Source organism: Sphingomonas sp. (genome assembly GCF_036387595.1).
In the GTDB taxonomy this organism is placed as follows: domain Bacteria; phylum Pseudomonadota; class Alphaproteobacteria; order Sphingomonadales; family Sphingomonadaceae; genus Sphingomonas.
The window spans coordinates 1-100,009 of record NZ_DASVTL010000113.1; the positions used below are offsets into that span (position 1 = coordinate 1).

Sequence of the window (100,009 nt, forward strand, 5' to 3'; positions counted from 1 at the left end):
ACGCCGCTGGGCGCCTTTGCCTATGACGCTTCGCTTCGCATCCACGCGGGCTATGCGCAGGCGGAGGCCGAGGCGGCGGACGGGCTGCGTGCGGTGATCGGCATCCGTTACGAGACCGCGGACGAGCGGGTGACGCCGGCCGGTACCGCGACGACCCGGCTGAAGAACGATTATCTGCTGCCCGCCGCGACGCTGACCTGGAACTTCGCGCAGGACATGCAACTGCGCGCCAGCGCCAGCAAGACGCTCTCGCGCCCGCAGTTCCGCGAGTTGGCCCCCCAACAGTTCCGCGACCCCGATTCGGATCGGCTGTTCTTCGGCAACCCGCTGCTGAGCGATACCAAGCTCTACAATCTCGAAGCGCGCTACGAATGGTTCTTCGCACGCGACCAGCGTTTCACACTGGCGGGATTCTACAAGCGGATCGACAATCCCGTTGAGCAGGTCGGCTTCTACACCGGGGCCGACGACCGCCTCCAGACTGGCTTCACCAATCTGCCGCGCGCGCGGCTGTACGGCGGTGAGGTCGAGATGCAGAAGTACGTGCCGCTCAACGGCCTCGGCGGGGATGCGTTTGCGACGCTGCGCGGCGTGCTGGTCGCCAATTACACCTATACAAAGTCGTCGATCACCGCCGATGATAGCTGCGTTCCCAACGTACTGACCCAGACGCTGGGCGGGTGCCAGGCCGGCTTCGGTCCGGCGGGGCGCCAGTTCCGCAACGGCGCGCCGCTGACCGGCCAGTCCGATCATCTGGTCAATCTTCAGGTCGGCGTGGAGGACACCGCTGCGCTGTCGCAGGCGACGTTGCTCTTCAACTACGCCAGCGAGCGCGTGACGAACCGCGGACCGTCCAACCTGTCGGGCATCGGCTTCCAGCCCGACATCGTCGAACGCCCCGGCGTCCGCCTCGACCTGGTCGTGCGTCAGGGCATCACGCTTGGCGAGGGGCAGTTCGAGGTGAAGTTCGAGGCGCGTAACTTGACGCACACAAAGTACCGCGAAAGCCAGACCTTCCCGAACGGCAACGAGGTATTCATTAATCGCTACGACCTGGGCCGGGTATTCTCGCTGGGAGTGAGTGCGACTTTCTAGGCGCAGCAAGCGCGAGCGCGAGCAAGCCCGGCCGGCGGGACTTCGTTCCCGTCCGACGCGGCTTTGCCGCGGCGCTCTTCGCCTGGCCAGCAAGGGTGGGAAACGGCGGCGAAATGCGTCGAGCTTCGACGCTGCCCCACCCGCGCGCGGTTGCAAGAGATTGACGCCGGGCCGTAACATGCCATGCGTTGCGCAGGCGAGACGGATGAACGGATGCGATTGAAACTCGACGCGCGCAGCCGCGCGATCCTGCGGCGGTTGCCTGCGGTGAACGTCTATTCGGCGGCAGAACTGCTGCTGCTGGCGGGGCTGGCGGTGCAGGCTGCGCGGCTGGTCTGGGCGATCCTGACCCCGGTGTCGCCGCTCGGCGAGTGGCGCCCGGCGGCGGTGGCGGAGGTCGCCTCGCCGGTCGCGACGTTGACCGGCTTCGATCCCTTCTTCCGGCTGGGGGCGACGGCAGGCCCCGCGGTCGTCACCTCGCTCCAGCTCACCCTCTACGGCATCCGCGTCGATGAGGCGTCCGGCCGTGGCTCCGCGATTCTCGCTGGCGCCGATGGCCTGCAACGCAGCATCGCGGTGGGCGAGGAAATACAGCCTGGCGTGACTTTGAAGGCGGTCGCGTTCGATCACGTCACGATCGACCGTGGCGGCACCGCCGAAGACCTGTTCCTCGACCAGTCAGGCGGCGCGACGCCTCCGCAGCCCGGTGGTGCCCTGCCGCCGCAACCCGGCGCGGGCGTCACCGTGGCCCAATTGCGCCAGGATATTGGCTTCATCCCCCGCATCGACCGGGGCCGGGTGAGCGGCCTGGTCGTGCGGTCGCAGGGTTCGGGGGCGGCGTTCCGTGCGGCGGGGCTGCGCGACGGCGATGTGGTCACCGCGCTCGGCGGTCGCCCGGTCAGCGGCGCCGACGATCTGGAGCGCATCACCCGCGATTATGCCGCCGGGGGCAACGTCCCGATCACCGTCGAGCGAGGGCAGGAGACCCTGCCGCTCGCCATCACCATCGCGGGGCCAGCGAAGTGAAGACCATCTTGGCGCCCGTCGCCGCGCTCCTACTCGCCGCCCAGATTCCTGCCGCGGCGCAGGCGCAAACTACGCTCAACGTCCGCGATGCCGACATCCGCGCCTTCATCGCCGATGCCGCAAAGGTGACGGGGCGCACCTTCATCATCGACAATCGCGTCCAGGGAAAGGTGACCGTGGTCACCGATCGTCCCTTGAGCCGCTCGGAATATTTCGAGGTCTTCCTCTCCACCCTGCGCGCCAACGGCCTGGTCGCGGTGCCGACATCGGGGGGCGCCTTTCGCGTCCAGCCGCTCGACAATGCCGCGTCGCAGCCCAGCCGCGTCGGTTCGGCAGGCGCGAACCGTAACGCCTATGTCACCGAGGTCGTGCGGCTGCGCTCGATCGATTCGACCAGCGCGGTCGAGACGGTGCGCCCGCTGGTCAGCGCGCAAGGGTCGGTCACCGCCAATCGCGCGGGCAACAGCATCGTCGTCGTCGATTTCGCCGACAACATCCGCCGCATCCGCGAAGTGCTGCGCCGGATCGACACCGACACCGCGTCCACCCGCGTCGTCACCCTGCGCAACGCGGGCGCCAAGGAGATCGCCGCCGCGCTTGGCGGGCTGCTCGGCACCGGCGCGGCGCCTGCGGGCGGGCAGGGTGCCGCGACCAGCGGCACCGGCACATCGGTGGTCGCGATCGAAAGCTCCAATTCGATCGTGCTGCGCGGCGATCCCTCCACGGTCGCCCGACTGGCGCAGGTTGCTGCCGATCTCGATCAAAAGGCGCGCAGCGGCACCGAGATCCGCGTCGTCGCGCTGGAGAATGCCGACGCCGAACAGCTCCTGCCGGTACTCCAGCAGCTCGTCGGCCAGACCCCCGATCCGGTGCAGGAAACCACGCTGACCCGCGGCAGCTTCCAGCAGAGCAACGGCAACTCCTCCTCACCGCAGTCGATCAGCGCCCCCGCACCCGTGCAGCAACCGCAGACCGGCGGCGGCGGTGGAGGTGGGGTGGGCGGCGCGAACGGTCAGCAGGCCGCGATCAGCACGCAAGGCGGCCGTACAGCTGCGGTCGTGACCCGCTTCGCCGGGGCCAACGCCATCGTCATTGCCGCACCGGCCGATATTCAGCGGCAATTGTCGGAGGTCATCCGCCAGTTGGACGTGCGCCGCGAACAGGTGCAGGTCGAGGCGATCGTGGCAGAGGTATCGGACGCCACTGCGGCCCGGCTGGGCGCGCAATTCCTGCTCGGCAGCCTTTCGGGCGGTGCGTTCGCCGCGTCGACCTACAGCAATACCGCGCCCAATCTGCTGACTATCGCGGGCGCGATCGGTGCGCGCGAACTGGCGACGACGACGACCACGATCAACGGCGGCACAACGACGACGCAGACCAACAACGCGGCCAGCGACACGCTGGCGCAATCCGCGATCTCATCGATCCTCGGCACCAGCGGCGGGTTCGGCGGGTTCGGCGGCACGATCGGCAACACCGTGTTCGGCGCGATCATCAATGCGGTGAAGAGCGACACCAGTTCCAACCTGCTCCAGGTGCCGCACCTGACGACGCTCGATAATCAACAGGCGCATATCCTGGTCGGTCAGGAAGTGCCGGTGACCACGGGGCAGGCGCTCAGCACCAATTTCGACAATGCCTTTCGCACCGTCCAGCGTCAGAACGTCGGCATCCAGCTGGACGTGAAGCCGCAGGTCAATTCGTCGGGCTCGCTGAAAGTGTATCTGCGGCTGGAGGTCAGTTCGGTCGCCGGTCCGGTATCGAGCGACAACAGCGAATTGATCTTCAACAAGCGCGGGGTGGAGAACACCTTCACCGTCGACGACGGCAGCATCATGGTGATTGCCGGGCTGCTCGACGACGCCGAACGCCGCACGATCGAGAAGATACCGCTGCTCGGTGACATTCCGGGGTTGGGCGCGCTGTTCCGATCCAAGGCGCGCTCGCGAACGAAGACCAATCTGATGGTCTTCATCCGTCCGACGATCCTGCGCACGCCAGCGGACAGCCGCCGCATCACCGAACAACGCTACGGCTATCTGCGCGCGCTTCAGGGCTATGCCGATCCCGGCGTCGAACCCTCGATCGACCAGCTGGTCCGCGACTATATGAATGCAGCGCCCCCGATCCCCCGCGCGCCGATGCGCGGCAATGTCGAGGATCCCGATATCGCGGTTCCGGTTTACCGCGGCATGCCCGAGAAGAAGCGGTGATTCTCGGGACCGGTGGAGCCTTTGGGCATGGTAAGCCCGTGGATCACCCTCACCCTTCCGCGGCTTCGCCGCCTCCTCCCTCTCCCGATGGGAGAGGGAAGGGGCCCGCCGCCACAGGCGGTGGGAAGGGTGAGGATGATGCGGACTTTCCCGCGCATGTCGCAATGGCGAAAACCATCCCCTATCACTTCGCCCGCAAATTCGGCGTCGTCCTCGACGGCGATCACATCGCGATGCGCGAGGGTGCCGACCCGCGCGCCCTGCTCGAACTCCGCCGCCACCTCGCCCGCCCTTTGGATGTCGCCTTCGTCGAAGCCCCGGTCTTCGATCGCCTGCTCGCCACCGCTTACGCCATGGATGGTCAGGCAAGCGCGATGGCGCTTGGCGGTATCGGCGAACTCGATCTGCTCGCCGGCGACATGCCGACCGCCGAAGACCTGCTCGACACCGCCGACGATGCACCCGCGATCCGGCTCATCAACGGCATCATCGCCGACGCCACGCGCAACGGCGTGTCCGACATCCACATCGAACCCTATGAGACCGGGCTCGTCGTCCGCATGCGCATCGACGGCGTGCTGCGCGAAACGATGCGCATGCCGCCCCATGTCGCGCCCGTGGTCGTCAGCCGGATCAAGGTCATGGCGCGGCTCGACATCGCGGAACGCCGCGTGCCGCAGGACGGGCGCATGGGGCTGACGCTGGGCGGCAAATTGCTCGACGTCCGCGTCTCGACGCTGCCGTCGCGCAGTGGCGAGCGCGTGGTGCTGCGCATCCTCGACAAGGAAAACGCCGGCATCGACCTGGCGGCGCTGGGGCTGACGCCGTCGCTCCACGCGCTGCTCACCGATGCGCTGGCCGAACCCAATGGCATCATTCTGGTCACCGGCCCGACCGGCTCGGGCAAGACGACGACGCTGTACGCGGCCTTGCGCGGGCTGAACGACGGCAGCCGCAACATCCTGACCGTTGAAGACCCGGTCGAATATGCGGTGGACGGCGTCGGCCAGACGCAAGTCAATCCCAAGGTCGGCCTGACCTTCGCCGCCGGGCTTCGCGCGATCCTGCGCCAAGACCCGGACGTCGTCATGGTCGGCGAAATCCGCGATCGCGAGACCGCCGAGATCGCGGTCCAGGCGTCGCTCACCGGCCATCTCGTCCTCTCGACCGTCCACACCAACGATGCGATCGGCGCGATCACCCGCATGCGCGACATGAAGGTCGAACCCTTCCTGCTCGCGTCCACCTTGCGCGCGGTGATCGCGCAGCGGCTGGTGCGGCGGCTGTGCCCCGCCTGCCGCAAACCGGTACGCGCTAAGGGCACCGTCGCCACCCTGCTGGGGATAGCGCCCGACACGATCGTCCATGAGGCGGCGGGCTGTGCGGCGTGCAACGGTTCCGGCTTCAAGGGCCGCGTCGGCGTGTTCGAAGCGGTGCGCGTCGACGATTTCGTCCGCCGTGCCATCAACGAGGGCACCGGCGAAGACACGATCGCCGCCCATGCCTTCGCCCGCGGGCCGAGCCTCGCGGTCGCGGCGCGCGAGATGGTGGAGCGGGGGGAGACGACCGCAGAGGAGGCGGTGCGGGTATCGCGCCGCGACGCCACGGACGTTGTGGCGGATGTGTGATGCTTTCTCGATCCTCCCCGGCACGGGGAGGGGGACCGCCGCCAAAGGCGGTGGTGGAGGGGGCTCGCCGCGAGCGCGTTCCTTGCGGCATGCCCCCTCCACCAGCCTGCGGCTGGTCCCCCTCCCCGCGAAGCGGGGAGGATCACGTGCCTGACTTCGACTATCTCGCCATCGACACGCGTGGCCAGGAGCGTCGCGGCCACGTCGTGGCCGATACGTCGGACGCTGCCCGCGCGGCGCTCGACTCGCGCCGTCTCTACGTCGTCCGCCTCGAACCCGGCGCACCGCCCGCGCCCAAGGCACGCCCGCTGTTCGGCCTCCAGCTCGGCAGCCCGAAGATGTCGGGCAAGAACCTGACGCTCTTCACCCGCCAGCTTGCGACCCTCAACCGAGTCTCGCCGCTGGAGGAATCGCTGCGCACGATCACCAAGCAGACCGAGCAGGAGGGCGTCCGTGCGATCGTCGCGCAGGTCCACACCGGGGTGGTGGAGGGCCGCCGGCTTGCCGATTCGATGGCACGCGCGCCCAAGAGCTTTCCGCCGCTTTATCGCGCGATGGTGGCGGCCGGGGAGAGTTCGGGCACCCTGCCGACGATCCTCGATCGCCTCGCCGCGCTGCTCGAACGCCAGGCAGAAATCCGCGGCAAGCTCATCACCGCGCTCGCCTATCCCGCCATTCTCGCGCTCGTCGCCCTTGGCGTGGTCACCGCGCTGATGATGTTCGTGGTTCCGCAGGTCGTCGAGCAGTTCGACACCGTCGGCCAGCAGTTGCCGCTCCTGACTCGCATTATCATCTGGATTTCGGATGTCCTCGTCGGCTGGTGGTGGATCATGCTCCTATGCGCGATGATAGTGACCTTTGCCGCCTGGCGTGCGCTGAAGCAGCCGTCGATCCGCCTGTCCTTCGACACCTGGTTGCTGCGCGTGCCGTTGCTCGGCCGCCTGCTGCGTGATCTCCACGCCGCCCGCATGGCGCGCACACTCGGCACCATGGTGGCCAGCCGTCTGCCGCTGCTGGAAGGCCTGACGCTGACCGCGGGCACGATCCACAACCGGCGCCTGCGCGTCGCGTCCGACAGCCTTGTCGATGCGATTCGCGGCGGCGGCAGCCTGTCGGCCGCGATGCGCCGCGCGGGCGTGTTCCCGCCGCTGCTGACGTATCTCGCGGCCAGCGGCGAGGCGGCCGGGCGGCTCGACGAAATGTTGGAGCGCGCCGCCGACTACCTGGAGCGCGAGTTCGACCGCTTCACCGCGACCGCGCTGTCGCTGCTCGAACCCGCGATCATCGTCCTGATGGGCGGCATCGTCGCGACGATCGTGCTATCCATCCTGCTTCCCATCCTCCAGCTCAACACGCTGGCAGGGCAATAGAGGTTTCCATGCGTATCCCACAGAAGAAGCGCCGCAGGAACGAGGAGGGTTTTACGCTCGTCGAGCTGATGGTGGTCATCGTCATCATCGGCCTGCTGGCGACGATCGTAGCGCTCAACGTCCTGCCCTCGGGCGACACCGCGCGCATCCAGAAGGCCAAGGCCGACATCGCCACGATCGAGAACGGCCTCGAACTCTACCGGCTCCAGATGAGCACCTATCCCACGACGTCGCAGGGCATCCAGGCGCTCGTCGCCGCACCCGCCGGCGCCGACGCATCGCGCTATCAGCGCGGCGGCTACGTCAAGCGTCTGCCGGACGACCCTTGGGGCCGCGCCTACCTCTATGCCTCGCCGGGCCAGCATGGCGAGGCCGACGTCTGGACCTATGGCGCGGACGGCAAGGAAGGCGGCGAGGGGATCGATGCCGACATCGGCAGCTGGCAGTAAGCCAGGTGTGGCGCCCGTGAGGCGTTCCGCCGAACACGGCTTCATGCCCGTGAGGCGTTCCGCCGAACACGGCTTCACGCCCGTGAGGTGTTCCGCCGAACACGGCTTCACGCCCGTGAGGCGTTCCGCCGAACACGGCTTCACGCCCGTGAGGCGTTCCGCCGAACACGGCTTCACGCCCGTGAGGCGTTCCGCCGAACACGGCTTCACGCTGGTCGAACTGATGGTCGTCCTGACCGTCATCGCGCTTACGTCGGCAATTGCGATGCTGGCGATCCCTTCGCGCGGTCGCGTCAGCGAGGAGGCGGCGCGCTTCGCCGTGCGGGCCCGTGCGGCGCATGATCTCGCCATCGTCGGGGGCCGGCCGACAGCGGTCTGGATCAGCGGCGGCGGTTATGGTTTCGACCAGCGCATCGACGGCGGGTGGGTGCCGATCGCGGACAAGCCCCTGCGGGTCGAGCGCTGGGATGAGCGCACCCGTGCCTCCAACGGCAACGGTGCGGGGCGATTGCGGATCATCTTCGACACCACCGGCATGGCCGATCGCGGCGCCGACCTCCGCCTCACACGCGACGACGACACCGCGACCGTGAGGATCACCGCCGATGGCAGCGTTAACGTGGATGGCTAGGTCTCGCGGCTTCACCCTTATCGAAGTGATGGTGGCGCTCGTGGTGTTCAGCCTCGTCGCGATGGCGCTGATGCGCCTGCAGGGCGCAACGATCCGCGGAGCGGCGACGCTCGACACGACGATCGCCGCGCAGATGGTGGCGCGTACCGTCGCCACCGACGCCGTGACCCAGGCGCAGCCGCCCGTCGTCGGCCGGTCGGACGGACGCGGCCCAAACGGCGGGCGCGATTGGAACTGGACGCGCCGCGTTTCCGGCACCGGCGATGCGCGTATCGTCCGGATCGACGTCGCCGTAACCGATCGCACGGGACAGATCGTGGCACAGGCGACTGCGGTACGCCCCGCGACGACGGCACCATGATCCGCTACTCGCAACCCGACTTCACGCCCGTTCGGCGCTCTGCCGAACACGGCTTCACGCTGGTCGAGGTGATGGTCGCCCTGCTGATCTTCGCGATGATCGCGTCTGCCGGGGTAGCGATCCTGGCGTTCAGCGTGCGTGCGCAGGCGGTGACCGGCGACAAGCTCGACGATGCGGCGGCCATGGGCCGCACCATATCCATCCTCTCGGCCGACCTCGCCCAGGCGATCAACCGTCCGTCGCGCGATGAAAGCGGTACGCTTCGCCCCGCCTTCCTGGGGGAGGGTACGACGGTGGCACTCGTGCGGCTGGGCTGGAGCAACGTCGATGCGGCGCCGCGGCCCTCCGCGCAGAAGGTGACGTACCGCGTCGCCTCGGGTGCGCTCGAGCGGATCGGCTATCCCATGCTGGACGGAGCACAGCCGTTCCCCCCGGCCACGCTGCTGACCCGCGTTCGCCGCGCCCAACTGCGCTACCGATTTCGCGGCGCGTGGAGCGACCGCTGGGACGGAGCCGGTGGCGCGCCGCTGCCCGACGCGGCGGAACTCTCGATCGTCCGGGAGGACGGCACGACATGGCGCCAGATGTTCCTCGTGGGCACCGGCTACGCGCCTCCGGCGGCGACCGGTGGCTGAGCGGGTGCATCATCGCGAGCAGGGGGCTGCGCTGCTCACCGTGCTGCTGCTCGTGGCGATCGTGGCGGTGATCGCCGCGACCGCGCTGGAGAAGCTGCGGTTGTCGACGCGCATCGCGGGCAACGCCGGCATTACCGAGCAATTGCGCAGCTATGCTCAGGCCGCCGAGGCGCTGGCGCTGGCGCGGGTAGGCGCATTGGCAGGCACGGGCGCCACGCGCACGACGCTGGCCGGCGGATGGAGCGACCGCCCGTTCACCCTGCCTCTGCCAGGGGGCGGCACCGCCAGCGTGCGGGTGGTCGACGGCGCCAATTGCTTCAACCTCAACGGCCTGGTCAATGCCCTGGCGCCGGGCGTGTACCAGAGCGCTCCGGCGCAACGCCTGATCTTCGCGCGGCTGATGCGGCTGACGGGCACGCCGCCCCAGGTTGCCGATCAGGTGGCGGGATCGGCAGCGGACTGGATCGACACCGATGGCGAACAGCAGGGCGGTGGTGCCGAGGATGCGACCTACCTGAGCCGCGATCCCTCCTATCGCACTGCGGGCACGCTGATGGGTGATCCCAGCGAACTGCGCGCGCTGAACGGCATGACGCCGGAGGTATATGCGGCGGTGCGCCCCTGGGTCTGCACGCTTCCGTCTGCCACGCCTGCGCCAATCAACGTCAACACCCTGCTTCCCGAACAGGCGCCGCTCATCGCCATGCTGCTGCCCGATACCTTGCCGGTCGAGACTGCGCGCCGCGCGCTGCTGTCCCGACCTGCGCAAGGCTATGCCAATACCGCCGCCTTCTGGACCCAATCGGCGCTGTCGTCGCTGACTTCCGGCGAGGCGGCGGGGCAAACGGCGGTCAAGACGGCATGGTTCGCGCTGACGATCGATGTCCGCCTCGGCACGTCCACGCTTGAGGAACATGCGCTGATCGACGCGACGAGGCTTCCCGCGCGGCTCGCAACCCGGCAATGGGGTGAGCGATCGTGACGACCTTGCTTTTCCTTCCCGCTGGCGATTCCGGCTACCGCTGGTGGCGGATCGCCGACGAGCGCGTGGTCGCGCAAGGCGACGGCGTGCCGCCGGGCGATGCGCCGGTGGTCGCGATCGCACCTGCCGATGCAGTGGCGCTCCATTGGGCGGAACTACCCTCGCGCTCGCCCGCCCAGGCGAGTGCGGCCGCACGTATCCTGGCCGCCGAGGCGAGCGCTACGCCGGTCGCCGACCTGCACGTCGCGATCGGCGATGAGGGCCAGGGCGAGCGCCCGATCGCGGTGGTCGATGGCGATATGATGCGGGCCTGGCTGGCCGACCTGGCCGCTGCCGGAGTCGATCCGGCAGCGGTGTTGCCTGCACCCATGCTCCTGCCGCGCCCCGATCACGGCTTCGTGCGTGGCGAAATCGCGGGCTTTCCCGCCGTGCGCGGCCGCGCGACCGGCTTTGCGGACGAGGCGCGGCTCACCGCACTCGTCACCGGCGGAGAAGTCCCCGCCACGCTCGACCGCGCCGCCGTCCAGGCGGCGGTGATCGCGGCGGTAGCATCCCCGGCGCTTGATCTGCGGCAAGGGGCGTTCGCGCGTCGGCGGCGGCGTGCGATCGACTGGCCGCTGGTCCGGCGGCTCGCGCTGCTGGGGCTTGCGATCCTGGGCGTGACGCTGGCGATCGACCTGGTCCGCATCGCCCGGTACAGCCTGGCCGCCGATGCGCTTACGGCACGCGCCGATGCGCTCGCGCGAACCGGCCTGCCGCGCGGCGAAACCGTGACCGATGCCGATCGCCAGCTCGACGAGCGACTGTCGCAGGTGCGCGGGCCGGGCCTGGGCTACAGCGCCACCGTCGCGACGATCTACGATGCCGTCCGCGCGACGCCGGGCACCGAACTGACCGCATTCGATTTCCAGGCCAACGGCGACCTGCGGCTGGGCATTTCATGCGAGCGCGAGGCGTTGGCAACCGACCTTCAGCGCGCGATCACGGCACGCGGTTTGGATGTGCGCGCCGGCGTGTTCCAGGCGACAGGCGGACGGGTGAGCGGCGAGTTCACGGTGACCGCGCCATGATGGGGCTGCGCGCGTGGTTCGCGGCGCGGTCGCTGCGTGAGCGCCGGCTGCTGCTGGTGGCGCTCGCACTCGCGCTGGTGACGCTGCTTTGGGCCGGCATCGTGCTGCCCGTGCGCGATGCGCTGTCGAGTACGCGTGAACGTCACGCGAGCGCGGTCGATCGGCTGGGGACGACGATGACCCGCGTCGACCGCCTCCAGACGGTTCGACGCAGGCCGCCATTGACCGGTGACCTGTTGGAAATCCTCCGCAGCGAAGCGGCGGACGCGGGCTTCGCGCTGGCGACGGTGGATCGGCAGGGCACCGACCGCGTCCGTGCGACCATCCAGTCGGCGCGACCAGGCGCGCTCGCGGGCTGGCTTGCGCGGCTCGAAGCTCGCGGCATCCTGATCGATTCGGCGACGCTCACCGACCACGGCGACCGTACGGTCGGTGCGGTACTGGTCCTCAAGGCACGCGTCGCATGAGGCGCATCCGCCTCGCCACGGCGCCAGCGGCGCTGTTCGGCGCATTTGTGCTGCTCGCTCTGATCGCGTTCCTGCCGCTCCGCCTCATATTGGGGATCGCGGGGGTCGGCGATGCCGGGCTTTCCGCGCGGGCGGCAGAGGGCAGCGTGTGGGCCGGGCGGTTGCGCGACGCTCGCTTCGGGGACGTGGCGCTGGGTGATCTCGATGCCCATCTTTCTCCCTGGCCGCTGCTGGTCGGGCGTGCGCGGATCGCGCTTGATTCGGTGACCGATACGCCCGTCCAGACGCTTCACGGCGCATTAGGGGTAAGCCGAACAGGCGTGCGGGCGGACGATCTCAGCGCGACGATCGCGCCGGGCAGGCTGTTCGCGCCGCTGCCGGTGACGGCGTTGATGCTCGATGCGGTCAGCGTGCGTTTCGAAGACGGCGCGTGCATGGCGGCGGAGGGCCGCGTCAGAGCGACGTTGGCGGGCGATTTCGCAGGCGTCGCGCTTCCGCAGGCACTCAGTGGCGCAATCCGCTGCGAGGGTAAGACACTTCTCGTTCCGCTGTCTAGCCAGGCAGGGGCCGAGCGGGTCGATCTGCGCATCGACGGCGATGGCCGCTACCGCGCCACCGTCGCGCTTCAGCCTGCCGATGCTGCCGGGCTCGCGCGGTTGGCCACCCTCGGCTTCGTCCAGGGGGCAGGGGGCTATGTGCTTTCGATCGAAGGCCGCTTCCGATAGCTTGACGCGAGGCGACCGGGGCCGCTAGGGGCGCGGGTCTCGCGGCGATCGTAGTTCAATTGGTTAGAGCGTCGGCTTGTGATGCCGGATGTTGCGGGTTCAAGTCCCGTCGGTCGCCCCATTTCTCCAGCTTCGCTGGACGCGGCACGCGCGCTGGCCCACGCCGCTCCTCGGGTGGCTGAGGAAGGGGCCGGCCGGGCACGCGGGCCGGTGCCGTTTTCCACCAAGGGCCGATCAACATGCGCTGGGGCTTCCCCGATTTCGACGACCATGAGGGCGTCCATCTCTTCACCGATCCCGCCTCCGGGTTGCAGGCGGTGATCGCCATCCACTCGACCCATCTCGGGCCGGCGGCGGGGGGCGTGCGCTTCTGGCATTATCCTACCAGCGACGGCGCGATCACCGACGCGCTGCGCTTGTCGCGGGGCATGAGTTTCAAGAATGCGATGGCGGGTCTTCCCATGGGCGGCGGCAAGGGCGTCGTTCTGGCAGGCGGTACGGGCGGCGCGATCAGTACGCCACAACTCGAAGCATTCGGCCGCTCGGTCGAGTCGCTGGGTGGCCGCTACGTCACCGCCGAGGATGTCGGCATGTCAGAGGCCAGCATGAAGGTGATCGCGGGCCAGACGCGCCATGTCTCTGGATTGCCCGTCGCGGCGGGCAGCGCGGGCGGCGATCCGGGGCCGTACACCGCACGCGGCGTCTATCTGGGGGTGAAGGCAGCCGCCAGGCGTGGGCTGGGCGCCGCGGACATGCGCGGCGTGCGGGTCGCGATCCAGGGCGTTGGATCGGTCGGCGGCGGCCTGGCCCGGTTATTGGCCGCCGATGGCGCGGCCCTGACGCTGGCCGACGTCGATACCGCGCGGGCCGAGCGGCTCGCCGCCGACTTGGGAGCGACGACCGTGTCCTCGGACGAGATCCTGCGTTCTGACGTCGACGTGGTCAGCCCCAATGCTTTGGGGGCGATCCTGACCGAAGCCTCGATTGCAGCGCTCAAGGCGCCCGTGGTCGCCGGCGGAGCCAACAACCAGCTTGCGACCCGCGAGGACGGCCGTCGCATCCATGAGCGCGGGATCGTCTATGCGCCCGATTACGTCATCAACGCTGGCGGCATCATCAACGTGGGTCTGGAATATCTCGGCCTCGGCGACGGGATGGAAGTCAACGCGCGGATCGATCGCATCCCCGCGCGGCTGGACGAGGTCTGGGACGAGAGCGCAAGTACGGGAGACCCGTCCTCCGACGTCGCCGATCGCATCGCGATGCGGCTGATCGGACGCTAGAGTCGTTCGCGACCCAGTTGATACGCGATAGCCCCTCCCCTTCAGGGGCGGGGGTGGGGTGGGGGCGCGCCGCGGGCGGTGTCGCTTGTGGAGAGCTCCCACCCCCAGCCCCTCTCCTGAAGGGGAGGGGAGAGCAAACCTGGTCGCGTTCGACTCTAGCGCCTCGAACTGCGTGGTTGGCGGGTGACAGGCGCCCGCGCCCGACCTAATGGTGCGTAACCGTGCCTGCTTTCCATGCCCTTGCGAACCCCGCGCGCTTTCTGAAGATCGCGCGGCCGTTGACGCCGATCCTGATGGGACTCGGCACACTGCTGGTCGCGATCGGCAGCTGGGCGGGGCTGACGCAGACGCCGCCGGATTATCTTCAGGGCGAGACGGTACGCATCCTCTACGTCCATGTCCCGGCCGCCTGGCTCGGCATGGGCGGGTGGAGCGGATTGGCGCTGGCGAGTATCGCGTATCTCGTCTGGCGGCACCCGCTGGCCGATGTCGCGGCGCGCGCGATCGCGCTTCCGGGTGCGACGTTTGCGGGTATCTGTCTCGTCAGCGGCGCGATCTGGGGGCGTCCGACCTGGGGAACGTGGTGGCAGTGGGACGGGCGGCTGACCTCGATGCTGCTGCTCTTCTTCGTCTATTGCGGCTATATGGCGCTGGCGCGAGCTGACGCCGATCGTGGGGGCGATGGCCGCGTGCCTGCGCTGTTCGGCATTGCCGGTTCGGTGCTGCTGCCGATCATCCGCTATTCGGTGGTTTGGTGGAATACGCTGCATCAGGGGCCGAGTATCGGGTTGACCAGATCGTCGATCGATTCCTCGATCCTCTGGCCGCTGCCGATCATGCTGCTGGGCTTTACCTGTATCTTTGCGGGCATCGTCCTGATGCGCATGCGCACCGCGCTCGCGCGTACCAAGGCGGAAGCGCGGATGCGCCGTATGGCCCGCGCGTGAGGATGCGAGCATGAACCCGTGGCCGTTCGTCGCCGCAGCCTATGTGCTCACGCTGGGCGGCACGGCCGTGCTGGTCGCCGCGTGCTGGCTGGCCATGCGGCGGGCGGAGAGATGAAGCCCAAGCATCAAAGACTGACCCTGGCGCTGCTCGCCTTCGCGGCGGTCGTCGGCGCAGGCCTGCTGGCGCTGTCCGCGCTGGGCGAGCAGGCGTCCTTCTTCTACGCGCCGTCGGACGTGCGTCGCGAGGGTGTGCCGGTAGGCCGTGCGGTTCGGCTCGGCGGGATGGTCGCAGGCGGATCGATGGCCCGAGCGCCGGACGGCGTGACCGTCCGCTTCGTGGTTACCGATGGTCGCGCGACGATCCCGGTGGTGTTTGCCGGCATTGTCCCCGACCTGTTCCGCGAGAATTCGGGCGTCGTCGCGGAAGGGGCGTTCCAGCGTGACGGCACGTTCGTGGCCAGCAACCTGCTCGCCAAGCACGACGAAAAGTACATGCCGCCGCAGATCGCGGGCAAGATGCACGAAACCAGGACGCTGGAGCCATGATCGCCGAAGCCGGCCTTGCCGCGCTGTGGCTCGCCGCGGCGCTGGCTGCATTGCAGATCGTAATGGGGGCGCTCGCGTTGCGCACCGATGACCCGGCGATTGCCGCCGCCGTCCGGCCGGTCGCCATCGTTCAGGGCGTACTCGTGGCCATCGCGATGGCCGCGCTGGTCGCAGTGTTCCTGGCGTCCGACATGACCGTCAAGCTGGTCGTGGAGAACAGCCACTCGGCCAAGCCGTGGATGTACAAGTTTGCCGGCGCCTGGGGCAATCACGAAGGCTCGATGCTGCTCTGGGTGACCATTCTCGGCGTCGCGGGTGCGGGCGTCGCGCTGCTGGAGCGGCGCATCGGGGAGCGAACGCTGATCGCGACGCTGGCCGCGCAGGCCGCGATCGCGCTAGGATTCTATGCCTTCCTGCTCTTTGCCTCCAACCCGTTCGCGCGTCTGCCGGTCGCCGCGCCCGATGGATTGGGCCTCAATCCGCTGCTGCAAGACCCCGGCTTGGCCTTCCATCCGCCGACACTCTACCTCGGCTATGTCGGGCTTTCGGTTGCGTTTTCCTTCGCAGTCGGTGCGCTGGTCACGCGCGACGTCGGACCGGCCTTTGCCCGCGCGATGCGCCCCTGGGTGCTGGGTGCGTGGATATTCCTGACGCTGGGGATCACCGCGGGTTCCTATTGGGCCTATTACGAACTGGGCTGGGGCGGCTGGTGGTTCTGGGATCCGGTCGAGAACGCCTCATTGATGCCGTGGCTGGCGGCCACCGCGCTGCTTCACTCGGTCAGCGTATTGGCCACGCGCGATGGTCTGCGCGCCTGGACGGTCATGCTGGCGGTCGTGGCGTTTTCGATGTCGATGATCGGCACCTTCATCGTGCGATCCGGGCTGCTGACCAGTGTCCATGCGTTCGCGGTCGATCCCACGCGTGGCACCTTCATCCTCGTCCTCCTTTGCCTCTACATCGGCGGCGCGCTTGCGCTGTTCGGCGCGCGGATCGGCACGGTTCGTCAGGGTACGACCTTCGAGGTGGTGAGCCGGGAGGGCGGTCTGGTCGCCAACAATCTGCTCCTGTCGGTGATCCTGGGGATCGTCATGATCGGCACCTTCTATCCAATGGTGGCCGAGGCGTTTGGGCGACAGCTGTCGGTCGGCCCGCCCTTCTTCAACCGCGCGGCGGGGCCGGTGGCGTTGGTGCTCGTCGCGGTTATGGCGGCCGGCCCCTTGATCCGTTGGCGGCGCGATGAGGGGCAGGCGGTCATCGCGCGCCTCACCTGGCCGATCGCGGCGGCCGCGTTCGCGGGTGCGACACTGGTCGTCTTCGCGCTGCCGATGAACCCGTTGCCTTTCGCCGGAATCGCTTTGGCGGTCGGCCTCGCGGCGGCGAGCGTCGCGCCTTTGTGGAAGCGCAATCTGGCGCGCACGCCGCTGTTCACCTGGGGCATGGTCGTCGCGCATCTCGGCATCGCGATCGCGTTGGCGGGAATGGCGTGCGACGCGGCGTTCACCGCGGAACGGCTGGTGGCACTGCGGGCGGGCGAGTTCGCCAAAGTGGGGCCGTACACCGTCCATTTCGATGGCATCTCGCCGGTCATCGGAGAGAATTGGTCCGCGCTCGAAGCTCGGCTGACGGCGACCCGTGGTGACGATTCGCTGATCCTTCGCCCGCAATCGCGCTTCTTCGCGACTCCGCCAACCGCCACCAACGAGAGCGCCATCGCCACGAGGCTCGATGGGCAGCTCTATACGGTTCTGGGTCAGCCCGACGGCACCGGGCGTTGGCAGATGCGGTTCTGGTGGAAACCATTCGTCACCCTCATCTGGCTCGGCGGGGCGCTGGTCGCCTTGGGCGGGATGCTGTCGCTCGTCGGACGGATGCGAAAGCGGCGGGCGTGAGGCGGTGGTTGATCTGGACGCCGCTGGCGGTGTTCGCGCTGCTCGCGATCGCGGTGGCAGCCGGCTTGCACAAGCCCGCCGATCGCACCGTGCGCTCGGCACTTGCGGGCAAACCGCTCCCCGCGTTCGCTCTGCCGCCGCTTGTCCCTGGCAAGCCTGGAGTTGCATCCAAGGATTTCGCACGCGGGGAGCCGCGGTTGCTCAACGTCTTTGCGAGCTGGTGCATCCCCTGCGTCGCCGAAGCCCCGCAGCTGCTGGCGCTCAAGCGCATGGGCATCCGCATCGACGCGGTGGCGATCCATGATACCGCGCCCGCGGTGGCCGAGTTCCTTGCCCGCAACGGCGATCCCTATGCCGCGATCGGCGATGACGCGCGCAGCACGGTGCAGCTGGCATTGGGCTCGTCGGGCGTGCCCGAGAGCTTCGTGATCGACGGCCAGGGCCGTATCGTGTCGCAGCATGTCGGCGACATCCGCGCCGACGATGTCGCCGGCCTCGCGGCCGCCGTCCGGGCCGCGCCACGATGAAGCGCCTGTTTCTCCCGCTGCTGTTCGTCTCCACCGCGCTCGCCGCGCAGGGCACGCCGTCCGAAGCGATGGCCGATACCCAGATCGCCGACCCGGCCCGCGAACGCGCCGCCAAGGGCTTGATGGAGACCTTGCGCTGCGTGGTGTGCCAAGGGCAGTCGATCGCCGACAGCGACGCGCCGATGGCGGCCGACATGCGCGCCCTCGTCCGCCGCCGGATCGCGGCGGGCGAGGCGCCGGAGCAGGTGCGTGGCTGGCTGGTCGCGCGTTACGGAGATTATGTGACCTACGATCCGCCGCTGACCGCCGCCACCGCACCGCTGTGGATCGCGCCGCTCGTGCTGGTTGCGATCGGCCTGCTGGTGGCGCGCGCCAGCTTCCGGCGGAAGCGGTGATGGGCTGGCTCTGGCTCCTACTGCTCGCCGCGGTGGCCATGGGGATGCTGGCTTTGCTCGGGGTGAACCGCCGGTTATGGTCGTTCGCCGGGGCCGCGCTGATGCTCGGTGGTGCGGGTTATGCGCTGCAAGGCAGCCCGGCCCTCGTGGGTCGAACGGCGGTGGCGGGTGCTGCGGCAGTGCCGGATGATCCGGCGATGATCGCGCTCCGCGACGACATGTACGATCGCTTCACGTTAGACGGCGCCTATCTGATCGCATCCGATGCAATGATCGCGCGCGGTGATGATCGCTCGGCGGTGCGGGTGCTGCTGGGCGGCATAGGCAAAATCCCGCGCAGCGCCGCGCTGTGGACTGCATTGGGCAGCGCGTATGCCCGGCACGACGGAGGCCAGGTTTCTCCAGCAGCGCGCTTCGCGTTCGAACAGGCGCGGCGGCTGGCCCCCACTTCGCCCGCGCCGCCATTCTTTCAGGGGCTGGCCCATGTTCGGGAGGGAGACCTGGCGGCAGCGCGGCCGCTCTGGGCGCGTGCGCTGGCGCTGTCGCCACCAAAAAGATCGTATCGACAGGGTATCGCGCTACGTCTCGCAATTCTCGACCGGTTGATCGAAATGCAGAAGGCCGGGCAGGACGCCGGACCACCGCCGCGCTGAGGGCTATTTACCGCGCCCGGTCTTCTCCTGGAGCGCGTCGATCGCCTTCGACGCTTCTGCCTTGGTCAGCGTATCGTCGAAATCTTCATGCGCTTCCTCCGACAGGGTCTTGAGATAACTCGCCTGCGCACCGGTCATCGCCTCGTCGCCGGTGGTCCAGTCGTCCGGGTTCTTTTCCGCGTTCGAGAAGGGTTCGGTCTTGGGATTGTCGGTCATGGCGTGTTCCTTTCGCCACGATCAACACCTCTGTTCCTTATTCGTTCCCGATCAGCTCCATGCCTCGAACGGCATGTCCAGGGCCTCCGCCACCGCTGCATGCCGGATCTTGCCCTGCGACACGTTCAGCCCGGCCGCCAGATGCGGATCGGCGCGCATCGCTGCGTCGGCACCCAGGTTGGCGAGCTTGAGCGCAAAGGTCAGAGTCGCGTTGTTGAGCGCAAACGCCGAAGTCCGTGCGACCGCGCCCGGCATGTTCGCCACGCAATAATGGATCACCCCGTCCACCTCGAACACCGGGTCTTCGTGGGTGGTCGCGTGGCTCGTTTCGAAACAGCCGCCCTGGTCGATCGCGATGTCGACCATCACCGAACCGCGCTTCATCGTCTTCAACATCTCGCGCGTCACCAGCTTCGGCGCAGCGGCACCGGGCACCAGCACCGCGCCGATCACCAGATGCGCGTTCTTCACCGCCGCCGCGATCGCCGCTTTGGACGCGTAGGCCGTCTTGATCTGGCTGGAGAAGAACATGTCCAGTTCGGCCAGCCGGTCGTTGTTGATGTCGTAGATCGTCACGTCGGCGCGCATCCCGACCGCCATCTGCGCGGCGTTGATCCCGGAAACGCCGCCGCCCAGGATCGCGACCTTGGCCGGAGCGACGCCCGGCACACCGCCCAGCAACACGCCGCGCCCGCCCTGTTCCTTCTCCAGATAATGCGCGCCGACCTGCACCGACATGCGCCCCGCAACCTCGCTCATCGGTTTGAGCAGCGGCAAGCCCCCGCGCGGCGCGGTGACCGTCTCATAGGCGATGCACGTCGCGCCCGACCGGACCAGGCCCTCCGCCTGCGGCTTGTCGGCTGCCAAATGGAGGTAGGTGAACAGCAGGTGCCGCGGCTCCAGCATCGCGACCTCCGAGGGCTGCGGCTCCTTGACCTTCACGATCATCTCGGCCTGCGCGAAGACCGATTTGGCATCCGGCAGGATCGTCGCGCCCGCGGCGATATAGGCCGCATCCTCGAAGTCGATGCCCAGCCCTGCGCCGGTCTCGACGACGACATGGTGCCCGGCTGCGACCAGTTCGGCGACCGATGGCGGGGTCAGCCCGACGCGATATTCGTGATTCTTGATCTCCCGGGGAACTCCGACCTTCATGGCATCCTCGCTGCAATGGCTATGTGCCGGCTATAGCGTCGCCCACGCGCCGTTGCACGGTCCTTCCCGTGCATGCTAAACGCCCCGGCTTCCGGGCGGAATTCTGCCGGCCGGCCGTTTTTGCGGGGCCGCTGACCTGATGACCGATGTCGCCAATGTTGCCGCGCCCCCCGACGACGGCCATGCAGGGGGCCACGGCGGGAGCGGCGGGATCAAGCTGGCGCTCGGCGCGATCGGCGTCGTCTTCGGCGATATCGGCACCAGCCCGCTCTACGCGCTGAAGGAAGTGTTCGTCGGCCACCATCCGCTGGCCGTCGACAAGCTGCACATCTACGGCGTGCTGAGCCTCGTCTTCTGGTCGCTGATCCTCATCGTCACCATTAAATACGTCTTCCTCATCATGCGTGCCGACAACAAGGGGGAGGGCGGCAGCCTGGCGTTGCTCGCGCTGATCCAGCGGCTCGATGGCGGCGGGCGTTGGACCGCGAGCCTGGTCATGCTCGGGCTGATGGCGACCGCGCTGTTCTTCGGCGATGCCATGATTACGCCCGCCATCTCGGTGCTGTCGGCAGTCGAGGGGCTGTCGGTCGTCAACGCCGGGTTCACGCCATACGTTCTGCCGATTTCCATCGCGATCCTCATCGGGCTGTTCGTCTTTCAGGCGAAGGGCACCGACACCGTCGGCAAGCTGTTCGGGCCGATCATTCTCGTCTACTTCCTCGTCCTCGCCGTGATGGGCGTCGCCAACATCGTCGATCGGCCCGAAGTGATCGAAGCCTTGAGCCCGCATTGGGGCTGGCGGTTCTTCGCCAACGATCCCGGCCTCGCCTTTCTGGCATTGGGATCGGTGGTGCTCGCGGTGACGGGCGCAGAGGCGCTCTATGCTGACATGGGTCACTTCGGCCGCCGGCCGATCGCGATGGGTTGGCTGTGGATCGTGTTTCCTGCGCTGATCCTGAATTACCTCGGCCAATGCGCGCTGCTGCTGGGCCACCCGGAAGCCGCCGCGAACCCGTTCTACCTGATGGTGTCGGAGGATTATCGCCTGCCGCTGGTACTGTTGGCGACCATGGCCACGATCATCGCCAGCCAGGCGGTCATCACGGGCGCGTTCTCCGTCGTCCAGCAAGCCGTTCAGCTCGGGCTGATGCCGCGCCTACGCATCCTGCACACCAGCGAGTCCACGGCAGGCCAGATCTACGTACCCCTCATCAACTGGACGCTGATGGTGCTGGTGATCCTGCTGGTGCTGGGCTTCCGGGAATCGAGCAATCTGGCCGCGGCTTACGGCATCGCGGTCACGGGTACGATGTTCATCACCGCGGTCATGCTCGGCGTGTTGGCGCGTCGTGTATGGAAGTGGCCGCGGCTCGTGACCTGGCCCGTGGTCGGCGTGTTTCTGACCATCGACGGTGCGTATCTCGCGTCCAACATGACGAAGATCCCGGACGGCGGCTGGTTTCCTCTTTTCGTCGGCGCGATCGTCTTCACGCTTTTGACCACGTGGTCGAAGGGGCGCCAGCTCATGATCGACCGCTTGCGCGAAGCCGCGATGCCGCTGCGCATCTTCATCGACTCCGCAGCCTCGTCGGCGTCGCGCGTACCCGGCACCGCGGTTTTCATGACCTCGACCGCGGAGGGCGTGCCCCATGCGCTGCTCCACAACCTCAAGCACAACAAGGTGCTGCACGAGCGTGTGATCCTGCTGACCGTCAAGATCGCCGGGCAACCCTATTGGCCGGAGAACGACCGCGCACACCGGGAGTCGCTGGGCGAGGGATTTCACCGCCTGATCCTGCGCTACGGTTTCATGGAGGAGGCCGACGTGCCCGCCGCGCTCAAGTCCGTCCATGAGTGCGGCACGGATTTCAAGATGATGGACACCAGCTTCTTCCTCTCGCGCCAGACGCTATTGGCGTCGGATCGGCCGGGGATGATGATCTGGCGCGAACGGCTGTTCGCCTGGATGCTCCGCAATGCGGAAAGCGCGATGGAATTCTTCCGCCTGCCGACGAACCGCGTCGTCGAACTGGGCAGCCAGGTCGAGATTTGACCGCCCCCGTTTCGGCGCCCATCCCCGCGCCCATCATCGTCACGGCGCTGTTCGGTCCTGCCGATCAGGCGTGGCTGGAGGCGATGCGGCAGCGGCATTTTCCGCCCGAGCGCAACCAGCTTGCCGCGCATTGCACTATGTTCCACCATCTGCCGCCTTCGGCCGAAGCCGAGTTGAAGCACCGGCTGACGCAGGAAACACGCGGCGTCCGCGCGCCGCAGGCCAAGGTGGCCGGGTTGATGTCGCTCGGCCGCGGCGTGGCCTATCGCATCGTCTCGCCCGAACTGGTCGACATCCGCGCGCGGCTGGCGGAGAAGTTCTGCGGGTTGCTGACACCGCAGGACGCGGGTGGCTGGCGCGCGCATGTCACCATCCAGAACAAGGTTCAGCCAGCGATCGCCAAGCTGCTGCTGCACGAACTTGAGCGCGACTTTCGCACGCGCGATGTGGAGGTCGTGGGGCTGGCGACATGGTGGTATCGCGGCGGCCCCTGGGAAGCGCTGTCGCGCCACATGTTCGCTTGACCGTTAACCGGCCCCTTCCTATAGGCGCCGCTCTTCGATGCGGTTGGGCGGGGTAGCTCAGCTGGTTAGAGCACGGGAATCATAATCCTGGGGTCGGGGGTTCAAGTCCCTCTCCCGCTACCGCGTCGAAGCAGTTCCACGGATCGTTCAGCACCAGCATCGCATCGGCCCGCGCCAATGCGACCAGCGTCAGCCCGTGCGCGCGGGCATGATCGACCGCCAGCGTGGTCGGCGCCGAGATGCCGACCAGCATCGGCGTGGACGCGACCAGCGCCTTGTCCGCCATCTCGAAACTGATCCGCGACGTCACCAATATGAAGCCGGGCACGCCGCAAGCGGCCGTCGCGCCGATCAGCTTGTCGAGCGCATTGTGCCGCCCGACGTCCTCATACGCCGCCACGATCGTGCCGTCAGGGGCGCAGGCCGCTGCTGCGTGTACCGCTCCGGTCGCGCCATTCAGCGGTTGATGGTCGCGCAAGGCCGCGATGGCGGAAAACAACGCCCTTGCGCCCGAACGCGGGCGTGGGGGAATGTGGGCGACCGGACGCCGCAATTGCTCCAGGCTCGCGATCCCGCACAGACCGCAGCCGGTGTCGCTGGTGCGATGGCGGACGCGATCATGGATGCGTCCGCGGCAGCGATCGGCCAGAGTGACGCGGACGATCCAACCGGCCTCCGCCTCGAACGGCTCGACCGACAAGACGTCCCTTGTGCTATCCGCCAGCCGCTCGGTCAGCATGAAGCCGATCGCGAACGCGTCCAGATCGGCGGGCGTCATCATCATCACGGCATAGCCAATGCCATCGACCTCGATCGCCACCGCGGCCTCGCATGCGACCACGCGCTCGCTTCGCCGCACGCCTCCGGGGGTCAGCACGAAGGTCGGCTCTATGCGGGTCGTCACAATGTCAAAAGATCCTCACGCGTGTTGACGTTGGCGATCCGCTCTCCCGCCACGATCGGCAGCGCGCCGACCGCGCGCGCCCAGCGCAAGACCGACCGATCCGGTGCACCGTCGACATGTGCCATCAAATGCGCGCCCAGCGCGGCAGGCCAATGGCCGAGCACTGGCGCCTCGACGCAATAGGCGGGCATCCGCCGCAGCAGCGCCGCGACAAGGCCGGGCGGCAGTTGCGGCATGTCGCATGCGATGGTCAGCACCGATATATATCCCTGGCTCGCACCATGATCGAGCGCCGCGGCAATGCCTCCCAGCGGGCCGAGGCCAGGGCGTGGAAGATCGGCGAGTCCGCCCGGCCCGATCACGATCACCGTGTCGACATGATCGCGAATTGCCGCCGCCGCATGCTCCGCAAGCGTCCGTCCACCCCAGTCAGCCGCGGCCTTGTCCGAACCGAAGCGCGACGATCGCCCGCCCGCCAGCACCGCACCCAACACCCGCATCATCCGGCCTTGCGGATGCGCACCGGCACCGATTTGCCCGCTGGAACATGGCTTTCCAGCGCGCGATGATCGATCGGGATGAGAAAGTTCAGTTCGGGATAATAGCCACCGATGCACCCCGCTGGAATGCCATGCTCCACGACCTGCAACCCCTCGACCACGCGCTCGACGCCATCTTCGGCGTCGCTTTCCACCGCTTGCCGCAGGATCAGCTGACGCACATCACGCCCCGGGGCTTGTTCTGGCGGCGCAGCGGGTCGAGCAGGTCGGGGCTGACGCCTTCCTGCGGCACGATCTTGGCCATGCCGGCCATCGACCCCCGGCCGCCGGCGGCGCCACGATAATCCTTGATCTCCCGCTCGTCGCTCATTCGCGCGTCCTCCACGGTGCGCTCAACGTACCCGGCCGCCATTCGATGCGGTTCATTTCCGTGATGCAAATCACTAGATGACAGACGAATCGAGGATTTTCCACACCATGACCATCCACAAGACCCGCATGCTCATCCTCGGCTCGGGACCGGCGGGGCTGTCGGCCGCCATCTATGGCGCGCGTGCGGGGATGGCGCCGATCGTGGTGCAGGGCATCCAGCCCGGTGGCCAGCTGACCACCACGACCGACGTCGAGAACTACCCCGGTTTCGCCGACGTCATCCAGGGTCCGTGGCTGATGGAGCAGATGCAGAAACAGGCCGAGCATGTCGGCACGACGATGATGTGGGACACGATCACCCAGGTCGATCTTTCGCACCGCCCCTTCCGCCTGACCGGCGACAGCGGCGACGTCTACGAAGGCGAAGTGCTGGTGATCGCGACGGGCGCGCAGGCCAAGTGGCTGGGTCTCGACAGCGAGGAGGCGATGAAGGGCAAGGGCGTCAGCGCCTGCGCGACGTGCGACGGATTCTTCTACCGCGGCAAGAAGGTGGCGGTGATCGGCGGCGGCAACACCGCGGTCGAGGAAGCGCTGTACCTGACCAACCATTCGCCCGACGTCACGCTGATCCACCGCCGCGACACGTTGCGCGCCGAACGCATCCTTCAGGAAAGGCTTCACGCGCATCCGGGCATCACGGTGCTCTGGAACAAGGAGGTCCGCCAGTTCGTCGATGGCGGCGGCAATGCCGGGCTGGTCGCTCTCACGCTGGAGGATACGCTGACGGGCGAGCAATCGCGCCTGGCGGTCGACGGCGGCTTCGTCGCGATCGGCCATCATCCCGCGACCGAATTGTTCCGCGGGCATCTGGCGCTGGACTCCGACGGCTATATCGCGGTCGAGACGGGATCGACGCGCACCAGCGTATCGGGCGTGTTCGCGTGCGGCGACGTGGCGGACAAGATCTATCGCCAGGCCGTGACCGCCGCCGGGACCGGCTGCATGGCCGCTCTGGACGCCGAACGCTTCCTTGCGGAGGCCGAGTTCGCCGAACTCGCGCAAGCCGCCGAGTAATCAGCGGGCTGCGTCGATCAGGGCGCGTTCCAGCGCGTCGACATGTCCGGCAAAGCTGTGCGAGGCCGTGTCGATGCGGATGACGCGAACGGCTTCGGGCATGCTGACCGCCGCGGCGAATACCTGCGCGGTGCGGTCTCCCGTGGCCAGGATGACGGTCGTCGGACGGCGCGCCAGCGCAGCGGCGATCTGCGCGGTAAGCGGCTGCTCGGTTGGTCTGGCGAACGCACCGGCCATGGTTTTAATCGTCGAGGACACGCCGGCCTTGGCTGCGCCTCGCCAAGCCGACGCGCGAAAGACCTGGCGCATGTAATGGTTTCGTAGGGCCGCGGGCGGCGGCGGGGCATCCTCATCCCCCAGCCACGGATTCGCAAGAACCAGCGCGTCGAACCCGTCAGACAGCAGCGCCAGCGCGGTGGCGGCATCGCAATTGCCGAAGCCTATCACGCGCGTGACGTGTGGCTGCTCGCGGCGAAATGCGGCTAGCGCGGCGGCGATGTCGGGGGCGGAGGCTGCATAGCCGCCGTTGCTCCCTTGCGAATCGCCGATACCGCGTCGGTCGAAGCGCAACACCGGCACATCGCCGGCGGCGAGCCGCTGCGCCAGCAACGCCATGCCGCGATGCGCGCCGCTGCGGACCTCGTTGCCGCCGGATACGATCAAGACGCCCGTCGTCCCGAGCGCCTCGTCGACGGTGCCGATCAGCCGGTCGCCTTCGCATGAAAACTGGATCAGGCGGCGCACGTCTTCATCCATGCGGCGATGTCATCCGCCAGCCTCGCCGCCAGCGCGGGATCGTTGCCCGGTTCGGCGCGGCGCCACAGCGCAACGCCTTCGACCAGGCGATCCGCGGGTCGTGGATCGCCCGCCAGCCGAACCAAGCGACGCGGAATTCCGGGTTGGTCGAAGGGGGCCGCGGCGCTCAGCGATGACAGGAAATCCGCGGACAACGCCGTGCCGGCTATGACGACGGGTTCGTCGTCACCGTATATCATGGCGTCCAACGATTGCTCACCGGCCGGGCGGCGTTCCTGCGTCAGCCAGACCCGATGGAGATCGCGCAGCAATTCGGCGCCGGTGACCGGGCTGAGATGCCAGCGCCCCTGATGAAGCGCGCAATAATCCAGCAGCGCGCCACTCCGAATGCCCAGCGCGAAGGTCAGCCGGCCCTCCGCGTTCAGTCGAACGGTCACGGCTTCCAGCGCCTCGGCAAGCCGTAACACGGTCAAATCCGCGATCGGGATCAGGCTCTCGCCCTGGCCCGGCAGATCGGGCAGCACGCTGGCGATACCGCGCTCGGCGAGCGCGCGCAGCAGCGTCACCACGAACGTACGCGTGCGGTTGGCTTCTTCGAGCAGCGGCAATGCCGCCACCATGACCGGGCCGTGGTCCGGCCCGAAGCGCAACATCGCCTCGCGCCCGCCGGCCCAGTCATAATGGTCGATCACCTTACCCCAGCACCTTGCCCGAGGCGAAGGTGACCAGCGCGCCGAACGTCTCCAGCATCTCGCCGTCGACTTCATCGTCCTCGATCAGGATGCCGAGGCGATCCTCGATCTCGGTCAGCATGCCGGCGACCGCCATCGAATCGAGTTCCGGCAGCGCGCCGAACAGCGGCGTTTCGCTGCGGAAGGCGGCGGCACGTTCGGGCGAGACGCCCAAGACATCGACCAGCACCGCGCGAACGGTTGCTTCGACTTCGGCTGTACCTTCGGGGATCACGCGCGCCCTTTCGCGGTTTGTCGTCGACCCTGCGTTAGAGCGCGGGGGTGCATTCGGCAACGGGTTGAGGCTAAGCGGTGACGATGACGCCCGACCCGCGCCCGATCGACCATATCCTGCGAGGCGAGCCGAACGCGCCCGCGCTCGTCCATCGCGAAGGCACGGTGACCTTCGCCCATGCCGAGGCCGCGGTCGCCGCGATGGCGGGATGGCTCGCCGAGCAGGGGCTCGGCGTTGGCGCGCGCGTCGCCACATGGTTGCCCAAGACCCGCGCGGCCTGCCTGATGCCGCTGGCCGCGCCGCGCGCAGGGCTGGTGCATGTGCCCGTGAACCCCGCACTGCGCCGTGCGCAGGTGGCGCATATCCTGGCCGACAGCGGTGCCACGCTGCTCGTCACGCAGGAAGCGCGTGCCGCCACGCTGGAGGTCCGCGATGTGCCCGACGGGTGCCGGATCGTCATGCAGGTAGGCGCGGGTACTGCGATCGGGCCGTCGGATGCCGACCCGAACGCGCTTGCGGCCATCCTTTACACGTCCGGTTCGACGGGCCGGGCGAAGGGGGTGATGCTCAGCCATGCCAACATGTGGCTCGGCGCTGTGTCGGTGGCGCACTACCTCAAGCTCACCTCGGTCGATCGCGTGCTCGCGGTGTTGCCGCTGGCGTTCGACTATGGCCAGAACCAATTGTTCGCGACATGGTTCGCCGGCGGGTGCGTGGCCCCCCTCGATTATCTTTCCCCGCGCGACGTGGTGAAGGCGGTGGAGCGCGTCGGCGCCACGACGCTTGCCGGGGTGCCGCCGCTCTGGATGCAATTGCTCGAAGCGGACTGGCCGATCGAGACGGCGGCGCGGCTCGCCCGGCTGACGAACTCGGGTGGCGCACTCACTCCGCGACTGGTGCGCGACCTGCGCGCACGCTTTCCGGCGGCCGATCTTTACGCGATGTATGGGCTGACCGAAGCGTTTCGATCGACCTACCTCGATCCCTCGCTCATCGACGCGCACCCGGATGCGATCGGGCGCGCGATCCCCTTCGCCGAAGTCATGGCGGTGCGCGCGGATGGCACGCGTGCCATGCCGGGAGAGCCTGGCGAACTCGTCCACGCCGGCCCACTGGTCGCGCAAGGCTATTGGCGCGACGCAGCGCGTACTGCCGAGCGCTTTCGGCCCGCACCGTCCTTCGCAGAGGCACAAGGCCCGGCGGTCTGGTCCGGGGATACGGTCATCGAAGGGACGGACGGACAGTTCCGTTTCATCGGCCGCGACGACGAGATGATAAAGACGTCGGGCAACCGCGTCAGCCCGGGCGAAATCGAGGAGGCGATCGGGGCAGGCACCGAGGTGGGGGAGGCGGTGGCGATCGGCGTGCCTGACGATCGGCTGGGTCAGGCGATCGTCGCGGTGGTGGCGGGCGATCCCGCGCGGGAGGCCGATCTGCGCGCGCGCCTGCGATCCGAGCTCCCGGCATTCATGCAGCCCGTCCGCTACATCTGGCGCGATGCTTTGCCGCGCAACGCAAACGGCAAGCTGGACCGGGCAAGGCTGCGCGCCGAGGTGACGGCATGAAACCGATCGGCCCGATCCCTCCCGAATTCGCGGCACAATCCGGCATGCTGACGATCGCCGGGCGCAGCGCTGCCGACTGGGCCGTGGAGGCGGGCACGCCGCTGTTCGTCTATGATACCGCCATCGTCGCGGCACGCGTCGCCAGCTTTCGGGCGGCTTTTCCGGCGGTCGATCTTCATTATGCGATCAAGGCCAATCCGCTGCCGGCGCTGCTCCAGTTCTTGGCGCCGCTGGTCGATGGGCTGGACGTCGCTTCGGCGGGCGAACTGGCCCGTGCGTGCGTGGTCAAGCGCGCCGATGCGATCAGCTTCGCCGGCCCCGGCAAGCGTGACGCCGAACTGGCGGATGCGATCATCGTGGGCGCAACGATCAACCTGGAATCGGAAGGCGAAGCAGGCCGGGCGCTCGCCATCGCCGCCCGGCTGGGCCGCACGCCGCGTCTGGCGGTGCGGGTGAACCCCGATGTCGAACTGCGCGGATCGGGTATGCGGATGGGCGGGCGCGCGTCTCCCTTCGGGGTCGATGCCGATCGCGCCGCCGCGCTGGTACGGTCGCTCATTGCCGCCGGTGCGGACTGGCGCGGTTTCCACGTTTACGCGGGCAGCCAGGCGTTGAACGCACAGGCGGTGGCCGAGATGCAGGCAGCCACGCTCGTGCTCGCCGCCCGGCTGGCCGAGGAAGCCGGTGCGTCGCCGCCGCTCGTCAACCTCGGCGGCGGGTTCGGCGTGCCGTATTTCGCCGGTGACACGCCGCTCGACATCGCGTCGGTGGGGGCGGCGCTGTCCGAACGGCTCGACGATCGCCCTGCGGTGCTCCGCGACACGCGCTTCGCGATCGAACTCGGCCGCTGGCTGGTGGCCGAAGCCGGCGTCTATCTGACCCGCGTCGTCGATCGCAAGGACAGCATGGGGGAGACCTTCGTGATCGTCGATGGCGGCCTCAATCACCAACTCGCCGCCTCGGGCAATTTCGGCACAGTCGTCCGCCGCAATTATCCCGCCGCGGTGGCGCATGCGATGGGAGCGCCCGCCGCCATGACGGCATCGGTGGTCGGGCCGCTGTGCACCCCGCTCGACCGGCTCGGCGATCGCATCGCGCTGCCGACCGTCAACCCTGGCGACCTCATCGCAATCTTTCTCGCCGGCGCTTACGGGGCGAGTGCCAGTCCCACCGCCTTCCTCGGCCATCCTCCTGCTGCCGAGCGCGTCGCGCCGTAACGGCCTCCTGGCGACCGGCCTGGATAGAGCAGCTGGCGCGGCCGATCCGCTCCCTAACCCTATCTTCACCACTTCCGCCGCATGACTGGTCCCGAGAAGCCGTCCCGCGCGGCTCAGGAGACCCGAAGAGCCATGCGTTCCGCCCGTCCCATCCTCAGCGTCGCGCTGGCTGCGACCGTGCTGTCGGCGTGCGCCGGCAACACCGGCGCGCGCCCCGAACTGCCGCCGGCCTCCTATGTCGCGAACCGCGAATTGCCGGGCGAGGAATATGTCATCGGGCCGCTCGACCAGCTCAATATCTTCGTCTGGCGCAACCAGGAACTGTCCGCCAAGGTTCAGGTGCGCCCCGACGGCCGCATCACCACGCCGCTGGTCAGCGACATGCCCGCGGTCGGCAAGACCCCCGCGATGCTCGCCGCCGACATGAAGAAGGCGTTGGCGCAATATATCAAGGAGCCGATCGTCTCGGTGATCGTCGAGAACTTCTCGGGCACCTACAGTCAGCAGGTCCGCATCGTCGGCGCCACCGAAAAGCCCGCCTCGATACCCTATCGCGCGAACATGACCCTGCTGGACGCGATGATCGCGGTCGGCGGGCTGAACCAATATGCCGCTGGCAACAAGGCGCGGCTGGTCCGCTACGATCGCGCGACCGGCAAGCAGAAGGAGTTCTCGCTCCAGATTTCCAACCTGCTCAAGAAGGGCGACAGCCGCGCCAACGTTCGGCTCGAACCCGGCGACGTCATCATCATCCCCGAATCGATGTTCTGAGGGATGGCGGCGTGAACGGCATCTACGACGAGTTGCGCCTGGCAGCCCACGCCATCTGGACCCGCCGCTGGCTGGCGCTGGCGGTGGCATGGGGCGTCTGCGTGCTCGGCTGGCTCGTCGTGTCGCAGATGCCCAGTCGCTACGAATCGCGCGCGCGCGTGTTCGTCCAGCTTCGCTCGATCCTTCCCGACACGCTCGGTGCATCGGGTCAGGCGCAGGCGCAGAAGGACGTCGATACCGTCCGTCAGACGCTCGTCTCGGCGGTCAATCTCCAGAAGGTCGTGCGCGGCACCGATCTTGCCAATACCGTGTCGAGCGACCGCGACGTGGCGGATCGCGTGTCCGGCCTGGCGCAGGCGATCAAGGTGGAGAGCCAGCAGGACAATCTCTTCCAGATCACCGTGACCTCGGGCAGCCCCAAGCTGGCGCGCGACATCACCCAGAAGCTGATCGACATCTTCGTCGAACAGAATCTGGCGGGGGACCGCACCCAGAGCACCCAGTCGCTGCGCTTTCTCGATGCCCAGCTCGCCCAGCGTCAGCAGCAGTTGCAGGATGCCGAAGCCAAGCGCGCCGACTTCCAGAACCGCTATCTCGGCAGCCTGCCCGGCACGGGTACGGTCAGCGACCGCATCTCCGCGGCGCGCACCCAGATGGCGCAGGTCGACGGCGATCTCGCCGCCGCGCAATCGAGCCTTGCCGCGATCTCGGGCCAGATGGCCGGGACCGCGCAGTCGGTGGCGGGCGCGGGCGGCATCCCCGGCGCAGGCCCGGCACGCGCCCGGCTGATGGCGATCCAGGGCCAGCTCGCCGATGCCCGTGCCCGCGGCTATACCGACGCGCACCCCGACGTCGTGGCGCTTAAAGGCCAGCTGTCCGCAGCCACCGCCGCGGCGCGCGGCGAGCCGTCGATCGGCGGCGGGGCAGGGGGTTCGCCCAACCCGCTCTATCTTTCGCTCCAGGCTATGCAGGCCGACAAGCAGGCGCAGGTCGCATCGTTGCGGATGCGCAAGAGCCAGCTCCAGGGCGATCTGGATCAGCTCGACAGCAAGTTGGCCGGCGACCCGGAGGTCGCCGCGCAACAAGGCCAGATCGACCGCGACTATGCGGTGCTCAAGACCGCGTACGATCAGTTGCTGGCGCAGCGCGAACAGATCGCGATCCGTGGACAGGCGCAGACCCAGACCGACGGCAGCCAGTTCAAGGTGATCGACCCGCCCACGCTGCCGCGCGCGCCCACTGCACCCAACCGCTTCCTGCTGCTCACCGGCGTGCTGATCGTCGGTTTCGCGGCGGGCGTTGGCGCAGCGTTCGCGGTGGGACAGCTGCGCGCCACATTCGCGACGTCCGGCCGGCTGGAGAAAGCAACCGGCATGGTCGTGATCGGCGCGATCGGTGAGGTCGTGACCCGCATCCAGTCCGAGGAGCGCGCGCGCCGCTTGAAGCTGTTCGCAGGCGGCGGTGCCGGGCTGATCGCCGCGTATGTCCTGCTGCTCGGGGTCGAAATGCTCCAGCGCGGCCTGACGGCCTGAGGATCATGGTGATGACCAAGCCCCTTTCGCTGCTGGAACGCGCCGCGCAGGTCTATGACTTCGGCGAGCATGCGCGTGCGCGTGCCGTGCAGCCCACTGCCGTGGATGCCTGGGCAGCGCCCGCGGTTGCCGATGCGCTTCCCGACACCATTCCGGCCGAGTTCCGTGCTCGCCCTGCGGTCGATGCCGCGGTGCCCGAGGAATATCGCGCGCCCGCAGAGGGCGAGCCTGCGCATATCGACCGGCTGATGCTGGCGGAACGGGGGATGATCGTTCCCGGCGCCCCCGTCGGCCCGCTTGCCGAGGAGTTCCGGCTGGTCAAGCGTCAGCTCCTCATCACGCGGGAGCGCATTGCCGGCAGCACGACCCCCGACAAGGCGCGCAGCATCCTCGTCTGTTCGGCGCGGCCGGGCGAAGGCAAGACCTTCTGCAGCATCAACCTGGCGCTGTCGCTCGCGGCCGAGCGGGATACCGAGGTGCTGCTGATCGACGCCGATTTCGCCAAGCCCGACATCATGGCGCAGTTCGGGCTGGATGATTCGCTCGGGCTGCTCGATGCGATTGCCGATCCTGCGCTCGATCCCGAGAGCCTGGTGGTCGAGACCGACGTGCCGCATCTGTCGATCCTGCCCGCCGGGTCGCCGATCGCGACCGACACCGAATTGCTGGCGAGTGCGCGCACCCGTGCGGTGATCGCGCGGTTGCTCGCCGCCAATCCGCGGCGGCTTTTGATCTTCGATTCGCCGCCTGCGCTCGCCGCCTCGCCCGCTTCGGTCCTGGCGATGCTGGTCGGCCAGGTCATGCTGGTCGTCCGTGCCGACACCACGCCGGAGGACGAACTGCGCGATGCGGTGTCGCTGCTCGACGGGTGCGATCATATCGCGCTCGTCCTGAACGCCGTGTCGTTCGTGCCCGGCGGCGCGCGCTTCGGCACCTATTACGGTCAGGAAGACAGGACGTGATCCGCAAGACCCCCGCGACCCTGCCGTCGGTGGCCATCGCCCTGGCCAGCGCCGCGGCGATGCCGGCCCACGCGCAGGAGGGGCGCCGCGTCGTCGTCGCGCCCTATATCGAACTCGGCCAGGTGCTCGATGCCGATCTGAACAGCGGCGACGTGCTGACCTATACGTCGCTTGCCGCCGGAATCGACGCGGCGGTGGCGACGGCGCGCGCGCAGGCGCAGATCAGTTACCGCTATGAACGACGCATCTCCTGGGACGACGACATCGGCGACGACGACATCCACAGCGGGCTCGCACGCGGCACGCTGCGGCTGGTGCCTGGTCTGAGCGTCGAGGCGGGAGCCCTGGCCACCCGCACCCGCGCCGACATCCGCGGCGCCGCGCCAGGATTGCTCACGGGCGATGCGGACAATGTCAGCCAGCTCTATTCGCTCTACGCCGGCCCCAGCTACGCGAGCCTGATCGGCCCGGTCAGCGTCGGCGCCGATTACCGCATCGGCTATACCAAGGCGGAGACGCCGAACCGCGGCACCGTCGTCGCTGGGGTGCCGCGCCTGGATTATTACGACGATTCGCTCAGTCACCTGGCGACGGCACGTGCCAGCATCGCGCCAAACACGATCCTGCCGGTCGGCCTCACCGCCAGCGCCGGTTATGAGCGCGAGGACGCGGGTCAGCTCGATGCGCGATATGAGGGCTGGTACGGCCGCGGTGACGTGCTGCTGCCGGTGTCGCCCACCGTCGCGCTAACCGCGGGGGCCGGATATGAGCGGATCACGACGTCGCAGCGCGATCCTCTGCTCACCGCCGCGCGCGTGCCCGTGGTGGACGGCAACGGCCGCTTCGTTTCCGATCCCGCATCGCCCCGCCGCGTGGCGTATCGCACCGACGGAGTCTATTACGATGCCGGCGTCGTCTGGCGCCCGAATCGCCGCACTTCGCTGGAGGCGCATGCGGGCAAGCGTTACGGCACCTGGAGCTACACCGGCGCGCTCGCCTATCAGGCGTCGAAGGACGTCGGGCTGCAAGTGCAGGTCTATGATTCGGTGCAGACCTTCGGGCGTCAGCTGCGCCAGGGCCTTGCGAGCCTGCCGACCGGTTTCGTGAACGCACGCGATTCCTACAGCCAGCAGTTCAACGGCTGCGTCTTCGGCACCAGCGGCGATGCGCCGGGCGGCTGCCTGAACGACGTGTTCCAGTCGATCTCGACCGCCAGCTATCGCAGCCGCGGCATCGACGGCGTGCTTACCGCCACGCGCGGACGCAGCACGTTCGGCGCGGGTGCGGGCTATTCCAACCGCAAGCTCTTCGCGCCGAACAGCGGGTCGGGCATCGTTACCTCGGGGCTCAACGACCAGAGCTGGTACGGTCAGCTGTTCTATGCGCGCACCCTGACGTCGGACTCTGGGGTCAATACCAATGCCTTCGTCAACTATTACGACAGCGACCTGGCCGGCGGGGAGGATATCCTGTCGATCGGTGCGACCGCCAGCTATTACCATGTCTTCGGTCGCTTGCAGACGACGGGGACCGTCGGGCTCTACCATTTCGATCAGGGTAGCGGGCTGGCGAGTGCATTGTCGGCGCAGGCGCTGATTTCCGCGCGCTACACCTTCTGAACGGGGCAGGGGTCATGGACGACGATCATTTCGGGCTGACGACGCGCCCGTTCCAGCTGACGCCCGATCCGCGTTTCTGGTTCAGCACCGCCACCCATCGCAAGGCGATGGCCTATCTGGGCTACGGGCTGGCGCAGGGGGAGGGCTTCATCGTCATCACCGGGGAAATCGGCGCGGGCAAGACGACGCTCGCGGGCCATCTGGTCGAGACGATCGATCCGCAACGGCTCAACGTCCTCCGCCTGGTATCGACCGCGATCCACGCCGACGACCTGCTTCGCACCGTTGCCACCGCGCTCGGCATCGACCCGGCGGGCCTGGCCAAGGCGCAATTGCTGACCGCGATCGAGCGGGGGCTGCACGCGGTCGCGCGGACCGGCCGCCGCACGCTGCTGGTGGTCGATGAGGTTCAGGCGTTGCCGGTGGACAGTCTGGAGGAGCTTCGCATGCTCTCCAACTTCCAGGCGGGCAGCCATGCAATCCTCCAGATACTGTTGCTGGGCCAGCCCGAATTTCGCGATCGCCTCCACGGCTCCGACGCCCTGGAGCAGATGCGCCAGCGGGTAATCGCCATCCACCACCTCGATCCGATGGGCGCGGACGAGGTTGAGGACTACATCGCGCATCGCCTCGGGGTCGCCGGGTGGCAGGGTCGGCCGGATTTCGCCGCGGACGCCTTCCCCGCGTTTCACCGCGGCTCGGGCGGCGTACCCCGGCGGCTGAACCAGCTTGCTGCGCGCACGATGCTGGCCGCCGCGATCGAGGGCCGCGACCTGATCGACGCTGCGCTGGTCGAAGGGGTGTTGGGCGATCTCCACGCCGATCTGCCGCTGCCCGATGTCGCTGTCGGATCGGTCGCGCCTATAGCTGCGCCCGAACCGCCACCCGAAAGCATCGAGCCTGGTGCTGATGAAGCAGAAGACGCCGTGTTCGAGCGCGCCCCAGCCGACCCGGTTCCCGCGCCAACCGCAGACGATCCCGTCCTCGCCGCGCGCGTGGCGGAACTGGAAGCGCGCGTGGAGCAGCAGGATGCAGCACTTCGTCGGGTGCTGACCCTGCTCGTCGATTGGGTCGATGCCGATCAGTCGCGGGCGGGCTTCGGGCCGATCCGCGGCCCCGCCGCCTGGAACGCCGCCGCCTGATGCAGCATCGCGCGCTCGGGCCGGGCCGCGTGCTCAACGGCATGTCGGTCGATGTCGAGGAATGGTTTCAGGTCGGCGCGTTCGAACGCGTGATCGACAAGGCCGACTGGAACGGGATCGCCTCGCGCGTTGCTGACAACACTGCGACGGTCCTCGATCTGTTCGCCGAGACGGAGACTCGCGCCACGTTCTTCACGCTCGGATGGGTCGCCGCGCGTCATCCCGCCTTGATCCGCCGCATCGTGGCCGAAGGGCATGAGATCGCCAGCCACGGCTGGGACCACCAGCGGGTCTTCACGATGGACGCCGCCGCCTTTCGCGCCGACCTCGCCCGCGCGCGGGTCGCGATCGAGGATGCCGCGGGAGTCGCGATCACCGGGTATCGTGCACCCAGTTTCTCGATCGACGCGCGCACGCCCTGGGCGCATGTGGTGCTGGCCGAGGAGGGCTATCGGTATTCGTCGAGCGCCGCGCCGATCCGCCATGACCATTATGGCTGGCGCGACGCACCACGGTACGCCTTTCGCCCGGTCGCCGATGCCGCGCTGGTCGAATTGCCGGTGACGGTGGCGCTGGTCGCCGGGCGACGGCTGGCGACCGGCGGGGGGTTCTTCCGCATGTTGCCCGCGGCGATCACCGACTTCGCGGTGCACCAGGTCAATGCGCAAGCACAGCCGGCGATCTTCTATTTTCATCCGTGGGAGGTCGATCCCGCGCAGCCGCGTGTCGCGCACGCGCCGTTGCGGTCGCGGGTGCGCCATTATTCGCGGCTCGGTGCGATGGCGGAAAAGCTGCGCGGGCTGCTCGGGCGCCACGCCTGGGGTCGTATCGACGCTTTGGTCGTGAACGCGTGACGATGCCGCTGCTTGCCGCCCCCGTCGGCGTTCGCGAAGCGGATCTGACCGACGCGCGAGAGGTCGCCGCGATCGACCGCTTCGTCGTGGCAATGCCAGGCGCCACCCCGTTCCATTTGCCTGCGTGGAGCCGTGCCGTCGCCCGCGGCTGTGGCCAGCGCGCGCGCTACCTGGTCGCCGAGCGCGCGGACGGGGCGCTGGCAGGAGTGTTGCCGCTGACCGAGATGCGCTCGGTGATCTTCGGCAGCGCGCTGGTTTCCTGCGGATTTGCGGTCGATGGCGGCGTGCTGGGCGACGCGAGCGAACCGCTGGCGTCGGGAGCCTGGGCTCTGGCGCAGCGGCTGGGCTGTCCCGAGGTCGAACTTCGCGGCGGCGCGGCGCCGCAAGGTTGGGCGGTCGACGACGCCAGCTATCTGGGATTCGCGCGCAACCTAGCTGCCGATGACGATGCCGAACTACTCGCCATTCCGCGCAAGCAGCGTGCCGAGGTCCGCCGCTCGCTCGGCTTCGACCTGGAGGTCGTCGTCGGCAACGCGCCCGCGCTGCTCGCCGAACACCACCGCGTCTATGCCGAATCGGTTCGCAACCTCGGCACGCCGGTGTTCCCGGCGGCACTCTTCCGCGCCGTGGCCGAGACGATGGACGCCGACGTGCTGACCATCCGTCATGCGGGCAAGGCGGTCGCCAGCGTGCTCAGCCTGTACTTCGCGGGCACCGTCTATCCGTATTGGGGCGGTGGAACCGCGGCGGCGCGCGGGCTTCGCGCCAACGACCGGATGTACTTCGAATTGATGCGTCATGCCCGTGCTCGCGGCTGCACGCGCTTCGATTTCGGCCGGTCGAAGACGGGCACGGGTGCGGCGTCGTTCAAGAAGAACTGGGGCTTCACCCCCGAACCGCGCCGCTATGCCAAGCGCAGCGACAGCCTGACACGTGCGGTCAACCCGCTGAACCCCAAATACATCGCGATGGTGGCCGCGTGGAAGCGCCTGCCGCTGCCCGTCGCCAACCTCGTCGGGCCGTGGCTCTCGCGCGGGTTGGGGTGATGCGCGACATCCTGTTCCTGGCGCACCGCATGCCCTTTCCCCCGAATCGCGGCGACAAGATCAGGAGCTATCACGCCCTGAGACACCTCGCCGCCCTCGCGCGCGTCCACCTGGTCGCCTTCGCCGACGACGCGGCGGACCATGACTCGCCAGCGGCCTTTCGCGATCTGCTCGCCAGCATCGCGATCGTGCCGCGCACCAAATCGCGTGCGCGCGCCCTGGTCGAGGCGCTGGCGAAGGGCCGTCCGCTCTCGCTGACCGCCTTCGCCGATCCCCGCATCGCCGCGGCAGTAGCCCGTGTGCGTGCGGCGCATCCGGATGCGGCGAGCTACGTGTTTTCGGGCCAGATGGCGCAATATGTCGATGCGCCCGACGTGATGGATTTCGTCGATGTCGATTCCGCCAAATTCGCCGCTTTGGCTCATTCGGCCCGCGGCCCGATCCGATGGCTGATGCGCCGCGAAGCGCGGCTTCTCTCCGCCTTCGAGCGCCACGTCGCCGCGCGTGCTGGGACCAGCACCTTCGTCAGCGCCGCAGAAACCGCGCTGTTCGCGCAGGCAGGCACGCTGACGATCGAGAACGGCATCGACACGGCCTATTTCGATCCGGCCGCCGATTACGGCCGCCCCGCGACGTCGGGATCGCCACTGATCGTCTTCACCGGGCAGATGGATTACCGCCCGAACATCGACGCGGTGGTGACATTCGCGACCCAGGCGCTGCCCGCGATCCGCCGCCGCTTCCCCACCGCGCATTTCGCGATCGTTGGCCGTGCTCCCAGCGCTGCGGTGAAGGCGCTGGCCCGCATGCCCGGCATCATCGTCACCGGCGCGGTGGACGACGTCCGGCCGTGGCTCGCCGCCGCCGACGTCTGCGTCGCACCGTTGCTGCTGGCGCGCGGCATCCAGAACAAGGTGCTCGAAGCGATGGCGATGGCCCGCCCGGTGGTCACCTCTGCGGCCGCGGCGGAGGGCATCGACCATGCCGGCTTCCTGCGCATCGCCGATGGCGACATGGCGGAGGCGGTGTGTGCGCAGCTTGTCGACCTTGACGCCGCACGGACGATGGGCAGGGGCGCACGTGCGCAGGTCATCCGCCGCTATGCGTGGGACGCGCGGCTCGCGCCGCTGGGTGCGCTGCTGCGGCTCGCGGCGTGACGGTCGCGATTCCAGCGCCGGCGGTCGTGATCCGCCCGTGGCGCCGCCACCTGATCGCGCTGGGGATCGCCGCGGCCGCCATCCTGGGCCTGTTCGGTGGCGATGCCGGCGGGCTGGTCGAGACATGGTGGACCAGCACTACCTACGGCCACTGCCTCTTCATCGGCCCGATCATCGCCTGGCTCGTGTGGCAGCGCCGCGCCGAACTCGCCCAACTCACCCCGGCCGCCTGGGCGCCCGGTCTGGCGCTCGTCGCAGCCGGAGGATCCGGCTGGCTGTTGGGCGATGCCGGATCGGTCACCTTCGCGCGCCAGTTCGGGCTTGTGATGATGCTCCAGGGCGCCGTCGTCACGTTGCTCGGACCACTGGTCGCGCGCGGGCTGCTCTTTCCGCTGAGCTATGCGGTGTTCCTGGTGCCGTTCGGTGGCTGGCTGGAGGCACCGCTTCAGACGGTGACCGTGGCGATCGTCATGCCGCTGCTGGAACTGGTCGGCATTCCGGCCGCCGCGGACGGCGTGCTGATCCACGCCGGCCGCTATCATTTCGAGGTCGCGGAGGCGTGTTCGGGCGCCAAGTTCGTGATCGCCATGCTCGCCTTCGGCACATTGGTCGCGCATGTCGGCTTCGCGAGCTGGCGACGCCGCGCGATCTTCCTGGTCTGCGCGCTGGTCGTGCCGATCCTCGCCAACGGTGTCCGCGCCTTCGCGACGATCTGGGCGGCCGACCTGACCTCGATCGAGACCGCAACCGGCTTCGACCATATCGTCTATGGCTGGGTGTTCTTTGCACTGGTCATGGCCGCGGTTCTCGGCGCCGGTTGGCGGTGGTTCGACCGATCGCCCGATGCGCCGGTGTTCGATCCAGCAGCGTTGCGCATGCCCTTTGCCAGGATGGGCTTGCCGCTCGCCACGCTGATGGTGGTCGCGAGCGCGGGCATCTTTCCGGCATGGAGCGCGGCGGTCGAAGCCCGCGCCGCCATCCCGTCGGAGCCTGTCGCGCTTCCCGAAATACCTGGTTGGCGCCGTGTCGCCCCGGACGCACGCGCCGAATGGCGACCCTATCACCCCGGTGCGGATCAGATGATCGGCGCACGCTACGCCGATGCTCAGGGCGCGGTCGACGTCGCGGTGGCGGTGTACGACCGCCAGGGGCAGGGGCGCGAACTCGCCGCCTTCGGCACCGGGGTGCTGCGCGAGGACGACCGCTGGGTGCGCGTCGCCGATCTCGCCCCGATCGACGGCGGTTCGATGATGCGGATCACCGCCCCCGGCCCGGTCCTGCGAGAGGTCGTCACCTGGTATCGCATCGCCGGCATCACCACCGCCGACGAACGCCGGGTGAAGGTCGAGACCGCGCGCGCCCGGCTGCTCGGCGGGGATCAACGCGCCGCGGCGATCTACGTGTCGGCCATCGCCGCGCCCGGTGCCGATCCCCAAGACACGATCCGCCGCTTCCTCGCCGCCGCCGGCCCGGTCGATCGCCTGGTCGCGCGCCCCTAACGCAGTTTCGTGCCTAACGCAGCTTCGTGATCGCCAGCCCGTCGGCCTTGGCGCGATCCTTGATCGACTCTTCCGAGCGGGTCATCGCCTTGGCGATGGCTTTCAGCGCCATGCCCTTCTTGGCCAGCGTATGCAGCTTCTGGATTTCGTCCTGCGTCCAGGGTTGGCGATGCCGCTCGAACTTCTCCGCCATCGCCAAACCCTTCAGATCAGTGGAACACCGCCATCGCCGCATGCAGAGCAAGCGCGATCAGCGCAAGCGAGGACAGCGCGAATAGCGCGAAGCGGAAGAGGATGCGGTTGACGGTCGCCTGCACGATCGAATGGACGATCCGCAGAATGACATAGGCCCAGGCGATCAACGCATTCGGCCCGTCGCCCGCGCCGACGATCGCGAGCACCAGCGCCACCGCGTAGAACAGCGTCGGCTGTTCCATCAGGTGCATGTAATTGTGCGCCGGCCATTGCGCCGCATCGGGGACCACGCCGTCCAGCGCGCCGGGCTTGCCACCGCGCGCCTTCGACAGGTCGATGCCCGCCTTCTTCATCGCGGGCAGCCGGACGACGACCATCCAGATCAGCATCACCAGCGACCAGGCGATCAGTACCACCACCGGTTTCAGGATTTCGGACGTCATGAAAAAAGCCTCCCCCTCGATTGTGAGGGAGAGGCTGCATCATCCGTTGCGTGCGTGCAACATATCAGTCGGCGAAGATCGTCGCCCATTTGCGCTTGGCCCGGTCCTTCCACAATCCGCGGTGGTAGGCGTCCGACGCCAGCAGGGGCATCACCGAACCGGCCTCGGCGAACACCATCTGCTCGATTCCCGTGTTCACCTTGCCCCAGCTTGCCGCTTCCTGCAGCGTCGAGGACGAACAGGCCCCGTCGCGCACGTCGGCGACGGTGATCTGCACCGCATATTTGTGCACTGCGACGTCTTCGTGGCCGAGGATCTCGGCGCAGACGACGGTGTCCTGGATGAAGTTCTTCGGCACGCCGCCGCCGATCATCAGCAGGCCGGTCGTGCCCGCCTCGATCTTGATCTGGGTCAATTCCCGAAAGTCGGCGATCGCGTCGAGCAGCAGATACGGCTTGCCCGCTTTGGCCCGATCGACCTGGTGCTTGACCAGCCCGAAGCCCGCCGAGGAATCGACGAATGCGGGGCAGAAGATCGGCACGTCATGCTCATAAGCGAGCTTGACCAGGCTGTTCTCCTTCTTGCCATGCTCGACGAGATATTTGCCCATCTCGCGGATGAACGCACGGCTGCTGTACGCCTTGGGCTCCAGCGATTCCGCGATCTCGAAGATCGTGTGGTCGACGTGCTGGAGCTGCTCCTCGTCGATATAGGTGTCGTAGATGCGGTCGATGTAAAGCGAGCGCAGGGTGTCGTCGTCGGGCACCTCCAGCGCCTGATAATGCTTGTGGCCAAGGCCTTCGAAGAAATCCATGTCGACGATCGTCGCGCCGGTCGCGACGATGCAGTCGACCATGTTCGAGCGGACCAGTTCGGCATACAGGTCCATGCACCCGCCCGCGCTGGTCGATCCGGCGATGACGAGCACGACGGTGCAGTCCTTGTCGGCCAGCATCTGATTATAGATGTCGGTCGCGCGGCCCAGGTCGCGGCTGGTGAAGCTCATCTTCTTCATCGCATCGACGATCGGCCGCGCGTCGAAGCTGCGGATGTCGATATGCTCGACCTTGGTCGAGAGCAGTTCGGCCTTGCGGGTATCGTTGAGGGTCAGTTCGTTCATGTTCATGCCTTCACAAGAACCGCTGTCGTTATGGGGACGCGGAAACCCGTGCGCGGACGGGGAGCATCATGCCCCCCGCCGCATTCTCTTTGCTCTAGGGTCGAGTCTTTACAGCGTGACGACGTTCGACGCGATCTCGACTTCGTCTTCGAGATAGAGCGAGGTCATCGGCTCGTCGGCGACCACGACGGCCTCGTTCGCTCCGAAGCCGTTGAATGCTGTCCGCATCGCGCAGCCATAGGCGCCGAGCATCCCGATTTCGATATAATCGCCCGCCTGCGTGTCCGCGGGCAGCAGGAACGGGCCGGCCATATGGTCCATGTCGTCGCAGGTCGGGCCGTAGAAGCTGAACTCCATGTCGCGGGCACGGCTTTCGGGCTCGCGAAGCAGCTCGACCGGAAAGCGCCAGCCGATATGTGCGGCATCGAACAGCGCGCCATAAGCGCCGTCGTTGATGAACAGTTCGGACCCACGGCGCTTTTCGACGCGCACGACCAGCGACGAATATTCCGCACACAGCGCCCGGCCCGGCTCCGCCCACAATTCGGCGGAATAGCTGATCGGCAGGCTCTCGAAGGACCGGTGGATCGTCTCGAAGAACCGCTCCAGCGGCGGTGGTTCCATGCCCGGATAGCTCGACGGAAAGCCGCCGCCGACGTCGATGACGTCGACCGTCACCGCCGCCTCGACGATTGCCGCGCGCACCCGCTCCATCGCCTGCGCATAGGCTTCAGGCGTCATCGCCTGGCTGCCGACATGGAAGCAGATGCCCAAAGCATCCGCCGCCTGCCGCGCCGCGAACAGCAATTCCTTGCTCTCACCGGGTGCGGCACCGAACTTGGACGCGAGGCTCAGCTTGCTGTGCTCGGACGACACGCGCAGCCGGACGCACAAGGTCAGGTCGGTCGCGTCGCCGGTCGCACGGGTGATCTTCGCCAGCTCTTCCATGCTGTCGAGCGAGAACACCCGCACATTGTGGTTGGCATAGGCCTCCCGAATCGCCTCCTCCGCCTTGACCGGGTGCATGAAGCACAAGGTCGCTTGTGGCAGGGTGCGTGCGACGAGCCGTACCTCGGCGATCGAGGCGACGTCGTAATGCGTGATGCCGCTTTCCCAAAGCACCCGAAGCAGATCGGGCGAGGGATTGGCCTTCACCGCATACATCGACCGGCCCGGAAACTTCTCGACGAAGAACCGCGCCGCGCGCGAAGCCGCATGCGGACGAAGAAGCGTCACCGGATCGACCGGTGCGCGATTGGCGATCTCTACTCCGGAAACGGGAGAAGACGGGGTGGCAGCTAACCCCAGCGCGCTATGATGCTTGTGCAAATCAAGGGACCTCCAAGTGGCTTTCGCCGACGGTGAAAAGCTGCCTTGCGGTTGGAAGTCCCATGGGGCAGCGGATGGCGGAAATAGGGTCCACTTTCGGCAATGTAAAGTGGCTGGCACAAGAGGGACACGGATTGTGACAATTCTGCGACAGCCCACCGGTGCCGGGGTCCGCGATGCCGCCGCCAAGATCGCCCGCATCCTGCCGCCGACGCCGCTTTTCACTGCCGAAATCAAGGGCGTGCCCATCGCGTTCAAGGCCGAATCGCTCCAGCCGGTGGGCGCGTTCAAGCTGCGCGGCGCGTGGCACCGGCTGACCGCGCTCGACGATGCGGCGCGGGCACGCGGCGTCGTCGCCTTCTCCTCGGGCAATCACGCGCAGGGGATCGCCTGGGCTGCGAAGCGGCTGGGAATCGCCGCGACGATCGTGATGCCGCGCGATGCGCCGCGGGTGAAGCGGGAAGCGACGCTGGCGATGGGGGCCGAAATCGTCGATTACGACCGCGCGACCGAAAGCCGCGAACTGATCGCGGGCAGGCTGGCCGAGGCGCGGGGCGCGACCTTGGTGCCCAGTTTCGACGATCCCTGGATCATCGAAGGGCAGGGCTCGGTCGGCGTCGAGGCCGTGGCGCAGATGCAGGCGGCCGGGCTGGGATCACCCGTCCGCGCGATCGTGCCGTGCGGCGGCGGCGGGCTGGCGTCGGGTATCGCGCTGGCGCTGCCGGGCGCGGCGATCACGGTGGTCGAGCCGGAGGGTTGGGACGACATGCGCCGCAGCCTGGAGGCATCGTGGATCGAGCCGGTCGGCCCGAACCCGCCGCCGACCGCGTGCGATTCGCTGATGACGACGCGCGTCTCGACGCTGACGTTCGACGTCCTCTCGCGCCGCGACGCGACCGGCGTCGCGGTCAGCGAGGCCGAAACCGCGGCGGCACAGCGCTGGGCGGCGGAACGGCTGCGGCTGGTGATCGAACCCGGCGGCGCGGTGGCGCTGGCGGCGGTGTTGGCGGGCAAGGTGCCGATCGAACCTGGTACGCTCGTTATCCTCTCCGGCGGCAACGTGGATTTGGCCGGCTATGCCAGGGCGATGAACGCAACCTGATCCTCCCCGCATGGCGGGGAGGGGGACCGCTCGGCGAAGCCGAGTGGTGGAGGGGGGTTGCCACAAGCGAGCCGCCCCCAGCCTGCGCCAGCAGACGCGGCTAGTCCCCTTCCCTGCGCCCCGAAGGATCGGCTATGCCGCCGTCGTGAACACCATTGCCGCCGCCGCTCCCGCCATCGCGATGCTCGCCGCCTTCGCCTGCCTCATCGGCGGCGGTGTCCTGATCGCGAAGAAGCGCGACGTTCGGAAGGGCACGCTGATGCTCGTCATGGCGGTCGTGCTGATCGCCAACGTCCTTATCTGGACGCTTTAGACCGCTCGACCCGCTAGCACCGCCCCCGGACAGGGGTGCGATCCGGGATTGCGGCTGGACATGGTGAATGGGCGGTCTACACCACCCGAAAAACATGGGGAGGGGCCGATCATGAAGCCGATGCTTGCGATCCTTGCGTGCGTTACCCTTGCCGCGGCCGCGCCGCCGGCCAAGCTGACGGTGACGAAGACCTTGGACATCGGGGCCGCCCCCAAAGCCGTGTGGCAGACGATCGGCGGCTTCTGTGGCATCGGCGACTGGCACCCTGCGATCGAGCGGTGCGTGCTGACCTCGGTCAAGCGCAGTCCCCAGCGCCAGCTTTCGCTGCGCGGCGGCGGCACCATCGTCGAAAAGCAGGTCGGCCGCGATGCCGCGCGGATGCGCTACACCTACACCATCCTCAGCGGCCCGCTCCCGGTGGCGCACTACGTGTCGACGCTCTCCGTCGCGCGCAAGGGTGCGGGATCGACGGTAACCTGGACCGGCACCTTCGAGGCCGCCGGCGCGCCGGACGAAGCCGCACGCGCGGCGATCGAGGGCGTATATTCGTCGGGGCTACAAGGTCTGGCCGACAAGGTCGGCTGACGCCCGCCTGATGCGAGGTGGCGCGTCGGCGCCACCGCGTCTTTGGAACGCTGCCCGGTCGCTCAGCGGATCGGCGAATCCGGCGCGAGCCGCATGTCCAGATATTTGTTCACGCTGCCCATCAGCTCGGGCATCTCATGCTCGAAGAAGTGGTTCGCCTTCGGGATGGTGTCGTGATGGATCGTGATGTGCTTTTGCGTGCGCAGCTTGTCGACCAGCTTCTGGGTCGCGGCCGGCGTCACCACCTCGTCGGCTGCCCCCTGGATGATGATCCCGCTCGACGGGCATGGCGCGAGGAAGGTGAAGTCGTACATGTTCGCAGGGGGCGCGATCGAGATGAAGCCGCGGATTTCGGGGCGCCGCATCAGCAGCTGCATGCCGATCCACGCGCCGAAGCTGACCCCTGCGATCCACGTCGTCGAAGCCTCGGGGTGGAAACTCTGCACCCAGTCGAGCGCCGAGGCGGCGTCCGACAGTTCGCCGATGCCGTTGTCGAACACGCCCTGGCTCTTGCCGACCCCGCGGAAGTTGAACCGCAACGTCGCAAAGCCGCGCTTCTGGAAGGTCTTGTACAGTTCCTGCACCATGCGGTTGTTCATCGTGCCCCCGGACGACGGGTGCGGATGCAGGATCATCGCGACGGGCGCGCGCGGGCGGGGGGCGGGGGCGAAACGGCCCTCCAGACGGCCTTCGGGGCCGGGAAAGATGACTTCTGGCATAGGTCTCGCACAATCGGATGTCGGCGCCCCGTGAAGCGGAGCGAGTTGCGCGCTATATAGGCGAAAAGCCGCCGCTCGCAATTGGAACGAACCATCCGCACCTACCTGGATCATGCTGCGACGACGCCCATGACGCCGCACGCGCGCTCGGCGGTCGCGGCGGCGATGGCGGATTGGGCCAACCCGTCGTCGCCTCATGCCGAGGGGCGGCGCGCGCGGGCGGCGGTCGAAGCGGCACGATCCGCGGTCGCTGCGGCCTATGGCTGGACCGGCGAGACGCTGTTCACCAGCGGCGCCAGCGAATCGCTCGGCATCGTCCTGAACCGGGCATTGGTGGACCGGGTGCTGGTGAGCGCGGTCGAGCATGACGCGGTTCTGCGTGCGAGCGGCCGTGCGACCACGATCCCCGTGTCGAGCGACGGCCGGATCGACCCGGATACGCTCGCCGGCGCGCTGGTGGGCGACGGCCGCGCGCTGGTCGCCATCCAATGGGCGAACAGCGAAACGGGCGTGCGCCAACCGATCGCCACCCTCGCGCGCATCATCCACGGCGCCGGCGCGCTGCTGCTGGTCGATGCTGCACAGATGCCCGCCGGCGCCGACGTCGACGTCGCCGAGCATGCCGATTTCGTCGCCCTGTCCGCCCACAAACGCGGTGGCCCTCCCGGCGTCGGCGCGCTCCTCGTCCGCGACCTCGCGACGCTCAGCCCGACCGGGGGGCAGGAGCGCGGCTATCGCGCGGGGACCGAGAACCTGCCGGGGCTGGCCGGCTATGCCGCCGCCTTGGTGGAGCCGGAGGACACCGCCCGGCTGGCTGCGCTGCGCGATCTGCTCGACGATGCGATCCGCCGGTCGGGTGGGGAAATCGTCGCCGAAGGAACCCCCCGCCACCCAGCGATCGGCGCCTATCGCATGCCCGGAGTCGCCGCGACGACCCAGCTCATCCGCCTCGACATGGCCGGCTTCGCGGTGTCTGCGGGCAGTGCGTGTGCGAGCGGGAGCCTGAAGCCCAGCCACGTCCTGGCGGCAATGGGCTGGGATGAGACCGCCGGCCGCGAAGTCGTCCGCGTCAGCTTCGGCCGGCCGACGACCGAGGCGGAGGTCGCCGCCTTCATCGCCGCCTGGCGCGACGTGGCCCGCGCGACCCGGCGGTTTGTTCAATGATCTACCTCGATTACCAGGCCACGACCCCGCTCGCGCCCGAAGCGCTGGTCGCAATGCTGCCATGGCTCGAATCGCACCACGCGAACCCCCATTCGGCGCACCGCGCGGGCCGTGCCGCGAAAGCGGCGGTGGAAGTCGCCCGCGATCAGGTCGCCGCTCTGCTGCCGCCGGGTGGCCGCGTCGCCTTCACCAGCGGCGCGACCGAGGCGCTGAACTGGGCGATCAAGGGCACCGCCGGCGCGATCGTCACCATCGCCACCGAACATGCCGCCGTCCTCGATACCGTGGCCGCTGAGGCTCGGCGGGGCAGACCGGTCACCATCCTGCCGGTGGGCAGCGACGGCATCATCGACATGGTTGCCGCCCAGGCTGCGATCAGCCCAGGCGTCGGGCTGGTCGCGGCGATGCTCGTCAACAACGAGATCGGCGTCGTGCAGCCGGTCGAACAATTGGCGGCGATGGCGCGAGACGCTGGCGCGCTGTTCCTGTGCGACGCGGTGCAGGGCTATGGTCGCGTCACCATTCCCCCTGGCTGCGATCTGATCGCGGTATCCGCGCACAAGGTCCATGGGCCGAAAGGCATCGGCGCCTTGTGGATTCGCGATGGGCTGGCCGTCGAACCGCTGCTCCACGGCGGCGATCAGGAAGGGGGCCGATCGGGCACGCTGTCGCCCGCGCTGTGCGCAGGTTTCGGGATGGCGGCGCGGCTGATGGCGGAGCGGCGCGACGCAGATCTGGCGCATGTCGATCGGCTGTGGTCGCTCGCCACCGATCGCCTGCGCGGCTGGACGATCAACGGCTCGATCGACCACCGCTATCGCGGCAACCTCAACGTCCGCCGCGACGGGCTGGACGTGAACCGCCTCATGTCCGATTGCCGCGACATCGCCTTTTCGGCCGGGTCCGCCTGTGCGTCCGGCTCCGGCCGAACCAGCCATGTCCTGCGTGCGATCGGGCTGAGCGATGCGCAGGCGCGGTCGTCGATCCGGTTGGGCTTCGGGCGCTACACCGACGAGGACGAACTTGTCCGTGCGATCGGCACCCTCGTCGCGGCGGCGCAGGCGCAAGGTCGATGATCGCGATTGTCTTCGTAAGCAGGGATGGCAGCCGCCGAACCGCCACCGCCGAGGAGGGCACGACCTTGCTCGCCGCGGGCCAGGCGGACGGTCAGCCGCTGGAGGGCACGTGCGAAGGCGCGATGGCGTGCGCGACCTGCCACGTCATCGTCGACGCGGCGGATTTCGCGCGCCTGCCCGCCGCCGTCGCGGAAGAAGAGGACATGCTGGACCTCGCCCCGCACGCCACCCGCACCAGCCGCCTGTCGTGCCAGATCCGCCTCGCCGCCGCGCTCGACGGGATGACCGTCCGCATCCCGTAATGCGCTTCGGCCCGTCGCGTACGCCATTGTTACGAGGAGCCGAACGGCGCCAGCCGCGTTCGCCGTTCCCAACCCACATCAGGAATATCATGATGAAGCTGTTCGCCTTCGCCGCCGCCGGTCTGGCCATGCTCGCCGGACTTGCGCCCGTCACGCCCGCGGTCGCCGCGCCACAACGCACTTACCAGGAGCGCAGGGTCGTCACTCAACGCACCGTCGTGCGGACCGACGACCGCCGCTATCGCACCCGCAAGGTGTGCCGCATGGAGCGCCGCCGCAACGGCAACCGCGTGCGCATCTGCCGCACGGTCCGCCGCTAAGCCGAGGATCGGGAAGAAGGTTCTGTTCACGCGGAGGCGCGGAGGCGCGGAGACGCGGAGGTGGCGCGCTGGGGGCAAACCTAGAGTCGAACTCGACCAGGTTTGCTCTCGCCTTCCCTTCAGGGGAGGAGAATTGCATATGGCGCGGTCGAGGATGCAAGATCACCGCCTCCCCGGCGAAGGCCGGGGCCCAGGCTGGCATACGTAGATGGTAAGGTTCGTCCTGACGTCCGCACGACCTGTGCGCCTGGGCCCCGGCCTTCGCCGGGGAGGCGTTGGCTATTCAACGCGCATAAACCTCCCATAAGGCGATATGCGATAGCCCTGCCCTTCAGAGAGGGGCGATCGCGTATCAACCTGGTCGCGAACGACTCTAATGAGCAGCAACGCTGCTCTCCACCTCCTCGCCCTTTGCAGATAAGAAACGCCGCCTGTGAGTGAACAGCCTCTCCGCGTCTCCGCGCCTCCGCGTGAAAACACTTCATCTTCTCGCTGCGCGAGCCTTGTCGCCGTCCATATGCGATCGTCGATGGAAATCCTGACGGCTTGACCCCGGCCGTCCGGCTCCGCCATAGGGCGCGTGGGAGTCGGGCGGACGTGGTCGTCGCCAACCCGGTCAGGTCCGGAAGGAAGCAGCCGCAACGATTCCGCCACGGGTCGTCCCGGCTCCCACCGCGCAGCCAGCGAGAACGCGGTTGCACCGCGTCACGCTGGCAAGCGCGGCCGGCGGGGCAAAGCCCCGTCCGACGACGCGGCTTTGCCGCGGCGCCGCCCACCCGGCCCCATCACACACTTTCCTACCGCACCCGATCATGCCATAGCCGAACCATGTTCGTTCTATGTTCCGCTATCGCACCGTCGCGCCAAGGCCGTTGCCCCCGCGGTGAGAACGATTTCCCTCCGGACGTAGCGTGTGGTTCGTCCGGTTCCAGATCGTCGAGCGCCTTCGACTCCGCGCTCGCAAGTCGCTAGACAGCACGCCAATGACCGACTCTTTCGATCTCGGCGAACCGCCCCAAGAACGGCCCGAGCCGCCCAAGCCCGAGGCCTACCGCGTCCTCGCGCGCAAATATCGGCCGCAGACGTTTTCGCAGCTGATCGGCCAGGATGCGATGGTCCGCACGCTGGGCAATGCGATCGCGCGCGATCGGCTGGCGCATGCCTTCCTGATGACCGGGGTGCGCGGGGTCGGCAAGACGTCGACCGCGCGGCTGATCGCCAAGGCGCTGAACTGCATCGGCGCGGACGGGCAGGGCGGCCCCACGATCGACCCCTGCGGCGTGTGCGATCCCTGCCGCGCGATCGCCGAGGGTCGCCATATCGACGTGATCGAGATCGACGCGGCGTCCAACAACGGCGTGGACAACGTCCGCGAGCTGACCGACGCGGTGCGCTACGCATCGGTATCGGCCCGCTACAAGATGTACATCATCGACGAAGTCCACATGATGTCGAAGCCCGCCTTCAACGCCTTGCTGAAGACGCTGGAGGAGCCGCCGCCGCACGTCAAATTCCTGCTCGCGACGACCGAGGTCGACAAGGTTCCCGTGACCGTGCTGTCGCGGTGCCAGCGATTCGATCTGCGCCGGATTCCGGCGGATAAGCTCGCGGCCCATTTCGCGGAAGTCTGCCAGCAGGAGGGCGTTGCCGCCGATCCCGATGCGTTGATGCTGATCGCGCGCGCCGCCGAAGGATCGGCGCGCGACGGGCTGTCGATTCTCGACCAGGCTATCGCGCATGCGGGGATCGAAGGCGGCGGGGTCGCGGCGGATGCGGTGCGCGACATGCTCGGCCTGTCGGATCGCGGCGCGGTGCGCGATCTGCTCGGTGCATTGCTGGCCGGCGATGCGCAGACTGCGCTGGCGGCGCTGCGGCGTCAGTATGACCACGGGGTCGATCCGGCCTCGGTGCTGCGCGCGCTGCTGGAAACCGTTCACGGGATCACCTTGGCCAAGGTCGGCGCCGCCCCGGATGCCGCGCAGCCTGCCGAGGAACGCGCCGCACTGGCCGAATGGTCGGCGGCGCTGTCGTTCCCCGCGCTTCATCGGCTGTGGCAATTGCTGCTGAAGGGCCATGACGAGGTGGCGCGCGCCGTGCTGCCGATCGAGGCGGCGGAAATGGCGCTGCTCCGCGCCATCCACGCCTCGACCTTGCCCGATCCGGGCGATCTCGCGCGTCGGCTGGCCAGCGGCGCGATCACGCCGGCTGTGCCGATATCAGCCCCGGCAGCCGCCCCCGCGCCGACCGCCGAACCGACGGCAGAGGGCGCGCCGACCGATTTCGAGGGCCTGGTCGCGTTCCTCCGGGATCGCCGGCAGCCGTTGGCGGCAGAACGCCTGCACAACGGCGCCAGCGTCGTGCGCTATGCCCCGCCGAATCTGGTGTTGAGCGGCGCCCGGCCGTTTTCCTCGGACAGCATCCGCGATATCGCCGATGCGCTGAGGGAAGCGACCGGGCAAGCCTGGCGCATCACGATCGAGGATGCTCCGGGGGTGCCGACGTTGCGAGAGGCGGCGAAGGTGGCCGCGGATGCGGAGCGGCAGGCGATCTGGGACTCGCCGATGGTACAGGCGGCGCGCGCCGCCTTTCCCGACGCGGTGCTCGAAACATGGACCAACCAACGGAGCAGCATGTGAAGAATCTCGAAGACATCATGGCGATGGCGCAGAACGTCCAGGCCGAGCTCGAAAAGGCGCAGGCCAATCTCGACGAGATCGAGGTTGAGGGCGTGTCGGGCGGCGGGCTGGTCAAGGTGAAGGCGTCGGCCAAAGGCCGGATCATCGGCATCGCGATCGACGATTCGCTGGTCGAACGGTCGGAAAAGCAGATGCTCGAAGACCTGATCGTCGCCGCCTTCAACGATGCGCGGGCGAAGGCCGATGCGGCGTCGGGCAGCGAAATGTCGAAGATGACGAGCGGGTTGCAATTGCCGCCGGGCTTCAAGCTGCCATTTTAGGCCATGATGGCATCAGTCTGACCCACACCGTTCGTCCTGAGTAGCCATCGAGTAGCTGCGGAGCAGCGTATCGAGAGGGCGTATCGAAGGACAGGGGAGTCGCGTACCAACGGTGCTTCGGTACGAGCCCTCCATACGCCGCTTGCGCGGCTACTCGGCCTCTACTCAGCACGAACGGGTAAAGGTGACGCCCTCCATGCCCAAGTGCCCGTCGTGAGACCCGTCCCACGACAAGGCTTTGCCGCGGTGAGTCACCGCAAGCAACTGTCCAGACCCAGCCGCCGCACCGACCCCACGGTACGCGCGATCGCATTGCCATGCCGCCGGACGAACCCACGCGGGTCGATCGCCGCACGCCTCTTCGGAAGTGGCAGCACGGCCGCGATCCGCCCGGCCTCGGTCGGCGTCAGCCGCGACGCGTCATGCCCGAAATAGCGCATCGCAGCCGCCTGTGCGCCATAGGTGCCGATCCCGGTCTCGGCGACGTTGAGATAGACTTCCATGATCCGTCGCTTGCCCCAGAGCTGCTCGATCAACAGCGTGAACCAGGCCTCGAACACCTTGCGGACGTAACCGCCGCCCTGGATCAGGAACACGTTCTTGGCGGTCTGCTGGCTGATCGTCGATCCACCCCGGATACGCCGCCCCCGCGCATTGCCCTGCGCCGCCCCCGCAATGGCGCGCCAGTCGAATCCCGAATGCGTGCAGAACCGCCCGTCCTCTCCGGCAATGGCGGCGCGCGCCATATCGGGGTCGATCCTCGAAAGCGGCGTCCAGTCCTTCGTCACGCCACGGCCGTTCACCAGATCGCCCGCCATGGTCAGCGTAAACGGCACCGGCACGAAGCGCAGCACGATTACCCAAAGCACGGAGATGCCGATGAAGAGCAAGGCTGCCTTGAACAGCCAACCGAAGATGCGGATCATGCGCCTGACCTTACGACACGCCCCGCGGCGGCGAAACCCGCACCGCCCCGAGGCCGAGGCGCATCAACCCGCGGTCAGCAACCGCTTCTCGCCGGCGATGCGCATCATCGCCTTTTGCAGCTTTTCGAACGCACGCACCTCGATCTGGCGGACGCGTTCGCGGCTGACGCCGTAGACCTGGCTCAGTTCCTCCAGAGTCTTGGGATCGTCGGTCAGGCGCCGTTCGGTCAGGATGTGCTTCTCGCGGTCGTTCAGGTCGTCCATCGCATCGACCAGCATCGTGTGGCGGACATCGGCTTCCTGCGCTTCGGCAACGACGCTGTCATGCAGCGGCGAGTCGTCCTGCAGCCAATCCTGCCACTGGCCCTCACCATCCTCGCGCATCGGCACGTTCAGCGATGTATCGCCGCCCATCGCCATGCGGCGGTTCATGCTGACGACGTCCGCTTCGGCGACGCCCAGGTCGGTGGCGATCTTGGTGACGTGCTCGGGCTTGAGGTCGCCGTCCTCGAACGCGTCGAGCTTCGACTTCATCCGACGCAGGTTGAAGAACAGCTTCTTCTGCGCCGCGGTGGTGCCCATCTTCACCAGGCTCCACGAACGCAGGATATATTCCTGGATCGAGGCGCGAATCCACCACATCGCATAGGTGGCGAGGCGGAAGCCGCGATCGGGTTCGAACTTCTTCACGCCCTGCATCAGGCCGATATTGCCCTCGGAGATCAGTTCCGACGTGGGCAGGCCGTAGCCGCGATAGCCCATCGCGATCTTGGCGACGAGCCGCAGATGAGAGGTGACGAGCTGCGCCGCGGCTTCGGTATCGCCATGCTCCTGGAAGCGCTTGGCGAGCATATATTCCTGCTCGGGCTGGAGCAGCGGAAACTTGCGGATTTCCGAGAGATAGCGGTTCAGGCTCGCTTCGCCGCCAAGGGCCGGGACCGTCGCTGGTAGGTTGCTCTTTGCCATGATGGTCCTTCCCTTGCGCGTTCACGCCGCGATGCAGCGTAGAACACGATCGTCTATACGTGAAGACTGCTGAACAGTTCCTGCATATCGGCAGGCATCTCGCTTTCGAACGCCAAAGCGATCTTGGTTATCGGATGAATGAACCCCAGCCGCGCCGCATGCAATGCCTGCCGCCGAAAACCCAGCGTTTCGAGGAGCACGCGCGTCTTGCCCTTAGCGTGGCCGTAGACCGGATCGCCGAGCAGGGCGTGGCCGATCGACGCCATGTGGACGCGCACCTGATGCGTCCGCCCGGTTTCCAGTCTGCATTCGACCAGCGCGGCATCCCGCAGAATGGTCGCGGTGCTGTAATGGGTTACTGCGCGCTTCCCGCCGGCGACGATCGCCACCTTCTTGCGGTTGGCGGGCGAGCGGGCGAGCGGCGCGTCGACCTTGCCCTCGGCCGGGCGGGGCCGTCCGCCGACGATCGCCTTGTACCGCCGGTCGATGCTGTGGTCCGCGAACTGCCTGGCGAGCCCCTCGTGCGCGCGGTCGGTCTTGGCCGCGATCATCAGGCCGGAGGTGTCCTTGTCGATGCGGTGGACGATCCCCGGCCGTGCCACGCCGCCGATCCCCGAAAGCGATCCGCCGCAATGGTGGAGCAGTGCGTTCACCAGCGTTCCGTCCAGATTCCCCGCCGCGGGATGGACGACCAGCCCGGCAGGCTTGTCGATGACGATCAGATGCTCGTCCTCATAGGCGACGACGAGCGGAATATCCTGCGCCTCGTTGTGCGCCGGGGCGGGGGCGGGCACCGCGACCGCGAAGGTGTCCCCGGCAGTGGTGCGGCGGGCGGGGTCGCGGTGCGCGCGGCCATCGCCGGTCACCGCGCCCGACGCGATCAGCACCTTCAGCCGTTCGCGCGACAGGGTGGGCACAGCATCGGCGAGCGCACGGTCCAGCCGCCAGCCATCCGCCGCGTCCGCGATCACTGCCTCGATGATGGAAACCCCCCGGTCCATGTCGTAGCGATGTGGGCATGATCCCGACAATTTCAACTGCCGCCCTAGCCACGATCCGCGCTGATGTCGCCGCTAACGAGGGGCGGGAGGCTTGCGGGCTGCTGCTGGCGAAGGACGACGACATCATGCTCGCCGTGCCGTGCCGCAACGTCGCCGCGGACCCTGCGCGCCGCTTCGAGATCGATCCCGTAGCGCTGATCGCCGCGCATCGGGCAGCGCGGGCGGGTGGCCCCGCAATCGTCGGCCATTATCATTCGCACCCGGACGGATCGTCGCTACCCTCGCCGCGCGACGCCGCCGATGCCGTGCCCGACGGCTCGCTCTGGCTCATCGTCGGCGCCGACAGTGCGCGGCTCTGGCGCGCTGTTCCGCATGGGTTGATCGAAAATCGCTTCGATCCGGTGCCTTGCGCAGTCGGCGCCGCCGTTCCAGAAGGGCCGCGATGATGAGGATGTCCCTATGACCGTCAGTCCGGTGGAATTGGCGAGCCTGATGTGCTCGCGACTGTGCCATGATCTGTTGTCGCCGGTCGGCGCGTTGAACAACGGCCTGGAACTGCTGGCCGACGAAACCGACCCGGCGATGCGGGAGCGCTGCATGGAATTGCTGGCCGACAGCGCGCGCACCTCGGCCAACAAGCTCAAGTTCTTCCGCCTGGCGTTCGGCGCGGCGGGCGGGTTCGGCGAACAGGTGGACGTTCGCGAAGCGCGGCAGGCGATCGAGGCGCTGGTCGCCGAGGGCAAGGGCAAGACGCTCGCTTGGCTGGTCGAGGCGGAGACCCTGCCCAAGGCGGCGGTGAAGACCCTGCTGAACCTGGCGCTGATCGGTGCGGATTCGCTGGTCCGCGGCGGTACGCTGTCGATCGGGGCGGAGGAAAACGGCGGCCAGGTGGAGATCGTCGTGCAGGGCGAGGGGCCACGCGTCCTGCTCGACGCCGAAATCCGGCGGACCCTGACCGAGGGCGAGGGGGACACCGCGGTCAGCGCGCGCACCGCGGCCAGCTTCATGGTCCACAGCATCGTGGCCGAACGTGGCGGCTCGGTTCAGGTATCGCTGCCCGCCGACGGCATCGTGATCCTGGGCGCGACGCTCAACGCGAGTTGACGCAGGAGTGAGGTAAACCGGACCTTAACCCCGCATCGTCATGACGGTCCCGACACATGGCCGGGACTCCGATGGACGATCTGATTCAGGAATTCATCGCCGAGACCCGCGAGACGCTCGAGCCGCTCGCGGGGGAGATCGTGGCGTGGGAGGCCGAGCCGAACGATCGCGCGCGGCTCGATGCCATCTTCCGCTTCGTCCACACCGTGAAGGGGAGCTGCGGCTTCCTCGATCTGCCGCGGCTGGCTCGGCTGAGCCACGCCGCCGAAGACGTGCTGGCGCAGGTTCGCGACGGCAAGCGCGTTCCCGATACCGCGCTGGTCAGTGCGGTGCTGGCGATCGTCGACCGGATCGGCGAACTGGTGGAGGCGATCGACGCGGGGATAGCGCTGGACGACGCGCCCGAAGACCTGCTGATTGCCGCGCTGGAAGAGGATGCGGCGCCGGTCTCAGCCACGCCGCAGGCGGTGACGCATCGCACCGCCAGCCGCACGGTGCGCCTCAACGTCGACCTGCTCGATCGCATGATGAACGGCATGTCGGAGATGGTGCTGGCGCGCAACGAACTCGCCCGCCGCCTGCGCGACGAGGCGGTCGTCGAGCCGCGCGTCGAAGCGGCGCTCGAACGGTTGTCGCTCACGGTGGCGGACATGCGCGACACGGTTACCCGGACGCGGATGCAAAAGATCGACGCGCTCTTTTCCGCCTTGCCGCGCATCGTCCGCGATACCGCCGCGGGGCTGGGCAAGGCGGTGACGCTCCATATCGACGGCGCCGACGTCGAACTTGATCGCGAGATGATCGAGATGATGCGCGACCCCCTGGTCCATATCGTTCGCAACGCGATCGACCACGGCATCGAGACACCGGCGGCCCGTGCCGCTGCGGGCAAGCGCGAAACCGGACGACTTCACATATCGGCACGCCAGTCGGGCAACCAGGTGCTGGTCGAAATCATCGATGACGGGCAGGGTATCGACACCGACCGACTGGTTGCCAAAGCCGTCCAGAGCGGGTTGATCGGCGAACGCGAGGCCGCGGCGATGCCGCCCCAGGCGCGCCTCGAGCTGATCTTCTCGCCGGGCGTCACCAGCCGGGATTCGGTCACCGACATTTCCGGACGCGGCGTCGGCATGGATGTCGTGCGCGCCAACATCGAACATATCGGTGGTCGCGTCGCGCTCGACAATCGGCCGGGGCAGGGGCTGACGATCTCGATTCAGATGCCGCTCACCCTGTCGATCCTGCCGACGATCGTACTCGGAGCCGGTGCACAGCGTTTCGCCATAGCCCGCCAGGCCATCGAGGAGATCGTTACCATCCGCAGCGACACGGTGCGGATCGACCGGGTCGGTGGTGCGTCGGTCGCCGCAGTGCGCGGCCAGCGGATGCCGCTCGTTTCGCTCGGCCTGCTGCTCGGCTTCGGCGAAGGGGAGGCGCGGCTGCTGGCGATCGTGTCGGTGCGCGACGGCCGGTTTGCTCTGGCATTCGATGCGGTACTGGATACCGAAGAACTCGTCGTGCGCCCCGCCGCGCCGGCGGTGATGGCGACCGGCCTTTATGCCGGGCAGACGCTGCCGGACAGCGGGCTGCCCATGCTGCTGCTGGATGCCGCAGGGATCGCCACTGCGGCGGGCCTGCGCTTCGTGCCCGAGGCGATTGACGATACCGTCGCAGCGGAAGTGATGCCTCCCGTCCGTGCGTTGCTTTTCGACGATCTCGATGGCCGGCGCCGGGCGGTTCCGCTCGCCGTGGTCGATCGGGTGGAGACGGTCGGCGTCGATGCGATCCGCGAGACCGCGGGACGCTTGCGGCTGGTCACCGGCGGAGCGATCATCCCGCTTCATGCCTGTGGGTCGCTCGGCACCCGGGCCAATACGGCGGTGCTGCGCCTGACGGACGGCGCGGTGGAGATCGGCTATGTCATCGCCGAGGCAATCGAGATCGTCGCACTGCCTGCCGAGATCGCCCCGGCACGCGGTGGTGGCTTCGTCGCGGGGGTCGCCATGATCGATGGCGCCCCGGTAGAGGTGATCGACGCCCACGCGCTGTTCGCGGGCGAGGGCAACGGGGTCGCGCATTCGCCGATATGCCTGCTGCATTGCGACGGTAGCGGGTGGATGGAGGTGTTTCTGAAGCCGGCGCTCGAAGCATCCGGCTATCGCTGCGTCGCCGCGCTTGCACCAGGCGAGACCCCGGCGGTGACGTTGGCGATGGAGGAAGCAGCGCTTGCCGCGACCCCGGCGCCGGTCGTCCGTCTGCGCCGTGATCGGCTGCCATCGGGTGCCGCGCCCAGCGTCTATCGCTACGATCGTGCCGCCCTGATCGCCGCGATCGCCGAACGAACCGGAGCCGCCGCATGACCGAACTCTTTCTGCTCGCTCGCGTCGCCGGACGCGGTGTCGCGATCGAGACCGGTCAGGTCGGCTCGGTCGTCGACATCGGCGATGTCGTCGCGGTGCCCGGCGCACCAATTGCAATCCGCGGGCTGGCGGCGCTGCGCAGCCGCGTCGTCACCGTCATCGACACCGGCTTGGCGCTCGGCCTGAAATCGACAGCGGGGATGGTGCGGCGGGCTGTCATCACCAAGGTCGACGGCCACGATTACGCGTTCATCGTCGAGGCGCTGGAGGATGTCGCGCCCTTCGATCGCCTGCCGCTGTCTTCGGGCCTCGCGCTCGACCGTGGCTGGGCGGTCGCGGGCACCGGGATGGTCGAGCGCGACGGCGAACCGCTGCTGATCCTCGATATCGCCGCGCTCGTGCCGGTGATGGCTAACGTCGCGTAAACCTTGCTTGCTTAACGCGATGATATGATTCCCGCGCCAAGACAGGCGCACCATAGCTGCAATCCAGTTCTGCTTACGGAAGGGTTCCGATGAAGACGTGCTTGGTCGTCGATGACTCCAAGGTGATCCGCAAGGTCGCTCGACATATCCTCGAGACGCTGGACTTCACCGTCAGCGAGGCCTGCGACGGGCGCGAGGCGCTCGACGCCTGTATCGCATCGCCGCCGGACGTGATCCTGCTCGACTGGAACATGCCGGTGATGAGTGGCATGGATTTCCTTCGTGCCCTGCGCGAGACGCCGCTGCCCGTCACTCCCAAGGTGGTGTTCTGCACCACCGAGAACGGCATGGCGTATATCCGCGCCGCGATCGAGGCGGGGGCGGACGAATATGTGATGAAGCCGTTCGATCGTGACACCCTGGAGAGCAAGCTCTCCATCGTCGGCGTCGCCTGAAACTGCCTGCACGGTGCCCGGCGCCACTCTTACCGCCAGCGAGCGCGTGGTGCCCCATGCCGGACGGGTGCTGATCGTCGATGATTCGGCGGTCGCGCGGGCGGTGATAGGCCGCGCGATCGACTCCAGCCCGGAATACAAGGTTGCGGGGTCGGTATCCACGGCGCAGGCTGCGCTTTCGTTCTTACAGACGGAGGCAGTGGATTTCATCCTGCTCGACATCGAGATGCCGGGGGTGGACGGCCTCACCGCTCTGCCCGACATCATCGCCGCGGCGCCCCGCGCCAAGGTGATCGTGGTCTCGTCCGGTACGGACGACCGGGGCAGCAGCACCGTTCAGGCATTGGCCATGGGCGCCGTCGACAGGGTGAGCAAGCCGACGTTGGGCGGGCTGGCGGGCGGCTTTTCCAGACGCTTGCTCGACAAGCTGGCCGAACTGGGCGCCGATCTCGCCCCGCTGTCTTCACCCGTCGCCGCATCGCCTTTGCCGCGGCCGATTGCTGGTCCTACCGCACCGGACTATCCTGCGGGCTTCGATCCCGCGGCCTATGAGATCGTTGCGATCGGCGCCTCGACCGGAGGGATCCACGCCTTGTCCTCGCTGCTGCGTGCGCTTCCCGTGGACATGCAGCTGCCGATCCTCATTACCCAGCATCTACCCGGTTCGTTCATGCCCTATTTCGCGGCGCAGGTCGCGGTGCTCGCGGGGCGGCCGTGCGACGTGGCAGTCGATTGCATGCGGGTGCGCCCCGGCCGGGTCATCCTGGCGCCTGGCGATGCGCACATCCGCTGCGTGCGCCTGTCCGATCGCAGCGCATCCATTCGCCTGGTGCGCGATTTCGCCGCGAGCGGCTGCATGCCCTCGGTGGACCCGATGCTCGCGTCGGTGGCGCGGGTATTCGGGCCTGGCGCGCTGGCAGTCATGCTCAGCGGCATGGGCCGCGACGGGGCCGAGGGCGCACGGCTGGTCCGCGACGCCGGTGGCTGCGTGCTCGCTCAGGATCGTGCCACCTCGGTCGTCTGGGGCATGCCCGGCGCCGTCGACGGCATCGCTGCCGCCTTCCTCGACCCCGAGACGATCGGCCGCCTTATTGCTGGATGCCGCAAGAAATGATGCTCCATTCCCCGACGCCTGCGGGCGTACCGCCGCTTGCCCCGCTTGCGTCGTCCTCACCCTCGTGTTCGGCCGCGTCGCTGGCGGTGCTCACCGATCTGCTCGAAGCGCGCACCGGTCAGCAGCTCACGAGTTATCGCGCCTGGCGTATCGACACGGCCTTGAAGCCCCTGGTGCGCGAGCGCGGACTCGACACGATCGACCGGCTCGTGACGTCGCTTCTCGAAGGGCACGATCGCACCATCGCCGACCGGATCGTCGATGCGCTGCTGAACCAGGAAACCTCCTTCTTCCGCGACGGCCAGGTCATCGATCAGGTGGTCGAGGCGGTCGCTGCCATCGAGGCGTCGGGGCGACGTGCACGGGTGTGGAGCGCGGGGTGCGCGACCGGGCAGGAACCGATCTCGCTCGCCATCGCGTTTGCCGAACGCCAGGAACGCGACGGTATTGCCCCGCCGGACATCGTCGCGACCGACGTCTCCGAAGTCGCTGTCGCCCGCGCCCGCGAAGGCCGCTTCACCCAGTTCGAGATACAGCGCGGGCTGCCGGTCCGCCGCATGATACGCTGGTTCGACGAACGCGGCGGAGACTGGATCGCCAAGCCCGAGCTTACCCGGATGATCGCATTCCGCCGCCACAATCTGACGGCCGATGCCGCGCCCGGCCGGTTCGACGTCGTGCTCTGCCGCAATGTCCTCCTCTATCTCGCGGCGCCGGCCAAGGCCGAAGTCTTCGCCCGGATCGCCAGCGCCCTGCGCCCCGACGGGCTGCTGGTGCTCGGTGCCGGTGAGACCGTCATCGGCCAGACCTCGCGCTTCGAGCCCAGCGCCCGGATGCGTGGCTTCTATGGCCGCGCGCGCAATCGCGACACCGCGGCCGAGATCGCCGCCTGACGGCAGGTTCGGGCGGTTTACTTTGCCGCGGTGGGGCGGCAAGCGGGCGTACATGGCGAGCGCTTCCCTCCGGCCCGGCATGGGCGCCCGCGACCTGGCGGTCGCGGCAGCGATGAACATCCTCTGGGGGCTGAACATCGTCGCGGTGAAGGTCGCGGTGGGCGCGGTGGCGCCGCTGACCGCTGGCCTCCTGCGTCAGGGGATCGTCTTCGCAGTGTGTGCGGGGTCGCTGCGCATCGTGCCGGGGCGGATGCGGCCGTTGCTGATCCTGGGGGCGCTGGCGGGTGGCTTCTTCTTCATCGCGAACAATCTGGCGATCCGCGTGTCGGACAATATCGGTGCGCTGGCGATCGCCGGGCAGTTGGGCGTGCCCTTTTCGCTGCTGCTCGCCATCCTGATCTTTCGCGAGCGCGTTCACTGGCCCCGTATGCTGGGCATTGCCTTGTCCTTCGCCGGCGTGGTCCTGCTGGTGTTCGATCCGGCGGCGGCGGACGAGGGGGCCGGCTTGGCGCTGATAGCACTGGCCAGCCTGATCTGGGCGATCGGCCTGCTGATCCAGCGCAAGCTGGTGGGCGTGCCCGTGCCGACGATCTACGCCTGGGTGGGGTTGATGGGGGTCGTCGTCCTCGCCCCCTGCGCTTGGGCGTTCGAGCCGGAGGCGGTGCGCGGCATCCCGGCGATCCGCATGGAGACGATGGGATGGATCGCCTTTTCGGCGATCGGCTCGACCGTGCTGGGGCAGGGTTCGATGGCTTGGCTGCTCCAGCGGCATCCGGTCAGCGCGGTAGTGCCGCTGACGCTGGCCGCGCCGGTCATTTCGGTGGTCGCGGCATCCTGGTATTTCGGCACGCCGATCACCGCGATCATGGTGCTCGGCGGCCTGATCGCGCTGGCTGGTGTCGCGATCATCGCAATCCGCAGCGCCAGGACCGCGGCGCCCGTCGCGGTGCCGGCGCCGGTGGCATAGAGGACAATCGCTTGAAGATCATCGACTGCCCTTCGCCCAACTTCGACGACCGCGATGCACGGGTGTCGATGATCGTGCTGCATTATACCGGCATGCAGGATGCGCAGAGCGCGATCGACCGGTTATGTGATCCGGCAGCCAAGGTGTCATGCCACTATGTGGTCGATGAGGACGGACGCATCCTGCGTCTGGTCGACGAGGGCAAGCGTGCCTGGCACGCTGGACGCTCGCACTGGCGAGAGGTCGACGACGTCAATTCGGTCAGCATCGGCATCGAGATCGTCAATCCCGGCCACGAATTCGGCTATCGCCCGTTCCCGCCAGAACAGATGTCCGCGCTGATCCCCCTCGTCGCCGAGATCAAGGACCGGCACGAGATCACCCGCGGCAACGTCGTCGGTCATTCCGACATAGCGCCCACCCGCAAGCGCGACCCCGGCGAGCTGTTCGACTGGCACGCGCTCGCCCGCCGCCGCCTGGCGCTGCCTCGCCCGACGAAGGGGCTGATGGACCCGATGTGGACCGAGGGCGGCTTCTGCCTGGCGCTCGAACGCTTCGGTTACGATGTCACCGACCGCATGGCCGCGATCATGGCGTTCCAGCGCCGCTTCCGCCCCGAACTCATTGACGGCGAGATCGACGCCGAATGCCGCATGATCCTCCTGGCATTGCTCTTGCCGAAGCCGCAGGGCGACGAGTGAAGCGGGCCGCTTGCGTCCGGCTGCCGGTCATGTCCCGACGTCGTCAGCGTTCGAGACCGACTGTTCGGACACGGCGCATCTTTCCCGTTTTCGCATCTGGGTCGATCGATTTCGGGAAAAGCCGATCGGGAACAGATTGCGGGAAACGTGCACCGGGCTGTACGCCGACCGACCTTGCCCGCGCGTTTTCTCCCTGTAGGTTCGTTTTCGGGAAGGCGCTTGGGCCGGTTACCTCAGTAATCGAACTTCATTGCGCGGCATGAAGCCGGGCGCAGGTGATAGTCCGCAAAGACGGACGGCGGCTTGTCCTTCGTCTCCTCGGTGATGGTCCAACGCCAGCCAGTGCCGGAGCGGCTGAACCGATTTACATACGTCGCGTCTGAGAAGCGGTAGCGTTGCACGAACCCGCCCTGTTCCAGCTCGCCGAGACCAAGCGAGGGTTCGTACAGGCCACCAAAGGTGTCGGAAAATACCGACCCGATGGCTTGGGGCTTCTCACCGGCGCCATAGGTGATTGCTGCCTCATACGGGTCCGATCCGGTCGCGCGCAGGTGCAGAGTAAAATAGCGCCGGCCCAAATGCCACTCGCCCCGCGCGATCGACGGCGAGTCTTTGCCCTGAACCTGTCCGCCTACTCGCCAGCAACCTTGCAAGCCGGCCACTCCTGCCAGACCCGGCGGTACGGTGTAGGCCGGCGTCGCCAGCATGAGCATCAATGTCAGCACCACCGTTTCCTATTCCGCCGCGATCGTGTGCAGATATGCTATCATGACGACCGGGATGCCATTACCAAAACTCGATCCTTTTCGAGAAAGGTGGCCACATGCGGGGACCGCAGCCATCTCGATCTGTCTCGCCAAACCGCGCCTCTCGCCCGCCCACCAAGATCCGCCATTCCCTTTCCTCCGCCGACAGCGTAGACGCGCTCTGCCAGAGGGTCGGGCGACCGCGGCTTCGCTTTAAGGGCGGGGGCGAGGAAAGTCCGGGCTCCACGGAACGACGGTGCCGGGTAACGCCCGGCGGTTCGGCGCAAGCCGGGTCAGGGACAGTGCCACAGAAAACACACCGCCCGTGCTTCGGCAGGGTAAGGGCGAAACGGTGCGGCAAGAGCGCACCGCGCGACCGGCAACGGGAGCGGCACGGCAAACCCCACCGGGAGCAAGACCGAATAGGGACGGCACATGGGCCTCGTTCCGGCTCGCCGTCCGGGTTGGTCGCTTGAGGCGGCGCGCAAGCGTCGTCCTAGAGGAATGGTCGCCCATCCGCTTCCGGGCGGTGGACAGAACCCGGCTTACAGACCCTCTGGCAACATTGAAAATCCGCCCCCTCCCAGGGCCAGGGCAGGGCAGTCGCATATGGAACGGCTCCCTATCCGGCGCCGACTGTCGACGAAGCTCGCACAGCGACAAGAAGGGTGTTCGCGCGGAGGCGCGGAGGGCGCAGAGATGTTTCGCTTCGAGAAAGCGTCTCGTATCCGCGAGTGGCGATCCTGCCAGGAGCAGCGTTGCTGCCTGGCAAGTCCGCCCCGAGCGCGACACCTCCGCGTCCTCCGCGCCTCCGCGTGAACACAATCTTCTTCGCAAATCCTGCTGATTGTCAGCTGGCCATAAGCGATTGCCCTGCTCCCGTGGGGAGGATCGGGAAGGATCAGGACGCATCCTCGGCACCGTCGCGCTCGACCATCTCGTCTTTGGTCAGCAGCACGCGCTCGGGCGCCGCCACGTCGTCGGGCACGGTGTCGCGGTCGATCTCCAGCAGCGGGCGGATCAACCCGTCGCGAATGTCATAGACCCAGCCGTGGATCCACAATTCCTGGCCGCGCGCGAACGCATTGCGGATCGTGTTCGTCTGGGCGAGCTTCACCGCCTGATCGCGCACGTTGACTTCGACGAGCCGGTTGACCTTGGCTTCCTCGGTCGTCTGCGCGTCGATCTCCTCTGCATGCGCGTCGCGGACGGCGCGTGCGTTGGCCAGCCACTCGTGCACCACACCCTCGGTGCCACCCTTCAGCGCGGCGGTCACCCCGCCGCAGCCGTGGTGGCCGCAGATGATGATGTGCCGCACGCCCAACGCATCGACCGCATATTGCAGCACCGACATCAGGTTCATGTCGTCGTGGTTGACCAGATTGGCGACGTTGCGGTGGATGAACATGCCGCCGGGCAGCGCCATGGTCATCTGTTCGGGCGAAACCCGGCTGTCCGAACACCCGATCCAGAGAAACTCGGGGCGCTGCCCCACCGTCTGGCGCGAGAAGAAGTCGGGCTTCTCCTCCTTCAATTCGCTCGCCCAGGCTTTGTTGGCCAGCAGCAGCTGCTTGTATTGCTTCATGCGAAACGAACCCCGGTGGTGGGCGCTGCGATCAGCGGCGCGCTGCGTTCGGCGATGTCGCCGCGCACCGTCACGCTGATGTTGCGATAGGCCGCGCCCTTGATGAACGCATTGATGATGTCGACGTTGTCGAGATCGACGTAGCTGGTCGACGACAGGTCGATCAGCAGGTCGGAATCGTCTGGCACTTGCGCCAGCTTCTTCTGCAACTCGTATTTATGAATGAAATACAGGTTCCGGCGCGCGCGGACGAGACAGTCGGACCCGTCGCAGGCAAAGGTGATCGCGGTGCGGAAGTTGCGTGCCACAACGAAGACGAAGCCGACCGCCAGGCCGATGCCGATCCCCTTCAGCAGATCGGTGAACAGGATCGCCAGGATCGTCACCACGAAGGGCACGAACTGGGTCCAGCCCTGCTTGTAGCGTTCGGTGAACAGTTTGGGCTTGGTCAGCTTGTACCCGGTCGCGATCAACACCGCAGCGAGCGCCGACAACGGAATGAGGTTCAGGACGGTCGGGATCAACGCCACGCTCAGCAGCAGCCACGATCCGTGCAGGATGGTCGACATCTTGCTCTCTGCGCGCGCATCGACATTGGCCGAGGATCGCACGATCACCGAGGTCACCGGCAAACCGCCGATGAGGCCGGAGACGATGTTGCCCGAACCCTGCGCCAGCAATTCCCAGTTCTTGTCGGTCGTCCGGCGCCGCGGATCGAGTTCGTCGACCGCTTTCACGCTGAGCAGCGATTCCAGGCTCGCGACGATCGCCAGCGTCACCGCGGTGATCCAGACCACGCTGGTGCCGATCGCCGAGAAATCGGGGAGCGAGAAGAGCGAAGGGAATTTGGCGAGGCTGTCGACGATGGGCACCTGCACCAGATGTTCGGTGCCCAATTGCCATGCCGGCATCACCACGCCGAGCAGCAGATTGCCCAACACGCCGATCAGCACGACGACGAGCGGGCCGGGTACGAAGCGCAGCGGCCCTTCCTTCGGCTTCACCGCATCCCACCAGAATAGAAACGCCAGGCTCACCCCGCCGATCAGGAGCGCGCCGGGAGTCAACGCGCCGGTCAGGCTGTTCCAGAGCGAGGAGAAGGTGTTGGTGCCGTCCGCCCCGTGAAATTCGAAACTGCCTTCGAAATCGGCATCATAGCCGACCAGATGGGGGATCTGCTTGAGGATCAGGATCAGGCCGATCGCCGCCAGCATGCCAGTGATGACCGAAGACGGCACGAATTCGGCGAGAACGCCCGATCGCGTGAGCGAGAAGCCGATCTGCAGAATGCCGGCCAACATGACCGACAAGGTGAACACCTGGAACGTCGGCATGCTCTCGATGGCGGTGAGCACGATGACCGTGAGTCCTGCCGCCGGGCCGCTAACCGATAGCGGTGACTTCGATACCGCGCCGACGACGATGCCGCCGACGATGCCGGCGATCAGCCCGGCAAACAGCGGCGCACCCGAGGCGAGCGCGACTCCGAGGCACAGAGGCAGCGCGACGAGCGCGACGACGATTGACGACGGTATGTCGGCGCGCAGCGTGGCGAAGGGGGATCGTGAAGTCGGCACCAGAATTCCTCATGCAGTTGGTGTCGGCGTAACGCCATGCGCATGACTGCAACATGACAACCAGTTCATAATAGCACGATCCGCATCCCGCGAGTGCAAAAAATGCGCACTTTCGCCCGCCAGCCTCGGGCGACCTGGTTGGCTTTGCGCCCCTTGCCGGTTGTGGACGCACCGGAATCGCTTATTTGCGAAGCCGATGGCACGCATACCGACGCGAACGAACGACTGGGGATTCCCTCGCTGGCGCGGCTATGGCGCAGCCAGCGCGGCGACGACCGTCCGGCTGTGCGACCGTCACGGCTGTAGCGAACGCGGCGATTGCCCGGCGCCCAAATCGCCCAACAGCCCCGAGCGTTGGTATTTCTGCCCTACTCACGCCGGCGAGTACAATCGCGGTTGGAATTATTTCGAAGGGCTGGATGCTGAGGAGGCGGCGCGACGGGAGGCGTCCGAAACGGGCGAGGGGGCGGCCTATGCCGCCTCCAGCCACTATGCCTGGGGCGGCCCCGGCGACGGATCGCGGTCGCGCGACGAAATGCGCGCGCTCGACGTGCTGGGGCTGGAGAGCGACGCCGATTTCGAAGCGGTTCGCGCGGCCTGGCGCCGCATGGCCAAGGCCAATCACCCTGACGTCCGGCCCGGCGACGCCGATGCCGCGACCAAGTTCCAGGCGGTCCAGGCCGCCTATGAAGTGCTGCGCGCCGCCGAGGATGCGCGGACCTGGCGCCTGGGTTGAAGGATCACCTGCGCAGCGACTGGACGGGCGCGATCCTGGTCTGCGGGAAATGCTCGCGAAAGCTGGGCGGCGGCTTCGGTGACGACGGCCGCACAAGCCTGACCAAGCTGCTCCGCCGCGCGCTGGGGTTGGGCAAGGGTCGGCGCAATCCGCTCGGCGTGGTGGAGACGAAATGCCTCGACGTGTGCCCAAAGCGCGCTGTCGTGATCGTCGATACCGCGCGGCCGGGTCGGTGGGAGATCGTTGCGCCCGGCCTGTCCGCGAGCGAGATACTCACGCGGCTGGGGCGTGCTCAGCCATAGCGCGCGGCGGTCTCGCGGATCAGCGCGATCATGTTGGGGATGCCCTGCGTGCGGTTCGAACTCAGCTGTCGCGACAGATCGAACGGTGACAGGGCGGCGGTGACGTCGGTCGCGAGGATGGCGGCGGGCGTCCGATCCTGCACGCTCAGCAGCACCAGCGCGATGATCCCCTTGGTGATCGCCGCATTGGAATCTGCCAGGAAATGCAGCGTGCCATCGTCGCGCCGCGCGGGATAGACCCATACCGACGCCGAGCATCCGCGCACCAGGGTAGCATCGGTCTTCAGCGCGTCGGGCATCGCCTCAAGATCGCGACCCAATTCGATCAGCAGGCGATAGCGATCGTCGGGGTCGAGGAAATCATATTCCTCGCGGATGTCATCGAGCGTGGGCATGCACGTTGCGCTAGCGGCTGCACGACCGTTTGAAAACCTGACACGTCACCCCGGCGAAGGCCGGGGTCCATCGTGCCGCGAGCAGCCCTAACATGCTTCACACGCGTCGCCTGTCGAAGCACGGACCCCGGCCTTCGCCGGGGTGACGGAGTATGGCGTCCGTGACTGAGTCTAATAACGCGCGAACGTGACTGGCTCGCGACCAAGCGTGGTACGACTCGAGTGTTCCTATAAATCCACCCCCGCCGCGATCGCCTCCAGCTTGCGGATGCGTTCGCGCAGGTCGGCGATCTCGATCCGCGCGCCGGCGCTGGGCACCGGGGCCTCATCACCTTTCTGGACCAGCGCCTCGCGCTTGAGCGCCAGCCACCCGCGCCAGCCGGACAGACCGGCCACCACCACCATGCCGAGCCCGGTCAGCCCCGCACCTGCCATCGTCACATAGAAATCGGGATCGGTCATAACCCTCCTCCTTAGCGGTCGCGCAGCCGCTCGATCTCGCGATCGAGGCCGATGCTGCCGTGGTTGTCGGTGACGACGCGTTCGAGCACCGCGATCCGCTCCTTCAGCTGGCGGACCTCGTCGGTCAGCCGCCGGGTGGTTTCGGCCTCGCCGGTGTCGACCGCGCGGTGCGCGGCGGAGCGATGCCGCGATTTGATGATGCCGCCGATCACCCCGATCAGGACGATGAGGACGACCATGATTTGTCCACCGGACATCGACTATTCCTTCGTTTGATTGACCGCGTGTCTAGTTGACGAACGTGCCGTCGCGCAGCCGCTCGATTTGATCGGACAGGTCGGCGCCCTTGTCGGTCGCAATGCGCTCCAGCACGCGGACCCGCTGTTCCAGCTGCTCGGTGTGGGCGGCGTATTGCGCGGCCTTCTCCGCGGTCATCTGCGCCTGCAATTCCATCTTGCGCTCCTGCAAGCGGAACCAGGGGCGGAGAAAGACGCCGCCGAAGATCGCCAGCAGGCCGCAGCAGATACCGAGAATGGGGATCATCAAGGGACTCATCGTCTATCCTCCTATCGGTCGCGCAGGGCGTCGATCGCGCGGGCGGTGCGCTCGCCGGGGTCGGTCGCGATGCGTTCCAGCACCGCGATCCGCTCTTCCAGCCGGCTGACCTGTCCGGTCAACTTGGCGTTCTCACCGGTCAGCAACTGCACCTTGCGGTCTTCGTCGATGCCGCCGCCCCTGATGGCCATGCCGCTCCACTCGTTCTCGACCGGGTAGCCGTGCCGCGCCCTGATCCAGGTGTTGATGACCCATCCGATCGTCGAGATCGCGATGATCGCAATGACGAAGCCCGGTCCATGCAAATCCATCTGTCTTCTCCCCTTGATCCCTTGCGTCTCAGCGCAGGCTGTCGATCTCGTCGGCCAGCCGGCTGTTGCGGCTGGTGTAATGGAGTTCCATGTCGGCCAGCCGGCGATCGACGTCGCGCAGCTTGGACCGGACCTCGGCCGCCGAGCGCTTCGTATTGGAGCGCACGCCCTGCCAGAACTTGGCGTCGCCGGCGTCCTGATACAGGTCGATCGGCTTGGCCGGCGCGGTCCAGGCGAAGACTGCATAGCCGACGGCCGCCCACGGCATGGTGGCGAACACCAGGATCACCGTGAGCACGCGGACCAGCGTGACATCGAGGCCGGTATAATCGGCGATGCCGGCGCAGACGCCCTTGATCTTGGCGTTCTGCTTGTCGAGATAGAAGGTTGTACGGCTGGCCATCTCAATTGCTCCTGGGGTGGCGGTCGATCTGGAAGGTCGGCTGGGGCGACCCCAGGCCCGGCTTCCAGTCCGGATTGTCGGCGGCGACGATGCGCTCGACGGTGTTGAGGCGATCTTCGAGACGGCGAGCGAGATTGTACATCTCGTCGAGCATCTTCTCGTCTTCCTCGGTGATCTTGGGCGCCTGCTTCCACTTGGTGATGTAGTGCATGATGACCCAGGGCATCCCGATGAAGATCGCCGGAATGACGGTCATGGGTACGATGACGTCTTCCATCTCAACCCTCCGTTGGCTTGTTCAGCCGCGCCTTCAGCGCAGCCAGTTCGGCGTCGACACGGTCGCTGGCGCGCAGCTCGGCGATCTCCTCCTCCAGCGTCTTGGGCACCGCCAGGCCCAGCGCCTCGGCGCGGCCCTCGGCCTCGTCGGCGCGGCGTTCCAGCACGTCGAAGCGGCTGAACGCGTCCTGCGTCTTGGCGCCGGCATACATGTCGCGCAGGCGGAAACGGTTGTTGGCCGTCTCCATCCGCGTCTGGACGCTGGCCTGCTTCGTCCGCGCCTCGCGCAGCTTGGTCTGCAGCTTGGCGATATCCTCTTCCGACGCGCGCAGCGCATCGTCGAGGACGCCGACCTCGGCCCTTAGCTGGTCGACCATGTCGACCGCCTTCTGCCGCTCGACCAGCGCCGCCTTGGCCAGATCCTCGCGGTCCTTCGACAGCGCCAGCTCGGCCTTTTCGGTCCAGTTCGCCTGGAGGTTTTCCAGCTTGCCGATGTGGCGGCGCATTTCCTTCTGGTCGGCGATCGTCCGCGCGGCGGAGGCGCGCACCTCGACCAGCGTCTCCTCCATTTCGAGGATTATCATGCGGATCATCTTCGCCGGGTCTTCCGCCTTGTCGAGCAGCTCGGCCATGTTGGCGGCGACGATGTCGCGGGTGCGGGAGAAAATGCCCATCGGATACTCCTGGATGGCGAAAGGAACGGGGATTATGCGCTCAGCCGGGCCGTCGCGACAGTGGCCGAAGGCGTATGCGCAGGGCCGACGGCGGCGATGACGGTCGTGGCGCTGAAGACGATGGTGCAGACGACGGTGGCGATCGTGCGGGCGATGTCGGACTTGAACATGGGAACCTCCGTTTGAACCTGGTGAACCGCCGTGCTGGCGGGATGTCAGATGCTTTGCAGGCACCGTGCCAGTTTCGATAATCAAGCCCTTTCAAGGGTTTGTGAGATTTACCCGGTCGAGCCGCTACGCAGAACTTGCCAACAGTCGGGATTTTGCGCCAATCCTTGCGCATGCAGCGCGCCAGCCAGGTCATCGGACAATCCGGGGTGTTCCTCGACACGCTCGAACGCGCCAGCCGCGCCGCCGCGCTCGATCGCCCGGTGCTGGTGATCGGCGAGCGCGGCACCGGCAAGGAACTGGTCGCCGAACGCCTCCACCGCCTGTCGCCGCGCTGGGACCAGCCGCTCGTCATCATGAACTGCGCCGCGCTGCCCGAGGCGCTGATCGAAGCCGAGCTGTTCGGCCACGAAGCGGGTGCCTTCACCGGCGCGACCAAGGCGCGCACCGGGCGCTTCGAGGAGGCCGACGGCGGCACGCTCTTCCTCGACGAACTCGGCACGCTGAGCATGGCGGCGCAGGACCGGCTGCTGCGCGCGGTCGAATATGGCGAGATCACGCGGATCGGATCGTCGCGACCGATCCGCGTCGACGTCCGCATCGTCGCGGCCACCAACGAGCATCTGCCCGACAAGGTCGATGCGCACGAATTCCGCGCCGACCTGCTCGACCGGCTGTCGTTCGAAGTCGTGACGCTGCCGCCGCTGCGCGCGCGATCCGGCGATATCATGGTGCTCGCCGACCATTTCGGGCGGCGGATGGCGGCGGAGATCGGCTGGGAACGCTGGCCCGGCTTCGGCCCCGCCGCGCTCGATGCGCTGACCGGGCACCGCTGGCCCGGCAACGTCCGCGAACTTCGCAACGTCGTCGAGCGCGCGGTCTACCGCTGGGAAGCCGGTGGGCCGGTCGATGCGGTCGAACTCGATCCGTTCCAGTCGCCTTATCGCCCGCGCGGGCAGGCCCCGGCCGGCTCCAAGGCGCCCCCATCCGAAGCGCCGGGGAGCGACGATGAAGTGACCGCATGCGAAGTCGGTCCGTCCGACTTCAAATCCCGCGTCGCGCGCTTCGAACGCGAACTGCTCGCCCGCGCGCTGGCCGAAAATCGCTTCAACCAGCGCCAGACCGCCGATGCGCTGGGTCTCACCTACGACCAGCTCCGCCATGCGCTGCGCCGCCACGATCTGATCGCGGCGGATGGTAAGGCGCCGGTTGCGTAACGGCGGGGCGGGCGCCATTGATGCGCGGTGAGCGTTACAGACGCGAACCGATCTTCAAGGAGAAGCTGCATGGCGTTCGAACTTCCCCCCCTGCCTTACCCGTATGACGCGCTGGAGCCGGTGATCTCGAAAGAGACGATGACCTTCCACCACGACAAGCATCACGCCGCCTATACCGCCAAGCTGAACGAGGGCGTCGAGAAAGACCCGGCGCTTGCCGGCAAGACGATCGAGCAGATCCTCGGCATGATCTCGTCGCAGCCCGCGCTCGTCCGCAACAACGGCGGCGGCTATTGGAACCATGATTTCTTCTGGAAGACGATGAAGAAGGGCGGCGGCGCGCCCTCTGGCAAGTTGGCCGAGGCGATCGCCCGCGACTTCGGCGGGCTGGACAAGCTGAAGGAAGAATTCAACACCAAGGGTGCGGGCCAGTTCGGCTCGGGCTGGGCCTGGCTGATCGCGGATGCGAGCGGCAAGCTGAAGGTGACGAGCACGCCGAACCAGGACAACCCGCTCATGGACGACGCCAAGGAGCCGGGCACCCCGCTGCTCGGCAACGACGTCTGGGAACACGCGTATTACCTGACCTACATGAACGATCGCCCCGGCTATCTGAAGGCGTGGTGGGACGTGGTCGATTGGGAAATTGTTGGCCAGCGCTACGACGCGGTCGCCTAAACGCCCTCTCCCTCCGGGAGAGGGAGGGAGCCGCGGAACGCGGCGGAAGGGTGAGGGCGACTGGCTCGGTCGCGCTCACCCTCACCCCTCGCCGCTGCGCGGCTCACCCCTCTCCCGGCGGGAGAGGGGTTATTCCACCGGCACCTCCGGCACATCGCCACTCTCCAACCATGCCGCATCAGCATAGGCACGCGAGCGCAAAAATCAGCGTCACGACGCGGTCGCCACTTAAAATCCTCTCTGGGACGGGGAGGGGGACCGCTCGCCGCAGGCGAGTGGTGGAGGGGGTTAGCCGCGGGCGGTGCGCTTGGGGCAAACCCCCTCCGCCAAGCCGCTTCGCGTCTCGGTCCCCCTCCCCGAGAGCGGGGAGGATCAGCTTGCGGGCGGCACCTCCGGCACTTCGCCTGTCTGCAAGCCATGCCGCATCAGCATCGGTACGTTGGCAAGCGCGAACAGCAACGTCAGCGGGATCGCACCCCACAGCTTGAACCCCGCCCAGAACGACAGATCGTCGGTGGGCAGCGGCGCCGTCATCCGCCAGACCGCTTCGTTCAGCATCGCCATGCCCAGGAAGAACAAGGTCCAGTTGCGCGTCACCTTGCGCCATCCGACCGCGCTCAGGCCCGGATAGGCCGACCCCAGCAATCCTTCCAGCAGCGGACGCCCGGTCAGCAATCCGAAGGCCAGAAGGGCGGAAAGGCTGACGTAAACGATCGTCGGCTTCATCTTGATGAAATTTGGGTTCTGAAAATAGATCGTCAGCCCGCCGAAGACGACGACCAGCGCCCCCGAGATCAACAGCATCGGCGACACCGCGCCGGTCTTGACCTTCGAGACCACGATGGCGGCGATCGTCGCGATCATGAACGCCGTCGTCGCCACGATCACCCGCGCGATAACGATCGCACCCGCCTGGTCGATCGCGGGCAGGAACCCGGTGGTACTCGCCACCAGCCGCATCATCGGAACACCCGGCGCCAGCAGGTTCACCGCGAAGAAGACGAGCAGCGGCCCATAGTCGATCGCCATCCGCAGCCCGGGCGAAGGGTTCTTCATATTGCCAGCCATTACCCAAGTCCGTTCGTGCTGAGCGATGTCGAAGCACAAGACCCCGAACGCGCGGCGTGCGACGGGCATGGCGCTCCTACGTCGCTCGGGGCGAGCGCAACCCTGCAGGCGTTCACTTGCGCACCCCCTCGACGCCCGCGATGATCCGGCTGACCTCGTGCGCGTCAAAGGGGCGCAGGTCGGTCATCCCTTCGCCGACGCCGATCGCGTGGATCGGCAGGCCGAAGCGCTCGGCCGCCGCCACCAGCACGCCGCCGCGCGCGGTGCCGTCGAGCTTGGTCATCACCAGCCCGGTGACGCCCGCGACATCCTTGAACACCTCGATCTGGTTGAGCGCATTCTGCCCCGTCGTCGCGTCGAGCACGAGAACCACGTCATGGGGCGCCGCCGGGTTCAGCCGCCCGAGCACTTTGCGGATCTTGGCCAGTTCGTCCATCAACTCGCGCTTGTTCTGCAACCGACCGGCAGTGTCGACGATCAGCACGTCGATGCCGGTCGCGGTTGCCTGTTTTACCGCTTCGTAGACGATTCCCGCCGCGTCGCCGCCTTCCCTGCCCGACACGATCGGCACGCCGACGCGCGCGGCCCAAGTCGCGAGCTGCCCGATCGCGGCGGCGCGGAACGTGTCGCCCGCCGCCAGCATCACGCCGTAATCCTGCTCCATGAACAGATGCGCCAGCTTGGCGATCGTCGTCGTCTTGCCCGATCCGTTGACCCCGATCACCAGGATCACCTGCGGCCGGGGAAAGGCGGATATGTCGAGCGGGGTGGCGACCGTCGCCAGCACCTTCTCGACCTCCTCGGCCACCACCAGCCGGATGCCGAGTTCCTCCATGTTGCGCTCGAAGCTGCCCTCGCCCAGCCGCCGGCGGATATGCCGTGCGGTCGCCGGCCCCAGATCGGACGCGATCAGCGCTTCCTCGACCTCGTCCAGCGTCGCCTCGTCCAGGCGCGCGGTGCCCAGGCCCGCCAGATTGCCGACCAGCCGATCCGATGTCCGCTTGAAGCCGCCGATCAGCTTGTCGTGCCAGGATGTACTCATACGCATATGCCTTCGAGATAGGTATCGGTGGCGCAGGCGATGCGCACGCGCTGGATCGAGCCGGGCGGGGCGGGGGCTGTCAGCCGCACCTCGGCGAAATTGGCGGCGTGGCCGCGATCGCCCGAACGCTCGACCAGCACCGATTGCTCGCTGCCGATCAGCGATGCCAGCCAGGCGCCGCGGTGCGCGTCCGCCGCTGCGCGCAGCCGCGCCGCCCGCTCACGCACCACCATCGGCGCGACTGGTGGCATCCGTGCCGCCGGCGTGCCCGCGCGTGGCGAATAGGAAAAGACGTGCGCGTGGACGATGTCGCACTCTGCGACGATCGCCAGCGTCTGCGTGAACATCGCTTCGTCTTCGGTTGGAAAGCCCGCGATCAGGTCGGCCCCGATCGCAATGTCGGGCCGTGCCGCCTTCAGCCGCGCCACCAGCGCGATTGCGTCGGCGCGCGCATGCCGCCGCTTCATCCGCTTGAGGATCAGGTCGTCACCCGCTTGCAGCGACAGGTGGACATGCGGCATCACCCGCGGCTCCTGCGTCAGCGCTTCGAGCAGCCTCTCGTCTATCTCGACCGAATCGAGCGACGACAGCCGCAGCCGCTCCAGCGCGGGTACGTGGACCAGAATACGCTCCACCAGCGACCCCAGCGACGGCGCACCCGGCAGGTCGCCGCCATAGCTCGTCACGTCGACTCCGGTCAGCACCACTTCGCGGTGCCCCCCCGCGACCAGCATCGCGATGCGCTCGATCACCGCGCCCGCCGGCACCGACCGGCTCGGCCCCCGGCCGAACGGAATGGCGCAAAAGGTGCAGCGATGATCGCAGCCGTTCTGCACCTCGACGAACGCGCGCGCATGGCCCGCGAAGACGGGGGAGGGCATCGCCGTCGCGCCCCAGGCGGCGGGCGCCAGCTTGTCGAAATTGCCGACGATGCGCGAAACTTCCGGCATGGCGGTGAAGCCTGTCGGGTCCATCTCCGCAGCGCATCCCGTAACGACGATCTCCGCCCCCGGCCGCCGCCGCCGCGCGCGCCGGATCGCCGAGCGCGTCTCCTTGACCGCCGCGTTGGTGACCGCGCAGCTGTTCACCACGACCATGTCGCGCCCCGCGATCATGCCGCGGATCGTCTCGCTTTCGGCAATGTTCAGTCGGCAGCCGAGCGTCACGACCTCGGGCTGGTGGGCCAATTCCATGCCCGCGATCTAGTGGTGGCTGGCCCCACTGTCCACGCCGATGGCCGGCTTAACCTGCCAGACGTCGTGGAGCGATGTCGCCCGAAAAGCGCAGCAGCCGCCGTTCGGCCAGCAACTGCCGCGCCTTGGCCAGCGGCAGGGGCCGTCCGTAATGATAGCCTTGCGCCTTGGCGCAGCCGATCGCGCGCAGCCGCTCCTCGATCGCCTTGGTCTCGACGCCTTCGGCGGTGACGGGCAGATTCAGGCTGTCGCCCAGCCGCGCGATCGTGTTGACGATCGCTGCACTCTCGGCATTGCCGATGATCGACTGGACGAAGCTCTTGTCGATCTTGATCCGGTCGAACGGCAGCGCGCGCAGGTGCGCCAGGCTGGAATAACCGGTGCCGAAATCGTCGAGTGCGATGCGGATGCCCTGGTTCTTCAGGCTCCCGCAGATCGACTGCGCCAGCGCCAGATTGTCGAACAGCGAACTTTCGGTGATCTCCACTTCCAGCCGGTGCGCCGGAAAGCCGGTCTCGGTCAGCGTCTTGATGATCTTCTGCGCCAGCCATGCGTCCCGCAGCTGCATCGGCGAGATATTGACCGACAGGGTGAGCGACGGATCCCAATCGCGCGCCGCAGCGAACGCCTGCCGCATGATCGAAAGCGACAGTTCGCCGATCATCCCCGAATCCTCGGCGATCGGAATGAACTCATCGGGGCCGATCAGCCCGCGCGTCGGGTGCTCCCAGCGCGCCAGGACTTCGAATCCGCTGAGATGGCCAGTCGTCAGGTCGATCTGCTGCTCGAAATAAGGAACGATCTCCAGGTCGGGGATGGCGCTGCGCAGTCCGTTCTCCAGCGCGTTGCGGACCTGCAGCGCGCGCTCCATGGCGGGGTCGAACCAGGCATATCGCCCACGCCCGGCCCGCTTGGCCGCGAACATCGCGATGTCGGCGGCGCGGAGCAGCGCGTCGCCCGATGCACAGTCGAAGTCGGACCGTGCGATGCCGACCGAGGCGCTGAGATGGATAGTGGTCGAATCGAGTCGGAACGGCTGCGCCAGCCGCGATACCAGTCGTTCCGCCAGCCGCTCGATCATCTCGGGGTGGCCGGCATCGAACACCAGCGCGCACGCGAATTCGTCGCTGCCCAGCCGCGCGGCCAGCGCTCCGGCGGGCAGCAGCGCCGCGATTTCGACCGCGACCGCACGCAACAGCGAATCGCCCATCGCGATGCCGTGCATGTCGTTGACCGATTTGAAATGATCCAGGTCGATGAACAGCATCGCCATCGCCTTGTCGCGGGTTCGCGCGCGGGCCAGCATCGTCGCCCCGTCCTCGGACAGGCTGCGGCGGTTGAGGAACCCGGTCAGCGGGTCGCGGGTCGCCAGCTGGTTGGCGCGCGCATCGGCATCGCCCAATTGCACCAGGGTCCTGCTCAGCACCTGATGGCGATGCCGCGCGAAGATGATGATGGCGACGTTGAGAAGCATCGCGATCAGCAGCGTCCGGTCGACCGCGCCGCCGCCGCCGGCCTGCGCGACCAGGGTCGCCGCGACACCGCCGCCGGTGGCGACGAACATCAGCAGGGACGTTCCGACAATCGCCCCGGTGACGAACGCGCCGCGGTGCCCCATCGAGGTGCGGCGCTCGGCCTTCACTGGTGCATCCATCGGCTGTATCTTCCCCTTGAAGCCAACGGTGCCACGACAGCGGTATAAGAATGGTTAAACCCGCGCGGCTTGCATATCGCGCCGCCTTCGGCTAATAAGCGTTCACGTTTCCGTTCGTCGGAGGCAGAAGTTCAAGCGCCTGCGGGCGCCCGCTGGCCGGCGAGGTTTCGCCCGCCGGCGCTTTTGCGTTTGGCGGCAAGTGGGTTGAAATCGGCCATGTTCGACAGTCTCAGCGATCGGCTCGGCGGCGTTTTCGATCGCCTGCGCGGTCGCGGCGCGCTGACCGAAGCCGATGTCCGCACCGCGATGCGCGAAGTGCGCGTGGCGTTGCTGGAGGCCGACGTGGCGCTGCCCGTCGCGCGCAAGTTCGTCGACGACGTCACCGAACAGGCGATCGGCCAGAACGTCCTGCGTTCGATCACGCCGGGGCAGCAGGTCGTCAAGATCGTCCACGACGCGCTCGTCGCGATGCTGGGCGCCGATGAAAGCGAACTCGCGCTGGACGTCACGCCCCCCGCGGTCGTGATGATGGTCGGCCTGCAAGGCTCGGGCAAGACGACCACGACCGCCAAGATCGCCCGCCGCCTGGCGAAGCGCCAGGGCAAGAAGGTGCTGATGGCGTCGCTCGACGTCAATCGCCCCAACGCGCAGGAACAGCTGGCCACGCTGGGCACCCAAGGCGAGATCGCGACGCTGCCGATCGTCGCCGGGCAGCAGCCGGTCGAGATCGCCAGGCGGGCGATGCAGGCGGCCAAGTTGCAGGGCTATGACGTCCTGATGCTCGACACCGCCGGTCGCCTTCACGTCGATCAGGCGCTGATGGACGAGATGAAGGCGGTCGCCGATATCGCAACGCCGCACGAGATCCTGCTGGTGGTCGATGCGCTGACCGGGCAGGACGCGGTCAACGTCGCGCAGAATTTCTCCGATCAGGTGCCGCTGACCGGCGTCGTCCTCACCCGGATGGACGGCGATGCGCGCGGCGGCGCGGCGCTGTCGATGCGCGCCGTCACCGGCAAGCCGATCAAGTTCGCGGGCACCGGCGAAAAGATGGACGCGCTGGAGGCGTTCCACCCCGATCGCGTCGCCGGGCGCATCCTGGGCATGGGCGACGTCGTCTCCCTGGTCGAGCGCGCCGCGGAATCGATCCAGCAGGACGATGCCGAGCGGATGGCGGCCAAGCTCGCCAAGGGCCAGTTCGACATGAACGACCTGCGCGCGCAACTGGCGCAGATGGGCCGGATGGGCGGCATCGGCGCGCTCGCGGGGATGATCCCCGGCCTCAAGAAGGCGCAGGCGGCGATGGCCAATGTCCCCGGCGGCGACAAGATGCTGGTGCATATGGATGCGATGATCGGCTCGATGACGCTGAAGGAGCGGGTGAAGCCCGAACTCATCAACGCCAAGCGCAAGATCCGCATCGCCAAGGGTTCGGGGACGACCGTGCAGGAGGTCAACAAGCTCCTGAAGATGCACCTCGAAATGTCGACGATGATGAAGAAGCTCAAGAAGATGGGCGGCCTCAAGGGCATGATGTCGATGCTCGGCAAGGGCGGCCCCGGCGGCGGCATGGGTGGGCTGGGCAATGCGCTTGGCGGCGCCGGCATGGGCGACTTCATGAACAAGGCTGGTGGCAGCCTGCCGGGGCTTGGCGGCGGTCAGCCCAGCCTGCCACCCGGCCTCGAGAATTTGCTCAAGAAGAAATAACGTAATTCCAGAAACCTAGAAGGACTATTTACGATGGCTATCAGCATTCGCCTGTCGCGCGGCGGCTCCAAGAAGCGCCCTTATTACCGCATCGTCGTCGCCGACGCGCGCGCGCCGCGTGACGGCAAGTTCATCGAGAAGATCGGCAATTACAACCCTCTGCTTGCAAAGGACGACGAGAAGCGCGTCGTGCTCGACGCCGATCGCGCCAAGCATTGGCTGTCGGTGGGCGCCCAGCCGACCGACCGCGTTGCACGCTTCCTCGACGTTGCCGGCGTGCGTGAGCGCGCATCGCGTGAGAACCCGAACAAGGGGAAGCCGGGCGAGAAGGCGACCGAGCGCGCCGAAGAGCGGGCCGAGAAGCTGAAGGCGCAGGAGGAAGCCGCAGCGGCTGCCGCCGCCGCACCTGCGCCCGAGCCTGCCCCAGAGCCGGAAGCCGAAGCCGAGCAGCCTGCCGAAGCGGTCGCCGAGTAAGCATCGAAATCGCGTGGTCATGCGTTTCTCGGCGGCGAATGTCTCCAGGAGCGCATGACCCATGTCGAATAATCCAAGCTCTACGCCAGAACTGCCAGACCCCAGGACCGCGCGCGATGACGACGAAGACGCCACCAACCACGGCGTCTCCGCCGACGAGCCGGTCGAAGGCGCAGACGACACCCCCGGCGAAGGCTCGCCCGCGGGTTGAGGGAACTCGCGCCGATGGCGACATCGTTCTCGCCGTCGTCATCGGCGCACACGGCATAGCGGGCGAAGTGCGTCTCAAGATATTCGCCGAGGACATCGCGCCCTACCGCACGTTCAACAACGGCGCTTTGACCCTGAAATCGGCGCGCACCGGCGGCAACGGCACGATCGCCCGCTTCGCCGAGATCGCCGATCGCAACGCGGCAGAGGCCCTGCGCGGCACGGAACTCAGCGTCCCGCGCGACATGCTGCCCCCTCTGGCCGATGGCGAATATTATCACGCCGATCTGATCGGCCTGCCTGCGGTGTCCACCGACGGCACCGCGCTCGGCCATGTCGTCGCGGTCGAGAATTTCGGGGCGGGCGACGTGATCGAGATCGAAGGGGATGATGGACATCGCTTCATGGCGCCGATGCGCGCCGAAGCAATTCCCGAATGGAACACCGACTGGCTGGTCGTCGCCGCCGCTTTCGTCGCATAGCGTCCGCCTCGCCGCCGCGTCCGGGCCATATGGGGCGGCGCTGTCCTACACCCGGCAAGTCCGGCAGACGCGCCCGATGGCTCTTCCCTCCAGGTTCTCGACTGCCGCATCGCTCGACCACCGTTCGAATGGCGGCTGCTGCGCGAGGCCCGTTCGCGTTTCGACGTGGCGTGTGGTTCGTCCGGTTTGGAACGCGCGGTATGCCGCCGCGCCCGCGCTGCGCTACCTGCGAATCGGGTTTTCTTCATTCAGCAAGTTGCGGATCGTCGTCGCAGCGACCCCGGCCTCGCCCATCGCGTGGCTGATCTGGTCCAGGCCCTTCACCACATCACCGGCTGCGAACAGGCCGGGCACCGACGTCCGCTGATGGTCGTCGACCTCCAGACATCCGTCCTCGCTCGCATTCGCCCCGGCTGCGACCGCCAGGCGGGATCGGATGCGCGATCCCATCGCCGGATACACGCTGTCGAAGGCGAGCCGCCCCGCGGCCGTGTCGAAGGCGATGGTTTCCCCCTCGATCCGCCAGCCGCTGCACGGGCCGTCCACCCGCTTCACCCCGGCCGCGTCGAGCGCACGGTGACAGGCGTCGTCCAGCTCCACCGAACCCTCGGGCGCGATCAGCGTCACGTCGCGGGTGAAGCCCCGCAGGAACAGCGCCTCGCGCATGCCGTGGTCGCCGTTGCCGACCACGCCCACGCGCTTGTCAGTGACCTCATAGCCGTCGCAGATCGGGCAATAGCGGATCAGCCCGCGTTCAAGCGCGGCGTCGTGGACTTCGGCCGGGAAGTCCGGCCGGTTGTTCACCACCCCCGTCGCCAGCAGCACGGTGCGCGCCGGATATCGCCCGCAATCGGTGGTAACGACGAACCCGGCGTCTTCGCGCTGGATCGCGGCAACCTCTACCAACTCGCGCGTCGCGCCATATTGCTCCGCCTGGCGCAGCATCCGGGCGAGCAGTTCTTTGCCCGAAATGCCTTCGGGATACCCTGCGTGATTGTGCGTGCACGGGATGAGCGCCGCCCGGCTCGATCCGCTGTCGAACAGCCGGATCGAGAGATGGAACCGCGCGAGATAGATCGCCGCGGTCAGCCCGGCCGGCCCGGCGCCGATGATGATGCAATCGTCCATCAGCCTTGTATCGCAAGCGTCATGTATATACATCCCGTGCATACGGAGGGTCCGATGAGCAGAGAATATAGGGCAAAGGTTTTCAAGTCAGGAAATTCCGTCGCGCTCCGCCTGCCGAAGGCGCTCGGCCTGAACGATGGAGACGAGATGGTGTTGCGCGAGGAACACGGGAAATATGCCTTCGAACCTGCGCCCGTCGAACGCAAGACGATCGACCTGACCGGAATCTGGGGATCGTGTCCGGGTCTCAAGCCGCTGACCCGCGAGGAGCGTATGATGGAACCGCGCGAATTGGATTGGGAAGGAAAGCTGCTGTAGCGTGGCCGATCCGCAATTTCTGCTTGATGCCAACCTGTGCATCTACGTGCTTCAGGGTGCCTCTCCAATGGTTCGTGAACGTCTGGAAAGACACGCGCCCGGAGCGGTGGTGACGTCTGCGATCGTTTATGCTGAGGTCATGCGCAAGATCAATCCGGCGGATCACGCCGAATACGCCAAGGCAGCCGCGTTCTTCTCGATCATTCCGGTGATGCCGTTCGATGCCGCCGCGGCGCTGATCTATCGGGCCGTGCCGTTCCGCCGCGGCAGCTTCGATCGCCTGATCGCGGCGCATGCGCTGGCGCTGAAGCTGATCGTTGCGACGAATAACGTAGGTGACTTCACCGACGTACCTGGTCTCAGGGTCGAGAATTGGACCGTGGCATGACGGATGCCCTTTGGCCCATTCTGTTTCCCGTGGGCGTGGCGGCGATGGCGATTGGGGTGCCTGCAAGGCTGCGGCCGCAGTGGCCGACCAACTGGGCCGTCGCGTCGCGATGACCTTTCACGCCACCGTCCTCACCCTCTATCCCGACATGTTCCCCGGTCCGCTTGGCGTGTCGATCGCCGGGCGTGCGTTGCGCGAGGAACGCTGGCGGCTGGACCCGGTAAACATCCGCGACTTCGCGACGGACAAGCACCGCTCGGTCGATGACACGCCGGCGGGGGGTGGCGCGGGGATGGTGCTGCGTGCCGACGTGGTCGCCGCCGCGCTCGACGCGCAGGTCGACGGCCGGCCGGTGCTCGCGATGACGCCGCGCGGCGTACCGCTGACCCAGGCGCGGGTGCGCGATCTGGCGGCGGGGGAGGGCGTCATCCTTCTGTGTGGGCGGTTCGAGGGGTTCGACGAGCGCCTGTTCGCGGCCCGGGCCGTCGAAGAGGTGTCGATCGGGGACTATGTTCTTTCCGGCGGTGAGATGGGCGCGCTGGTACTGCTCGACGCTTGCGTCCGGCTGCTTCCCGGCGTAATGGGCGCGGCTTCGAGCGGGGACGAGGAGAGCTTCGAGAGCGGCCTCCTGGAATATCCTCACTACACCCGACCGCAGGAGTGGGAGGGGCGCATGATCCCGCAGGTGCTGCGATCGGGGGATCATGCGAGGATCGCGGCCTGGCGGCAAGCACAGGCCGAGACCGATACACGGCTAAGGCGGCCGGACCTCTGGGAGCGCCACGTCGGTGCTCGGGTCGGTCGCCCTCTGGCGCGCGGCGACGAACGGGACTGAAGTACGATGAACCTGATCCAGACGCTCGAGGCCGAGCAGATCGCCAAGCTGACCGCCAAGCGCGCAATCCCCGAATTTCGTGCAGGCGACACGCTGAAGGTCGGCGTGAAGGTCGTGGAGGGCGAGCGCACCCGCGTCCAGAATTACGAAGGCGTGTGCATCGCCCGGTCGAACCGCGGCATGGGGTCGTCGTTTACCGTTCGCAAGATGAGCTTCGGCGAGGGCGTCGAGCGCGTTTTCCCGCTGTTTTCGCCGAATATCGAATCGATCGACGTCGTCCGCAAGGGCGCGGTGCGGCGTGCGAAGCTGTATTATCTGCGCGGTCGTACCGGCAAGTCGGCGCGTATTGCCGAGCGCCGCGACACGCGTCCTGCCAAGGGCACTGCCGCCGCCGAATGATCGGCTGATCGCGGATATGCAGCGGGCGCGGGGGGCATCCTCCCCGTGCCCCTCTGCCGTATGGACTAGCGCGCGATCCGGTGCAGCAAGGCGACGAGTTCGGCCTGCCGCCCCGTGCCCGTCTTGCCGAAGATGTTCCTCAGATGGGTGCGCACCGTCCACGGCGACAATCCCATCGCACAGGCGTGCCGCTCGATCGTATCACCGTGCATCAACGGTCGGCAGAGCGCGGCCTCCGCCGCGGTCAATCCGAACAGGCTCGTCGCGCGTTCGATGGCGCGGGTCTCGATGGCGGCGCGATCCGGCAGATGGATGAGCGCGGCGGGTTCCCCTCCGGTGTCCCAAGGGCACGGATCGACGAGGATGAAGTCCTCGCCATGCCTGACCGCCCCGCTCAGTCGCGGGTGACCCGTGGCCGCATGGACTGCACGCAGCAAAGCCGTCTGCGTTTCCGGCGAGGATGCTTCGACTTTCGCGGTTCCGGCCGGTCGTTTGCGGACGGTCAATCCGGCAATCGTGCCCGGATCGTCCCTGCTCATCCATCGGATCGTCAGGTCGGTCGACACCACCATGTGGATCAAATCCGTATCGGCGTGCGTGCCGCATATATTGCCTTCGGCCCGCCTCAGCCCGTCAACGCGGTCGCGAGTCGCGAATGCACGGCGAAGATGTGGCGTCCAGCGCGCGAACTGCTGCTCTTGCGCTTCATCGAAGTCCGGCTGTCCGCCGATCCGCATGAAGGTAAGCGAGTAACGTGCCTGATCGGCGGGGATCATGACCCCCATCAACTGGGTGGCATCACCATGAGGACGCATGAAGTCATGATAGAATTCGCTGGCAAGATATACATCACGCGATACCAGTCGCTCGACGTTGATCGCCGTGCCCAAGGGTAAGCTCATGCCCGCCGCGATCCAGGGATCGGTTCGATGGAAATGCTCGTCATAGGATTCCAGCGTCGCGGGGTTGAAGCCGATCGACGATATGGACGTCACCGCTTCATCGATCCGCATCAGCGTCGACATCGGCGAGTCGAGCGCGGTGCTCAGTAGTCTCTGCAGATCGACCGACGACGCTTCTAGAACGGAAGCATAGATGCCGTCGATCACTGCGTCCGGATCGCTGTTTCTGATTGTCATGGCCCCCGCCAACATTGTCGTAAGTACATGCCATCTCGTTGGGAACGTACAAACCCATTCTTTGCCCCTATTTGCCCAACCAAGATTAAATGTGCGGCACTTTGCGGTTTCCTGCTTTGCGCGGGCTGATCCGCGGCTTTGACGTGGCCGAGATAGGTGGCGATAAGCCGTTCGCCGGAATGGGTACGGAGAGATGGGATGCGTGCATGGCTGCTGGGACTGGCTCTTGCCTCTTCGGGGAGCGCGGCGATGGCCGCTGATCAGGCACAGACGCCAGCCGCTTCCGATCCCGTCGCCACCGCTACGCCGACCGGGTTGACCTTCGGCGCGGTCTTCGGTGCGACCGACCTGTCGGGGCGGCAGCCGCGCGCCCTGCGGCTGTCCCCCGACGGCACGCTGCTGACGTCGCTCAGGCCACGCGCCGACGATCGCGACAGGCTCGATCTGTGGGCGCAGGACACTCGAACCGGCGACGAGCGGATGCTGGTCGATTCGAAGGCGATCGGCAGCGGCGCCGAACTGAGCGAAGCCGAGAAGATGCAGCGTGAGCGCGCCCGGATCGGCGGTTCGCGCGGCATCGTCGCCTATGATTTCGCACCCGACGGCCGGTCGATCCTCGTGCCGATCGACGGTGACCTGTATCTGGCTACCCTGGACGGCAAGGTGCGGCGGCTTACCGACACGCCCGGCGGGGAATTGAACCCCGTTGTCAGCCCCAGGGGCGGTTTCGTCAGCTTCGTCCGCGATCAGAACCTTTTCGTACAGCCGCTCGATGGCGGACCTGTGCGGGCGGTGACGACCGAGGGTGGCGGCACCGTGCACTTCGGTGAGGCGGAGTTCGTCGCGCAGGAGGAGATGGACCGTCGCACCGGATATTGGTGGTCGCCCGACGAACGCTTCGTCGCCGTTGAGCGCTTCGACGAGGCGCGCGTCCACGTCGCTACCCGCGCGGCGATCGGTGCGACGGGGACGAAGGTGTACGAGCAGCGCTATCCCGCAGCCGGCACGCCGAACGCGGCCGTCGACCTCTACATCATGAAACCCGACGGCACGTCCCGTGTGAAGGTCGATCTCGGGCGCAACGCCGACATCTACCTGGCGCGGGTCGATTGGCTGCCGGACGGGTCGGGGTTGCTGGTCCAGCGCCAGTCCCGCGATCAGAAACGCCTGGACATGCTGCGCGTCGATCCGGCGACCGGCAAATCGACGATCCTTTTCACCGAGAAGGCGGGCGCGCGCAGCTGGCTCAATCTCTCCGATGCATATCATGCGCTGGCCGACGGCAGTCTGATCTGGCGATCGGAGCGCGACGGTTTCGGCCACCTCTACCGCTTCGCGCGCGGCAGATGGACGCAACTGACGAAGGGCGCGTGGGTGGTCACCGGTCTGGTGGGCGTCGACGAGGCCAAGGGAAAGGTGTTCTTCACTGGCAATCAGACCGACGTGCTCGAGCAGCATCTCTATTCGGTCGACATCGCGCGCGCCTCCGCTCCTGCGCGCCTTACCGAGCGCGGTTGGTGGAATTCGGCGACGATGGATGCGAGCACCACGCGGCTCATCGTGTCGCGCTCGAGTCCCAATCAGCCCACCCAGGTCTATCTCGCCGATGCCGCCGGACAGCGGCTGTCGTGGATCAACGAGAATGCAGTCGCTCCCGGTCACCCCTACCAGCCCTATCTGGCCGACCACCAGCCTACGCAATTCGGCACGCTGAAGGCTGCCGATGGTTCGACGCTCCATTGGAAGATGATTACCCCGCCGCTGGATCCGGGCCGCAAATACCCGGTGTTCTTCCAGCATTACGGAGGTCCCGGCACCGGTCAGCAGGTTACGCGGGGCTGGGCGGGGCCGCTGCCGCAGTTCCTGGCGCAGCAGGGCTGGATTTGGTTTCAGATCGACAATCGCGGCAGCTACAATCGCGGCAAGGCGTTCGAGGATCAGATCTACCATGCCATGGGCAGCGTGGAGGTGGAGGACCAACTCGCGGGCGCTAATTACCTGAAGTCGCTCGCCTTCGTCGAACCCACCAAGATCGCGACCTATGGCTGGTCATATGGCGGCTACATGTCGCTCAAGATGCTCGAGAAGAACCCAGGCGTCTATGCCGCGGCGGTTGCGGGCGCGCCGGTCAGTGACTGGAAGCTATACGACACCCATTATACCGAACGCTATCTTGGAGACCCTGCCAAGGATCCGCAGAGCTACGCCGGCTCTGCCGCCGTTCAGGACGCTTCGGCGATCCGCGATCCATTGCTGCTGATCCACGGCATGGCAGACGACAACGTGTTCCTGGACAATTCGACCGCGGTCGCCGCCAAGATGCAGGCGAGCGCGACGCCGTTCGAGATGATGTTCTATCCTGGGCAGACCCATGCCGTCGGCGGATCGGGCGTCGCAGAGCACCTGTGGCGCACCATCCTCGGCTTCCTCGATCGGACGGTCAAGGAGCGGAAGTGAAATTGCCCCTGCCGTGTCGCATTCGTCCAAGACTGTCGGCCGCGACCGACGCACGTTGGTGAGGATAGCGCGAACGGGGCCGGGGGGCTTGCATGATTGACGGTCAGACGGCTGGGTTGGCGCCGGTACGGGGACGATACCGGATCGAGGTACTCGACGTGCTTCGGGGACTGGCCATCCTCGGCATCTTCTACATGAACATCCCCTTCATGGGGGCGCCCGTCTGGTTGCAGATGAACGACATCCGCTCGATCGGCTGGACCGCGGCGGATCAGCACGCGTGGTTCCTGGTCAACGTGTTTGCGGAAGGCACGCAGCGCGGGATGCTGGAGATGCTGTTCGGGGCCGGCATGATGGTGCTGACCGCGAAGGCGATGACGCCGGACGGCCCGGTCGCGGTCGCCGATCTGTATTTCCGGCGCAACCTGTGGCTGCTGGCGTTCGGGCTGTTCGACGTGTTCGTGATGCTGTGGCCGGGCGATATCCTCCACGTCTATGCGCTGGCCGCGCTGTTCCTGTTTCCGTTCCGCAAGCTGGCCGCGCGCTGGCTGCTGGTTATCGGCCTGCTGTTCGCCACCGTCACCGCGGTGATGAGCGCGGGCGAATATGTCGCGCGCACGCAGATGGCCGCGCAGGTGACCAGCGCGCGTCAGCATCAGGCGCAGCGCGTGCCCCTGACCAAGGACGAAGCGACGGCGATGGCAGCGTGGCAGAAAAAGCTGGATCGCCTGAAGCTGGACGCCGAGGAAAAGAGGAAGGTCGACGCCGAGGCGAAGGCGCATGCCGACGGCGGTCTGGTCGCCTATGCGACATTCCTGTGGGGCGCCTGGCTGGCGATCCAGGCCAAGGGAGAGCTGTTCTTCGGCGTCGTCGAAGCCGCCAGCGTGATGCTGATCGGTATCGCGCTGTGGAAATGGCGGATCATCCAGGGGGGGCGCTCGTCGCGCTTCTACGCCATTCTGACGGCGTGCGCTTATGGGTTCGGGCTGACGGCGCGGTGGATCGGCGCGAACGAGATCATGACGTTCCAACCGATCCCCAAGACGATCTGGATGACCGAGGAATATGCGCGGATCGCGACGTCGCTGGGCCATGTCGCGCTCGTCAACCTGCTGATGCAGACCCATGCCGGGCGCACAATGTTGTCGCCGTTCAAGGCGGCGGGGCGGACGGCATTCTCGCTGTACTTCCTGGAGACGATCGTCGGGATTTGGATCGTCTTTGCACCCTGGGGCCTGAATTGGTGGGGGACGATGAGCTATGCCGGGCTGACCGCGACTGCGACCGTGGTGATCGCCGGGCTGGTCGTGGTCGCGAACGTGTGGACCCGCTATTTCGTCAGCGGCCGCTGGAATGGGTGTGGCGCAGCCTGGCGTATCTGGAACGTCAGCCGTTCCGACGCGTGCGCGGCGCCGTCGATGCGGAGCCGCTGCCCGGGCCGACCGCCCTGCCGGCGTGAGCGTACCGGCCTAGGTTTGGCGCCCTGCAACGCTTGGCCTGGCTGTCCGTGGCGGCTATGCGGCGCCAGCACTGCGCTTGGGGAATTGATGATGGGGTATCGGATAGTGGTCGCGGGCGCGACGGGCAGCGTCGGGCGCGAGATGATAAACATCCTCGCCGAACGGGAATTCCCGGCGGACGAGATCGTCGCGCTCGCCTCGTCGCGCAGCCAGGGCGACGAGATCGAATATGGCGACACCGGGCGCATGCTCAAGGTGCGCAACATCGAGCATTTCGATCCTGCGGGATACGACATGGCGCTGTTCGCGATCGGATCGGAGGGGACCAAGGTCCACGCGCCGCGGTTCGCGGCGGCGGGCTGTACGGTGATCGACAATTCGTCGCTCTACCGGATGGACCCAGACGTGCCGCTGATCGTGCCCGAGGTGAACCCCGAGGCGATATCGGGCTATACCGCGCGCAACATCATCGCCAATCCGAACTGCTCGACCGCGCAGATGGTGGTCGCGCTCAAGCCGCTCCACGATGCCGCGCGGATCAAGCGCGTGGTCGTCGCGACCTATCAGTCGGTCTCGGGTGCGGGCAAGGCGGGGATGGACGAACTGTTCGAACAGTCGCGCAACATCTTCGTCGGCGATCCCGCAGAGCCGAGGAAGTTCACCAAGCAGATCGCCTTCAACGTGATCCCGCACATCGACAGCTTCCTGGACGACGGATCGACCAAGGAAGAATGGAAGATGGTGGCCGAGACGAAGAAGATCCTCGATCCCAAGATCAAGGTGACCGCGACCTGCGTGCGCGTCCCGGTGTTCGTCGGCCATTCGGAGGCGATCAACATCGAGTTCGAGGACGAGATATCCGCCGAATGCGCGCAGGACATCCTGCGCGAGGCGCCCGGCGTCATGCTGATCGACAAGCGCGAGGACGGCGGATACATCACGCCCGTAGAATGCGTCGGCGACTTCGCGACCTTCATCAGCCGCGTGCGCGAAGACCCCACCGTCGACAGCGGCCTGTCGCTGTGGTGCGTCAGCGACAATCTGCGCAAAGGTGCCGCATTGAACGCGGTGCAGATCGCCGAACTGCTCGGGCGGCGGTATTTGCAGAAGGGGTGAGGCTGGGAGGAACGGGAGGATGATGACCGGGGGATGCCACTGCGGCGCGGTGCGCTATACGCTTGCGGGCGACCATGCGCCCCGGTCTACTGCTGCCACTGCCGCTTCTGCCAGACGTGGTCGGGCAGCGCGTTCTCCGAACAAGCCTTCGTGCGCGAAGACGCGGTAACCGCCGAAGGGCCGCTGGTCGCGTTCGAGGTGACCGGGCCGAGCGGCGCCACCTCGCACCAGCATGCCTGCGCGGCGTGTCACACCCGCATCTACAACACCAATAGCGCCCGGCCCGGTATCGCGGTCGTCCGCGCGGGGACGCTCGACGACAGCGAGACCTTGGTTCCGCGCGCGCACATCTGGCTCTCGCGCAAACAATCGTGGGTCGCACTTCCCGATGATGTGCCGGCCTTTGCCGAGAACCCCGCCCCGGCCGAGTTCATCGCCTTGATGATGCGCCGCTGACCCGGCCTCAATGCCCCATCGCGTCGGCGCCCGCCTTCATCGGCGCCTTCGATGCCGGCCGTTTCAGCAGCAGCACCAGCGGGACCGCGACCGCGGTCAGGATCATCATCAGCTTGAAATCGTCGAGATACGCGATCATCGCCGCCTGCCGCGTCACCTCGGCATTGAGCATCGCGGTGACCGATTGCCCCGCCGATCCCAGGATCGCGGTGACCGAGGGATCGACCGCGTCGATGCTGTAGCCGGTGATGTGGCCGCCCAGTTCCTGGTGGCTCGTCTGGATGTTGCGCGCGAGCAAGGCGGTGACGACCGAGATGCCCACCGACGCGCCGATGTTGCGGAACAGGTTCATCAGGCTCGACGCCTCGGTGCGATAGCGCGGGTCGAGCGTCGCGAAGGCGATGATGTTGAGCGGGATGAAGATCAGCCCCAGCCCGGCACCCTGCACCAGCCCGACGAGCACGAAATGGGTGCTGTCCATCACCAGCGTCCAGCCGGTCATCTCCCAGAGCGAAAAGGCGGCGATGACCAGCCCCGATCCCACCATCAGCCGCGGATCGACCTGGCGCTGGATCAGCTGCCCGGCGACGTACATCGTCGCGACCATGCCGATGCCGCGCGGCACCAGCAGCAACCCGGTGTCGAGCACCGGATAGCCGTAGAGCGACTGGAGCATCGGCGGCAGCAGCGCCATCGTCGCCATCATCAGCACGCCGACGACCAGCATGAAGAACAGCCCCGTCACCAGATTGCGATTGGCCAGCAACGTGCGATCGAACATCGGGTTCTTCGCGGTGAACAGGTGGACGAAGAACATCCACGCCGCGCACAGCGCGATCATCCCCTCAATCCACACCTCCCACGACTGGAACCAGTCCTCGCTCTGCCCGCGGTCGAGCATAAGTTGCAGGCTGGCGACCGCGATCGCGAGCAGCGAGAAGCCGAACAGGTCGAACCGGCGCCGGGCGATCGGCCGCGACGGCAGCAGCGCCCAGAGGATCGCAAAGCACGCGATGCCGATCGGCAGGTTGACGTAGAACACCCAGCGCCAGTTGTAATTGTCCGTCAGCCAGCCGCCCAGCACCGGCCCCATGATCGGGCCGACCATGATCCCCATGCCCCAGATCGACATGGCCTTGGCCTGCCGCTCGGGCGGGTTGATATCCATCATCACCGTCTGGCTGAGCGGGTTCATGAACGCCGCGGCGATGCCTTGCGCCACGCGGAAGGCGACCATCTCGGGCAGGCTGGTCGCCAGGCCGCAGAGCATCGACGCGATGATGAACCCGCCGACCGACGCCAGGAACAGGTTGCGGCTGCCGACTCGGTCGGAGAGCCAGCCGGTCAACGGAATCGCGATTGCCGACGCCACGATATAGCTGGTCAATACCCAGGTTATCGTATCCGCGGTGCCGCCGAGCGAAGTCTGCATGTGCGGCAAGGCGACGTTGGCGATCGTCGAATCGAGGATCTGCATGATCGTCGCCGCCATGACGCCGAGCGTGAGCAGGCCACGCTGGGCGACCGGCAGCGCGGCCTTCCCAGGCGCCGCGGCAGGCGCTGCTGCCTTGCCGGACGGACTGGCGCCGGACGGACTAGCGGTCGCCACGGACGTCGATCCGCACGTCGGCGGAGAGGCCGGCGATCAGCGGCCGCGGGCTGCGCTCGTCGATCGCGATGCGCACCGGCACGCGCTGCGTCACCTTCACCCAATTGCCGGTGGCGTTCTGCGCCGGGAGCACCGAGAATTCGGAACCCGTGCCCGCGCCGAGCGACGCGACATGTCCTTTCAGCTTCAGTCGGGGATAGGCGTCGAACGTCACTTCGGCGGGCTGGCCGACGCGCATGTGGTTCAGCTCGGTTTCCTTGAAGTTCGCCTCGATCCAGCTGCGGCTGTCGGTGACGATGCTGACCGCGGGCAGGCCGGAGATCATCATCTGGCCGACCTGGAGCCGGTCCGACTGGCTGACGATGCCCGATGCCGGCGCGCGGACCGCGGTGCGCGCGAGATCGAGCGCGGCCTTGGCGCGCTGGACGCGCGCTGCGGCGATCGCGGGATTCTCGCCCGGCACCGCGGCGCCGGTCGATACTTTGGCGCGGGCTTCGTCGGCGGTCGCCTGCGCGTTCAGCAGGGTCGCGCGCGCCTGTTCGAGCGCGTGCTGCGATTGCTGGAGCCGGGCGCGGGTCGTGAAGCCGCGCGCCATCAGCTGCGACTGGCGATCGTAATCCTGTTGCGCCGACAGGATCGTGTCGCGCGCCGCCTGGATATCGGCGCCGGTGCCGCGCAGGTTGGAGCGCAAAGTCGCCAGTTGCACCTGCGCATCGGCGATCGCGGCATCGGCCTGCGCGACCGCGATTCTGTAGGGTGCGGGGTCGATGCGGAAGAGCAGGTCGCCCGCCTTCACCGGCTGATTCTCCGCCACCGCGACCTCGACGATGCGCCCGGCCACGTCGGCGGAGACCGATACCTTGTCCTGCGCGACATAGGCATTGTCGGTCGAGACGAAGCGGCCCGAGGTCGCCCAGAGATAGGCGGCGACCGCGAGGACGATCAGCGGCACGCTGACGAGCAGCACGGGCCGCAGCCAGCGCCGTTTGGGCGCGGGCGGCGCCTCTTCGGCCGGAGCAGCGTCGAGGCGCAGGTCGCGTTGGGGATCGGCATCAGCCATGAGCGGTCTCGCGGGTATCGGGTGGGCAGGACAGATTGGTACGGATGCGTTCGAGCGTGGCCGTCAGCATCGTGCGTTCGTGCTCGTCGACGCCGTCGAGCGCGAGTTCGAACACCTCGTCAGCGACCACTCGCAGCTTTGCCAGAAGCGGGCGCGAACGATCGGTGAGATAGATGTTCCAGGCGCGGCGGTCGCCCGGATCGCGCCGCCGTTCGACCAGGCCGGCATCCGCCAGACGGTCGATCATCCGGCATAGGGTGATCGGCTCGACCTCCAGCCGCTCGGCGAGCGCGCCCTGCTGCACGCCTTCTTCGCGCGACAGCGTGACGAGGGCGCGCCATTGCGGGCGGGTGACGCCGATCGCGCGGGCGCGCTCGTCAAAGCGCCGCCGCATGACGCGCGAAACGTCGCCGATCAGGAAGCCGATACCGTCACTCATGTCGAGCATATAGTGAGTATGCTTATGATGGGAAGGGTCTCGCTCTTGTGCACTTTGCAGGTGTGCGTGCGTTGCATGCATCCACGAGGATGGCGGCGTTGGATACCCGCATTGCCCGCGTCGCGGACCGGGGATAAGGCCGCACTCGCCGCGGCGTGGAGGGACGATATTGGCCGATTACCCGATCGAGACCCGCTTCTTCGACAGCTTCGACGGCACGCGGCTGGCGTGGCATGAATTGGGCGAGGGGCGTGCGGTGGTTTTGCTGCACGGCTTCTTTTCGGACGCGAAGACGAACTGGATACGCTTCGGCCATGCCGCCGCCATCGCGGCGCGCGGCTTTCGCGTCGTCATGGCCGATCTGCGCGCGCATGGGCAGAGCGCCGGGCCGCACGATCCGGCCGCCTATCCGCGCGATGCGCTGACCCGCGATGGCCATGCGCTGATCGCCCATCTGGGTCTGGGCCAAGATCTGGGCGACTATGATCTGGGCGGCTATTCGCTCGGCGCGCGGACGGTGTCGCGGATGCTCGCGACGGGCGCGGCGCCGCGGCGGGTGATCTTCTCGGGCATGGGGCTGGAGGGGCTGATCGACACCGGTCGCCGGGCGGGGCATTTCCGCCACATCCTGACCAACCTGGGCAAGCATCCGCGCGGTACGCCCGAATGGCTGGCGGAGGCGTTCCTCAAGACGACCGGCGGCGATGCCACCGCGTTGCTCGGCATCATCGAGACCTTCGCCGATACCAATCTCGCCACCCTGAAGACGTTCGATCGCCCGGCGCTGGTCGTGTGCGGTGCGGAGGATGCCGACAACGGTTCGGCGCCGGCGCTGGCCGAGGCGCTGCCGAACGCGCGCTACGTCGCCGTGCCGGGGGGGCATATGAGTTCGGTCACCAAGCCCGAACTGGGGCAGGCGATGGCGGACTTCCTGGCGGCTTGACCCGCCCCGCGGCGGCGCGCACATCGTTGTCATTGATATCGAACAGGAATCCTTCGCATGCTGCGTACAGCCGTTTCCGTGCTTGCCCTCGTCGTTACGAATCCCGCCTTCGCCCAGGCACCCGAGCCTACTACCGCGCCCACCGTCGCGCAGGCCGACGCCTTCGTGGCCGATGCCGAGAAGCAGCTTGCCGAACTCTCGGTGCCGGCGAACCAGCAGAACTGGATCAACGCGACCTATATCACCGAGGATACCGACGCGCTCGCCGCCAGGGCCAATGCCGAGCAGACCGAACTCGCGGTCAAGCTGGCGACCGACGCGGCGCAGTTCGCGACCCTGCCGGGGCTGTCGCCCGATACCAGGCGCAAGCTCGACCTGTTGCGCGGCGGCATCACCCTGCCGGCGGCGGCGCGGCCGGGGGCGGCGGACGAACTGGCGACGCTGACCACCAGGATGTCGTCGGCCTATGGCAAGGGGCGCGGCACCCGCGACGGCAAGCCGATCAACGGATCGGACATCGAAGCCGCGATGGGCGAGGAGCGCGACCCGGCTAGGTTGCAGGAAATGTGGACGAGCTGGCACGATCAGGTCGGCGCACCGATGCGCGCCGATTACGCCAAGATGGTCGTCCTCGCGAACGAGGGGGCCAAGGGCCTGGGCTATGGCGACGTCGGCGCGATGTGGCGTGGCGGGTACGATATGACGCCGGAGCAGTTCGCGGCGCTGAGCGACAGGATCTGGAAGCAGGTCGAGCCGCTGTATCTCGCGCTCCACACCTATACGCGCTGGAAGCTGAACGAGAAATACGGCGATGTGGTGCAGGCGAAGACCGGCCCGATCCGCTCCGACCTGCTCGGCAATATGTGGGCGCAGGAATGGGGCAATATCTACGACGTCGTCGCGCCCGCGGGGGCGGGAGACGTGGGGTATGACACCGGCGAACTGCTGAAAGCCAAGGGCTATGATCCGGTCAGGATGGTGAGGGCGGGCGAGGGCTTCTATTCCTCACTGGGCTTCGCGCCGCTGCCGAGCACGTTCTGGACGCGGTCGCAGATCGTCAAGCCCGCCGACCGCGAGGTGATCTGCCATGCGTCTGCCTGGGACATCGACAATCTCGACGATATCCGCATCAAGATGTGCACCAAGGTGAACGGCGACGACTTCACGACGATCCACCACGAACTCGGCCACAATTACTATCAGCGCGCGTACAAGGCGCAGCCGTTCCTCTACAAGAACGGCGCCAACGACGGTTTCCATGAGGCGATCGGCGATACCATCGCGCTGTCGATCACGCCCGACTATCTGGTGAAGATCGGGCTGCTCGACGCGGCCAAGGTGCCGAGCGCCGACAAGGACACCGGGCTGCTGCTGCGCCAGGCGATGGACAAGGTGGCGTTCCTGCCGTTCGGGCTGATGATCGACAAATGGCGCTGGGGGGTGTTCTCGGGCGCCGTGACGCCAGCGAATTACCAGGCGTCCTGGGATGCGCTGCGGCTGCAATATCAGGGGATCAGGCCGCCGGTCGCGCGCGACGAAACCCGGTTCGATCCGGGTGCCAAATATCATGTGCCGGCCGGCGTGCCCTATATCCGCTATTTCCTGGCGCGGGTGTTGCAGTTCCAGTTCTATGAGGCGGCGTGCCGCCAGGCGGGGTGGAAGGGGCCGCTCCACCGGTGCAGCTTCTATGGCGACAAGGCGGTGGGCACGAAGCTGAACGCGATGCTGGCGATGGGCCAGTCGAAGCCGTGGCCCGATGCGTTGCAGGTGTTCACCGGCAGCCGTGACATGTCCGGCGCGGCGCTGGTCCGCTACTTCGCGCCGCTGAAGACGTGGCTCGACAAGCAGAACAAGGGCAAGCCGAAGGGCTGGTAAAGCGAGCACCCCTCCGCGCCGCGGGGAGGGGTGCGTCGATCATGCCTGCGGAACGGTATTTTCGTCGGCGATGCCCGCAGCGAAAGATTTGGACGAATCCGTACCGTCGGGCTGCTGCGCCTTGTCGCTCTTGGGATTGGCCGCATCCTTGGGCGTGCTGCCGCGTAGCAGGAAAGCGGCGGCTGCACCTGCGGCGGCGACGACGCCACCAGCAATCGCAGCGGCACCCCATTTGCCGCCGACCTTGTCGGTGGCCTTCGATGCGGCGGTGCGAGCCTTGGCGACGGTCGACTTCGACCGAGCCGTCGCCGTGCGTTTGGACGAGCGAGGCTTCGGCGGCGCCTTTGCGGCAGGCTTGGCCGCGGCGGGTTTGGGCGTTGCCTTGGCGGGGGTAGGCGTGGATTTGGCCGGGGCACGGCGCGCGCGCGGCTTGGGGGCGGGTTTGGTGTCCGGGGTGTCGGGCGTGTCGTCGGCCATCGGTTTGCTCCAGCAGAATCGGTTCGCAGGCGTAACGCAAGTGGTCGTCCGATGGTTTCCTCAGGCCTAGCGGAAAGGCGGCTCGTCGAAAGCGCGCAGTTTGCGGCTGTGGAGCTTGGCGCCTTCGCGGCGGAGCTGTTCGCAGGCTTCGATGCCGATGCGCATATGCTCGCTGATCGCGCGCTCATAGAAGCGGTTGGCCTGGCCGGGCAGCTTGAGCTCGCCGTGAAGCGGCTTGTCCGACACGCAGAGCAGCGTGCCATAGGGAACGCGGAAGCGATAACCCTGGGCGGCGATCGTCGCCGACTCCATGTCGATCCCGACCGCGCGGCTGAGCGAGAAACGCAGCGCCGAGCGCGAATAGCGCAGCTCCCAGTTGCGGTCGTCGGTGGTGACCACGGTGCCGGTGCGCAGGCGGCGTTTGAGCTCCTCGCCCGATTGCCCCGACACGATCTCGGCGGCGCGGGCCAGCGCCTGCTGGACCTCCGCGATGGCGGGGACGGGGATCTCCGGGGGCAGCACGTCGTCGAGGATATGGTCGTCGCGCAGATAGGCGTGGGCCAGGACATAATCGCCGATCCGCTGGCTGGGACGCAGCCCGCCGCAATGGCCGATCATCAGCCACGCCTCGGGGCGCATCACCGCCAGATGGTCGCAGATCGTCTTGGCGTTGGACGGACCGACGCCGATATTGACCAGGGTGATGCCGGTGCGATCGGGCGCGACGAGGTGATAGGCGGGCATCTGGTGCCGCCGCCACGCGCTGTCGGTGACCAGCCGCTCGACATCGGTCGCGTCCGTGACCTCGACGCCGCCCGCGCCGGACAGGAGGGTATAGCGACTGTCGGGGCCGAGCTGGCTGGCGGCCCAGCGGACGAACTCGTCGACATAGCGGTGATAGTTGGTGAACAGCACGAAGCGCTGCGTGTGTTCGGCCGGGGTGCCGGTGTAATGGCGCAGCCGCGCGAGCGAGAAGTCGGTGCGCAGCGCGTCGAACAGCGCGAGCGGGCGGGTGTCGCCGGCGACATAAAGGCCGTCCGCGACCTCGTCGCCGATATGGGCGAGTTCGGTGGCGGGGAACCAGCGCGCGAGCTCGGAGGCGGAGACCGCGTCCAGGCTGAGCGCGTGGCCGGGATCGAGGACATAGGGAAAGGGGATTTCCTGGCGGCCGGGAACGGCGGAGACGGTGACGTCGTAATCCTCGATCAGCAGGGTGAGCTGTTCGGTCAGGTAATCGGCGAACAGGCCCGGCTTGGTGACGCTGATGCTGTATTCGCCGGGCAGGACCAGCCGGCCGAAGGAGCGCATGGGCGTGGGCCGGTCGGCCTGGCCGCCATAGATCAGTCGGATCTCGGGATAGGCGAAGCTGCCGTCGTGGCGCTGTTCGGGTGTGGGCGGCACGCCCTCGACGAGATAGCGGGTGAGCGCGGCTTTAAGCCGGTCGACGGAGGCGGTATAAAGGCGGTCGAGCTCGGCGACGATGTCGGAAGCGGTCATCGGCGGCGGTTAAGCCGCCGGTGACGCGCTGACAAGTAACCGGGATCAGTTTGCGTTCAGGCCATGTTGGCCAGGAGATGGTCGGCGGAGCTGACGCGGAACTCGCCCGGCGCTTCGACATGAACCTGCTCGACGATGCCGTCATTGACGAGCATCGCATAGCGGCGGCTGCGCTTGCCCATGCCGAATTTGGACACGTCGGCGTCGAGGCCGAGCGCCTCGGCGAAATGGCCGTTGCCGTCGGCGAGCATCGTCACGCCGCGTGCGTCGGTCGACTTGGCCCAGGCATCGAGGACGAAGGCGTCGTTGACGGCCGTGCAGGCGATCTCGTCGACACCCTTGGCGCGCAGCTCGTCCGCGCGGTTGAGGAAGCTGGGCAGGTGCTGCGCCGAGCAGGTGGGGGTGAAAGCGCCCGGCACCGCGAACAGCGCGACGCGGCGGCCGGCGAAGAAGGCGTGGCTGTCCACGGCTTCGGGACCCTGGGGCGTGACCTTGACGAGGTTGGCGGAGGGCAGGCGTTCACCGACGGCGATCATGGTCTCATACTCCTTGGGATACGTCGCCGATCCCCTTCATCAAGCGGCGCGGCAATTCAAGCGCGACGATTTGCCGGTGCGCGCGTTGGACGTGCCATGATGGAGACAACACGCTTTCTCGTCGGGCAATTCCTGCTTGCGACACCCGGGATCGGCGATCCCCGCTTCGAACGGGCGGTGATCGCGCTGTGCTCGCATGACGAGGAGGGCGCGGTCGGGATCGGGCTGGGCGAGGTGATCCCCGGCCTGGGCCTCCACGCCCTGCTCGACCAGCTTGAGATAGAACCGGGCGACGCGCCCGACGCGCCGGTGCATCTGGGCGGGCCGATGGAGACGCGTCGGGGGTTCGTGCTCCATTCGCGCGACTGGGGCGGGCAGGACACGATGGACGTGGCGGGGCGCTGGGCGCTGTCGGGGACGACCGACGTGCTGCGCGCCATCGCGGAGGGCAAGGGCCCGACGCGCTGGACGATCGCGCTCGGCTATGCGGGCTGGGGCGCGGGGCAGCTGGAAGGCGAGTTGGTGCGGCCGGGCTGGCTCAATGTCGAGGGCGCCGCCGACCTGATCTACGCGACCCCGGCCGCCGAGCGATGGTCGGCGGGGCTGGCCGCCGCGGGGGTCGACCCGCGATTGCTGGTGGGGGG

General features: G+C 67.4%; 109 protein-coding genes, 2 tRNA genes, 2 other RNA genes and 2 pseudogenes. 74 read left to right on the forward strand and 41 right to left on the reverse strand.

The genetic code is table 11. The features are described from left to right. The 21 genes from VF643_RS12925 to VF643_RS13025 form a co-directional block, all read left to right on the forward strand. A partial coding sequence (locus VF643_RS12925; protein ID WP_331043797.1) for a TonB-dependent receptor domain-containing protein occupies positions 1-1,095 on the forward strand: 1,095 nt, incomplete at its 5' end. 213 nt (positions 1,096-1,308) lie between these two features. After that, on the forward strand, positions 1,309-2,121 hold the full coding sequence (locus VF643_RS12930) for a type II secretion system protein N (RefSeq protein ID WP_331043798.1): 813 nt from the start codon (positions 1,309-1,311) through the stop codon (positions 2,119-2,121). Next, positions 2,118-4,334 (forward strand): type II secretion system secretin GspD, encoded by a 2,217-nt coding sequence (gene gspD / locus VF643_RS12935; protein WP_331043799.1) that lies wholly within the window; start codon positions 2,118-2,120, stop codon positions 4,332-4,334. The genes VF643_RS12930 and gspD overlap by 4 nt, the downstream gene beginning before the upstream one ends. Positions 4,335-4,498: 164 nt before the next feature. Beyond that, complete coding sequence (locus tag VF643_RS12940) at positions 4,499-5,962, forward strand: GspE/PulE family protein (RefSeq protein WP_331043800.1); 1,464 nt, start codon at positions 4,499-4,501, stop codon at positions 5,960-5,962. Between the two features lie 146 nt (positions 5,963-6,108). Then, positions 6,109-7,332, forward strand: coding sequence for a type II secretion system inner membrane protein GspF (gene gspF, locus VF643_RS12945; RefSeq protein ID WP_331043801.1), 1,224 nt, complete (start codon positions 6,109-6,111; stop codon positions 7,330-7,332). An 8-nt stretch (positions 7,333-7,340) separates the two neighbouring features. Then, a complete protein-coding gene (gene gspG, locus VF643_RS12950; RefSeq protein ID WP_331043802.1) occupies positions 7,341-7,781 on the forward strand; it encodes a type II secretion system major pseudopilin GspG in 441 nt (146 codons plus the stop codon). A gap of 181 nt (positions 7,782-7,962) precedes the next feature. Then, positions 7,963-8,412, forward strand: a complete 450-nt coding sequence (locus VF643_RS12955; protein ID WP_331043803.1) for a GspH/FimT family pseudopilin — start codon at positions 7,963-7,965, stop codon at positions 8,410-8,412. Next, positions 8,405-8,773, forward strand: a complete 369-nt coding sequence (gene gspI / locus VF643_RS12960) for a type II secretion system minor pseudopilin GspI (RefSeq protein WP_331043804.1) — start codon at positions 8,405-8,407, stop codon at positions 8,771-8,773. The genes VF643_RS12955 and gspI overlap by 8 nt, the downstream gene beginning before the upstream one ends. Further along, positions 8,770-9,408: a type II secretion system minor pseudopilin GspJ gene (gspJ, locus tag VF643_RS12965; protein WP_331043805.1), complete on the forward strand. Its 639-nt coding sequence runs from the start codon at positions 8,770-8,772 to the stop codon at positions 9,406-9,408. Before gspI ends, gspJ begins: the two co-directional genes overlap by 4 nt. After that, positions 9,401-10,390 (forward strand): type II secretion system minor pseudopilin GspK, encoded by a 990-nt coding sequence (gspK, locus tag VF643_RS12970; RefSeq protein ID WP_331043806.1) that lies wholly within the window; start codon positions 9,401-9,403, stop codon positions 10,388-10,390. Before gspJ ends, gspK begins: the two co-directional genes overlap by 8 nt. Next, the gene (gene gspL / locus VF643_RS12975; protein ID WP_331043807.1) at positions 10,387-11,460 is read left to right on the forward strand and encodes a type II secretion system protein GspL; all 1,074 of its coding nucleotides are present in this window, start codon (positions 10,387-10,389) and stop codon (positions 11,458-11,460) included. The genes gspK and gspL overlap by 4 nt, the downstream gene beginning before the upstream one ends. Continuing rightward, positions 11,457-11,927: a type II secretion system protein GspM gene (gspM, locus tag VF643_RS12980; protein WP_331043808.1), complete on the forward strand. Its 471-nt coding sequence runs from the start codon at positions 11,457-11,459 to the stop codon at positions 11,925-11,927. The genes gspL and gspM overlap by 4 nt, the downstream gene beginning before the upstream one ends. Further along, positions 11,924-12,652, forward strand: coding sequence for a type II secretion system protein N (gspN, locus tag VF643_RS12985; RefSeq protein ID WP_331043809.1), 729 nt, complete (start codon positions 11,924-11,926; stop codon positions 12,650-12,652). Before gspM ends, gspN begins: the two co-directional genes overlap by 4 nt. Positions 12,653-12,696: 44 nt before the next feature. After that, positions 12,697-12,773 (forward strand) — tRNA-His (locus tag VF643_RS12990). A gap of 118 nt (positions 12,774-12,891) precedes the next feature. Next, positions 12,892-13,935 carry a Glu/Leu/Phe/Val family dehydrogenase gene (locus tag VF643_RS12995; protein ID WP_414713862.1) on the forward strand — a complete coding sequence of 348 codons (1,044 nt, stop codon included), beginning with the start codon at positions 12,892-12,894 and terminating at the stop codon, positions 13,933-13,935. Positions 13,936-14,156: 221 nt separating this feature from the next. Continuing rightward, positions 14,157-14,882 (forward strand): heme ABC transporter permease CcmC, encoded by a 726-nt coding sequence (gene ccmC / locus VF643_RS13000; RefSeq protein ID WP_331043810.1) that lies wholly within the window; start codon positions 14,157-14,159, stop codon positions 14,880-14,882. Between the two features lie 111 nt (positions 14,883-14,993). Continuing rightward, positions 14,994-15,428 (forward strand): cytochrome c maturation protein CcmE, encoded by a 435-nt coding sequence (gene ccmE / locus VF643_RS13005; protein WP_331043811.1) that lies wholly within the window; start codon positions 14,994-14,996, stop codon positions 15,426-15,428. Further along, positions 15,425-17,320, forward strand: coding sequence for a heme lyase CcmF/NrfE family subunit (locus VF643_RS13010; protein ID WP_331043812.1), 1,896 nt, complete (start codon positions 15,425-15,427; stop codon positions 17,318-17,320). The genes ccmE and VF643_RS13010 overlap by 4 nt, the downstream gene beginning before the upstream one ends. Then, complete coding sequence (locus VF643_RS13015) at positions 17,317-17,847, forward strand: redoxin family protein (protein ID WP_331043813.1); 531 nt, start codon at positions 17,317-17,319, stop codon at positions 17,845-17,847. The genes VF643_RS13010 and VF643_RS13015 overlap by 4 nt, the downstream gene beginning before the upstream one ends. Further along, positions 17,844-18,242, forward strand: coding sequence for a cytochrome c-type biogenesis protein (locus tag VF643_RS13020; protein WP_331043814.1), 399 nt, complete (start codon positions 17,844-17,846; stop codon positions 18,240-18,242). Before VF643_RS13015 ends, VF643_RS13020 begins: the two co-directional genes overlap by 4 nt. Next, positions 18,242-18,895 (forward strand): hypothetical protein, encoded by a 654-nt coding sequence (locus VF643_RS13025; protein ID WP_331043815.1) that lies wholly within the window; start codon positions 18,242-18,244, stop codon positions 18,893-18,895. The genes VF643_RS13020 and VF643_RS13025 overlap by 1 nt, the downstream gene beginning before the upstream one ends. A 3-nt stretch (positions 18,896-18,898) precedes the next feature. Here VF643_RS13025 and VF643_RS13030 read toward each other — a convergent pair whose 3' ends face one another. Both VF643_RS13030 and ald read right to left on the reverse strand, forming a co-directional pair. Further along, positions 18,899-19,111, reverse strand: a complete 213-nt coding sequence (locus tag VF643_RS13030; RefSeq protein WP_331043816.1) for a DUF3072 domain-containing protein — start codon at positions 19,109-19,111, stop codon at positions 18,899-18,901. A gap of 51 nt (positions 19,112-19,162) precedes the next feature. After that, positions 19,163-20,266, reverse strand: coding sequence for an alanine dehydrogenase (gene ald, locus VF643_RS13035; RefSeq protein ID WP_331043817.1), 1,104 nt, complete (start codon positions 20,264-20,266; stop codon positions 19,163-19,165). 136 nt (positions 20,267-20,402) lie between these two features. On the opposite strand from ald, the gene VF643_RS13040 reads away from it, so the two are divergent. The 3 genes from VF643_RS13040 (at position 20,403) to VF643_RS13050 (ending at position 22,963) form a co-directional block, all read left to right on the forward strand. Next, positions 20,403-22,319 carry a potassium transporter Kup gene (locus VF643_RS13040; protein ID WP_414713867.1) on the forward strand — a complete coding sequence of 639 codons (1,917 nt, stop codon included), beginning with the start codon at positions 20,403-20,405 and terminating at the stop codon, positions 22,317-22,319. Beyond that, a complete protein-coding gene (locus VF643_RS13045; protein WP_331043819.1) occupies positions 22,316-22,843 on the forward strand; it encodes a 2'-5' RNA ligase family protein in 528 nt (175 codons plus the stop codon). Before VF643_RS13040 ends, VF643_RS13045 begins: the two co-directional genes overlap by 4 nt. Before the next feature lie 46 nt (positions 22,844-22,889). Continuing rightward, positions 22,890-22,963, forward strand: a tRNA-Met gene (locus tag VF643_RS13050). Here the strand turns inward: VF643_RS13050 and fdhD are convergent. The 4 genes from fdhD to VF643_RS13070 all read right to left on the reverse strand — a co-directional run bounded on the left by fdhD (position 22,923) and on the right by VF643_RS13070 (position 24,617). Next, positions 22,923-23,627, reverse strand: coding sequence for a formate dehydrogenase accessory sulfurtransferase FdhD (fdhD, locus tag VF643_RS13055; RefSeq protein ID WP_331043900.1), 705 nt, complete (start codon positions 23,625-23,627; stop codon positions 22,923-22,925). The genes VF643_RS13050 and fdhD overlap by 41 nt on opposite strands. A 116-nt stretch (positions 23,628-23,743) precedes the next feature. Further along, positions 23,744-24,250, reverse strand: a complete 507-nt coding sequence (gene mobA / locus VF643_RS13060) for a molybdenum cofactor guanylyltransferase (protein WP_331043820.1) — start codon at positions 24,248-24,250, stop codon at positions 23,744-23,746. Further along, a complete protein-coding gene (locus VF643_RS13065) occupies positions 24,247-24,468 on the reverse strand; it encodes a hypothetical protein (RefSeq protein WP_331043821.1) in 222 nt (73 codons plus the stop codon). The genes mobA and VF643_RS13065 overlap by 4 nt, the downstream gene beginning before the upstream one ends. Further along, positions 24,456-24,617, reverse strand: coding sequence for a hypothetical protein (locus VF643_RS13070; protein WP_331043822.1), 162 nt, complete (start codon positions 24,615-24,617; stop codon positions 24,456-24,458). Before VF643_RS13070 ends, VF643_RS13065 begins: the two co-directional genes overlap by 13 nt. A 107-nt stretch (positions 24,618-24,724) precedes the next feature. Between VF643_RS13070 and trxB the strand changes: the two genes are divergently transcribed. After that, on the forward strand, positions 24,725-25,693 hold the full coding sequence (trxB, locus tag VF643_RS13075; protein ID WP_331043823.1) for a thioredoxin-disulfide reductase: 969 nt from the start codon (positions 24,725-24,727) through the stop codon (positions 25,691-25,693). Here the strand turns inward: trxB and VF643_RS13080 are convergent, their stop codons facing one another. From VF643_RS13080 to VF643_RS13090, 3 genes are read right to left on the reverse strand one after another with little or no spacing between them, the layout of a single operon-like run. Further along, positions 25,694-26,437, reverse strand: coding sequence for a hydrolase 1, exosortase A system-associated (locus VF643_RS13080; protein WP_331043824.1), 744 nt, complete (start codon positions 26,435-26,437; stop codon positions 25,694-25,696). It lies immediately after the preceding gene. Further along, positions 26,425-27,141: a hypothetical protein gene (locus tag VF643_RS13085; protein ID WP_331043825.1), complete on the reverse strand. Its 717-nt coding sequence runs from the start codon at positions 27,139-27,141 to the stop codon at positions 26,425-26,427. The genes VF643_RS13080 and VF643_RS13085 overlap by 13 nt, the downstream gene beginning before the upstream one ends. 1 nt (position 27,142) lies before the next feature. Then, on the reverse strand, positions 27,143-27,415 hold the full coding sequence (locus VF643_RS13090; RefSeq protein ID WP_331043826.1) for an acyl carrier protein: 273 nt from the start codon (positions 27,413-27,415) through the stop codon (positions 27,143-27,145). A gap of 83 nt (positions 27,416-27,498) precedes the next feature. Between VF643_RS13090 and VF643_RS13095 the strand changes: the two genes are divergently transcribed. From VF643_RS13095 to xrtA, 11 genes are all read left to right on the forward strand, one after another. Beyond that, the gene (locus VF643_RS13095; protein ID WP_331043827.1) at positions 27,499-28,980 is read left to right on the forward strand and encodes an AMP-binding protein; all 1,482 of its coding nucleotides are present in this window, start codon (positions 27,499-27,501) and stop codon (positions 28,978-28,980) included. Further along, positions 28,977-30,197: a pyridoxal-dependent decarboxylase, exosortase A system-associated gene (locus VF643_RS13100; protein ID WP_331043828.1), complete on the forward strand. Its 1,221-nt coding sequence runs from the start codon at positions 28,977-28,979 to the stop codon at positions 30,195-30,197. Before VF643_RS13095 ends, VF643_RS13100 begins: the two co-directional genes overlap by 4 nt. 132 nt (positions 30,198-30,329) lie before the next feature. After that, entirely contained in the window at positions 30,330-30,968 is a 639-nt protein-coding gene (locus VF643_RS13105) for an XrtA/PEP-CTERM system exopolysaccharide export protein (protein ID WP_331043829.1), read from the forward strand. A gap of 11 nt (positions 30,969-30,979) precedes the next feature. Then, the gene (locus tag VF643_RS13110; RefSeq protein ID WP_331043830.1) at positions 30,980-32,500 is read left to right on the forward strand and encodes an XrtA system polysaccharide chain length determinant; all 1,521 of its coding nucleotides are present in this window, start codon (positions 30,980-30,982) and stop codon (positions 32,498-32,500) included. An 11-nt stretch (positions 32,501-32,511) separates the two neighbouring features. Continuing rightward, positions 32,512-33,462 (forward strand): AAA family ATPase, encoded by a 951-nt coding sequence (locus VF643_RS13115; protein ID WP_331043831.1) that lies wholly within the window; start codon positions 32,512-32,514, stop codon positions 33,460-33,462. Beyond that, positions 33,459-35,081: a hypothetical protein gene (locus VF643_RS13120; RefSeq protein WP_331043832.1), complete on the forward strand. Its 1,623-nt coding sequence runs from the start codon at positions 33,459-33,461 to the stop codon at positions 35,079-35,081. Before VF643_RS13115 ends, VF643_RS13120 begins: the two co-directional genes overlap by 4 nt. 14 nt (positions 35,082-35,095) lie before the next feature. Continuing rightward, positions 35,096-36,223: an ExeA family protein gene (locus VF643_RS13125; RefSeq protein ID WP_331043833.1), complete on the forward strand. Its 1,128-nt coding sequence runs from the start codon at positions 35,096-35,098 to the stop codon at positions 36,221-36,223. Further along, entirely contained in the window at positions 36,223-37,077 is an 855-nt protein-coding gene (locus VF643_RS13130) for an XrtA system polysaccharide deacetylase (protein ID WP_331043834.1), read from the forward strand. The genes VF643_RS13125 and VF643_RS13130 overlap by 1 nt, the downstream gene beginning before the upstream one ends. Positions 37,078-37,079: 2 nt before the next feature. Next, the gene (locus VF643_RS13135) at positions 37,080-38,123 is read left to right on the forward strand and encodes a FemAB family XrtA/PEP-CTERM system-associated protein (protein WP_331043835.1); all 1,044 of its coding nucleotides are present in this window, start codon (positions 37,080-37,082) and stop codon (positions 38,121-38,123) included. Beyond that, positions 38,123-39,280: a TIGR03087 family PEP-CTERM/XrtA system glycosyltransferase gene (locus tag VF643_RS13140; RefSeq protein ID WP_331043836.1), complete on the forward strand. Its 1,158-nt coding sequence runs from the start codon at positions 38,123-38,125 to the stop codon at positions 39,278-39,280. Before VF643_RS13135 ends, VF643_RS13140 begins: the two co-directional genes overlap by 1 nt. Next, positions 39,277-40,779, forward strand: coding sequence for an exosortase A (gene xrtA, locus VF643_RS13145; RefSeq protein ID WP_331043837.1), 1,503 nt, complete (start codon positions 39,277-39,279; stop codon positions 40,777-40,779). The genes VF643_RS13140 and xrtA overlap by 4 nt, the downstream gene beginning before the upstream one ends. Positions 40,780-40,792: 13 nt before the next feature. Here xrtA and VF643_RS13150 read toward each other — a convergent pair whose 3' ends face one another. The 4 genes from VF643_RS13150 to VF643_RS13165 all read right to left on the reverse strand — a co-directional run bounded on the left by VF643_RS13150 (position 40,793) and on the right by VF643_RS13165 (position 43,866). Then, on the reverse strand, positions 40,793-40,972 hold the full coding sequence (locus VF643_RS13150; RefSeq protein ID WP_331043838.1) for a hypothetical protein: 180 nt from the start codon (positions 40,970-40,972) through the stop codon (positions 40,793-40,795). Between the two features lie 16 nt (positions 40,973-40,988). Beyond that, positions 40,989-41,417, reverse strand: a complete 429-nt coding sequence (locus VF643_RS13155; protein WP_331043839.1) for an MAPEG family protein — start codon at positions 41,415-41,417, stop codon at positions 40,989-40,991. Between the two features lie 64 nt (positions 41,418-41,481). After that, positions 41,482-42,537, reverse strand: coding sequence for a 1,9-bis(guanidino)-5-aza-nonane synthase (locus VF643_RS13160; RefSeq protein ID WP_331043840.1), 1,056 nt, complete (start codon positions 42,535-42,537; stop codon positions 41,482-41,484). Positions 42,538-42,645: 108 nt separating this feature from the next. Next, a complete protein-coding gene (locus VF643_RS13165; RefSeq protein ID WP_331043841.1) occupies positions 42,646-43,866 on the reverse strand; it encodes a type III PLP-dependent enzyme in 1,221 nt (406 codons plus the stop codon). A 136-nt stretch (positions 43,867-44,002) separates the two neighbouring features. On the opposite strand from VF643_RS13165, the gene VF643_RS13170 reads away from it, so the two are divergent. From VF643_RS13170 to VF643_RS13180, 3 genes are all read left to right on the forward strand, one after another. After that, on the forward strand, positions 44,003-44,968 hold the full coding sequence (locus tag VF643_RS13170) for a threonine/serine dehydratase (protein WP_331043842.1): 966 nt from the start codon (positions 44,003-44,005) through the stop codon (positions 44,966-44,968). Between the two features lie 145 nt (positions 44,969-45,113). Next, entirely contained in the window at positions 45,114-45,281 is a 168-nt protein-coding gene (locus VF643_RS13175; RefSeq protein ID WP_331043843.1) for a hypothetical protein, read from the forward strand. Positions 45,282-45,392: 111 nt separating this feature from the next. Beyond that, positions 45,393-45,866, forward strand: a complete 474-nt coding sequence (locus VF643_RS13180) for an SRPBCC family protein (protein WP_331043844.1) — start codon at positions 45,393-45,395, stop codon at positions 45,864-45,866. A 62-nt stretch (positions 45,867-45,928) separates the two neighbouring features. Here the strand turns inward: VF643_RS13180 and VF643_RS13185 are convergent, their stop codons facing one another. Next, positions 45,929-46,585 carry an alpha/beta hydrolase gene (locus tag VF643_RS13185; RefSeq protein ID WP_331043845.1) on the reverse strand — a complete coding sequence of 219 codons (657 nt, stop codon included), beginning with the start codon at positions 46,583-46,585 and terminating at the stop codon, positions 45,929-45,931. Between the two features lie 129 nt (positions 46,586-46,714). Here VF643_RS13185 and VF643_RS13190 point away from each other — a divergent pair, with 129 nt between their 5' ends. The 7 genes from VF643_RS13190 (at position 46,715) to VF643_RS13220 (ending at position 52,403) form a co-directional block, all read left to right on the forward strand. Further along, positions 46,715-47,749: a cysteine desulfurase family protein gene (locus VF643_RS13190; protein ID WP_414713863.1), complete on the forward strand. Its 1,035-nt coding sequence runs from the start codon at positions 46,715-46,717 to the stop codon at positions 47,747-47,749. Further along, on the forward strand, positions 47,746-48,825 hold the full coding sequence (locus VF643_RS13195) for a cysteine desulfurase family protein (RefSeq protein ID WP_331043847.1): 1,080 nt from the start codon (positions 47,746-47,748) through the stop codon (positions 48,823-48,825). Before VF643_RS13190 ends, VF643_RS13195 begins: the two co-directional genes overlap by 4 nt. Next, positions 48,822-49,127 carry a 2Fe-2S iron-sulfur cluster-binding protein gene (locus tag VF643_RS13200; protein ID WP_331043848.1) on the forward strand — a complete coding sequence of 102 codons (306 nt, stop codon included), beginning with the start codon at positions 48,822-48,824 and terminating at the stop codon, positions 49,125-49,127. The genes VF643_RS13195 and VF643_RS13200 overlap by 4 nt, the downstream gene beginning before the upstream one ends. Before the next feature lie 89 nt (positions 49,128-49,216). Then, complete coding sequence (locus VF643_RS13205; RefSeq protein ID WP_331043849.1) at positions 49,217-49,447, forward strand: hypothetical protein; 231 nt, start codon at positions 49,217-49,219, stop codon at positions 49,445-49,447. 580 nt (positions 49,448-50,027) lie between these two features. Beyond that, an RNA gene (ffs, locus tag VF643_RS13210) (signal recognition particle sRNA small type) lies at positions 50,028-50,123 on the forward strand. Between the two features lie 307 nt (positions 50,124-50,430). Continuing rightward, on the forward strand, positions 50,431-52,083 hold the full coding sequence (locus tag VF643_RS13215; RefSeq protein ID WP_331043850.1) for a DNA polymerase III subunit gamma/tau: 1,653 nt from the start codon (positions 50,431-50,433) through the stop codon (positions 52,081-52,083). Further along, on the forward strand, positions 52,080-52,403 hold the full coding sequence (locus tag VF643_RS13220) for a YbaB/EbfC family nucleoid-associated protein (RefSeq protein WP_331043851.1): 324 nt from the start codon (positions 52,080-52,082) through the stop codon (positions 52,401-52,403). Before VF643_RS13215 ends, VF643_RS13220 begins: the two co-directional genes overlap by 4 nt. Positions 52,404-52,654: 251 nt before the next feature. On the opposite strand, the gene mtgA is transcribed toward VF643_RS13220, so the two are convergent. From mtgA to VF643_RS13235, 3 genes are all read right to left on the reverse strand, one after another. Then, positions 52,655-53,329, reverse strand: coding sequence for a monofunctional biosynthetic peptidoglycan transglycosylase (gene mtgA / locus VF643_RS13225; protein ID WP_331043852.1), 675 nt, complete (start codon positions 53,327-53,329; stop codon positions 52,655-52,657). A 63-nt stretch (positions 53,330-53,392) separates the two neighbouring features. Beyond that, complete coding sequence (rpoH, locus tag VF643_RS13230; RefSeq protein ID WP_414713864.1) at positions 53,393-54,295, reverse strand: RNA polymerase sigma factor RpoH; 903 nt, start codon at positions 54,293-54,295, stop codon at positions 53,393-53,395. A gap of 53 nt (positions 54,296-54,348) precedes the next feature. After that, a complete protein-coding gene (locus VF643_RS13235) occupies positions 54,349-55,296 on the reverse strand; it encodes an RluA family pseudouridine synthase (protein WP_331043853.1) in 948 nt (315 codons plus the stop codon). 17 nt (positions 55,297-55,313) lie between these two features. On the opposite strand from VF643_RS13235, the gene VF643_RS13240 reads away from it, so the two are divergent. The 9 genes from VF643_RS13240 to VF643_RS13280 all read left to right on the forward strand — a co-directional run bounded on the left by VF643_RS13240 (position 55,314) and on the right by VF643_RS13280 (position 63,318). Continuing rightward, positions 55,314-55,742: a M67 family metallopeptidase gene (locus VF643_RS13240; protein ID WP_331043854.1), complete on the forward strand. Its 429-nt coding sequence runs from the start codon at positions 55,314-55,316 to the stop codon at positions 55,740-55,742. A 13-nt stretch (positions 55,743-55,755) separates the two neighbouring features. Further along, positions 55,756-56,400, forward strand: a complete 645-nt coding sequence (locus VF643_RS13245) for a histidine phosphotransferase family protein (protein ID WP_331043855.1) — start codon at positions 55,756-55,758, stop codon at positions 56,398-56,400. A 71-nt stretch (positions 56,401-56,471) separates the two neighbouring features. Then, positions 56,472-58,763, forward strand: coding sequence for a chemotaxis protein CheA (locus tag VF643_RS13250; protein ID WP_331043856.1), 2,292 nt, complete (start codon positions 56,472-56,474; stop codon positions 58,761-58,763). After that, on the forward strand, positions 58,760-59,188 hold the full coding sequence (locus VF643_RS13255; protein ID WP_331043857.1) for a chemotaxis protein CheW: 429 nt from the start codon (positions 58,760-58,762) through the stop codon (positions 59,186-59,188). Before VF643_RS13250 ends, VF643_RS13255 begins: the two co-directional genes overlap by 4 nt. 89 nt (positions 59,189-59,277) lie before the next feature. Continuing rightward, positions 59,278-59,643, forward strand: coding sequence for a response regulator (locus VF643_RS13260; protein WP_331043858.1), 366 nt, complete (start codon positions 59,278-59,280; stop codon positions 59,641-59,643). A 13-nt stretch (positions 59,644-59,656) separates the two neighbouring features. After that, complete coding sequence (locus tag VF643_RS13265) at positions 59,657-60,757, forward strand: chemotaxis protein CheB (protein WP_331043859.1); 1,101 nt, start codon at positions 59,657-59,659, stop codon at positions 60,755-60,757. After that, the gene (locus VF643_RS13270; RefSeq protein WP_414713865.1) at positions 60,754-61,650 is read left to right on the forward strand and encodes a CheR family methyltransferase; all 897 of its coding nucleotides are present in this window, start codon (positions 60,754-60,756) and stop codon (positions 61,648-61,650) included. The genes VF643_RS13265 and VF643_RS13270 overlap by 4 nt, the downstream gene beginning before the upstream one ends. A gap of 52 nt (positions 61,651-61,702) precedes the next feature. Beyond that, positions 61,703-62,617, forward strand: a complete 915-nt coding sequence (locus tag VF643_RS13275; protein ID WP_331043860.1) for a DMT family transporter — start codon at positions 61,703-61,705, stop codon at positions 62,615-62,617. 11 nt (positions 62,618-62,628) lie between these two features. Continuing rightward, a complete protein-coding gene (locus tag VF643_RS13280; protein ID WP_331043861.1) occupies positions 62,629-63,318 on the forward strand; it encodes an N-acetylmuramoyl-L-alanine amidase in 690 nt (229 codons plus the stop codon). 233 nt (positions 63,319-63,551) lie between these two features. Here the strand turns inward: VF643_RS13280 and VF643_RS13285 are convergent, their stop codons facing one another. Further along, on the reverse strand, positions 63,552-64,043 hold the full coding sequence (locus VF643_RS13285; protein ID WP_331043862.1) for a hypothetical protein: 492 nt from the start codon (positions 64,041-64,043) through the stop codon (positions 63,552-63,554). 205 nt (positions 64,044-64,248) lie between these two features. On the opposite strand from VF643_RS13285, the gene rnpB reads away from it, so the two are divergent. Next, positions 64,249-64,628: RNase P RNA component class A (gene rnpB / locus VF643_RS13290), an RNA gene on the forward strand. A 337-nt stretch (positions 64,629-64,965) separates the two neighbouring features. Here rnpB and VF643_RS13295 read toward each other — a convergent pair. Further along, complete coding sequence (locus VF643_RS13295; protein ID WP_331043863.1) at positions 64,966-65,649, reverse strand: carbonic anhydrase; 684 nt, start codon at positions 65,647-65,649, stop codon at positions 64,966-64,968. Continuing rightward, positions 65,646-67,226 (reverse strand): SulP family inorganic anion transporter, encoded by a 1,581-nt coding sequence (locus VF643_RS13300; RefSeq protein ID WP_331043864.1) that lies wholly within the window; start codon positions 67,224-67,226, stop codon positions 65,646-65,648. The genes VF643_RS13295 and VF643_RS13300 overlap by 4 nt, the downstream gene beginning before the upstream one ends. Before the next feature lie 196 nt (positions 67,227-67,422). On the opposite strand from VF643_RS13300, the gene VF643_RS13305 reads away from it, so the two are divergent. Further along, on the forward strand, positions 67,423-67,962 hold the full coding sequence (locus tag VF643_RS13305; protein WP_331043865.1) for a J domain-containing protein: 540 nt from the start codon (positions 67,423-67,425) through the stop codon (positions 67,960-67,962). Beyond that, complete coding sequence (locus tag VF643_RS13310) at positions 67,959-68,264, forward strand: (2Fe-2S) ferredoxin domain-containing protein (protein ID WP_331043866.1); 306 nt, start codon at positions 67,959-67,961, stop codon at positions 68,262-68,264. The genes VF643_RS13305 and VF643_RS13310 overlap by 4 nt, the downstream gene beginning before the upstream one ends. Here VF643_RS13310 and VF643_RS13315 read toward each other — a convergent pair. From VF643_RS13315 to VF643_RS13355, 9 genes are all read right to left on the reverse strand, one after another. Next, complete coding sequence (locus VF643_RS13315; protein ID WP_331043867.1) at positions 68,255-68,659, reverse strand: SufE family protein; 405 nt, start codon at positions 68,657-68,659, stop codon at positions 68,255-68,257. The two genes, VF643_RS13310 and VF643_RS13315, sit on opposite strands and share 10 nt — an antisense overlap. 228 nt (positions 68,660-68,887) lie before the next feature. Next, positions 68,888-69,121, reverse strand: a complete 234-nt coding sequence (locus VF643_RS13320; protein ID WP_331043868.1) for a hypothetical protein — start codon at positions 69,119-69,121, stop codon at positions 68,888-68,890. An 11-nt stretch (positions 69,122-69,132) separates the two neighbouring features. Then, positions 69,133-69,378 carry a hypothetical protein gene (locus VF643_RS13325; protein WP_331043869.1) on the reverse strand — a complete coding sequence of 82 codons (246 nt, stop codon included), beginning with the start codon at positions 69,376-69,378 and terminating at the stop codon, positions 69,133-69,135. A 31-nt stretch (positions 69,379-69,409) separates the two neighbouring features. Beyond that, positions 69,410-69,664 (reverse strand): hypothetical protein, encoded by a 255-nt coding sequence (locus tag VF643_RS13330; RefSeq protein WP_414713866.1) that lies wholly within the window; start codon positions 69,662-69,664, stop codon positions 69,410-69,412. 23 nt (positions 69,665-69,687) lie between these two features. Continuing rightward, positions 69,688-69,987: a hypothetical protein gene (locus tag VF643_RS13335; protein ID WP_331043871.1), complete on the reverse strand. Its 300-nt coding sequence runs from the start codon at positions 69,985-69,987 to the stop codon at positions 69,688-69,690. A gap of 28 nt (positions 69,988-70,015) precedes the next feature. Next, positions 70,016-70,390 carry an envelope stress response membrane protein PspC gene (pspC, locus tag VF643_RS13340; RefSeq protein WP_331043872.1) on the reverse strand — a complete coding sequence of 125 codons (375 nt, stop codon included), beginning with the start codon at positions 70,388-70,390 and terminating at the stop codon, positions 70,016-70,018. A 1-nt stretch (position 70,391) separates the two neighbouring features. Further along, positions 70,392-70,667, reverse strand: coding sequence for an envelope stress response membrane protein PspB (pspB, locus tag VF643_RS13345; RefSeq protein WP_331043873.1), 276 nt, complete (start codon positions 70,665-70,667; stop codon positions 70,392-70,394). Position 70,668: 1 nt separating this feature from the next. Continuing rightward, positions 70,669-71,340: a phage shock protein PspA gene (pspA, locus tag VF643_RS13350; RefSeq protein ID WP_331043874.1), complete on the reverse strand. Its 672-nt coding sequence runs from the start codon at positions 71,338-71,340 to the stop codon at positions 70,669-70,671. A 32-nt stretch (positions 71,341-71,372) separates the two neighbouring features. Next, positions 71,373-71,510 (reverse strand): hypothetical protein, encoded by a 138-nt coding sequence (locus tag VF643_RS13355; RefSeq protein WP_331043875.1) that lies wholly within the window; start codon positions 71,508-71,510, stop codon positions 71,373-71,375. Between the two features lie 171 nt (positions 71,511-71,681). Here VF643_RS13355 and pspF point away from each other — a divergent pair, with 171 nt between their 5' ends. Both pspF and VF643_RS13365 read left to right on the forward strand, forming a co-directional pair. Beyond that, on the forward strand, positions 71,682-72,725 hold the full coding sequence (pspF, locus tag VF643_RS13360) for a phage shock protein operon transcriptional activator (protein ID WP_331043876.1): 1,044 nt from the start codon (positions 71,682-71,684) through the stop codon (positions 72,723-72,725). A 69-nt stretch (positions 72,726-72,794) separates the two neighbouring features. After that, positions 72,795-73,403: a superoxide dismutase gene (locus tag VF643_RS13365; protein ID WP_331043877.1), complete on the forward strand. Its 609-nt coding sequence runs from the start codon at positions 72,795-72,797 to the stop codon at positions 73,401-73,403. Positions 73,404-73,775: 372 nt separating this feature from the next. Here the strand turns inward: VF643_RS13365 and VF643_RS13370 are convergent, their stop codons facing one another. From VF643_RS13370 to VF643_RS13385, 4 genes are all read right to left on the reverse strand, one after another. After that, a complete protein-coding gene (locus VF643_RS13370) occupies positions 73,776-74,432 on the reverse strand; it encodes an inner membrane-spanning protein YciB (protein ID WP_331043903.1) in 657 nt (218 codons plus the stop codon). A 151-nt stretch (positions 74,433-74,583) separates the two neighbouring features. Further along, positions 74,584-75,513, reverse strand: coding sequence for a signal recognition particle-docking protein FtsY (gene ftsY, locus VF643_RS13375; RefSeq protein WP_331043878.1), 930 nt, complete (start codon positions 75,511-75,513; stop codon positions 74,584-74,586). Continuing rightward, positions 75,510-76,706 carry a tRNA (N(6)-L-threonylcarbamoyladenosine(37)-C(2))-methylthiotransferase MtaB gene (mtaB, locus tag VF643_RS13380; protein ID WP_331043879.1) on the reverse strand — a complete coding sequence of 399 codons (1,197 nt, stop codon included), beginning with the start codon at positions 76,704-76,706 and terminating at the stop codon, positions 75,510-75,512. The genes ftsY and mtaB overlap by 4 nt, the downstream gene beginning before the upstream one ends. 49 nt (positions 76,707-76,755) lie before the next feature. Further along, positions 76,756-78,360 carry a putative bifunctional diguanylate cyclase/phosphodiesterase gene (locus VF643_RS13385; protein ID WP_331043880.1) on the reverse strand — a complete coding sequence of 535 codons (1,605 nt, stop codon included), beginning with the start codon at positions 78,358-78,360 and terminating at the stop codon, positions 76,756-76,758. A gap of 216 nt (positions 78,361-78,576) precedes the next feature. Between VF643_RS13385 and ffh the strand changes: the two genes are divergently transcribed. The 3 genes from ffh (at position 78,577) to rimM (ending at position 81,233) form a co-directional block, all read left to right on the forward strand. After that, a complete protein-coding gene (gene ffh, locus VF643_RS13390) occupies positions 78,577-80,067 on the forward strand; it encodes a signal recognition particle protein (protein ID WP_331043881.1) in 1,491 nt (496 codons plus the stop codon). Positions 80,068-80,100: 33 nt separating this feature from the next. Further along, complete coding sequence (gene rpsP / locus VF643_RS13395) at positions 80,101-80,541, forward strand: 30S ribosomal protein S16 (RefSeq protein ID WP_331043882.1); 441 nt, start codon at positions 80,101-80,103, stop codon at positions 80,539-80,541. A gap of 116 nt (positions 80,542-80,657) precedes the next feature. Continuing rightward, positions 80,658-81,233 carry a ribosome maturation factor RimM gene (gene rimM, locus VF643_RS13400; RefSeq protein WP_331043883.1) on the forward strand — a complete coding sequence of 192 codons (576 nt, stop codon included), beginning with the start codon at positions 80,658-80,660 and terminating at the stop codon, positions 81,231-81,233. Between the two features lie 222 nt (positions 81,234-81,455). Here rimM and VF643_RS13405 read toward each other — a convergent pair whose 3' ends face one another. Next, on the reverse strand, positions 81,456-82,361 hold the full coding sequence (locus VF643_RS13405; RefSeq protein WP_331043884.1) for an NAD(P)/FAD-dependent oxidoreductase: 906 nt from the start codon (positions 82,359-82,361) through the stop codon (positions 81,456-81,458). Between the two features lie 54 nt (positions 82,362-82,415). On the opposite strand from VF643_RS13405, the gene VF643_RS13410 reads away from it, so the two are divergent. The 4 genes and pseudogenes from VF643_RS13410 to rplS all read left to right on the forward strand — a co-directional run bounded on the left by VF643_RS13410 (position 82,416) and on the right by rplS (position 84,301). Next, a complete protein-coding gene (locus VF643_RS13410; RefSeq protein WP_331043885.1) occupies positions 82,416-82,679 on the forward strand; it encodes an AbrB/MazE/SpoVT family DNA-binding domain-containing protein in 264 nt (87 codons plus the stop codon). A 1-nt stretch (position 82,680) separates the two neighbouring features. Next, positions 82,681-83,067 carry a type II toxin-antitoxin system VapC family toxin gene (locus VF643_RS13415; protein WP_331043886.1) on the forward strand — a complete coding sequence of 129 codons (387 nt, stop codon included), beginning with the start codon at positions 82,681-82,683 and terminating at the stop codon, positions 83,065-83,067. A gap of 109 nt (positions 83,068-83,176) precedes the next feature. Continuing rightward, positions 83,177-83,892, forward strand: a pseudogene (gene trmD, locus VF643_RS13420) (tRNA (guanosine(37)-N1)-methyltransferase TrmD); the annotation flags it as partial. Positions 83,893-83,908: 16 nt separating this feature from the next. Then, positions 83,909-84,301 (forward strand): 50S ribosomal protein L19, encoded by a 393-nt coding sequence (rplS, locus tag VF643_RS13425; protein WP_331043887.1) that lies wholly within the window; start codon positions 83,909-83,911, stop codon positions 84,299-84,301. Positions 84,302-84,366: 65 nt separating this feature from the next. On the opposite strand, the gene VF643_RS13430 is transcribed toward rplS, so the two are convergent. Next, entirely contained in the window at positions 84,367-85,440 is a 1,074-nt protein-coding gene (locus tag VF643_RS13430) for a helix-turn-helix transcriptional regulator (RefSeq protein ID WP_331043888.1), read from the reverse strand. A gap of 198 nt (positions 85,441-85,638) precedes the next feature. On the opposite strand from VF643_RS13430, the gene VF643_RS13435 reads away from it, so the two are divergent. The 4 genes and pseudogenes from VF643_RS13435 to VF643_RS13450 all read left to right on the forward strand — a co-directional run bounded on the left by VF643_RS13435 (position 85,639) and on the right by VF643_RS13450 (position 90,929). Then, complete coding sequence (locus tag VF643_RS13435) at positions 85,639-87,897, forward strand: S9 family peptidase (RefSeq protein WP_331043889.1); 2,259 nt, start codon at positions 85,639-85,641, stop codon at positions 87,895-87,897. An 887-nt stretch (positions 87,898-88,784) separates the two neighbouring features. Beyond that, a pseudogene (locus VF643_RS13440) lies at positions 88,785-89,183 on the forward strand (DUF418 domain-containing protein); the annotation flags it as partial. A 264-nt stretch (positions 89,184-89,447) separates the two neighbouring features. Beyond that, complete coding sequence (locus VF643_RS13445) at positions 89,448-90,473, forward strand: aspartate-semialdehyde dehydrogenase (protein ID WP_331043905.1); 1,026 nt, start codon at positions 89,448-89,450, stop codon at positions 90,471-90,473. Between the two features lie 33 nt (positions 90,474-90,506). Next, entirely contained in the window at positions 90,507-90,929 is a 423-nt protein-coding gene (locus VF643_RS13450) for a GFA family protein (protein WP_331043890.1), read from the forward strand. Between the two features lie 7 nt (positions 90,930-90,936). On the opposite strand, the gene VF643_RS13455 is transcribed toward VF643_RS13450, so the two are convergent. From VF643_RS13455 to VF643_RS13465, 3 genes are read right to left on the reverse strand one after another with little or no spacing between them, the layout of a single operon-like run. Further along, the gene (locus VF643_RS13455; protein ID WP_331043891.1) at positions 90,937-92,538 is read right to left on the reverse strand and encodes a DHA2 family efflux MFS transporter permease subunit; all 1,602 of its coding nucleotides are present in this window, start codon (positions 92,536-92,538) and stop codon (positions 90,937-90,939) included. Continuing rightward, positions 92,525-93,598: an HlyD family secretion protein gene (locus tag VF643_RS13460; RefSeq protein WP_331043892.1), complete on the reverse strand. Its 1,074-nt coding sequence runs from the start codon at positions 93,596-93,598 to the stop codon at positions 92,525-92,527. The genes VF643_RS13455 and VF643_RS13460 overlap by 14 nt, the downstream gene beginning before the upstream one ends. Beyond that, the gene (locus VF643_RS13465) at positions 93,591-94,046 is read right to left on the reverse strand and encodes a MarR family transcriptional regulator (RefSeq protein WP_331043893.1); all 456 of its coding nucleotides are present in this window, start codon (positions 94,044-94,046) and stop codon (positions 93,591-93,593) included. The genes VF643_RS13460 and VF643_RS13465 overlap by 8 nt, the downstream gene beginning before the upstream one ends. A 160-nt stretch (positions 94,047-94,206) precedes the next feature. Between VF643_RS13465 and VF643_RS13470 the strand changes: the two genes are divergently transcribed. Both VF643_RS13470 and VF643_RS13475 read left to right on the forward strand, forming a co-directional pair. After that, positions 94,207-94,980 (forward strand): alpha/beta fold hydrolase, encoded by a 774-nt coding sequence (locus tag VF643_RS13470; RefSeq protein WP_331043894.1) that lies wholly within the window; start codon positions 94,207-94,209, stop codon positions 94,978-94,980. Positions 94,981-95,037: 57 nt separating this feature from the next. Beyond that, on the forward strand, positions 95,038-96,855 hold the full coding sequence (locus VF643_RS13475; protein ID WP_331043895.1) for a M2 family metallopeptidase: 1,818 nt from the start codon (positions 95,038-95,040) through the stop codon (positions 96,853-96,855). A 39-nt stretch (positions 96,856-96,894) separates the two neighbouring features. Here the strand turns inward: VF643_RS13475 and VF643_RS13480 are convergent, their stop codons facing one another. The 3 genes from VF643_RS13480 to VF643_RS13490 form a co-directional block, all read right to left on the reverse strand. Next, positions 96,895-97,332, reverse strand: coding sequence for a hypothetical protein (locus VF643_RS13480; protein WP_331043896.1), 438 nt, complete (start codon positions 97,330-97,332; stop codon positions 96,895-96,897). Positions 97,333-97,398: 66 nt separating this feature from the next. After that, complete coding sequence (locus VF643_RS13485) at positions 97,399-98,829, reverse strand: AMP nucleosidase (RefSeq protein ID WP_331043897.1); 1,431 nt, start codon at positions 98,827-98,829, stop codon at positions 97,399-97,401. A gap of 56 nt (positions 98,830-98,885) precedes the next feature. Beyond that, positions 98,886-99,365, reverse strand: coding sequence for a peroxiredoxin (locus tag VF643_RS13490; protein ID WP_331004165.1), 480 nt, complete (start codon positions 99,363-99,365; stop codon positions 98,886-98,888). Between the two features lie 99 nt (positions 99,366-99,464). Between VF643_RS13490 and VF643_RS13495 the strand changes: the two genes are divergently transcribed. Continuing rightward, on the forward strand, positions 99,465-100,009 hold a 545-nt coding region (locus VF643_RS13495), incomplete at its 3' end, for a YqgE/AlgH family protein (protein WP_331043898.1).

Bases quoted from the DNA above. Each gene is read 5' to 3' on its own strand.
- VF643_RS13105 (WP_331043829.1), top strand. From the start codon at position 30,330: ATGCGTTCCGCCCGTCCCATCCTCAGCGTCGCGCTGGCTGCGACCGTG.
- VF643_RS13180 (WP_331043844.1), top strand. From the start codon at position 45,393: ATGAAGCCGATGCTTGCGATCCTTGCGTGCGTTACCCTTGCCGCGGCC.
- VF643_RS13260 (WP_331043858.1), top strand. From the start codon at position 59,278: ATGAAGACGTGCTTGGTCGTCGATGACTCCAAGGTGATCCGCAAGGTC.
- VF643_RS13335 (WP_331043871.1), bottom strand. From the start codon at position 69,987: ATGGATTTGCATGGACCGGGCTTCGTCATTGCGATCATCGCGATCTCG.
- VF643_RS13070 (WP_331043822.1), bottom strand. From the start codon at position 24,617: ATGAGCGACGAGCGGGAGATCAAGGATTATCGTGGCGCCGCCGGCGGC.
- VF643_RS13275 (WP_331043860.1), top strand. From the start codon at position 61,703: ATGGCGAGCGCTTCCCTCCGGCCCGGCATGGGCGCCCGCGACCTGGCG.
- VF643_RS13135 (WP_331043835.1), top strand. From the start codon at position 37,080: ATGCCGCTGCTTGCCGCCCCCGTCGGCGTTCGCGAAGCGGATCTGACC.
- mtgA (WP_331043852.1), bottom strand. From the start codon at position 53,329: ATGATCCGCATCTTCGGTTGGCTGTTCAAGGCAGCCTTGCTCTTCATC.
- VF643_RS13365 (WP_331043877.1), top strand. From the start codon at position 72,795: ATGGCGTTCGAACTTCCCCCCCTGCCTTACCCGTATGACGCGCTGGAG.
- VF643_RS13010 (WP_331043812.1), top strand. From the start codon at position 15,425: ATGATCGCCGAAGCCGGCCTTGCCGCGCTGTGGCTCGCCGCGGCGCTG.
- VF643_RS13250 (WP_331043856.1), top strand. From the start codon at position 56,472: ATGGACGATCTGATTCAGGAATTCATCGCCGAGACCCGCGAGACGCTC.
- rimM (WP_331043883.1), top strand. From the start codon at position 80,658: ATGACGACGAAGACGCCACCAACCACGGCGTCTCCGCCGACGAGCCGG.
- VF643_RS12995 (WP_414713862.1), top strand. From the start codon at position 12,892: ATGCGCTGGGGCTTCCCCGATTTCGACGACCATGAGGGCGTCCATCTC.
- VF643_RS13485 (WP_331043897.1), bottom strand. From the start codon at position 98,829: ATGACCGCTTCCGACATCGTCGCCGAGCTCGACCGCCTTTATACCGCC.
- VF643_RS13410 (WP_331043885.1), top strand. From the start codon at position 82,416: ATGAGCAGAGAATATAGGGCAAAGGTTTTCAAGTCAGGAAATTCCGTC.
- VF643_RS13330 (WP_414713866.1), bottom strand. From the start codon at position 69,664: ATGATCCCCATTCTCGGTATCTGCTGCGGCCTGCTGGCGATCTTCGGC.
- gspN (WP_331043809.1), top strand. From the start codon at position 11,924: ATGAGGCGCATCCGCCTCGCCACGGCGCCAGCGGCGCTGTTCGGCGCA.
- mtaB (WP_331043879.1), bottom strand. From the start codon at position 76,706: ATGGAATTGGCCCACCAGCCCGAGGTCGTGACGCTCGGCTGCCGACTG.
- VF643_RS13030 (WP_331043816.1), bottom strand. From the start codon at position 19,111: ATGACCGACAATCCCAAGACCGAACCCTTCTCGAACGCGGAAAAGAAC.
- trxB (WP_331043823.1), top strand. From the start codon at position 24,725: ATGACCATCCACAAGACCCGCATGCTCATCCTCGGCTCGGGACCGGCG.
- VF643_RS13235 (WP_331043853.1), bottom strand. From the start codon at position 55,296: ATGGACCGGGGGGTTTCCATCATCGAGGCAGTGATCGCGGACGCGGCG.
- VF643_RS13205 (WP_331043849.1), top strand. From the start codon at position 49,217: ATGATGAAGCTGTTCGCCTTCGCCGCCGCCGGTCTGGCCATGCTCGCC.
- ald (WP_331043817.1), bottom strand. From the start codon at position 20,266: ATGAAGGTCGGAGTTCCCCGGGAGATCAAGAATCACGAATATCGCGTC.
- VF643_RS13025 (WP_331043815.1), top strand. From the start codon at position 18,242: ATGGGCTGGCTCTGGCTCCTACTGCTCGCCGCGGTGGCCATGGGGATG.
- rpsP (WP_331043882.1), top strand. From the start codon at position 80,101: ATGGCTATCAGCATTCGCCTGTCGCGCGGCGGCTCCAAGAAGCGCCCT.
- VF643_RS13190 (WP_414713863.1), top strand. From the start codon at position 46,715: ATGACGCCGCACGCGCGCTCGGCGGTCGCGGCGGCGATGGCGGATTGG.
- VF643_RS13155 (WP_331043839.1), bottom strand. From the start codon at position 41,417: ATGACGTCCGAAATCCTGAAACCGGTGGTGGTACTGATCGCCTGGTCG.
- VF643_RS13245 (WP_331043855.1), top strand. From the start codon at position 55,756: ATGACCGTCAGTCCGGTGGAATTGGCGAGCCTGATGTGCTCGCGACTG.
- gspJ (WP_331043805.1), top strand. From the start codon at position 8,770: ATGATCCGCTACTCGCAACCCGACTTCACGCCCGTTCGGCGCTCTGCC.
- VF643_RS13405 (WP_331043884.1), bottom strand. From the start codon at position 82,361: ATGGACGATTGCATCATCATCGGCGCCGGGCCGGCCGGGCTGACCGCG.
- VF643_RS13215 (WP_331043850.1), top strand. From the start codon at position 50,431: ATGACCGACTCTTTCGATCTCGGCGAACCGCCCCAAGAACGGCCCGAG.
- rpoH (WP_414713864.1), bottom strand. From the start codon at position 54,295: ATGGCAAAGAGCAACCTACCAGCGACGGTCCCGGCCCTTGGCGGCGAA.
- gspI (WP_331043804.1), top strand. From the start codon at position 8,405: ATGGCTAGGTCTCGCGGCTTCACCCTTATCGAAGTGATGGTGGCGCTC.
- VF643_RS13160 (WP_331043840.1), bottom strand. From the start codon at position 42,537: ATGAACGAACTGACCCTCAACGATACCCGCAAGGCCGAACTGCTCTCG.
- VF643_RS13020 (WP_331043814.1), top strand. From the start codon at position 17,844: ATGAAGCGCCTGTTTCTCCCGCTGCTGTTCGTCTCCACCGCGCTCGCC.
- VF643_RS13460 (WP_331043892.1), bottom strand. From the start codon at position 93,598: ATGGCTGATGCCGATCCCCAACGCGACCTGCGCCTCGACGCTGCTCCG.
- VF643_RS13465 (WP_331043893.1), bottom strand. From the start codon at position 94,046: ATGCTCGACATGAGTGACGGTATCGGCTTCCTGATCGGCGACGTTTCG.
- pspA (WP_331043874.1), bottom strand. From the start codon at position 71,340: ATGGGCATTTTCTCCCGCACCCGCGACATCGTCGCCGCCAACATGGCC.
- VF643_RS13385 (WP_331043880.1), bottom strand. From the start codon at position 78,360: ATGGATGCACCAGTGAAGGCCGAGCGCCGCACCTCGATGGGGCACCGC.
- VF643_RS13430 (WP_331043888.1), bottom strand. From the start codon at position 85,440: ATGACAATCAGAAACAGCGATCCGGACGCAGTGATCGACGGCATCTAT.
- VF643_RS13325 (WP_331043869.1), bottom strand. From the start codon at position 69,378: ATGTCCGGTGGACAAATCATGGTCGTCCTCATCGTCCTGATCGGGGTG.
- mobA (WP_331043820.1), bottom strand. From the start codon at position 24,250: ATGATGCGGGTGTTGGGTGCGGTGCTGGCGGGCGGGCGATCGTCGCGC.
- VF643_RS13150 (WP_331043838.1), bottom strand. From the start codon at position 40,972: ATGGCGGAGAAGTTCGAGCGGCATCGCCAACCCTGGACGCAGGACGAA.
- VF643_RS13195 (WP_331043847.1), top strand. From the start codon at position 47,746: ATGATCTACCTCGATTACCAGGCCACGACCCCGCTCGCGCCCGAAGCG.
- pspF (WP_331043876.1), top strand. From the start codon at position 71,682: ATGCAGCGCGCCAGCCAGGTCATCGGACAATCCGGGGTGTTCCTCGAC.
- VF643_RS13270 (WP_414713865.1), top strand. From the start codon at position 60,754: ATGATGCTCCATTCCCCGACGCCTGCGGGCGTACCGCCGCTTGCCCCG.
- VF643_RS13100 (WP_331043828.1), top strand. From the start codon at position 28,977: ATGAAACCGATCGGCCCGATCCCTCCCGAATTCGCGGCACAATCCGGC.
- VF643_RS13320 (WP_331043868.1), bottom strand. From the start codon at position 69,121: ATGACCGATCCCGATTTCTATGTGACGATGGCAGGTGCGGGGCTGACC.
- VF643_RS13140 (WP_331043836.1), top strand. From the start codon at position 38,123: ATGCGCGACATCCTGTTCCTGGCGCACCGCATGCCCTTTCCCCCGAAT.
- ffh (WP_331043881.1), top strand. From the start codon at position 78,577: ATGTTCGACAGTCTCAGCGATCGGCTCGGCGGCGTTTTCGATCGCCTG.
- VF643_RS13240 (WP_331043854.1), top strand. From the start codon at position 55,314: ATGATCCCGACAATTTCAACTGCCGCCCTAGCCACGATCCGCGCTGAT.
- rplS (WP_331043887.1), top strand. From the start codon at position 83,909: ATGAACCTGATCCAGACGCTCGAGGCCGAGCAGATCGCCAAGCTGACC.
- VF643_RS13200 (WP_331043848.1), top strand. From the start codon at position 48,822: ATGATCGCGATTGTCTTCGTAAGCAGGGATGGCAGCCGCCGAACCGCC.
- VF643_RS13445 (WP_331043905.1), top strand. From the start codon at position 89,448: ATGGGGTATCGGATAGTGGTCGCGGGCGCGACGGGCAGCGTCGGGCGC.
- pspB (WP_331043873.1), bottom strand. From the start codon at position 70,667: ATGGAAGACGTCATCGTACCCATGACCGTCATTCCGGCGATCTTCATC.
- gspM (WP_331043808.1), top strand. From the start codon at position 11,457: ATGATGGGGCTGCGCGCGTGGTTCGCGGCGCGGTCGCTGCGTGAGCGC.
- VF643_RS13475 (WP_331043895.1), top strand. From the start codon at position 95,038: ATGCTGCGTACAGCCGTTTCCGTGCTTGCCCTCGTCGTTACGAATCCC.
- VF643_RS13315 (WP_331043867.1), bottom strand. From the start codon at position 68,659: ATGCCCACGCTCGATGACATCCGCGAGGAATATGATTTCCTCGACCCC.
- ftsY (WP_331043878.1), bottom strand. From the start codon at position 75,513: ATGAGTACATCCTGGCACGACAAGCTGATCGGCGGCTTCAAGCGGACA.
- VF643_RS13305 (WP_331043865.1), top strand. From the start codon at position 67,423: ATGGCACGCATACCGACGCGAACGAACGACTGGGGATTCCCTCGCTGG.
- pspC (WP_331043872.1), bottom strand. From the start codon at position 70,390: ATGGCCAGCCGTACAACCTTCTATCTCGACAAGCAGAACGCCAAGATC.
- VF643_RS13355 (WP_331043875.1), bottom strand. From the start codon at position 71,510: ATGTTCAAGTCCGACATCGCCCGCACGATCGCCACCGTCGTCTGCACC.
- VF643_RS13185 (WP_331043845.1), bottom strand. From the start codon at position 46,585: ATGCCAGAAGTCATCTTTCCCGGCCCCGAAGGCCGTCTGGAGGGCCGT.
- gspG (WP_331043802.1), top strand. From the start codon at position 7,341: ATGCGTATCCCACAGAAGAAGCGCCGCAGGAACGAGGAGGGTTTTACG.
- VF643_RS13450 (WP_331043890.1), top strand. From the start codon at position 90,507: ATGCCACTGCGGCGCGGTGCGCTATACGCTTGCGGGCGACCATGCGCC.
- fdhD (WP_331043900.1), bottom strand. From the start codon at position 23,627: ATGATGATGACGCCCGCCGATCTGGACGCGTTCGCGATCGGCTTCATG.
- VF643_RS12940 (WP_331043800.1), top strand. From the start codon at position 4,499: ATGGCGAAAACCATCCCCTATCACTTCGCCCGCAAATTCGGCGTCGTC.
- VF643_RS13295 (WP_331043863.1), bottom strand. From the start codon at position 65,649: ATGAAGCAATACAAGCAGCTGCTGCTGGCCAACAAAGCCTGGGCGAGC.
- VF643_RS12930 (WP_331043798.1), top strand. From the start codon at position 1,309: ATGCGATTGAAACTCGACGCGCGCAGCCGCGCGATCCTGCGGCGGTTG.
- VF643_RS13095 (WP_331043827.1), top strand. From the start codon at position 27,499: ATGACGCCCGACCCGCGCCCGATCGACCATATCCTGCGAGGCGAGCCG.
- VF643_RS13370 (WP_331043903.1), bottom strand. From the start codon at position 74,432: ATGGCGATCGACTATGGGCCGCTGCTCGTCTTCTTCGCGGTGAACCTG.
- VF643_RS13490 (WP_331004165.1), bottom strand. From the start codon at position 99,365: ATGATCGCCGTCGGTGAACGCCTGCCCTCCGCCAACCTCGTCAAGGTC.
- ccmE (WP_331043811.1), top strand. From the start codon at position 14,994: ATGAAGCCCAAGCATCAAAGACTGACCCTGGCGCTGCTCGCCTTCGCG.
- VF643_RS13130 (WP_331043834.1), top strand. From the start codon at position 36,223: ATGCAGCATCGCGCGCTCGGGCCGGGCCGCGTGCTCAACGGCATGTCG.
- VF643_RS13255 (WP_331043857.1), top strand. From the start codon at position 58,760: ATGACCGAACTCTTTCTGCTCGCTCGCGTCGCCGGACGCGGTGTCGCG.
- VF643_RS13435 (WP_331043889.1), top strand. From the start codon at position 85,639: ATGCGTGCATGGCTGCTGGGACTGGCTCTTGCCTCTTCGGGGAGCGCG.
- VF643_RS13115 (WP_331043831.1), top strand. From the start codon at position 32,512: ATGACCAAGCCCCTTTCGCTGCTGGAACGCGCCGCGCAGGTCTATGAC.
- VF643_RS13480 (WP_331043896.1), bottom strand. From the start codon at position 97,332: ATGGCCGACGACACGCCCGACACCCCGGACACCAAACCCGCCCCCAAG.
- VF643_RS13125 (WP_331043833.1), top strand. From the start codon at position 35,096: ATGGACGACGATCATTTCGGGCTGACGACGCGCCCGTTCCAGCTGACG.